This window comes from Stenotrophomonas sp. LC732, from assembly GCF_052446685.1.
In the GTDB taxonomy this organism is placed as follows: Bacteria; Pseudomonadota; Gammaproteobacteria; order Xanthomonadales; family Xanthomonadaceae; genus Stenotrophomonas; species Stenotrophomonas muris.
In genome coordinates, this window is sequence record NZ_CP199214.1 from 1,395,223 (window position 1) to 1,503,714 (window position 108,492).

At 64.6% G+C, this 108,492-nt stretch carries 118 protein-coding genes, 2 tRNA genes and 2 pseudogenes (2 of these 122 cut by a window edge); 38 read left to right on the forward strand and 84 right to left on the reverse strand.

Annotation, left to right across the window (positions count from 1 at the left end):
- From ACT6SE_RS06705 to ACT6SE_RS06720, 4 genes are all read right to left on the reverse strand, one after another.
- Positions 1–1,498: the 5' portion of an efflux RND transporter periplasmic adaptor subunit gene (locus ACT6SE_RS06705; RefSeq protein ID WP_003109689.1), read on the reverse strand. 20 nt of this gene lie to the left of the window's left edge; the window shows 1,498 of its 1,518 coding nt (coding positions 1–1,498); it begins with the start codon at positions 1,496–1,498; its stop codon lies off the left edge, out of view.
- A gap of 15 nt (positions 1,499–1,513) precedes the next feature.
- Entirely contained in the window at positions 1,514–2,821 is a 1,308-nt protein-coding gene (locus ACT6SE_RS06710; RefSeq protein WP_003109690.1) for a TolC family protein, read from the reverse strand.
- Between the two features lie 75 nt (positions 2,822–2,896).
- The gene (locus ACT6SE_RS06715; protein ID WP_003109691.1) at positions 2,897–3,208 is read right to left on the reverse strand and encodes a hypothetical protein; all 312 of its coding nucleotides are present in this window, start codon (positions 3,206–3,208) and stop codon (positions 2,897–2,899) included.
- Positions 3,209–3,494: 286 nt separating this feature from the next.
- Complete coding sequence (locus tag ACT6SE_RS06720) at positions 3,495–4,136, reverse strand: LysR substrate-binding domain-containing protein (protein ID WP_023657317.1); 642 nt, start codon at positions 4,134–4,136, stop codon at positions 3,495–3,497.
- Between the two features lie 107 nt (positions 4,137–4,243).
- On the opposite strand from ACT6SE_RS06720, the gene ACT6SE_RS06725 reads away from it, so the two are divergent.
- Entirely contained in the window at positions 4,244–4,549 is a 306-nt protein-coding gene (locus ACT6SE_RS06725; RefSeq protein WP_003097526.1) for a helix-turn-helix domain-containing protein, read from the forward strand.
- A gap of 4 nt (positions 4,550–4,553) precedes the next feature.
- On the opposite strand, the gene ACT6SE_RS06730 is transcribed toward ACT6SE_RS06725, so the two are convergent.
- From ACT6SE_RS06730 to ACT6SE_RS06770, 9 genes are all read right to left on the reverse strand, one after another.
- The gene (locus ACT6SE_RS06730; protein ID WP_003097524.1) at positions 4,554–5,444 is read right to left on the reverse strand and encodes a LysR family transcriptional regulator; all 891 of its coding nucleotides are present in this window, start codon (positions 5,442–5,444) and stop codon (positions 4,554–4,556) included.
- 231 nt (positions 5,445–5,675) lie between these two features.
- A complete protein-coding gene (locus ACT6SE_RS06735; RefSeq protein ID WP_003090336.1) occupies positions 5,676–5,960 on the reverse strand; it encodes a CopK family periplasmic copper-binding protein in 285 nt (94 codons plus the stop codon).
- A gap of 128 nt (positions 5,961–6,088) precedes the next feature.
- Positions 6,089–7,015, reverse strand: a complete 927-nt coding sequence (gene copD, locus ACT6SE_RS06740) for a copper homeostasis membrane protein CopD (protein ID WP_003097522.1) — start codon at positions 7,013–7,015, stop codon at positions 6,089–6,091.
- Positions 7,016–7,019: 4 nt separating this feature from the next.
- Complete coding sequence (gene copC, locus ACT6SE_RS06745; protein WP_003090319.1) at positions 7,020–7,406, reverse strand: copper homeostasis periplasmic binding protein CopC; 387 nt, start codon at positions 7,404–7,406, stop codon at positions 7,020–7,022.
- Positions 7,407–7,547: 141 nt separating this feature from the next.
- A complete protein-coding gene (locus tag ACT6SE_RS06750) occupies positions 7,548–9,986 on the reverse strand; it encodes a heavy metal translocating P-type ATPase (protein WP_079278374.1) in 2,439 nt (812 codons plus the stop codon).
- Between the two features lie 154 nt (positions 9,987–10,140).
- Positions 10,141–10,413, reverse strand: a complete 273-nt coding sequence (locus tag ACT6SE_RS06755) for a DUF2933 domain-containing protein (protein ID WP_008063316.1) — start codon at positions 10,411–10,413, stop codon at positions 10,141–10,143.
- A 33-nt stretch (positions 10,414–10,446) separates the two neighbouring features.
- Positions 10,447–10,932 (reverse strand): DUF411 domain-containing protein, encoded by a 486-nt coding sequence (locus ACT6SE_RS06760; RefSeq protein ID WP_006226241.1) that lies wholly within the window; start codon positions 10,930–10,932, stop codon positions 10,447–10,449.
- Between the two features lie 37 nt (positions 10,933–10,969).
- Positions 10,970–11,950 (reverse strand): copper resistance protein B, encoded by a 981-nt coding sequence (locus tag ACT6SE_RS06765; protein WP_023086160.1) that lies wholly within the window; start codon positions 11,948–11,950, stop codon positions 10,970–10,972.
- Between the two features lie 25 nt (positions 11,951–11,975).
- Positions 11,976–13,904 (reverse strand): copper resistance system multicopper oxidase, encoded by a 1,929-nt coding sequence (locus ACT6SE_RS06770; protein ID WP_023086161.1) that lies wholly within the window; start codon positions 13,902–13,904, stop codon positions 11,976–11,978.
- A 254-nt stretch (positions 13,905–14,158) separates the two neighbouring features.
- Here ACT6SE_RS06770 and ACT6SE_RS06775 point away from each other — a divergent pair, with 254 nt between their 5' ends.
- The 10 genes from ACT6SE_RS06775 to ACT6SE_RS06820 all read left to right on the forward strand — a co-directional run bounded on the left by ACT6SE_RS06775 (position 14,159) and on the right by ACT6SE_RS06820 (position 22,226).
- Positions 14,159–14,851: a heavy metal response regulator transcription factor gene (locus ACT6SE_RS06775; RefSeq protein ID WP_003097513.1), complete on the forward strand. Its 693-nt coding sequence runs from the start codon at positions 14,159–14,161 to the stop codon at positions 14,849–14,851.
- Positions 14,823–16,259, forward strand: a complete 1,437-nt coding sequence (locus ACT6SE_RS06780; RefSeq protein WP_003097498.1) for a Cu(+)/Ag(+) sensor histidine kinase — start codon at positions 14,823–14,825, stop codon at positions 16,257–16,259. Before ACT6SE_RS06775 ends, ACT6SE_RS06780 begins: the two co-directional genes overlap by 29 nt.
- 929 nt (positions 16,260–17,188) lie before the next feature.
- Entirely contained in the window at positions 17,189–17,536 is a 348-nt protein-coding gene (locus ACT6SE_RS06785) for an ArsR/SmtB family transcription factor (protein WP_003107245.1), read from the forward strand.
- A gap of 13 nt (positions 17,537–17,549) precedes the next feature.
- Positions 17,550–18,020 (forward strand): ArsI/CadI family heavy metal resistance metalloenzyme, encoded by a 471-nt coding sequence (locus ACT6SE_RS06790; protein WP_003107243.1) that lies wholly within the window; start codon positions 17,550–17,552, stop codon positions 18,018–18,020.
- A 12-nt stretch (positions 18,021–18,032) separates the two neighbouring features.
- On the forward strand, positions 18,033–18,530 hold the full coding sequence (locus ACT6SE_RS06795; protein WP_003109695.1) for an arsenate reductase ArsC: 498 nt from the start codon (positions 18,033–18,035) through the stop codon (positions 18,528–18,530).
- Positions 18,531–18,588: 58 nt separating this feature from the next.
- A complete protein-coding gene (arsB, locus tag ACT6SE_RS06800) occupies positions 18,589–19,626 on the forward strand; it encodes an ACR3 family arsenite efflux transporter (RefSeq protein ID WP_003107238.1) in 1,038 nt (345 codons plus the stop codon).
- Between the two features lie 14 nt (positions 19,627–19,640).
- Positions 19,641–20,063 carry an arsenate reductase (glutaredoxin) gene (gene arsC / locus ACT6SE_RS06805; RefSeq protein WP_003107236.1) on the forward strand — a complete coding sequence of 141 codons (423 nt, stop codon included), beginning with the start codon at positions 19,641–19,643 and terminating at the stop codon, positions 20,061–20,063.
- A gap of 98 nt (positions 20,064–20,161) precedes the next feature.
- Positions 20,162–20,464: a PadR family transcriptional regulator gene (locus ACT6SE_RS06810; protein WP_003107234.1), complete on the forward strand. Its 303-nt coding sequence runs from the start codon at positions 20,162–20,164 to the stop codon at positions 20,462–20,464.
- Complete coding sequence (gene chrA / locus ACT6SE_RS06815) at positions 20,461–21,690, forward strand: chromate efflux transporter (protein ID WP_003107233.1); 1,230 nt, start codon at positions 20,461–20,463, stop codon at positions 21,688–21,690. Before ACT6SE_RS06810 ends, chrA begins: the two co-directional genes overlap by 4 nt.
- A 5-nt stretch (positions 21,691–21,695) precedes the next feature.
- Positions 21,696–22,226: a GNAT family N-acetyltransferase gene (locus ACT6SE_RS06820; protein ID WP_003107230.1), complete on the forward strand. Its 531-nt coding sequence runs from the start codon at positions 21,696–21,698 to the stop codon at positions 22,224–22,226.
- Between the two features lie 207 nt (positions 22,227–22,433).
- On the opposite strand, the gene ACT6SE_RS06825 is transcribed toward ACT6SE_RS06820, so the two are convergent.
- The 4 genes and pseudogenes from ACT6SE_RS06825 to mobH all read right to left on the reverse strand — a co-directional run bounded on the left by ACT6SE_RS06825 (position 22,434) and on the right by mobH (position 28,055).
- On the reverse strand, positions 22,434–24,158 hold the full coding sequence (locus ACT6SE_RS06825) for a chromosome partitioning protein ParB (protein ID WP_425479009.1): 1,725 nt from the start codon (positions 24,156–24,158) through the stop codon (positions 22,434–22,436).
- Positions 24,144–24,625, reverse strand: a pseudogene (locus ACT6SE_RS06830) (efflux RND transporter permease subunit); the annotation flags it as partial. The gene ACT6SE_RS06825 and the pseudogene ACT6SE_RS06830, both read right to left, overlap by 15 nt.
- A gap of 92 nt (positions 24,626–24,717) precedes the next feature.
- Positions 24,718–25,914: pseudogene (locus ACT6SE_RS06835) on the reverse strand (efflux RND transporter periplasmic adaptor subunit).
- A 293-nt stretch (positions 25,915–26,207) separates the two neighbouring features.
- Positions 26,208–28,055, reverse strand: coding sequence for a MobH family relaxase (gene mobH / locus ACT6SE_RS06840; protein WP_003109768.1), 1,848 nt, complete (start codon positions 28,053–28,055; stop codon positions 26,208–26,210).
- Positions 28,056–28,370: 315 nt separating this feature from the next.
- On the opposite strand from mobH, the gene ACT6SE_RS06845 reads away from it, so the two are divergent.
- The 3 genes from ACT6SE_RS06845 to ACT6SE_RS06855 all read left to right on the forward strand — a co-directional run bounded on the left by ACT6SE_RS06845 (position 28,371) and on the right by ACT6SE_RS06855 (position 30,092).
- Entirely contained in the window at positions 28,371–28,997 is a 627-nt protein-coding gene (locus ACT6SE_RS06845) for a hypothetical protein (RefSeq protein ID WP_003109769.1), read from the forward strand.
- 12 nt (positions 28,998–29,009) lie between these two features.
- Positions 29,010–29,642 (forward strand): RES family NAD+ phosphorylase, encoded by a 633-nt coding sequence (locus ACT6SE_RS06850; RefSeq protein ID WP_003090219.1) that lies wholly within the window; start codon positions 29,010–29,012, stop codon positions 29,640–29,642.
- Positions 29,643–29,726: 84 nt separating this feature from the next.
- Positions 29,727–30,092: a DUF3742 family protein gene (locus ACT6SE_RS06855; RefSeq protein WP_003090216.1), complete on the forward strand. Its 366-nt coding sequence runs from the start codon at positions 29,727–29,729 to the stop codon at positions 30,090–30,092.
- A gap of 11 nt (positions 30,093–30,103) precedes the next feature.
- Here ACT6SE_RS06855 and ACT6SE_RS06860 read toward each other — a convergent pair whose 3' ends face one another.
- The 16 genes from ACT6SE_RS06860 to ACT6SE_RS06935 form a co-directional block, all read right to left on the reverse strand.
- The gene (locus tag ACT6SE_RS06860) at positions 30,104–31,624 is read right to left on the reverse strand and encodes a conjugal transfer protein TraG N-terminal domain-containing protein (protein ID WP_003090214.1); all 1,521 of its coding nucleotides are present in this window, start codon (positions 31,622–31,624) and stop codon (positions 30,104–30,106) included.
- Positions 31,625–31,637: 13 nt separating this feature from the next.
- Positions 31,638–31,997 (reverse strand): hypothetical protein, encoded by a 360-nt coding sequence (locus ACT6SE_RS06865; RefSeq protein ID WP_003090212.1) that lies wholly within the window; start codon positions 31,995–31,997, stop codon positions 31,638–31,640.
- Positions 31,994–33,388, reverse strand: coding sequence for an integrating conjugative element protein (locus tag ACT6SE_RS06870; RefSeq protein ID WP_003109770.1), 1,395 nt, complete (start codon positions 33,386–33,388; stop codon positions 31,994–31,996). Before ACT6SE_RS06870 ends, ACT6SE_RS06865 begins: the two co-directional genes overlap by 4 nt.
- 9 nt (positions 33,389–33,397) lie before the next feature.
- Complete coding sequence (locus ACT6SE_RS06875) at positions 33,398–34,348, reverse strand: TIGR03756 family integrating conjugative element protein (protein WP_003090208.1); 951 nt, start codon at positions 34,346–34,348, stop codon at positions 33,398–33,400.
- Positions 34,345–34,791, reverse strand: coding sequence for a TIGR03757 family integrating conjugative element protein (locus ACT6SE_RS06880; RefSeq protein WP_003109772.1), 447 nt, complete (start codon positions 34,789–34,791; stop codon positions 34,345–34,347). Before ACT6SE_RS06880 ends, ACT6SE_RS06875 begins: the two co-directional genes overlap by 4 nt.
- Positions 34,792–34,955: 164 nt before the next feature.
- Positions 34,956–35,450, reverse strand: a complete 495-nt coding sequence (locus tag ACT6SE_RS06885) for a JAB domain-containing protein (protein ID WP_003090203.1) — start codon at positions 35,448–35,450, stop codon at positions 34,956–34,958.
- 175 nt (positions 35,451–35,625) lie between these two features.
- Positions 35,626–36,393 carry a DsbA family protein gene (locus tag ACT6SE_RS06890; RefSeq protein WP_003090202.1) on the reverse strand — a complete coding sequence of 256 codons (768 nt, stop codon included), beginning with the start codon at positions 36,391–36,393 and terminating at the stop codon, positions 35,626–35,628.
- 24 nt (positions 36,394–36,417) lie between these two features.
- Positions 36,418–39,309 carry a conjugative transfer ATPase gene (locus tag ACT6SE_RS06895; RefSeq protein WP_003105079.1) on the reverse strand — a complete coding sequence of 964 codons (2,892 nt, stop codon included), beginning with the start codon at positions 39,307–39,309 and terminating at the stop codon, positions 36,418–36,420.
- Complete coding sequence (locus ACT6SE_RS06900; RefSeq protein WP_003109775.1) at positions 39,309–39,758, reverse strand: TIGR03751 family conjugal transfer lipoprotein; 450 nt, start codon at positions 39,756–39,758, stop codon at positions 39,309–39,311. The genes ACT6SE_RS06895 and ACT6SE_RS06900 overlap by 1 nt, the downstream gene beginning before the upstream one ends.
- Positions 39,739–41,157 carry a TIGR03752 family integrating conjugative element protein gene (locus tag ACT6SE_RS06905; protein WP_003109776.1) on the reverse strand — a complete coding sequence of 473 codons (1,419 nt, stop codon included), beginning with the start codon at positions 41,155–41,157 and terminating at the stop codon, positions 39,739–39,741. The genes ACT6SE_RS06900 and ACT6SE_RS06905 overlap by 20 nt, the downstream gene beginning before the upstream one ends.
- The gene (locus tag ACT6SE_RS06910) at positions 41,147–42,058 is read right to left on the reverse strand and encodes a TIGR03749 family integrating conjugative element protein (RefSeq protein ID WP_444811116.1); all 912 of its coding nucleotides are present in this window, start codon (positions 42,056–42,058) and stop codon (positions 41,147–41,149) included. Before ACT6SE_RS06910 ends, ACT6SE_RS06905 begins: the two co-directional genes overlap by 11 nt.
- On the reverse strand, positions 42,055–42,747 hold the full coding sequence (locus ACT6SE_RS06915) for a PFL_4703 family integrating conjugative element protein (protein WP_444811117.1): 693 nt from the start codon (positions 42,745–42,747) through the stop codon (positions 42,055–42,057). Before ACT6SE_RS06915 ends, ACT6SE_RS06910 begins: the two co-directional genes overlap by 4 nt.
- Positions 42,744–43,142 carry a TIGR03750 family conjugal transfer protein gene (locus ACT6SE_RS06920; RefSeq protein ID WP_003105639.1) on the reverse strand — a complete coding sequence of 133 codons (399 nt, stop codon included), beginning with the start codon at positions 43,140–43,142 and terminating at the stop codon, positions 42,744–42,746. The genes ACT6SE_RS06915 and ACT6SE_RS06920 overlap by 4 nt, the downstream gene beginning before the upstream one ends.
- Positions 43,143–43,153: 11 nt before the next feature.
- Complete coding sequence (locus ACT6SE_RS06925) at positions 43,154–43,513, reverse strand: TIGR03745 family integrating conjugative element membrane protein (protein ID WP_003090173.1); 360 nt, start codon at positions 43,511–43,513, stop codon at positions 43,154–43,156.
- A gap of 16 nt (positions 43,514–43,529) precedes the next feature.
- Positions 43,530–43,763: a TIGR03758 family integrating conjugative element protein gene (locus ACT6SE_RS06930; RefSeq protein ID WP_003050225.1), complete on the reverse strand. Its 234-nt coding sequence runs from the start codon at positions 43,761–43,763 to the stop codon at positions 43,530–43,532.
- Positions 43,760–44,143: an integrative conjugative element protein, RAQPRD family gene (locus tag ACT6SE_RS06935; RefSeq protein ID WP_003105635.1), complete on the reverse strand. Its 384-nt coding sequence runs from the start codon at positions 44,141–44,143 to the stop codon at positions 43,760–43,762. Before ACT6SE_RS06935 ends, ACT6SE_RS06930 begins: the two co-directional genes overlap by 4 nt.
- Positions 44,144–44,346: 203 nt before the next feature.
- Between ACT6SE_RS06935 and ACT6SE_RS06940 the strand changes: the two genes are divergently transcribed.
- The 8 genes from ACT6SE_RS06940 (at position 44,347) to ACT6SE_RS06975 (ending at position 51,585) form a co-directional block, all read left to right on the forward strand.
- Positions 44,347–44,817, forward strand: coding sequence for a helix-turn-helix domain-containing protein (locus ACT6SE_RS06940; protein ID WP_003050245.1), 471 nt, complete (start codon positions 44,347–44,349; stop codon positions 44,815–44,817).
- A complete protein-coding gene (locus ACT6SE_RS06945; protein WP_003109777.1) occupies positions 44,814–45,389 on the forward strand; it encodes a PIN domain-containing protein in 576 nt (191 codons plus the stop codon). Before ACT6SE_RS06940 ends, ACT6SE_RS06945 begins: the two co-directional genes overlap by 4 nt.
- Before the next feature lie 17 nt (positions 45,390–45,406).
- The gene (gene cap6 / locus ACT6SE_RS06950) at positions 45,407–46,321 is read left to right on the forward strand and encodes a CBASS system CD-NTase-associated protein Cap6 (RefSeq protein WP_003105629.1); all 915 of its coding nucleotides are present in this window, start codon (positions 45,407–45,409) and stop codon (positions 46,319–46,321) included.
- The gene (gene cap8 / locus ACT6SE_RS06955; protein ID WP_003105626.1) at positions 46,318–46,788 is read left to right on the forward strand and encodes a type III CBASS phage resistance system CD-NTase-associated protein Cap8; all 471 of its coding nucleotides are present in this window, start codon (positions 46,318–46,320) and stop codon (positions 46,786–46,788) included. Before cap6 ends, cap8 begins: the two co-directional genes overlap by 4 nt.
- Positions 46,785–47,285, forward strand: coding sequence for a type III CBASS phage resistance system CD-NTase-associated protein Cap7 (gene cap7, locus ACT6SE_RS06960; protein WP_003090159.1), 501 nt, complete (start codon positions 46,785–46,787; stop codon positions 47,283–47,285). The genes cap8 and cap7 overlap by 4 nt, the downstream gene beginning before the upstream one ends.
- Complete coding sequence (locus ACT6SE_RS06965; protein WP_003105624.1) at positions 47,285–48,187, forward strand: CBASS oligonucleotide cyclase; 903 nt, start codon at positions 47,285–47,287, stop codon at positions 48,185–48,187. Before cap7 ends, ACT6SE_RS06965 begins: the two co-directional genes overlap by 1 nt.
- 38 nt (positions 48,188–48,225) lie before the next feature.
- Entirely contained in the window at positions 48,226–48,951 is a 726-nt protein-coding gene (gene nucC / locus ACT6SE_RS06970) for a CBASS effector endonuclease NucC (protein WP_003050273.1), read from the forward strand.
- Positions 48,952–49,017: 66 nt separating this feature from the next.
- Positions 49,018–51,585 (forward strand): AAA family ATPase, encoded by a 2,568-nt coding sequence (locus ACT6SE_RS06975; protein ID WP_003105622.1) that lies wholly within the window; start codon positions 49,018–49,020, stop codon positions 51,583–51,585.
- A 40-nt stretch (positions 51,586–51,625) separates the two neighbouring features.
- Here the strand turns inward: ACT6SE_RS06975 and ACT6SE_RS06980 are convergent, their stop codons facing one another.
- The 25 genes from ACT6SE_RS06980 to ACT6SE_RS07100 all read right to left on the reverse strand — a co-directional run bounded on the left by ACT6SE_RS06980 (position 51,626) and on the right by ACT6SE_RS07100 (position 73,784).
- On the reverse strand, positions 51,626–52,375 hold the full coding sequence (locus ACT6SE_RS06980; RefSeq protein ID WP_003109778.1) for a TIGR03747 family integrating conjugative element membrane protein: 750 nt from the start codon (positions 52,373–52,375) through the stop codon (positions 51,626–51,628).
- Positions 52,372–54,564 carry a type IV conjugative transfer system coupling protein TraD gene (gene traD, locus ACT6SE_RS06985; protein WP_003116813.1) on the reverse strand — a complete coding sequence of 731 codons (2,193 nt, stop codon included), beginning with the start codon at positions 54,562–54,564 and terminating at the stop codon, positions 52,372–52,374. Before traD ends, ACT6SE_RS06980 begins: the two co-directional genes overlap by 4 nt.
- Before the next feature lie 4 nt (positions 54,565–54,568).
- The gene (locus ACT6SE_RS06990; RefSeq protein WP_003109779.1) at positions 54,569–55,117 is read right to left on the reverse strand and encodes an integrating conjugative element protein; all 549 of its coding nucleotides are present in this window, start codon (positions 55,115–55,117) and stop codon (positions 54,569–54,571) included.
- Positions 55,114–55,683 carry a transglycosylase SLT domain-containing protein gene (locus tag ACT6SE_RS06995; protein WP_003050289.1) on the reverse strand — a complete coding sequence of 190 codons (570 nt, stop codon included), beginning with the start codon at positions 55,681–55,683 and terminating at the stop codon, positions 55,114–55,116. The genes ACT6SE_RS06990 and ACT6SE_RS06995 overlap by 4 nt, the downstream gene beginning before the upstream one ends.
- A 2-nt stretch (positions 55,684–55,685) precedes the next feature.
- Positions 55,686–56,423, reverse strand: a complete 738-nt coding sequence (locus tag ACT6SE_RS07000; RefSeq protein WP_003098886.1) for a TIGR03759 family integrating conjugative element protein — start codon at positions 56,421–56,423, stop codon at positions 55,686–55,688.
- Between the two features lie 12 nt (positions 56,424–56,435).
- On the reverse strand, positions 56,436–57,080 hold the full coding sequence (locus ACT6SE_RS07005) for a hypothetical protein (protein WP_003098888.1): 645 nt from the start codon (positions 57,078–57,080) through the stop codon (positions 56,436–56,438).
- Complete coding sequence (gene pilL2 / locus ACT6SE_RS07010; RefSeq protein ID WP_003098890.1) at positions 57,077–57,676, reverse strand: PFGI-1 class ICE element type IV pilus protein PilL2; 600 nt, start codon at positions 57,674–57,676, stop codon at positions 57,077–57,079. The genes ACT6SE_RS07005 and pilL2 overlap by 4 nt, the downstream gene beginning before the upstream one ends.
- Positions 57,677–57,814: 138 nt before the next feature.
- Positions 57,815–60,094: a helicase-related protein gene (locus ACT6SE_RS07015; protein WP_008268369.1), complete on the reverse strand. Its 2,280-nt coding sequence runs from the start codon at positions 60,092–60,094 to the stop codon at positions 57,815–57,817.
- Between the two features lie 136 nt (positions 60,095–60,230).
- Positions 60,231–60,536, reverse strand: coding sequence for a hypothetical protein (locus ACT6SE_RS07020; RefSeq protein WP_008265659.1), 306 nt, complete (start codon positions 60,534–60,536; stop codon positions 60,231–60,233).
- A gap of 89 nt (positions 60,537–60,625) precedes the next feature.
- Positions 60,626–60,946: a hypothetical protein gene (locus ACT6SE_RS07025; protein WP_003098896.1), complete on the reverse strand. Its 321-nt coding sequence runs from the start codon at positions 60,944–60,946 to the stop codon at positions 60,626–60,628.
- Positions 60,947–60,996: 50 nt separating this feature from the next.
- Positions 60,997–62,130, reverse strand: a complete 1,134-nt coding sequence (locus ACT6SE_RS07030) for a DUF6094 domain-containing protein (RefSeq protein WP_254916320.1) — start codon at positions 62,128–62,130, stop codon at positions 60,997–60,999.
- Positions 62,131–62,170: 40 nt separating this feature from the next.
- Positions 62,171–62,821, reverse strand: a complete 651-nt coding sequence (locus tag ACT6SE_RS07035; RefSeq protein WP_008266552.1) for a hypothetical protein — start codon at positions 62,819–62,821, stop codon at positions 62,171–62,173.
- Positions 62,822–62,925: 104 nt separating this feature from the next.
- Complete coding sequence (locus ACT6SE_RS07040; protein WP_006226014.1) at positions 62,926–63,267, reverse strand: hypothetical protein; 342 nt, start codon at positions 63,265–63,267, stop codon at positions 62,926–62,928.
- Positions 63,268–63,369: 102 nt separating this feature from the next.
- Positions 63,370–63,696, reverse strand: coding sequence for a hypothetical protein (locus ACT6SE_RS07045; protein ID WP_006226013.1), 327 nt, complete (start codon positions 63,694–63,696; stop codon positions 63,370–63,372).
- 94 nt (positions 63,697–63,790) lie between these two features.
- Positions 63,791–64,480 (reverse strand): DUF3275 family protein, encoded by a 690-nt coding sequence (locus ACT6SE_RS07050; RefSeq protein WP_006226012.1) that lies wholly within the window; start codon positions 64,478–64,480, stop codon positions 63,791–63,793.
- A 58-nt stretch (positions 64,481–64,538) separates the two neighbouring features.
- Positions 64,539–65,468 (reverse strand): DUF3577 domain-containing protein, encoded by a 930-nt coding sequence (locus ACT6SE_RS07055; protein WP_006226011.1) that lies wholly within the window; start codon positions 65,466–65,468, stop codon positions 64,539–64,541.
- A 366-nt stretch (positions 65,469–65,834) separates the two neighbouring features.
- Positions 65,835–66,188, reverse strand: coding sequence for a DUF3085 domain-containing protein (locus tag ACT6SE_RS07060; RefSeq protein WP_006226010.1), 354 nt, complete (start codon positions 66,186–66,188; stop codon positions 65,835–65,837).
- Between the two features lie 141 nt (positions 66,189–66,329).
- Complete coding sequence (locus ACT6SE_RS07065; RefSeq protein WP_006226009.1) at positions 66,330–67,142, reverse strand: hypothetical protein; 813 nt, start codon at positions 67,140–67,142, stop codon at positions 66,330–66,332.
- 287 nt (positions 67,143–67,429) lie between these two features.
- On the reverse strand, positions 67,430–67,708 hold the full coding sequence (locus ACT6SE_RS07070) for a hypothetical protein (protein WP_003108989.1): 279 nt from the start codon (positions 67,706–67,708) through the stop codon (positions 67,430–67,432).
- 96 nt (positions 67,709–67,804) lie between these two features.
- Complete coding sequence (locus ACT6SE_RS07075; RefSeq protein WP_003098947.1) at positions 67,805–68,542, reverse strand: DUF5983 family protein; 738 nt, start codon at positions 68,540–68,542, stop codon at positions 67,805–67,807.
- Between the two features lie 213 nt (positions 68,543–68,755).
- Positions 68,756–69,148: a hypothetical protein gene (locus ACT6SE_RS07080; RefSeq protein ID WP_444811118.1), complete on the reverse strand. Its 393-nt coding sequence runs from the start codon at positions 69,146–69,148 to the stop codon at positions 68,756–68,758.
- 21 nt (positions 69,149–69,169) lie between these two features.
- A complete protein-coding gene (locus ACT6SE_RS07085; RefSeq protein WP_003098951.1) occupies positions 69,170–69,583 on the reverse strand; it encodes a hypothetical protein in 414 nt (137 codons plus the stop codon).
- Between the two features lie 136 nt (positions 69,584–69,719).
- Positions 69,720–70,031 carry a hypothetical protein gene (locus tag ACT6SE_RS07090; RefSeq protein WP_003108988.1) on the reverse strand — a complete coding sequence of 104 codons (312 nt, stop codon included), beginning with the start codon at positions 70,029–70,031 and terminating at the stop codon, positions 69,720–69,722.
- Positions 70,032–70,367: 336 nt separating this feature from the next.
- Positions 70,368–70,868 carry a signal peptidase II gene (gene lspA / locus ACT6SE_RS07095; protein WP_003098955.1) on the reverse strand — a complete coding sequence of 167 codons (501 nt, stop codon included), beginning with the start codon at positions 70,866–70,868 and terminating at the stop codon, positions 70,368–70,370.
- A gap of 3 nt (positions 70,869–70,871) precedes the next feature.
- Positions 70,872–73,784 (reverse strand): heavy metal translocating P-type ATPase, encoded by a 2,913-nt coding sequence (locus tag ACT6SE_RS07100; protein WP_003098961.1) that lies wholly within the window; start codon positions 73,782–73,784, stop codon positions 70,872–70,874.
- A 91-nt stretch (positions 73,785–73,875) separates the two neighbouring features.
- Here ACT6SE_RS07100 and cadR point away from each other — a divergent pair, with 91 nt between their 5' ends.
- Complete coding sequence (gene cadR / locus ACT6SE_RS07105; RefSeq protein WP_003098965.1) at positions 73,876–74,274, forward strand: Cd(II)/Pb(II)-responsive transcriptional regulator; 399 nt, start codon at positions 73,876–73,878, stop codon at positions 74,272–74,274.
- Positions 74,275–74,341: 67 nt separating this feature from the next.
- On the opposite strand, the gene ACT6SE_RS07110 is transcribed toward cadR, so the two are convergent.
- On the reverse strand, positions 74,342–74,716 hold the full coding sequence (locus ACT6SE_RS07110) for a DUF3703 domain-containing protein (RefSeq protein WP_055312603.1): 375 nt from the start codon (positions 74,714–74,716) through the stop codon (positions 74,342–74,344).
- A gap of 12 nt (positions 74,717–74,728) precedes the next feature.
- Positions 74,729–74,965: a hypothetical protein gene (locus ACT6SE_RS07115; RefSeq protein ID WP_003098970.1), complete on the reverse strand. Its 237-nt coding sequence runs from the start codon at positions 74,963–74,965 to the stop codon at positions 74,729–74,731.
- Positions 74,966–75,349: 384 nt separating this feature from the next.
- Between ACT6SE_RS07115 and ACT6SE_RS07120 the strand changes: the two genes are divergently transcribed.
- Positions 75,350–75,985: a cation transporter gene (locus tag ACT6SE_RS07120; protein WP_003098972.1), complete on the forward strand. Its 636-nt coding sequence runs from the start codon at positions 75,350–75,352 to the stop codon at positions 75,983–75,985.
- Between the two features lie 723 nt (positions 75,986–76,708).
- Here ACT6SE_RS07120 and ACT6SE_RS07125 read toward each other — a convergent pair.
- From ACT6SE_RS07125 to ACT6SE_RS07175, 11 genes are all read right to left on the reverse strand, one after another.
- Complete coding sequence (locus tag ACT6SE_RS07125; RefSeq protein WP_003116834.1) at positions 76,709–78,739, reverse strand: DNA topoisomerase III; 2,031 nt, start codon at positions 78,737–78,739, stop codon at positions 76,709–76,711.
- A 283-nt stretch (positions 78,740–79,022) separates the two neighbouring features.
- On the reverse strand, positions 79,023–79,463 hold the full coding sequence (locus tag ACT6SE_RS07130; protein WP_003098976.1) for a single-stranded DNA-binding protein: 441 nt from the start codon (positions 79,461–79,463) through the stop codon (positions 79,023–79,025).
- Positions 79,464–79,536: 73 nt separating this feature from the next.
- Positions 79,537–80,064, reverse strand: coding sequence for a DUF3158 family protein (locus tag ACT6SE_RS07135; protein WP_003098978.1), 528 nt, complete (start codon positions 80,062–80,064; stop codon positions 79,537–79,539).
- On the reverse strand, positions 80,061–80,852 hold the full coding sequence (locus ACT6SE_RS07140; protein ID WP_003098981.1) for a PFL_4669 family integrating conjugative element protein: 792 nt from the start codon (positions 80,850–80,852) through the stop codon (positions 80,061–80,063). Before ACT6SE_RS07140 ends, ACT6SE_RS07135 begins: the two co-directional genes overlap by 4 nt.
- Before the next feature lie 429 nt (positions 80,853–81,281).
- Entirely contained in the window at positions 81,282–82,520 is a 1,239-nt protein-coding gene (locus ACT6SE_RS07145; protein ID WP_008264646.1) for an STY4528 family pathogenicity island replication protein, read from the reverse strand.
- Between the two features lie 3 nt (positions 82,521–82,523).
- Entirely contained in the window at positions 82,524–83,084 is a 561-nt protein-coding gene (locus ACT6SE_RS07150) for a DUF2857 domain-containing protein (protein WP_003090097.1), read from the reverse strand.
- 14 nt (positions 83,085–83,098) lie between these two features.
- On the reverse strand, positions 83,099–84,778 hold the full coding sequence (locus tag ACT6SE_RS07155) for a ParB family protein (RefSeq protein WP_003098985.1): 1,680 nt from the start codon (positions 84,776–84,778) through the stop codon (positions 83,099–83,101).
- Positions 84,771–85,040 (reverse strand): hypothetical protein, encoded by a 270-nt coding sequence (locus ACT6SE_RS07160; RefSeq protein WP_003050422.1) that lies wholly within the window; start codon positions 85,038–85,040, stop codon positions 84,771–84,773. The genes ACT6SE_RS07155 and ACT6SE_RS07160 overlap by 8 nt, the downstream gene beginning before the upstream one ends.
- Positions 85,024–85,899, reverse strand: a complete 876-nt coding sequence (locus tag ACT6SE_RS07165; protein WP_003098988.1) for a ParA family protein — start codon at positions 85,897–85,899, stop codon at positions 85,024–85,026. The genes ACT6SE_RS07160 and ACT6SE_RS07165 overlap by 17 nt, the downstream gene beginning before the upstream one ends.
- Before the next feature lie 42 nt (positions 85,900–85,941).
- On the reverse strand, positions 85,942–86,154 hold the full coding sequence (locus ACT6SE_RS07170) for an AlpA family transcriptional regulator (RefSeq protein ID WP_003090093.1): 213 nt from the start codon (positions 86,152–86,154) through the stop codon (positions 85,942–85,944).
- A 118-nt stretch (positions 86,155–86,272) separates the two neighbouring features.
- Positions 86,273–87,019, reverse strand: coding sequence for a hypothetical protein (locus ACT6SE_RS07175; RefSeq protein WP_003098991.1), 747 nt, complete (start codon positions 87,017–87,019; stop codon positions 86,273–86,275).
- Between the two features lie 450 nt (positions 87,020–87,469).
- Between ACT6SE_RS07175 and ACT6SE_RS07180 the strand changes: the two genes are divergently transcribed.
- The 4 genes from ACT6SE_RS07180 (at position 87,470) to ACT6SE_RS07195 (ending at position 90,010) form a co-directional block, all read left to right on the forward strand.
- The gene (locus tag ACT6SE_RS07180; RefSeq protein ID WP_003098996.1) at positions 87,470–87,970 is read left to right on the forward strand and encodes a DUF305 domain-containing protein; all 501 of its coding nucleotides are present in this window, start codon (positions 87,470–87,472) and stop codon (positions 87,968–87,970) included.
- A gap of 547 nt (positions 87,971–88,517) precedes the next feature.
- Positions 88,518–88,593: transfer RNA gene (locus ACT6SE_RS07185), tRNA-Gly, on the forward strand.
- Between the two features lie 66 nt (positions 88,594–88,659).
- A tRNA-Cys gene (locus ACT6SE_RS07190) sits at positions 88,660–88,733 on the forward strand.
- A gap of 161 nt (positions 88,734–88,894) precedes the next feature.
- Positions 88,895–90,010 carry a site-specific integrase gene (locus tag ACT6SE_RS07195; RefSeq protein WP_444811119.1) on the forward strand — a complete coding sequence of 372 codons (1,116 nt, stop codon included), beginning with the start codon at positions 88,895–88,897 and terminating at the stop codon, positions 90,008–90,010.
- Here the strand turns inward: ACT6SE_RS07195 and ACT6SE_RS07200 are convergent.
- The gene (locus ACT6SE_RS07200; protein WP_444811120.1) at positions 89,998–90,363 is read right to left on the reverse strand and encodes a hypothetical protein; all 366 of its coding nucleotides are present in this window, start codon (positions 90,361–90,363) and stop codon (positions 89,998–90,000) included. The two genes, ACT6SE_RS07195 and ACT6SE_RS07200, sit on opposite strands and share 13 nt — an antisense overlap.
- Here ACT6SE_RS07200 and ACT6SE_RS07205 point away from each other — a divergent pair.
- A complete protein-coding gene (locus tag ACT6SE_RS07205; protein WP_279934158.1) occupies positions 90,363–91,025 on the forward strand; it encodes a hypothetical protein in 663 nt (220 codons plus the stop codon). The genes ACT6SE_RS07200 and ACT6SE_RS07205 overlap by 1 nt on opposite strands.
- Positions 91,026–91,033: 8 nt before the next feature.
- Here ACT6SE_RS07205 and ACT6SE_RS07210 read toward each other — a convergent pair whose 3' ends face one another.
- From ACT6SE_RS07210 to ACT6SE_RS07250, 9 genes are all read right to left on the reverse strand, one after another.
- Entirely contained in the window at positions 91,034–93,115 is a 2,082-nt protein-coding gene (locus ACT6SE_RS07210) for a DNA cytosine methyltransferase (RefSeq protein ID WP_444811162.1), read from the reverse strand.
- The gene (locus ACT6SE_RS07215) at positions 93,108–93,806 is read right to left on the reverse strand and encodes a hypothetical protein (protein WP_134808695.1); all 699 of its coding nucleotides are present in this window, start codon (positions 93,804–93,806) and stop codon (positions 93,108–93,110) included. Before ACT6SE_RS07215 ends, ACT6SE_RS07210 begins: the two co-directional genes overlap by 8 nt.
- Positions 93,803–94,195 (reverse strand): hypothetical protein, encoded by a 393-nt coding sequence (locus ACT6SE_RS07220; RefSeq protein ID WP_134808696.1) that lies wholly within the window; start codon positions 94,193–94,195, stop codon positions 93,803–93,805. The genes ACT6SE_RS07215 and ACT6SE_RS07220 overlap by 4 nt, the downstream gene beginning before the upstream one ends.
- 7 nt (positions 94,196–94,202) lie before the next feature.
- A complete protein-coding gene (locus tag ACT6SE_RS07225) occupies positions 94,203–94,691 on the reverse strand; it encodes a hypothetical protein (protein ID WP_444811121.1) in 489 nt (162 codons plus the stop codon).
- Positions 94,688–94,927: a hypothetical protein gene (locus ACT6SE_RS07230; protein ID WP_138952790.1), complete on the reverse strand. Its 240-nt coding sequence runs from the start codon at positions 94,925–94,927 to the stop codon at positions 94,688–94,690. The genes ACT6SE_RS07225 and ACT6SE_RS07230 overlap by 4 nt, the downstream gene beginning before the upstream one ends.
- The gene (locus ACT6SE_RS07235; RefSeq protein ID WP_111007518.1) at positions 94,924–95,250 is read right to left on the reverse strand and encodes a hypothetical protein; all 327 of its coding nucleotides are present in this window, start codon (positions 95,248–95,250) and stop codon (positions 94,924–94,926) included. Before ACT6SE_RS07235 ends, ACT6SE_RS07230 begins: the two co-directional genes overlap by 4 nt.
- Complete coding sequence (locus tag ACT6SE_RS07240; protein WP_164072186.1) at positions 95,247–95,519, reverse strand: hypothetical protein; 273 nt, start codon at positions 95,517–95,519, stop codon at positions 95,247–95,249. The genes ACT6SE_RS07235 and ACT6SE_RS07240 overlap by 4 nt, the downstream gene beginning before the upstream one ends.
- Before the next feature lie 15 nt (positions 95,520–95,534).
- Complete coding sequence (locus tag ACT6SE_RS07245) at positions 95,535–95,855, reverse strand: hypothetical protein (protein WP_197651644.1); 321 nt, start codon at positions 95,853–95,855, stop codon at positions 95,535–95,537.
- Positions 95,856–96,263: 408 nt separating this feature from the next.
- Positions 96,264–96,488, reverse strand: a complete 225-nt coding sequence (locus ACT6SE_RS07250) for a hypothetical protein (RefSeq protein ID WP_444811122.1) — start codon at positions 96,486–96,488, stop codon at positions 96,264–96,266.
- Positions 96,489–96,748: 260 nt separating this feature from the next.
- Here ACT6SE_RS07250 and ACT6SE_RS07255 point away from each other — a divergent pair, with 260 nt between their 5' ends.
- Positions 96,749–97,273: a DUF4124 domain-containing protein gene (locus tag ACT6SE_RS07255; protein WP_239504092.1), complete on the forward strand. Its 525-nt coding sequence runs from the start codon at positions 96,749–96,751 to the stop codon at positions 97,271–97,273.
- Between the two features lie 39 nt (positions 97,274–97,312).
- On the opposite strand, the gene ACT6SE_RS07260 is transcribed toward ACT6SE_RS07255, so the two are convergent.
- The 3 genes from ACT6SE_RS07260 to ACT6SE_RS07270 form a co-directional block, all read right to left on the reverse strand.
- Positions 97,313–97,627 (reverse strand): hypothetical protein, encoded by a 315-nt coding sequence (locus ACT6SE_RS07260; RefSeq protein WP_239504091.1) that lies wholly within the window; start codon positions 97,625–97,627, stop codon positions 97,313–97,315.
- Positions 97,599–98,153: a hypothetical protein gene (locus tag ACT6SE_RS07265; protein ID WP_239504090.1), complete on the reverse strand. Its 555-nt coding sequence runs from the start codon at positions 98,151–98,153 to the stop codon at positions 97,599–97,601. Before ACT6SE_RS07265 ends, ACT6SE_RS07260 begins: the two co-directional genes overlap by 29 nt.
- A gap of 225 nt (positions 98,154–98,378) precedes the next feature.
- Positions 98,379–98,609, reverse strand: a complete 231-nt coding sequence (locus ACT6SE_RS07270) for a hypothetical protein (protein WP_164072019.1) — start codon at positions 98,607–98,609, stop codon at positions 98,379–98,381.
- 119 nt (positions 98,610–98,728) lie between these two features.
- Here ACT6SE_RS07270 and ACT6SE_RS07275 point away from each other — a divergent pair, with 119 nt between their 5' ends.
- The 8 genes from ACT6SE_RS07275 to ACT6SE_RS07310 form a co-directional block, all read left to right on the forward strand.
- Positions 98,729–99,208: a hypothetical protein gene (locus ACT6SE_RS07275; RefSeq protein ID WP_239504089.1), complete on the forward strand. Its 480-nt coding sequence runs from the start codon at positions 98,729–98,731 to the stop codon at positions 99,206–99,208.
- Positions 99,209–99,614: 406 nt separating this feature from the next.
- Entirely contained in the window at positions 99,615–102,029 is a 2,415-nt protein-coding gene (locus ACT6SE_RS07280) for a DUF5906 domain-containing protein (RefSeq protein ID WP_015994688.1), read from the forward strand.
- A 342-nt stretch (positions 102,030–102,371) separates the two neighbouring features.
- On the forward strand, positions 102,372–103,016 hold the full coding sequence (locus ACT6SE_RS07285; RefSeq protein WP_015994690.1) for a hypothetical protein: 645 nt from the start codon (positions 102,372–102,374) through the stop codon (positions 103,014–103,016).
- On the forward strand, positions 103,013–104,938 hold the full coding sequence (locus tag ACT6SE_RS07290) for a phage terminase large subunit family protein (protein WP_164072017.1): 1,926 nt from the start codon (positions 103,013–103,015) through the stop codon (positions 104,936–104,938). The genes ACT6SE_RS07285 and ACT6SE_RS07290 overlap by 4 nt, the downstream gene beginning before the upstream one ends.
- Positions 104,935–105,252: a hypothetical protein gene (locus ACT6SE_RS07295; protein ID WP_146260224.1), complete on the forward strand. Its 318-nt coding sequence runs from the start codon at positions 104,935–104,937 to the stop codon at positions 105,250–105,252. Before ACT6SE_RS07290 ends, ACT6SE_RS07295 begins: the two co-directional genes overlap by 4 nt.
- 79 nt (positions 105,253–105,331) lie before the next feature.
- Positions 105,332–105,547: a phage head-tail joining protein gene (locus ACT6SE_RS07300; RefSeq protein ID WP_015994693.1), complete on the forward strand. Its 216-nt coding sequence runs from the start codon at positions 105,332–105,334 to the stop codon at positions 105,545–105,547.
- 1 nt (position 105,548) lies between these two features.
- A complete protein-coding gene (locus ACT6SE_RS07305) occupies positions 105,549–107,039 on the forward strand; it encodes a phage portal protein (RefSeq protein ID WP_444811123.1) in 1,491 nt (496 codons plus the stop codon).
- Positions 107,036–108,492 carry the 5' portion of a prohead protease/major capsid protein fusion protein gene (locus ACT6SE_RS07310; protein ID WP_444811124.1) on the forward strand. It continues 526 nt past the right edge of the window, so only the first 1,457 of its 1,983 coding nucleotides appear in the window; it begins with the start codon at positions 107,036–107,038; its stop codon lies off the right edge, out of view. Before ACT6SE_RS07305 ends, ACT6SE_RS07310 begins: the two co-directional genes overlap by 4 nt.

Here is a 108,492-nt window from a genome sequence, read left to right on the forward strand (position 1 = left end):
TGGCGGTGATCACGTAGTCTTCACCTTGCTTAGAGAAGGTGAATCGCACCTGCTGCCGAACCGAAAGACCCGCGGCGAGGTGCGGGCTGCTCAGCTCGAAGCCCATGGTCATGGCCGGCCATTGGAGGGCCGGCACGGCCTCGTGCGCCAGCGTCAGTTCGGTGGGCGACATCTCCTCGATCACGCCGCGCACCACGAAAGCGTTGTTTGCCGCGGCCGGTGGCGACGAGGTGCCGTGCCCGTTGTGCGCCGATGCAGACGCGGACGCCGCGGCACCTGCAGGCAGCACGCCCCGCAGGCTGGCTTCCGAGTCGATCAGGAACTGCGCCGAGGCCACGACCTGCTGTCCCGCCGCGAGCCCGCCGTTGACCACCAGCTGATCGCCTACCTCCGCGCCCACCTGGACCTCCACGGGATGGAACTTGCCGGGTCCATCGACCACATAGGCCAGTGCGCGCTTGCCGGTGCGGATGACCGCCTCGCTGGGAACAAGCAGCGCGGGCTGTTCGTTGCCTTTGAGCGCGATCTGGCCGGACATGCCGGCTTTTAGGCGCTGGTCGGGATTGGCCATTTCAAGCCGCACTCGCACCGTACGGGTGTCGCGGTTGGCTTCGGGCAGGATGCTCACGATGCGCGCCTGGAGCACTTCACCGGGAAACGCCGCCAGCCGGACCTGCGCCGTTTGGCCGACCTGCAATGGCCCGCTTTGTGCTTCGGGGACGGCCGCTTCGATCCACACCGTGGCCAAGCCATTCACCCGGGCCAGGCTTTCCCCGGCGGAAACCGTCATGCCCTGGCGCACCATCAGTTCGGCCACCAGGCCGCCTTGAGGTGTTGTGACCGTGTACAGCCCCTTGGGCTCGCCTGTGCGCTCCACTTGGGCGATCAGGGCTTGCGGCATGCCGAGCAGCAGCAGCCGTTGGCGGGCAGCTGCGGTCAAAGGTGCGTCACCCATCGCGCGAACCGAGAGAAACTCGCGCTGTGCGGCGATCCACTCCGGCAGCAAAAGGTCAGCCAGCGGTGCCCCTGCTGCGATCACGTCGCCTGCAGCCCGCGCGTAGACACGCTCGACGAAGCCAGCGGTCCGCGCCTGCACGATGCTGACGTCGCGGTCGTTGAGCAGCACGGTGCCCACGACGTTCACATCTGCGCCGATCTTGCCTTGCAGGACTTCGGCTGTACGCAGCCCTAGGGCTTGCACCGCTTGCGCCGACACGCTGAGGCCCGTGCTGTCTTGCGTGTCTTCATCCGCGTACTTCGGCATCAACGGCATGTCCATGTAGGGCGACTTGCCGGGCTTGTCGAACTTCTGGGTCGGCACCATCGGGTCGTACCAATACAGCACCTTGCGCTCGGTCGGAGCGCTTGCAACGGTGACGTTGGCAGCGGGGGAGCCGCTGAGGTGGCCGGCGCGCCATTGGGCGACGGCCCATCCAACGGCAATACCGGCAGCAACCAGCGTCAAGCCGGCAAGGATGTTTCTCGAAGAGGTATTCATGGCGAGGGTCTCCACTCAGTCCGCGATCAGGCTGTTCAGTCGGGCGACGAGGCTGTCGCGCTGCGCTCCGAGGTCGATCAGACGCATGCGCGTCTCCAGCACCTGTGCGCGTGCGCTGAGCACAGCGCTCAGGTCCCCCTTGGCGGATCGGTAGTTGCTCAACGCAAGCGCCGCTCGGTTCCGTACTAGTTGCAAGCCGGCGGTCTGCAGGCGGTCGATCTGGCTGTTCAACGCTTGGAGTTCGGCGGCGCTGTCGTCGAGCTCCTGCAAATGCCGCCGCGCCACGTCTTCGCGTTCGGCGTCCAGACGTTCCAACTCGTGCCGTTTCGCCTCGATCATGGGCACTTGGCGCCGATCCTTCTGCCATGGCAGATCGAATGTCACCTGGAATGACACCATGTCGCCCCATCGGCGATCACGCCGGCTATAGGCAATCTCCCAGGCCCAATCGCCGCGGGTTTCTGATTGGGCTTCGCGGGACTCGGCCCGGGCCATGCTTTGCATCGCCGGATAGAGTTCAAGCTCCGCGTGATTCGCCAGTTCTGCGCGCAGTTGCGCGACGGGGCGAGTGAGCGGGCCTGGATCGCCTTGCAGTGCTTCCTCGGCCCTGGAGCCCACCCAGCGCCGCAACGCGGCCCTAGCCTTGACCCGGTCCCGCTGTAGATCGTCACGGCGGTCCGTGAGTGTCAGCGCCTCCTGTTGCGCGACCAACAAGTCGCCAGCCTGGGCGGTGCCGCCGGCGACGCGAGCGGGGAGACTGTCTTGCAGGCGCTGGTTCTCCGCGAGCAGTTCCGTCAGCAGTATCTCCCGTTGCTCCACCGCCTGCGCGGCGATCCACGCCAGGCTGAGTTCCTGACGGATCTGCAATCGCTGCAAAACCAGCGCCGCGCGCTCTCGATCCACACGCGCCTGTGCGCTGGCGACCTGGGCGTCGCGCTTGGCCCTATTAGGCACTTCCTGCATGAGCGCCAGGCGCTGCATCGTCATGGATTCGCGCGTCATGCTCCAGCGATCCATGCCGCTGATGGGGTAGTTTTCGATGCCGAGCGAAAGCTTGGGGTCGGGCAGCGAGCCTGCTGCCTTCTGCACGGATTCGGCGACGTTGACCTGCAACTGCTGCGCGCTTATGCGCGGGCTCTGCTGCTCGGCGATAAGGCGTGCCTCAGCAAAATCGAGGGCGTAGGCTACAGGCGAAACAAGCGCACTGCCCGCCAACGCGATGCTGATAGCTTTCAGACGATGCAATCGCATCGAGGCCGGCGTTGTGCCTCGGCCGTACGCCGACGGGCGCCCCTCGGGGGCGCCAAAAAAGGGAGTAAACATGGTTGTCCTCGGAATTGGTGTTCAAGAGATCACGTGGTCTGCCGCATCGGTGCGCGGCGAGCACGGACGCGTAAATCAATTCCGCAGGACTTGAAACGTGAGGTAGATCGGAGGAAAGCCTGCGCGGGGATCGGGAGGAATGTAGGTAACGTGCCGCCTGAGGGCTACCCGGTCGAGAACCAACCCGGGCAGTGAGTTGGCGAGCCACATCACGTGCGCCGCGAGAAACTGAATGTCCAGCCCTTGCCATGAAAGCGCCGACTCCCGATCGCCACTGCAATGAGCGTGGCACAACTGTGGCGCTTCGCTGTCCATGGAATCAGGCATGCCGGTGCAATCCGACATTGGCAACTTGTCAGCCTGCTGCATCGAGATCGTGGCACGCATTTGCGTGGTTTCCACAGATGCCCTCGGGTCTGGCTTGGGACAGACGTACATCGCCATCGCAACCTGCGAGAAAAGCAAGGTTACGACTAGGCCGCTGGTAATCCAGCGGCTCCATCTTGCGAGAAGGCGCCTTAAGCCGATCATGCGGACATACTATTGGAAGTTGTAGGGAGTTGAATTGATCAAGGTCAGTTTCCAGGATGAATTGATGCGTCTGGACGGCGCCTTGGCCCGAACCGGCACCCGCTGCAAATCCACCGGCAAGGGCGGGCACCGCACGTGGTTGTCATGCTTTACGCGCCTCGGCAACTCGCAAGGCTCTAAGCTCAAATCGATCAGCTACAAGATTCGTCTGTCCCGAGAGTCGCTGCAGGTGCGTAATGACCTCGTAGGGGCCATCGGCTATTGGGCGCGTGCAGATTCCGCACTGGCTAGCGGTTTCGATGCGTGATCGCGAGGAAATCCCTACGCCATATCCAGCTGCGACCCAGAGCAATAACATCTCAAAAGAACTGACATGCTGGACATTCGGCCTTTCCGTTGATGACATGGAGGACAGGTACTGGTCCAGCGAAGGAGAATATTCGGCCTTCCATCGAAACACGGAGTGCTCCTTAAGTTCGTCTATTCTGATTGACTGCTGCCGGAGCAGTGGGTATCGCAGCGGCGTGGCAAGAGCTGTCGCCTCGAACCAAATAGAAAGACTCTTCAGCGAAGAATCGCTCACCTGCTTCAGAGAAAGGCCGACGTCGAAGCGCCGTTTGTAGAGGCCCGTAATGAGATCGCTCGCCGTAACCTCATTAAATTCCATAGAAACTTCGGGCTCCTCCGCGCGCTGCAGGGCAAGCAATGCAGCTAGGTACGAAGAGGCCACACCAGGCGCTATGGCGAGCCTGAGCTGTGGGCGTGGGCTGGTGGCGTCGTGCATGAGAGGCCCCAAGAAGCGATAAGACAAGGATGGAAAGTCTTCATGATAGCTAGTTTGAGTTAAACTTAACGTGGTTAAATTGTTTGGACTGTTCGACGCTTCCAAGGATGGAGAAGCGAACTGTCCGACGAGGCCGTCCCCCAGGAACTACCACTTTCGACGCCGAGCCAGCGTTGGCATTCGGAGCGGCCGTTCGTGTCGCCCGCCTGACGCAAGGTGTTGCTCAGGAAGAACTGGCTGCGAAAGCAGGGATCGAGCGATCGCACATGGGCAAAATAGAGCGTGGGGAGCACATGCCCACTCTCGCTCTGATCTTAAGAATCGCCGCCGGACTCAAGCTCAGTGCTGCGGAACTCGTCAGCGCAGCCGAACGCAATCTTCGTGCCGCGGCGCACGATTCAGATAGGCATTGACGCTTTAGTCATCCGGAGGTCCTCGCAGACGTTCGATGAAGCGATCCAGCGAAACCGATGAGTTGCTGCTTTCTGGCCGAAGCAGATAGGTTGTGATTACCGCCGTGTCCTGCGCCAGAGGGCGAATCACCACGTCCGGCCTCTGGCTGATGGGAATCTTGGTCGCCGTCATGAAACCAATCCCATAGCCTGCGCCGACGAGCGTTAGCATCATGTCCAGCGACGACACTTCTTCGACAACGTTGAGTCTGTGTTCCAGAACCTGTAGCAGCCGATTTAGTTCTCGGCAGTAGCCTTCGCAGGCCAGTTTGTCGCACAGAACCAGTGGGTGACCCTGAAGTTCGTTCAGCGGAACTTGCTTGTGCGCAAGAAGCGAGTGCCGCGCTGGCACGGCGATCACAATCGGGTCTCGCCAGATCGGTTCAGCCACGATGCCTTCGCCAACATCCGCCGCGTGTGCAAATCCGATCGTGAAGTCGCCAGACCGTAGGCCCCGTATCTGCTCGGTCAGCGGTACCTCGGAGAGACGTATCTCGACCTCGGGCTCTTCCGCGCGGCAACGAGCTAGGAACGCCGATAGTCGTGGGTCCATCGCACCATCGGAAATTGCAATGCGCAGGCTGCCCCTCAGGCCCGCGGCAATGGCTCTGGCATTTTCACGCGCTTGCTCCAGGACAGTGAAGAGTCGGCGGGTGTCCTGCAAGAATGCCGCCCCCGCCACGGTCAGCCGTGTGCCCCTGCGGTCGCGGTCAAACAGCGTGACCCCAAGCTCATCTTCCAATTCCTTGATCGCGCGAGACAAGGGGGGTTGCTCTATATGCAGCCTCTCGGCCGCCCGCGTGAAATGCAACTCCTCTGCCAAGACGACAAAGCATCGTAGATGACGCAACTCCATAAATCGGGCTCCTCGCAAGTTCTCATTCGCGCCAGATGTCCCGTGGACGAATCACGGTGGACGGGGAGGCTGGATCCATTTCAGGGAAGTTGATGCGCTTGACATCGCAAAAACTGGCACCTTGAGCGCTCGTGGTTGCTCGTGACGCGTCCCAAGCGCGCGCGCCCAATCGGGGCGCGCGTCTCTGTCACACTGTGCAGAAGCTTTGAAAAGCACCGCACACCCGCGGCGTCATCCGCCGTGCTCTTTTTGTAGCAGCGACCCGAGGCGAGCGACTTCATTGCTGGTGATCGCGATGTTGCGCCCATCCTTCGTCGACACCGAAGCTCCGACATTGAGATAGACGGCGCGCCCGAAGCGGCTTTCCTGTGCCATCTTTCCGTCCTTGAAGATGTACAGCGTTCCCCCGTCAGCCAAGGGAACCATTTCCTTGGCTGCTTGGGCTGCTGCATGACCGGCGAAGGCTGGCACGGAGAGAGCGCTCAACAGGGCGGCAATGACAATTTGCGATTTCATGATCGACTCCTTTGTAAAAACGACGACAACTTGCGCCGCGTCGTTAAATGTAGAAGCAGGCGGTCTACAGAGCGCTTACCCGTGCATTACATTCAATTCATGTGCTGTCATCTGCCGCCCATGAAGGACTAGGTTCCAGTGGGAGACAAGATGCCAAGCCATGCAACGCTCGCCAGAACCAAAACGGCCAAGGTCGCCTCCGTGAACAGACTCTGTCTAAGCTTGATGACTGCCTGTGCGCGATTGCCTGCCTTCAAAGCAGCCTCCAGGCTCGGGCTCAACCGATACCGATTGGCAGCAGCCAACGCCAGCATGCCTGCGAAAAGCAAGAGCTTTACCATCAGCAGCCGGCCATACAGCGTCGAGATGAGCGGATCAAACGATGGTCCGGCGATCAACAGGTAATTGAGAATTCCACTCACGACGAGTGCAGCCACGATCGCTGTACCTATGCGAGCAAAGCCATTCGACGTCCGACTGAGGACCGCTACCGGGTCTTGCGCGACATCCTGCTTGTGGGATGCCAGCATCAAGAACGCCACCAATGCGCCCACCCAAGCGCCCGCTGCCCAGAGGTGCGTGATATCCGACGCAAGATGGATGTAGCCGCGAACGCCGTCGTCCATCGCGCCGTGGCCTGCCCACGCAAGGGTCGCCAGCGCCACGCCGGTGGAGAGCGCCATCACTGCAAATCGCAAGGTAGCGTTCAATTTCAACATTGCGACGAGCACACACACCAACAGCGCGAGGATGCGAATGCACCAGGCGATGCCCATGTGCGTGCCCGTAATGAGCATGTCGAAGACGTGCGTTGACAGCTCCGCGTAGCTCTGGGCACCGGACATGGCCTTGGCCATGACCGTCATGCCCCACATCGACAGGGCAATGCCGATGGCAGCGGATGCGCCAATGAGGACGCGATAGCGGCGCGAGATCGTCGAGGATCGCTCGTCGTTGCCCAAAGCATAGAGACCGAACATGGCGACGCCAAACGCCGCCGCCAGGTCCAGATACAGCGCCAGGCGCAGGACGATGGTCAACCAATCCCCGGCCATGGGCTTACTTCACCTTGAAGGTGACGTTACCCGTGATCGGATGCGTGTCCGAGGAGACGGCACGCCATTCGACGCGATAGTCACCGGGCTGGAGCGCCTGTGCCGGCGTGATGACCATGGTCTTGCCGTCGCCGGCAGCCGCGACGCTGGCGTTGATCTTCATCGGGCCATGGCTCGCCATTCCCGGCATGCCAGTCATGACAAGGCTCGCGGCGGAGAACTGCGGCACCAGCGTCTCGGAGAACTTCAGCTCAATGGTGGCTGGCGCAGAAACCTGCGACTTGTCGGCCGGCGTTGAAGACACCAGCGAAGGATGCGCGAATGCGGCGGTGGCGAACAGACCAGCAGCGATCGGCGCGACGAGCTTGGCGATGAAATGTGAACGGGTCATAGAAGTTTCTACCTGGATGTGTGAGGTGTGGTTTAAGAACGAAATGCCGAGATAAGGCTTGCACCTTTGCAACGGCGTGGAACGAAAGAAACGGTTTGCTGGGCGATAGCAGGCTCCTGTAGTTTCAGAAAGAAAATCCGGTCACAGTCGGCTCGCTCTGAGGCGCAAGGCGTTGCCAACGACCGACGCCGAACTCAGGCTCATCGCCAATGCTGCGATCAGCGGCGACAGCAGCCAGCCCGTCAGGGGATAGAGAACCCCGGCGGCGATGGGGATGCCCAGCGCGTTGTAGAGGAAGGCGAACATGAGGTTCTGCTTCATGTTGCGCACGGTACTCACCGAGAGCGTGCGAGCGACAGCGATGCCACGCAGGTCGCCCTTGACCAGCGTGACCTGCGCGCTGTTCATCGCCACGTCGGTTCCCGTTCCCATGGCGATGCCCACGTTTGCCTTTGCCAAGGCCGGCGCGTCGTTGATACCGTCTCCGGCCATGGCGACGATGCGACCTTCATTCTGCAGCCGCTCGATCAACATGAGCTTGTCCGCCGGCTTGACCTCACCATGCACCTCGTCGATGCCCAGGCGTGCACCGACGGCTTTGGCGGTGGTCTGCCCGTCCCCGGTGGCCATGATGACCCGCAGGCCCGCAGCCTTCAGCGCGGCCAGGGCCTCGGGGGTGCTGCCCTTGACCGGATCGGATACGGCGAGCAAGCCCGCGAGCTGCCCGTCCACAGCCAGATACATGACACTGGCCCCTTCGCCGCGCAGGGCTTCTGCCTGGGGTACGAGCGGCTCAACCGACACGCCAGACTGCTCCATCAGCACCGTATTGCCCAACGCCAGTTTCCGGTGCTCAACTTTCCCGCGCACGCCGATGCCCGTTCCCGATTCAAAGGTCTGAGGCTTCACGAGTTGGAGGCCCTGGGCACGCGCGGCCTGCACGATGGCGTCGGCCAGGGGGTGTTCACTGCCCTGGTCCAGGCTGGCCGCAAGACGCAGCACCTCATCGTTCGTAAAGCCGGGCGCTGCGACGACCTGATCGAAAGCAGGTCGGCCTTCGGTCAGGGTTCCTGTCTTGTCGATGACGAGGGTATCGACCTTGCGAAGATTCTCGATCGCCGCGGCATCGCGGAACAGCACCCCCTGCGTGGCGCCACGGCCCGTTGCGACCATGATCGACATCGGCGTGGCCAGACCCAGCGCGCACGGGCAGGCGATGATCAGGACGGCCACCGCATTGATCAGTCCATAGACCCAGGTGGGCTGTGGCCCGAAGAATCCCCATACAAGGAGCGTCGTTACCGCAATGGCGACGACGGCCATCACGAAGTAGCCGGCAACGACATCGGCCATGCGTTGCATCGGTGCCTTGGAACGCTGCGCCTGGGCGACCATCTGGACGATCTGCGATAGAACGGTGTCCGAGCCGATCCGCTCCGAACGCATGATCAGCGCGCCGCTGGTGTTGAGTGTGGCCCCGATGACCTTGTCGCCCACGCGCTTGCTGACGGGCAGCGGTTCGCCGGTCAGCATGGATTCGTCAATCGAGCTGCTGCCCTCGTGCACGATGCCATCCACCGGCACCTTCTCGCCGGGTCGGATGCGCAGCAGGTCGCCGACGTGCACATGGCTGAGTGGCACGTCTTCCTCGCTGCCGTCCGCATTGATGCGCCGCGCCGTCTTGGGTGCCAGCCCCAGCAGCGACTTGATGGCTGCCGAAGTCTGGGAGCGGGCCTTGAGTTCCAGCACCTGGCCGAGCAGTGTCAGCGAGATGATGACGGCGGCGGCCTCGAAATACACGCCGACCCGTCCCATGGACATGAAGGATGCCGGAAACACTTCTGGCGCAACGGTTGCCACGACGCTGTAGATGAATGCCGCACCTGTTCCCAGGCCGATCAGCGTCCACATGTTCGGGCTGCGGTTGACCACGGACAGCCAGCCGCGGGAGAAGAAGGGCCAGCCGGCCCACAGCACGATCGGCAACGACAGCACCAACTCGACCCAGCTCTGCGTGGCCATGTCCATCAGGTGCAGCCGCTCACCCAGCATCGCCAGCGCCAGAACCACGAGCGTCAACGGCAAGGTCCACCAGAAGCGACGCGAGAAGTCACGCAACTCCGGGTTGTCGTCGTCGAGGTCGGGCAGCAGGGGCTCCAGCGTCATCCCGCACTTGGGGCAGGTTCCCGGATGATCCTGGCGGATCTCCGGGTGCATCGGGCAGGTGTAGATCGTTCCGGGTGCGGTTGGCGATGCCGCCGGGGCCGGTGAAACTGCGGTGCTGGCATGGTGATGCGGCGCATGGCCGCTGCCTGTGCCTATGCCCGCGCCACCGCTGGCATATCGCGCCGGATCGGTGTCGAATTTGGCCTTGCATCCGGTGCTGCAAAACAAGTACGTGTTCCCCAAGTGCGTGGAGCGGTGCTCCGACGCCGCCGTGACCGCCATGCCACACACCGGATCGCGCGTCGCGGCATCGGGCTGCGAGTGGCTTGAGGACCCGCCCGCGTCGTCACTGCCGGCATGGCTGGCGTGATGGTGGTGCTTATGCGGGCCGGACGTTGTGGCACCCGCCGCCATGCCTGCGTGCTCATGTCCTGAAGACTTGCTGGGTGAATTCATAGTGACAAGTGCCCTCCGCCGTTAACCGTTGGTGTCTGGTGATCGCAGCAGGCCGCAGGCGCGCAAGGAGACAAGCGCGGCGTCGCGTGCTCGCACTGTGCGAGCACGCGACTCATTGCTTCTGCTCCTTGGCGGGTGCGGCACCTTCCTCACCCTGACGCGCGGCATGATCGTGTCCGCCGTGGCCGTGACCACGGTGCATGAACAGGTGCATCAGCGGACAAGCCGCCAGCAGCAGGAAGGGGAGATAGCCGGCAACATGTGCCGTGTGCTCCTTGAGCAGGAAATACGCGGCGACAGCGGCGATGATGAGGAACGCCACGCCGTAGCGCGATCGCCAGAACCGGGGACGATCGCTGGGGGTCTGTGTGTGCTGATGCTGCATGGCATATCTCCACGGAAAAGAGTTGATGGATGGTCAGAGATGCGACTGATAGACCGTGCTACTACCGTTTTTCCCGATCAGCAGCACGTCGTAGGCGTCCTTGCGTCCACCATAGGCCGGACCATCCATGCCGGGCGAACCGACCGGCATGCCCGGCGCCGCGAGGCCGATGGCCTGCGGGGCTTCGCGCAGCAAGCGTTGAATGTCCGAGGCAGGCACATGACCCTCGATGGCATAGCCGCCGATCTGCGCCGTGTGGCACGAACCGTACTTCTGCGGGATGCCCAGCCGCGTGCGCGCTGCCGTGTTCCCGGTGTCAAGAACCTGCACATCGAAGCCTGCGCCTTGCAGGTGTGAGACCCAGTCCTTGCAGCAACCGCAGCTCGGGTCCTTCCACACCTTGGCGATCGGTCGGCTCTGCGCCAGGCTCGGTCCTGCGAGTGCCATCACCAACAAGCCAGCGATCAATGCTTGGCGTCTCGGCACTTTGCCCTGGCTTCTGTCGTAGTGCATGTTCATAGATTGCCTCTCATCAGATGATCAAACCCACAAGGTTCTAGAACCAGAATCGCACGCCAGCCACCCAGCGCGTCTGCTGCGCGCGGCCACCTTCGGCACGCACATAGTCCGCTGTGCGTCCGAAGCTGCCCGCCCGTTCCACGCCGATGTAGGGGGCGAACTGGCGACTGAATTCATAGCGCAGGCGCAAGCCAGCAGACGCTTCGGCCAAGCCCTTGCCGATACCGCGTTCCGGGTCGTCCTTGCCATAGAACTGCAATTCGGCACGAGGCTCCAGAATCAGTCGCTGGGTCAGCAGCAGCTCGTAGCTGCCTTCGACACGCAGCGCCGTACGTCCGCCACTTCCCACGTAGCCCGTCGCCTCCAGCTCGAACCAGTAGGGGGCGAGGCCCTGGATGCCGAAAGCCAACCATTGACGGCTCGGGCCTTCTCCGTTATCCACCCGAACGCCGAGCTGGGTGTCCCAGTACGGTGCGACGGCGTGCCCCCAGAGAAGCTCGGTACGCGATTCTTCGAGCTTTCCTTTGGCGATATCGCCTTCGGCCTTCACGACGGCCTTGTTGTAGGTCGTCCCATACCAAGCCTGGAGGTCGTAGGCCGTGGAATCGTCCCCTTTGCGCGTGAAGCGGCGTTCCAGGGTTTCGCCGCGCAACGAGAAGAACCTGTGTTCGTCGGCCAGCATCAGCCGCGGCACACCGGGTACGGCGTAGTCGCCCGATCCCAATGTCAGGCCATTGGAGTAGCCATGCGGATCGCGGGCGTCAGGAGGCGCCGACCCGCCCTGCATCTGCATGTTGCCGTGATCCATGGCCGGGGCTGCGGTGGAGCCGCTCGCCGGCGCCGCGTGACCCGCGTGCGGATCGGCGGCAGGAGGCACGGTCTGAGTGGATGGCGCGGCCGTTTGAGCGTCGGTCTGGCCGTGCGCTGCATGGTCGTTCTGTGCTTGTGCCTGGGCGGCGACGCTTACCAGGGCCAGGAGCGTCGTGGCCAGTGCGCGAGTGGGGAGTGCTTTGGACATTCTTGGTCTTCCTTGTGCGCTGGGTTCAAGACACCACGACTTCGCGGAACATGCCGGCATCCATGTGGAACATCAGGTGGCAGTGCCAAGCCCAGCGGCCGAGCGCGTCGGCTGTCACCAGGAAACTGATGCGTTGTGCCGGTTGCACCGGCAGGGTGTGGCGGCGCGCCAGGAAGCGACCGTCGGGGCTTTCCAGCTCGCTCCACATGCCGTGCAAGTGCATGGGATGGGTCATCATGGTGTCGTTGTGCAGAATGACCCGCAGCCGCTCACCGTGTTTGAAGTGCACCGGCGTGGACTTTCCGAACTCCAGTCCGTCCAGGGACCATGCGTAGCGTTCCATGTTGCCCGTGAGGTGCAGTTCGACCTCCCGACCAGGGCCTCTCTTGTCCAACGGCCCCGACGGGGTATGCAGATCCGCGAGGGTCAACACGCGCCGACCGTTGTTGCGCAGTCCGATGCCGGGGTCATCGAGGTTGGTGCGCGCCATGTCAACGCGCATGTCCGTGCTGGAACCATACTCGGTGCGAGCGTGGCGAGCAGTAGTGCTGGGCACGGCCAGTCCCCCCGCCGCCGCGGCGTGTTGGCTGTGATCCATCGCCATGCCACCGTGGTTCATGGCGCCGTGATTCATGCCTGCCATCGCCCCATGATCCATCCCGGACATCGAACCCGAGCCCATCCCGGTCATCCCGGTCATGCCCGTCATGCCCGTCATCCCGGTCATCCCGGTCATCCCGGTCATCCCGGTCATCTCCATGGCCTGGCCGGACCCGCCATGGTCCATGCCCCCCATCATGCCGCCCATCATGTCGTTCATGGTCAGCCATTCGACCGGATCGAGGGCAGGCACGGGAGCTTGAAGACCTTCACGCACGGCCAGCGTGGCACGCGCGTAGCCTGTCCGGTCCATCGCCTGGGCGAAGATCGTGTAAGCGTCATCCCGTGGCTGGACGATCACATCGACGGTTTCGCCAGGACCGAATCGGAACTCATCGACGGTCACCGGCTCCACGTCAACACCATCGACGTGCACCACCGTGAGTTTCAGTCCTGGAATGCGTACGTCGTAGAAGGTGTTGCCCGCACCGTTGACCATGCGCAGCCGCACGCGCTCACCCGGTCGGAACAGCGCCGTCCAATTGCCGGCGGGGGTGACGCCGTTGGCCAGATAGGTCAGCGTGGCGGCAGACAGATCTGCGAGATCCGTCGGATTCATCCGCATCTCGTTCCACATCTTGCGCTTGTCGATCGCAGCGGCCGTGCCTTCGCGCGAGGCGTCCCGGAAGAAGTCGAAGACGGTAGGTTGGTTGTAGTTGTAATAGTCGCTTTGGGACTTGAGCTTGGTGAACACCCGCATCGGGTCTTCGTCGGTCCAATCCGAGAACAGCAGCACGTGGTCACGGTCGGCGTGGATGGTCTCGGCGCCAGCGGGGTCGATGATGATCGCCCCGTACATGCCCGTGAGTTCCTGGAAGCCGGAGTGCGAGTGGTACCAGTAGGAGCCGCTCTGCTGAACCTTGAAGCGGTACGTGAAGGTCTCGCCGGGAGCGATGCCATTGAAGCTGATGCCCGGCACGCCATCCATCTGATACGGCAGGATGATCCCGTGCCAGTGAATGGATGTGGCTTCACGCAGCTTGTTGGTTACACGGATTGTGACGGTGTCACCCTCGCGCCAACGCAATGTCGGTGCCGGCAGCGAGCCGTTGATGGTCGTAGCCACGCCTGGCTTGCCCGTGAAGTTCACGGGCGATTCGGCGATCACCAAGTCGAACTCGGTGCCCTTCAGCACAGGGGCGGCACCGCGCGTCGCGGAGCCTTGCTGGGCAAATGCCTTGAACGCCGGCGTGGACAGCCCAGCGAGAACGCCGCCGGCGGCTAACCCTTGGACGAAACGCCGACGAGAAAGGCCCTGTGTGGGCACGATAAAAAAGGGTGAACGAGGCGGCATGGCCTGAAATCCTCCATAGATGACTCGGAAGTCGTTCTAAACGCCACCCCATCCTGAGCGGCACAGTTCGACGCAATGCAGGTCATGCTATGGGTTGGGCACTTTCCATCGAATGACCCCTGAATTACATTCATGTAATGTTCGTGTCATGTTCGTGGAAGCTGGCAACCAGTAAATTGCTGATTGAAAGTGGATGAATGCGTACATCGTGAGCGGCTATTTTTCCGCGCCGTAGCGATTTCATGGGACATGCGATGAAACTGCTGGTCGTTGAAGACGAGAACAAGACGGCGGATTACGTCCGCCAAGGTCTCATGGAGGCGGGATTCGTCGTGGATCTGGCGCGCAACGGATTGGACGGACACCACCTGGCCATGGGCGAGACATACGATCTGGTGGTCTTGGATGTCATGCTGCCGGATGTCGATGGCTGGCGCATCGTGCGTGCCCTTCGAGATGCCGGTAAACAGGTCCCTGTGCTCTTTCTGACGGCGCGTGGCGGTGTAGACGACCGTGTCAAGGGATTGGAACTGGGAGCGGACGACTACCTCGTCAAGCCATTCGCGTTCTCTGAGTTGCTGGCGCGGGTGCGGACGCTGCTGCGACGCGGAAGCGCTCCGAGCCAGCCTGATCGCATCCAGGTTGCCGATTTGGTGCTGGACTTGGCGCGCCGGCGCGCAACGCGCGCTGGCCAACGCATCAATCTCACCAGCAAGGAGTTCGCGTTGCTTGAGCTCCTGGCCCGTCGCCAGGGGGAGGTCCTTCCACGGTCTCTGATCGCGTCGCAGGTATGGGACATGAATTTCGACAGCGACAGCAACGTCATCGATGTAGCCATCCGCCGTCTACGCGCGAAGATAGACGATGCGTTCAATCCGAAGCTCATCCACACCGTGCGTGGAATGGGATACACGCTCGATGCGCCCGATGATGCCCCTGCGCCATAAGCCGCGGCAAAGCCGTCCAGCGTCGCTTGCATTGAGGGTCACGGCCCTCGTTGGTATCGCCACGACCTTGGTGTTTCTTGTGTTCAATTGGGTCATTCTCCGGTCGTTGGAGCACCACTTTGCTCAACAGGATGCCCACGAACTGGAGGCAGTGACAACCGCTTTGGCTCAGCCCTTGCACCAGCTTGCAAGTGACATCGCAAGCGACGAACTGAAGCAACACTTGGCCAACGCAGTCGCAGGACATCATGGGATGACGTACGGCGTCTACGATGGGGCTGGCAATAGCATCTATGCCACGCCCGGTCCTGACCTGTCTAAACTTGCCAGTAGCAAAAAGTTGGTCAACCGCATCACCGCTGACGATTTGATCGTGTGGCAGGAGGATCAGAGGTCATATCGAGGTGTGGTGCTGCAACTGCCTGCTGACGATTCAGCGGCGCCCGGCTACCGCATCGTCGCTGCCATGGACATCGGCTTTCATCTCGACTTCCTGGCGGAGTTCAAGCGCATGCTCTGGTGGGCAACCGGCTTGGTCATGTGCCTGGCGCTCGGTGTGGCTTGGCTGGCGGTGCAGTGGGGCCACCTGCCGATTCGCAAGGTCAATGAAGAGATTCGGGCGATTCGCTCTTCAAAGCTGGATGTGAGGCTGGATCCTCGGGATGTGCCGATCGAACTGGCGGAACTGGTATTCGCCTTCAACGATATGTTGGCGAGAATCGAGGAAGGCTTCACCCGGCTATCACACTTTTCCGCAGACATCGCGCACGAGTTGCGCACGCCCGTCACCAACCTGGTCACGCAGACTCACGTGGCGCTTGGCCAGCCGCGCAGCAACGAGGAATACAGAGAAATCCTCTATTCAAATTTGGAAGAGTTTGATCGGATGGGACGCATGATTGGTGACATGCTGTTTCTTGCCCAAACGGAAAATGATCCCCGCAACTTGCGTCTGTCTACCATTGATCTGTCCGAATTGGTGCGGAGTCTGTTCGACTATTTCGAGGCGCTGGCAGAAGATAGCGGCATTACGCTTGGTGTTAAAGGGGCGATCGGCAGCATAGCGGCGGATCGGGAAATGCTCACCCGGGCGCTGAACAATCTTCTCTCGAATGCAATTCGACACACGCCTCGCGGCAAGAGCATCACGGTCTTGCTTTCGCAGGACGAGCAGTGGACAACGATCAGTGTGGTCAATCCCGGTGAGAGAATTCCTGAGCGCGATCTACCAAAGCTCTTCAACCGCTTCTACCGAGTTGATCCGGCACGGCAACGAAATACGGCGGGCGCCGGTCTTGGCCTTGCCATCGTGAAATCGATTGCGGAGGCACATGGTGGCTCCGTTGCCGTGACCTCCAGTGAGCTTGTCACCAGGTTTGACTTGGTATTGCCCCATCTGCGGCAGTAGTCCGAGGGCGCTGCGGTCCGTCCAGCCAACTGGCGTATCTCTTTGCCTGATTCTGGGATCTACCCGGCCGGCCACGTTGCTACGCGAGCGGGACATTTTTTCTCCGTGACTGCCACGTGCCCAGTCCTAGCGGCAGGCGCCGACATCATGCGCTTGTGTATCCCATCGCTACGTCCACACCGCGCGCGGGGGCCTTTGCTCGGTCGTGATCCGGTCACCGATCGTCGATAGCCTCAGCGGTCAGTGCCGAACGTCTGCCTGCTCGGCGCCTCGATCGCGCGCAGACCTGGCTGTGTGCGCTGAGCCCCTGAGGTGAGTTGGAAGTTGGTCTGCTGGTTCGTTGCGCGGGTATATGTACCCGTAGCTGGGTACAGAGAGTCTTATTGATCAAGATCAAGGTACTGCTATCAGGCGCCGGCTGCATATGAACGCAGCCAACCGCCAAAACTACCTATGCAGGTGTCCACTAAAACTTGACCACTGCACCCCGCCCGAAGGCTTCTCCGACTCGCCCGCTGACGCGGGCCAGGTCAACCCCACAACGACAGGCGAGAACGCCCCGCCATGCCTTGCAGCGCCGGTCTTGAGGCGTGGCGTGGAAGCTCCATAGCGATGCCGGGCGGGTTGTCCCTGAACCGCGTTGAGGACGGCACGCACCTGCACAACCTGCCGCAGCAAGCGCCAGCGTGTTCGCCAGCGTCCCGTCCATCGCGGCGGGGCGCTGGCCGGGCCGATCCGGCGCAGCCGGTTCGGCGGCATCGAGGGGCGCCAAGCATCGCGCGGCGGGGATAGCCCGCAGGGCTTTCCCCTGGAGGCAAGCGAAGCGCGCAGCGCCGCAGGCGCGAAGGCGTGAGCAACTGTCTTGAAAGTCAAGCCTCGCAAGCGCGCAGGCTCCATTCAATTGAAGCGTTTTGCCAATGATTCAATAAATGTTGTATTATCGAATCATGAACGAGACCCAAGCCATTTCCGCCCTCGGCGCCCTGGCCCATACCCAGCGGCTGCGCGTGTTCCGCGCCCTGGTGGTCGCCGGCCCCGAAGGGCTGACACCCAGCGTCCTCGCCGACCAGCTCGACGTGGCCCGCAACTCCCTGTCCTTCCACCTGAAAGAACTGGCCCATGCCGGCCTGGTCACCATCGAGCAGCAGGGCCGCAACCTGATCTACCGCGCCGACTTCACCCAGATGAATGGGCTGCTCGGCTATCTGACCGAGCACTGCTGCCAGGGCGGCGCGTGCGAGGTCACCGAATCCTCCTCTGCCTGTACTTCCTGCTGAAAGGATCACCCCCATGAAGCGCTTTCACGTCCACCTGCACGTCGATGACCTGAACCGCAGCATCGGCTTCTATTCCCAACTGTTCGCCGCGCAGCCCGCGCGCGTCGAAGGCGACTACGCCAAATGGATGCTCGAAGACCCGCCGGTCAACTTCGCCATCTCCACACGTGGCAACAAGCCGGGCATCGACCACCTGGGTATCCAGACCGACGATGCCGAGGAATTGGCGGTGCTGAAGGCCCGCGCCGAGGCGGCCGACATGACGCTGCTGGACGAGGGCACCACGACCTGCTGCTACGCGCGCAGCGAGAAGCACTGGATCACCGATCCGCAGGGCGTGGCCTGGGAGCACTTCCACACGCTGGGCAACATTCCGGTCTTTAACGAAGCGGCGCCTGCAGCGACTTCCGCCGCAGCGTGCTGTACCCCGGTGCGCGGCAAGCCGGTGGGCGTTGCGGTGAAGCCGGCTTCCTCCTGCTGCTGATGTGAGATACCCATGACCACCGACAAGACCTACAACGCCCTGTTCATCTGCACGGGTAACTCGGCCCGCTCCATCCTGGCCGAAGGCATCCTCAATGAATTGGGCCAGGGGCGCTTTCGCGCCTACTCGGCGGGCAGCCACCCCAAGGGCGAAGTCCACCCACTGGCGCTCGCCACGCTGGAGCGGCTGCACATGCCGACCGCCGGCTACCGCAGCAAGAACTGGGACGAGTTCGCGGCGCCCGGTGCGCCGGAGCTGGATTTCATCTTCACGGTCTGCGACAACGCCGCCGGCGAGGTCTGCCCCGTGTGGCCGGGGCGCCCGATATCGGCGCATTGGGGTGTGCCTGATCCTGCAGCCGTTGAAGGCACCGACGAGCAGAAGCGCAAGGCGTTCACGGATGCGGCGCTGACGCTGCGCCGACGCATCGAATTGTTCCTGTCGCTGCCGATTCAGCGCCTGGATGCCATGTCGCTGCAGCACGAGCTGCGCAGCATTGGTACGAAGTGAGGTTGGCGCGATGAGTGTTGGAACCCAAACGGCCGGCCGCGTGCCGGCCGCCCCCACCATGAGCGTCTTCGAGCGCTACCTGAGCGTGTGGGTGCTGCTGTGCATCGTCGCCGGTATCGCGCTCGGCCAGTTCGCGCCGGGCGTGTTCCAGGCCATCGGCCGCACGGAAGTGGCTCAGGTCAACCTGCCCGTGGGCCTGCTGATCTGGGTGATGATCATTCCCATGCTGCTCAAGGTGGACTTCGGCGCTCTCGGCCAGGTCAAGCAGCACTGGCGCGGCATCGGCGTGACGCTGTTCATCAACTGGGCCGTCAAACCATTCTCGATGGCGTTGCTGGCGTGGATCTTCATCCGCCAGGTCTTCGCGCAGTGGCTCCCCGCCGACCAGCTCGACAGCTATGTCGCGGGCCTGATCTTGCTGGCCGCCGCACCTTGCACAGCCATGGTGTTCGTCTGGAGCCGGCTGACCGGGGGCGATCCTGTGTTCACGCTGTCGCAGGTCGCGCTGAACGACACCATCATGGTGTTCGCCTTCGCGCCCATCGTCGGCCTGCTGCTGGGCCTATCGTCCATCACGGTGCCGTGGGCCACGCTGCTGGTATCGGTCGGCCTGTACATCGTGATTCCCGTCATCCTGGCCCAGTTCTGGCGCCGCGCCCTGCTGAGCAAGGGCCAAGCCGCCTTCGACCGGGCGCTGGAGCGCATCGGGCCGCTGTCCATCGCGGCGCTGCTGCTCACGCTGGTGCTGCTGTTCGCCTTCCAGGGCGAGGCCATCATCCGCCAGCCACTGGTCATCGCCATGCTGGCCGTTCCGATCCTGATCCAGGTGTTCTTCAACTCCGGCCTGGCCTACTGGCTCAACCGCAAGGCGGGCGAGCAGCACAGCATCGCTTGTCCTTCGGCGCTGATCGGCGCCAGCAACTTCTTCGAGCTTGCCGTAGCCGCCGCCATCAGCCTGTTCGGCTTCCAGTCCGGCGCCGCGCTGGCCACCGTGGTCGGCGTGCTGATCGAGGTGCCAGTCATGCTACTGGTCGTTCGGATCGTCAACCAAAGCAAGGGCTGGTATGAGTGCGGCCCGAACCCTGCCCGCGGATAACCAAGACACGACTCATGAGCAACATCACCATTTACCACAACCCCACCTGCGGCACGTCGCGCAACGTGCTGGCTCTGATCCGCAACAGCGGCGAAGAGCCGAACGTTATCGAATACCTGAAGACACCGCCTGACCGCGAAACGCTGCAACGCCTGATCACGGACATGGGCGCGCCAATGCGCGCCGTGCTGCGTGAGAAGGGTACGCCCTATGCGGAATTGGGCCTCGATGACCCGAAGTGGGGTGACGAGCAGTTGATTGGCTTCATGCTCCAGCACCCCATCCTCATCAACCGGCCCATCGTGGTGACCCCGCTGGGCACGCGCCTGTGCCGGCCCTCAGAGGCCGTGCTGGACATCCTGCCGCAGCCGCAGCGCGGCGCGTTCCGCAAGGAAGACGGCGAAGCCGTGGTGGATGCGGAGGGTCGCAGGGTCTGAGACCTCCCGCACAAGCGGCAGGCAATCTGAAGTGAGGCTGGTATTATCGAATTTCGTTATCGATATTCGATATGAAAGAGAAACCTACTCCACGTGCCATGGAGCACCACGACCTGCTGTCGGGGCTGATCCGCCTGCATGTGCTGCACCACGCAGCCGAGCAGGAGATCTACGGGCAATGGATGATCGACGAGCTGGCCCACCACGGCTACCGCCTCTCCCCCGGAACGCTGTACCCGATGCTGCACAAGATGGAGCGCGACGGCTACCTCGTCTCCCGCCAGGAGCGTGAAGGGCGCACCGTGCGCAAGCTCTACACGATCACGCCCAAGGGCAAGGAAGGCTTGGCGCTGGCCAAGGACCGCATCCGGGAGTTCACCGGGGAGGCGATGCACAAATGACAGATTCCACCAACACCTTGCAGCATGAGGCCGCTGCCGCGCGCGGCTCACCCGTCGAAGTCTTCGGCGCCTTCCTCAAGCTGGGGCTGACCTCCTTCGGCGGGCCGATCGCGCATCTGGGCTATTTCCGCTCGGAGTTCGTCGAGCGTCGCCGCTGGCTGGATGACCGCAGCTACTCCGATCTGGTCGCCCTGTGCCAGTTCCTGCCGGGGCCGGCCAGCAGCCAGGTCGGTATGGCGCTGGGGTTGGGCCGCGCGGGCTGGCTGGGGCTGCTGGCGGCCTGGGCCGGATTCACCTTGCCATCGGCGATTGCGCTGATTCTGTTCGCCTTTGGCATCGCCGAGTACCAGGGGCTGGCCCAGTCCGGCTGGGTGCACGGGCTCAAGGTCGTCGCCGTGGCCATCGTGGCGCAAGCGGTCTGGGGGATGGCCAAGTCGTTGTGCCCGGACCGGCCGCGCGCCGCGCTGGCCATTCTGGCGGCGCTGCTGACCATGGTCCTGCCCTCGGCCGCGGGACAGCTTGCCGCCATCGCGGTGGCAGGGCTGCTGGGCTGGTGGACATTGAAGATCGCGCAACCCGGCGGCGGCCACGCCCACAGCTACCCCGTCTCGCGCAAGCTGGGCATCGTGGCGCTGCTGCTGTTTGCCGCACCGCTCGTCGGGCTGCCCCTGTGGGCGGCAGCCACGGACTCGTCCACGATAGCCCTGCTGGAAGGGGTGTACCGCTCCGGTGCACTGGTCTTCGGCGGTGGACACGTTGTGCTGCCGCTGCTGCAGGCCTCGGTGGTGCCCAGCGGCGTCGTGAGCAATGCCGACTTCCTGGCCGGCTACGGTGCGGCGCAGGCCGTGCCGGGGCCGCTGTTCACTTTCTCGGCCTACCTCGGCGCGGTCGCCCACGGACCGCTGCATGGCTGGATCGGCGGGCTGGCACTCCTGGGCACGATCTTCCTCCCCGCTTTTTTCATGCTGGTCGGTGCACTGCCGTTCTGGGAAGGGCTGCGCCACCGCGCGGGCATCCAGACGGCCATGGCCGGCATCAACGCCGGCGTGGTCGGTATTCTGGTGTCCGCCCTCTATGACCCGGTATGGACGAGTGCCATCCACAGCAAGGCGGATTTTGGGCTGGCGCTGCTCTCGTTCGGACTGCTGACGGTGGGGCGCGTGCCGCCGGCGCTCGTGGTGCTGTTAGCCGGGCTGGTGGGCTGGGTCATGGCGATGGGCGTCTGAATCTCATGTGGCACACCCTGACCATCCAGCTCCGACACGAAACCGCCGACGACATTGCCGCCATCGAAGCGGTCACGACCGCCGCCTTCGCTGATGCACCACACACCAGCCACACCGAGCAATTCATCGTGCGCGCCTTGCGTGCCGCCAACGAACTGACGCTTTCCATCGTGGCCGAAGAACATGGGCGCGTCGTCGGTCACGTCGCGCTGTCGCCAGTAACGATCACCCATGAGCACAGGCGAAAGACCGAGGGCTGGTATGGGTTGGGGCCGATCTCCGTCCTGCCGCCAAGGCAGGGGCGAGGCATCGGTTCGCGCCTGATGGAACAGGCGCTGTCTGAACTGCGGGCTATGCAGGCCGCAGGCTGCGTGCTGCTGGGAGATCCAACGTACTACACGCGCTTTGGCTTCCAGGCCCATGCGGGCTTGCAACTGCCGGGCGTGCCGCCCGGCTATTTCATGGCGCTGGCCCTGCATGGGACAGTGCCGGAAGGCATCGCGCACTACAGCGATGCCTTCAACGCCGCCGCCTGAGCCAGCGCGAAGGCGGCGGCGTTTTAATTCGGCTATTGGCCTTGAACACCGGGCGCGGCCACTGTCGCACCCGGATTTCGCGTCCACCGCGCCCAGGGCGGAACGGCCTGGGCGCGGTGCTGATCGCGATTATTCCTTCGTCTCGATGCGCCACCACACAAAGCGAAGCGCCCCGGTCGAGGCCGGGGCGCTTGCCTTCGGCGCGGGTCAAGCGGCCAGTGCCTCGGCGGGTTCATCCGCCATTGCCTCGGTATCCTCCGGGGCGTCCTGCTCCGGGCCTTCTTCCTGCGCGGCCTCCTGCGGGCCTTCGGCCTTGAAGATGGCGGGCATCCAGCCGGTGCCATCGGCCAGCCGCTCGGCCTCGCTGGCAATGTCGGCCTTCTTGAGCTTCGCCAGCCGGGTGACGAATTCCGGTGCAAACGCGCCCACGGCATCCAGAATCACGGCCTTGGAAACGTGCTTGAAGTAGCCTTCTGCGGTCGGCTTCCACCATGCGGCCATGTCGAGGCCCACGGCCTGCGCCAGTTCTGCGCCGGGCTGGTGCGGCGTGGCACGGGGCGTCACCACGTCCACCGTGGAAGCCACGCACACGGCCAGCAGCCGCACCAGTTCGTCTTGCGACTTCGCCAGCAGCGCGGCGAACAGTTCGGCGCTGTCCTCCGGCAAGGCTTCCCCGGCTACCTGTTGCAGTTCGCGCAGCGCCACAGCGGCGGGCGACTCCGGCCAGTCCGGGGCCATGCCTTCCAGCCGGTCTTGCACTTTCAGGCTCACGCCCAGCGGCAGGTCGTGGCCGTGGTAGCTGTCCTGCAAAACCTTCTGCACCATGCCATGCACCAGCGCGGCCAGCGCGACGTGCGGATGCCGGGCCACTTCGATTTGCAGCGCCGCCGTGCGGTGGGCGCTCAACCGCTGCGCCAGCTGGTCGGACAGGCTCGCGGCCTTGGGCGGGTCGTCGGCGTCCTCGTGCTCCTCGTTGGCGGCTTCGCCTTCGGTGCTGCCGAAGCCGCGCCGCAGCTTTTCCAGCGTGCGCAGCGCCTTGGCCTCGGCTTCGCGCAGCAGGCCGCGATGAATAACAGCCTCGCCGTTGCGGTCGATGGTGACGATGGCACCGGCCACCTCGCGCACTTCGGGGGCGTAGCCTTGCAAGGCATTCTCCGCGTCTTGCAGTTCTCCGACCACCTGATCGCGCCGCTGTTCCAGCTTCTCGGCCTTGGCCTCGTCCTCGGCGTCGCAGGCTTCTTCCAGTTCGGCGTCGATCTTTTCGAGGCGGGTTTCCAGCGAGGCGATGCGGCGGGCCTCGCGGGTGGTCGGCTCGCGGCGGTGGCGCGGGGCGTTCTGGAACGCCTGCCGTTCCTCGTAGGCCAGATGCGGCACGGCCTCCACCCATGCCCAGCCCTCGGCGCGCACGTCCTCGGCCAGCGTTGCCAGCTTGTCGCGCACGAGCGTTTCCAGCACTGCGGTATCGGTGAGGTAGGTTCCGGCATCGCCTTCCGCGAACAGGTCGCGGCGGATGCCGCCGCCTGCCTGCCGGTAGGCGTCCAGCCCGACGAAGCGCACCAGCGCGTGCGCGGCGTCGATTTCGCGCTCGGTCAGGCGCTCGCGCAGCTTGGACGGGCTGCGCTGCCATTCCGGCGCACCATAGAACGTGGCTTCCTGCGCGGCGTGGTCGTCGGCGAAGGGACACAGCAAGACCGCCCCCTCACGCCACCCACGCACGCCGGTTTTCGGCAAGCGGAGCGCGCAGGCACGGATCAGCGAGCCGGGCCGGAGGCGCCAGCGATGGAAGCCCGACAGGGGCGAGACTCGCGCAGCGAGGCTCAATGCGCAGCACGACAGCGCGACGGCGGCACGCCGGGACGCCCGACTGCTTGGGACAGGACTACTCGTTGTCGGTCTTGCGCGGCTCGATGTGCAACTGTCCTTGACGTGCAGCCGGGCGTAGTTGCGAAGGTACAGCGTGTCGTACTGCTTATCGGGCGATGTCAGGTGCACCACCATCAGGAAGGCGGGGGACTGCTTTTGGACGGTGATGCCCTGGCGCACCACATCGCGGGCAGCCGGGCCTGAGCCTGGGCGACGCGGTTTTGTACCCGCACCGTCGCGTCATCGGCGTTGATGCCAGAACGGAAGGTGACCGTGGTCACCAGCACGCCGTCGGAGCCGGCGACAGACTTGATGTACATCATGCCTTCGACGCCGTTGATCTGCTCCTCCAGGGGTGTCGCCACGGTCTCGGCAATCACCTTGGGGTTGGCGCCCGGATACACGGCGCGCACCACGACCTTGGGATATTCGCTGATCGGCAGCGCCGGGATCGCGAGCAGGCCCGAGACGAAGATGACGATCGACAGCACAGCCGCGAAGATCGGCCTGTCCATGAAGAACTTGGAGAGGTCCATGGGCTAATACCTTGAAAGGAGTCCAGGGGGAAGCGCGCCGCGCCGCTCGTTGTGTGATACGTCCGATCGGTGGCGCGCTCCGGCGTGGTGCTTCATTTGGTGGCGGACGCGGGCGCCGCAGCAGCCACCATGGGCACCGCCGTGGCCTGCACAGGCATGCCCGGCAAGAACACCTTCTGCGCGCCGTTGACGATCACGCGGTCGCCCGCCGCCAGCCCCCCTCGCACGATGCGCAGCCAATGGGAACTGCCACCCAGTTTCACATCACGTCGCTGCGCCAGTCCATCCTTGTCTACGATGTAGACGTAGTTACGGTCGTGGTCGGTCAGCACCGCCTTGTCGTCGATCAACACGGCCGAGAATTCGCCGCTGCCGACCAGTCGCACGCGGGTATAGAGGCCCGGCGTGAAAACGCGATCCTTGTTGTCCAGCACCGCGCGCACGGCGATCGTGCCGCTGCCCCGGTCCACCTGGTTGTCGAGGAAGTCCACCGTGCCGGTGTGAGAGAAGTCCGCCTTGTCCGCCAGGGCGATCTGGACCGGCAGCTGGCCGCCTCGCTCGCTGGGGCGCTCTCCCTTGCGCGCCATGCGCGAGTAGCGCAGGAACGCCTTCTCATCGGCCTCAAAGTAGGTATAGACCCTGTCCTGGAACACGATGGTGGTTAGCACACTGGCTGCATCGCTGGCGGCCACCAGGTTGCCTGCGGTAAAGCGGGCACGGCTGGCGCGCCCGTTGATGGGCGAGCGCACTTGGGTCCTCTCCAGGTTCAACTGCGCCGTCTCCACCGCAGCCTGCGCGGCCTGCACCTCAGCCTGCGCGGACTCGTCAGCGGCGCGGCGCTGCTCCCAGGCCTCGGTGGAGACAGCCTGCTGCTCGACCAGCACCTTGGCACGTTGCGCCTCGCTTCTGCTGCGGCCGGCTTCGCTGCGCGCCCGGGTCAATTGCGCCTGGGCCCGGGCCAGTTCCGCGCGGTAGCTTCGGGCATCGATCATGAAGAGCACATCGCCCTTCTTGACCTCGTCTCCTTCGCGATAGGCGACCCGCTCGACGTAGCCAGACACCCGTGGGCGCAGCTCGACGCTCTCGATGGCTTCGATGCGTCCGTTGTATTCGTCCCATTACGTGATGGGCTTGATCTCGACCTGCGCGACGCTGACTTGCGGCGGCGGTGGATGGCCTCCGGCGCCAGCTCCGGCGTTCTCTTTACAACCTGCGAGCGCCATCGCGCTGAGGGAGATCAGTATCCAAAGCAGGCGCACGCCGCGAGGGTCGGAGCTGGAAGTCGTCATCTGAACAGGTTCCGTGGTCAGGTCGTAAAGCGAATGAAGCGAGCGCGATCGCGCTGCACGCTGTCCCCTGACGCTGCTTTCTTGGCAGCGCAAGACCATGAGCGACAGATGCGGCAGAGATCGAATCCCGTTGGTTGTCGGCTTCTCGTCTCGTCGCAGAACGCGCGCGCAAACCGACCTCGGCGGCATTACAAAGCCTCAAAACTTGAGGTCAAGCGATATCGACGTTCTGATTCGCGCCGTTGCGGATTGGTCCGCCGCGTCGCATTTTTGGACGGCTCTTGAGCCGCCGGTTACGCGAGAAGTGACAAGTAAGGATTGTTCGGTGGTGGCTCTGCGAACAGGAGCCGAACATCGTGCAATAGATAGCCATACAGGCGGCGGGACTTCCTGGGGCCTGTGACATCGCACGTCCAGATGTTCAGGCCCCTGGGCTTTTTGCGATGCAGTTGCAGGCGCTCGAAGCGCTTTTGTACCCATTGCCAATCCTGCTGGTTCTCCTGCTTGGCGAGAGTCCCGACCTGGGGGTGTTCTTGTGCGTAGCGTTGGAATACCCCGGGGCTGACCAGGTAGGCCGTGTCGCCCACCGTATGCACGAGCGCCTTCGCGTCGTTGATGACCAGCCGGCGGGTAGCGATACCTTGTTTCAGCCACGCCATGAAGTGCTCGCCCGATGGCTGCGCCGACGAGGACGTGGGCACCGGCGCTGATGACGGCACGGGCACCATCGAGGTTGGCGGTGGCGTTTGAGGGCCAGCGGCGGGTGCGTCGCCCGAGACGGCTTCCGCATCCTGTTGGGGAACAAGCAAATCGCCGATTCCTACCATCGCCAGCAGGTCCTCCATGACATCGGGTGCGGCTTGTGCGGCAGGCAAGTGAACCGGAGTCGCGGCGTCGACGCCCTCCCATGGAAGGGACTCTTGATCGTCGGTGGCTGGCTTTGCCGTCATTGCCGGCGAGGGCACCAAGGCATCGGCATTGTTGGGTGCCGGTGTCCCGTCGATTGCCACTGCCCCTGCGAAGGGCGCTGGCCGCTCTCCAGACTCCCAAATCAGCGCGGGAGCGAGACGCAGCAGGGTGAATGAGTGGGACCAGCCAGTCGTGCTGGTCACGGTCGCGCGCCAGACCGCCTTGCCGTCCGGCGTCGGTTGCAACATGCCGTGATCCTGCAGCACGTTGAAGACGGCGGTGTTGCTCGCGGGGATGCCGTCGACGCCTAGTGACAGCAGGTGCGCACGCAGCTTGTCCGAGACCGTCTTGCTTACCAGCCACAAGGCATCCTCGGTGATCCAGCCATCGGAGGCTTCCGGCTGGTTCAGCTTCAACTGTTCCTTGAGCAGGTAGCGCAGCCCGTCGAGCAACTTGCGCTGCAGCGCATGCTTGTGTGCAGCCATGGCGCGGGCCGGATCGCCGCCCAGTTCCTGGGCCACCGAAGCCCGGTCGGCCTGCACGACAAGTTCGCCCAGCACGCCGGCGCGCTCGTACTGGCCGGCCAGGACGTAGAGCAGCGGTCCCCACAGGTCGGGATAGCCACTGAGCCAGTCCAGGGCATCACGGTCGAGCAGTTGACGGTAGAGTAAACCTGTCGCGGCGCTGTGGAGCCGATATTCCCGATCGTCGCGGTAGCGGAAGCGGTATGGCTGGTGCAGCGGGCCGTGCCAGGGGTGCCACAGCGAGCCGTCGGACAGTTCGACGTGCAGATCGACGGCGATCTTGCCGATGTCGTGCAGCAGCGCGGCATAAGCGACTGCGGCAGTCCAGGCTTCAGACTGCGCCGCCTGGTCTTCGGGACTGCCGCCAATGGGCAGCAGATGGGACTGCCGCAGCTTGAGCGCATAGGCGACGATCTCCAACCCGTGATCCAGCATGCCGCCGGGGTAAGCGTGGTGATGGCTTTCCGATGCGGGGAATTGTTGGACCAACTCGGCGTAGTGCTCCAGCGGCGTGCGGTATAGGGTGGCGAACTGCCGCCGCGACAGCGACGTGCGCTGCCAGATGTGTTCCAGCAGCTTCTGCCGGCGCGGTGTTGCCAGCAGCGATGCGGCCGATTCGGGCCGCAGCAACCCTTTCGGGAGGTCGGTGGCGGGCGCTGGCGACGGGGCAGCGACCGGGGGCCGTTTTCGCTGGAACAGGGAGAGCATGCGGGTGTCCTCTGGGGGGCCGGCCGGGAGGCCTTTTCGCCTTTTCGAGGTAGGGCCTTTCCCCTTGCACCCCATTCCCTTGCCGTTTCGGCCCTTTGGCCTTTAACCGTTTCGGTATAGCCGGGCCTGGGTTGCGTCTCCAGCGTCAATGTGGAACCCGCACGAATGGATTGGACGGAGACCTGGCGCTGGCCCCTGCCTATGCTGCGGGGACGCTACCCCCGGCAGGTAGGCTCTCGCTCAGGCGACTAAGTTGACAAATGCGACAAGGGCGACTAGAGTGAATCCTGTCTCAAACCTGCTTGGGAGATGACCATGCCCACCGCCATTGAATTCATTGCCGATCGTCTGCCGCGCGTCACCGTGGAGGACGTGCGCCGTTTCGCGGATACCGTTGAAATCCGGGATGCGCCGGCTTTCGCGGCCGAGTTGCAGGCGTTCATTCACGAGCGCGTGGAGGCGGTAAAACTGCCAGCCAACCTCGAAGGCGAAACGGTGGAGCAGGCCCTGGCGCGCAAGGCGGCCGCGCTGCGCACCGAAACGCGCTGGACCCCGACTGAAACCGACGTCCAGCGAGGCCGCGCCGTGTTGCTGGAATCCTTCAACCAGCCGCACAACCTGCCGATCCCCGAGTACGCCAAGCTGGCGGACAAGTCGCGCCAGCAGATCTACAAGGACATCCTCGCGCGCCGGCTGCTGGCGCTGAATGTGGGGCCGCGCGGCCAGAAGCTGCCCGACTGGCAGCTCGACCCGGTGAAGCAGCAGTTGACCCAAACCGTGCTTCAAGAGGTCGAGGGCATCGACCACTGGACGATCTACCGCGCACTATCCGAACCGCTCGAAGGCTTGGGCGGACGCTCGCCGGTGGATGCGGTGACGCATGGCACAATCGATGACGTGGCCGAAGCGGTGTTCAACGTGCTGGGCGTCCAGGTGCATTGAGGCAAGACCGCCATGAGCCGCGAACTGCCCTTGTTCTTGATCGATGCGGGTGAACTGCTCCAGCATGTGAGCCGCGTCGTCTATCGGGGCAGCCCGCTGTACTATGGCCGCAGCGGCACCAATCGCTACGACGACCCGGCGCGGACCTACGGCGTGCTCTACCTGGGCCGCGACCTGTCCACGGCGCTGATGGAGTCGGTGTTTCACAAGCACCAGTGGCTGGCGGACGAGAAGCGCTCGATTGCGCTGAAGGAAGTCGAGAGCCGGCTCGTGCGGGCCGTGGGGGTCCTGGACGACGTGCGCTTGGCCGATCTCACGGCCGAGGGTGTCATGGCGGGTTACTTCGGCCTGAACCTGGAACAGTTGGCCAGCCGCGACTACACGCACACGCAGCAGGTGTCCGCCCAGGTGCATGCGATGCTCGGCGATGATGGCCAGCCGCTGTTCGACGGGGTGCTCTATCCGTCGCGCAACAACTATCCCGCCAAGAGCATCGCCCTGTTCGAGCGTGCGGCAGCAAGAGTCGGCGTTGTCGATGACATCGACCTGGTGGACCATGTGGACTGGCCGCGCTTCGTTGCCACGTATCGCGTCGGCGTGGAGCCTGATCCCGGGCCGGTGGAACCGGATGACGAAGCGTCCTGAAGCGGCAAGAGAGCACATTGAAGCCCCAAACAGAATGAAATGGACCAAACTGGAATAGGCATCCCTCTGTAGCAGGAGACGACCATGAACACCACGACCCGCATCAGCACCGCAGAACGCCTCGGCCGCACCTTTGGCCGCGGATGGCGCGCCTACGCGCGCGGCGAACGTCGGGCGTCGAACTGGTTGGTGTCCAAGGGGGTGCCGGCGGCCGTTGCCACCGCGCTCGTGTGGGTGGTCAAGCTGTCTGTGGTGGGATTGCTGCTCTACGTTGCTTTTTGGTTCGCACTCGTGTTGTTGGGCGTCGTGGCGGCGGCGTGGGCTGCTGCTGCCAATACCTCTGACGAGGACGAGTGGCCTTTCACCGATCTCACAGAACTGCGCAAGACACCGGGCTACGATCCCAATCTGTACAACGATACGTCGCACGAGTTGTACACCGACGACTGACGGACTCCGGGCTACTTCAGCTTGCCTCCCGTGAGTGCCCCAGCCCCCTTGCCCCCGGCTTGGCCGGCGCTCTTGCTGCCGTCCGACAACCCCTGAATGGCATGTCCCGCCCGAATTCCAACCCAGGTCAGGCTTGCCAGCCAGAATCCTGGCAGCACCAGGAACATCGTGCCCGCGACGAACATCAAGAGCATGTCGCCGAACGCATTGTTCAGCCCCACCAGCGGGTCGAAGTTCGTGTGTGGCCGGTTCCAGCCAAAGCCCCAGCCATAGAGCGCATCGAGGATAGTGCTGTCGATCCAGCGAGCGAGCTGGAACCAGAAATCCACGAAGAACAGCGCGAATTGCACGACGCTGACCGTGACGACCGTCTTCAGGTCATAGGTGCCCACGACCAGCACGAGCGGGATGCAGATGACCAGCGCCATCTTGAGCAAGGCGAGGACCATGGGTAGAGACTGTCTCACGACGTCCATGGCGGGAAACGCGGCAATCGCGCCGACGGCCATCCCAACGTCTCCCGTGGCCCGTGTCACGATGTTCGGCAAGGTCTTGTCGATCTGGCCTCCGTAGTCCGTATAGACGCTGCCCTGGTTCAACTTCTGCTGCCGCGGTGACGCGATGGCTCGGATCACCGAGTCGTCCACCTCGGCCCGGCTCAGGAACCCGGCCCAGCCCGCCAGGCGACTCAACAGGCTCGGGTCCACCTGACCCAGCAGGCGTGCCCGCAGGCCGTTACTTCCATCGCTCCACCACTGGCGGCAGGTCGGGTAGCCGCCACCGCTGGCCACCTGCGCAAGCCCTGCGTCGCGGGTGCTGTCATAGGGCCAGTCCTCGCGTGGGGTGCTGGAACGGTATGTGTCGTAGTAGCCGTTCGTGTCGGTGAAGAACCGCGATCCGATCCAGGTCACGTCGTGCATCTGCTGCTCATCGAGCTGAGGGCGCTGCATGAACAATTTGGCCCGTGCAGGCCCATAGCAATCCCGCGAGAAATCCGCTACTTCCTGAGCCAGCACCGGGTCATCGATGCGCGTAGCGTCGATCTCCATGCGCATCTGCCGCAGGTCCGTGCCGCACGGGATCGCTGCCACCGAAGCGCCCGTGACGGCGCGCGAGAGCGCGTGCATGAACGCCCACCACACCGGCACCTTCGCCGACTGGTTGTTGATGGTGCTGAAGGACTGCGACCAGCCGGTATCCCCGGGCTGCGCCACGCTGACCTGGCACTGGGCCGAGCGCGAGCTGTCGTACTGGATGGTGTTCAGGTCCACGTCGATGAACGGAATGCCGGCGAACATCACCACCACGATGGCGACGAAGACCCGGTTCTCGATGCGGGCGGCGCTCAGCACGCCTTTGTTGCCCTCGTCGGCGCCTTCCGCACGGGCCTTCAACCACTCCTGCACGATGATGGCGACGAAAGGCAGCGCGAATACCCCGCTGGATACGAGGACCGCCCAGATGCCGTTGTTGACGATCCAGGACACGAGGGTTAGGTAGTACTCCAGGTAGTCGGTCGTGAAAAGCGTCATGGCCTCGATCCCCTCAAGCGGCCTGCATCAACAGGCTGGCTTCCAGCGCCACGATGGCAACAATGCCGGCGACCTCAGCGCGAATCAGCCGGCGTCGGGCCAGCGTGCTGTCCTCGCGCGCCAGCAGCCGCCGCCGCATCCAGACCCAGCCGCAGGCCGTCGCCCCGTACAGGAACAACCGCCACACGAAGAAGTAGCCCGATGCGGCCGCGAGCCACCGCTCCCAGCCGGCCACGCTGCCAACGAGATAGATGCCGGCGATGTTGGCGCCCACCGCAGCGGCGACGATCACGGCCGCCCACAGCAGTGCTTTCGCCGCACGCCGGCTGATGAGCCAGCGCAAGGGGCGCCAGGCCATGCGCTCCGCGCTCATGGCCGGCCTCCCGGATTGCCCTTCTGCAACTGGTCGAGGCGGTCGGGCACCGGATCGCCCTCATAGATGCCGCGCGAGCCTGCCGCGCGCGTGCCATGGCGCTGGATGATGGCCATCGGCGAGTTGTTCGCCAGCTCGCGCCGCAGTTCAAGTTCGGTCTTGAGGTTGCGGATCTCCCGGTCGAGCGTGTCGCTCTCGTGGTTCACGGCCTCGACTGCCAACTCGTTGGCTGCCACGTTGGGCTCTTTCTTGCCGGTGAGCAGCGTGCGCTGGAGCAGCAGTGCCTTCTCCAGCACCGACGAAAGCGCCACCTCGGACGCGAGGCGCCGCGCCAGCAGGTCCTGGTCCGGCTCGTCGCGCAGCGCCTCGATGACGCCGCGCGTGATCGGCAGCGACGTGCTGCCGGCCTCGCGCAAGTTCTCGAAGGTGGTGTTGCGCACGCCGGAAACCAGTTCCTGCAAGACTTCCAGCTTGGCTTCGTACTCCTCCTGGATCAGCGGCGTCAGCCCGACGCCGGGCACCGTCTCGGTCTTGGTGCAGGAATCGCACGTGCGCTGCACCTGTTCCCCGAGGACCCGGGTGGCCCATTCGGTCGCCTGCTGCGGCGACGTCCAGGTCTGGCAGGACAGGCTCGCGCAACTGGTGGACGCGATGGAGGATGTGTCCGTCACGCCGCGCCCGTTGACCAGGTTGTAGCCCGCGCGGGTGACGTCGCCGACCACGCGGATGGCGGACTGGCCTGCGCCACCGGCATTGCTGCCGCCCACCCAGGGAAGGCCGTCGTTGCCGCGGCGCGTCTCGGCCTGCTCGACGGCCGACACGGCATCGTTGCTGCCAACCGCGTCACGCAAGGCCATGCCTTCGGCCATCTGGCTCCAGCCAAGCTGGCCACCCGCAGTCTCGGCCATCTTCTCCGCCATGGCGCGGCACGTCAGCTTGGAGCGGTCGAAGTCCAGCCGCGCCTGCAGCACGCCGTTGGTCAGCAGGTTGTACAGGCCCGGATCGGCGCGCTGAATGATCAGCGCCGGCAGCGATGCAACCGCGCTGGTCGCGCTCTGGATCACGTTGCTCATGATCTGCTGAAAGCCGTTCGTGATGCCGTTGAGCTGATTGCGCAGCGTGGTCTGGATGCTCATGTCGCCGCAGATCAGGTTGCTGTTCCACCCCACGCCGACCCCGATGGAGCGCATGCCGGCCGCGCGGCCCATGGACACCGCACTGCCACCGCCGATCGAGTACATGACGTCATCGCCGAGGACGGGGCCGCTGTTCTGGTATCCGACCTGCGCCCACGCCAGGCCGCAGACCAGAGCGAGCGGGCCGGCCAGCGCCTTCGGGCGCAGCAGGCGGCACGCCTTGGCGGAAAGGTTCATCGATTCAGGACGCTTCATCGTGGCACCTCAGAGGAAATCGACGCTGCCCAGGAACACCTGCCCGCGGCGTTCGCAGCACGCATAGGGACGCCACAGCGCCCAGGCGTAGTCGCCTTGTTGGGCCTGGGTCAGCGTGCCGCTGTGCGGGAACACCACGCAGGTGTTGGACAGGCGCGGCGTCAGCTCCTGCCACTTGCCCGTAGAGGCATCACCCTCCATCAGCGCGCCGGCCGGCCAGTAGCCGTCGCGGGCGTTGGCAAGCAGCGGCTGGTACACGTGGATCTGCCCGCGGCGCGTGACGACATCACCGGCGCGCTGGGCCACGACGGCCCCGGATTTGTAGTCATCGGTCTGATGCAGGAAGCCGCCGCGCGGATAGACATTGCCCCAGAGGTTCATCGTGGTGCGCGCACCGACCTCGCGCATGCCCGGAATCAACGCCTCCGGGTAGGCCATTTCAGGCACGTTGTAGCGCCAAGCCAGCGTGTCCAGGGTGCTGAGTAGATACGGCATGAAGGCCGTGCCCGCGCCTTGGCAGAAATAGCCCGACGACGATGCGAACTGGTTGAATACCTCGCCGCCAGGATGGCCGATGACATCGCTGTTCTTGAATTTGGCGAGGTTGTTTTCGTGGTCTTCGTTCGTGGTCCCATCCCCACCTGCCTGTGCGGATGGGTTGGGCGTGCTCATCGCCTGCACCTCGACCCAGGGGTTCTCTCCGGTGTTGCTGTAGCTGGAGACGACCGCATCGGGCACGTAGTGCCGGACCTTGGTGGATGTGCGCACCGTGCAGCCCGTCCAGGTGCAGTAGAGCCAGTAGCAGATGCCCACCACCCGGTACTCCAGGCAGTCCGGCGACATGACGGAGGACACGATGGTGGCGGTGTTCAAGGCGTAGCTGCCCGTGGCGCTGATCAGCAGCAGCGAGGCCACGGCGACGCGCAGGCGGCGCAGCAGGTCGAATGGGCGATGGGTCACGGCTGCGTCCTCCGGTGTTGCTCGATGCGCGCGACGGCCCGGGCCACGTCCGGCTCGCCATAGACCACAAAGCGTTGATCCACCACGACGGCCGGGATGGTCGTGACACCCAAACTCCATGCGTCGGTGACGCCCTGGTAGGCGGTGCCGATGCGGCGCTGAAGATCGGTGCCGCCTTGCTTCAGGCGTTGCCGGACGATGGCTGCTGCCCGCTCAGGGTCGGCTGGAAGATTCGCGGAAAGCTCGGCCTCGATCCGGGGCGTTTCGCCCAACTCGATCAGTCGCTCGCCGCCCATGGTCTTGACCGGGTGGCGGCTGTCGGTGACGACCACCACGTCGGCGGCGAAGGTGGCCGGGCTGAACACCGCCAGAGACGTCGGCAGCGCCACGGCCAGGCCAAGGGTTCGCCAGCCTGGTGCGAACCGGGTAAAAGCTGCTGGCATGTCATGTGCCCCGGAAGTTGATCAGGGCCATAGTCAAACGCCGAACCCCAGGCGGCCCCAACAAACAATGCGCATCGCGGCCACCCCGCATACCTGCTTGCGTCGCCGCAAAGAAAAAAGCGGAGGCCGAAGCCTCCGCGCTGATCAACGAAGCAGTGCAACCCTTACAGCAGGCCGGACTCCGCAAAGGAGAACGGGGCACCCTGGCCGACGATGATGTGGTCCAGTACCCGCACATCGATGAGCGCCAGCGCGGCCTGCAGTTGCTGGGTCAGCATGCGATCCGCGCTCGACGGCTCGGAAATGCCCGAGGGGTGCTGGTGCGCGAAGACCACCGCGGCGGCCTTCAACTCCAGCACACGCTGCACGACGACACGCGGATAGACCGAAGTCGAGTTGATCGTGCCCCTGAACAACGGCTCGTAGGCCAGCACCTGGTGCATGCTGTCCAGGAACACCGCGGCGAATATCTCATTGGGCTCGGCGACCAGCTTCACGCGCAGGTAGTCGCGCACGGCCGTGGGGTCGAGGAGTTTCGCACCCGCTTTGAAAACCCGCTTCTCCAGCAGTGCAATGGCTTGCTGGATGATCCAGTCCTCGTGTTGGGCAGCGATGGCGGAAAGCGACTCCAGGCAGGAGTCATTGACGACGAAAGACATGGCGAACCTCCAGACGGTGAGATCGGAGGGCGCGCGCCCTGGGAGGGCAAGCCCTCCTGGGGAACGAACAAGGTGCATCCATCACCGCGGCAGCGGTGATCGTTCGCGGCCAGGATGCGAGGCGAACGGGTTTCGGTCAGCGCAGTGGACTGCGCCGTAGCCTTGAAGACCGGGGCTACCTGGGCATGTCGCCGACGACGTCGGCAGGCATTTCCGATGTAGTAGGTGTGGCGGCGGGATCGCCGGCCGCGAGCATGTCCATGGCCGACAGCAAGGCATCGCCCTCGATCGGACCCTGCAGTAGGATCGCCTTGCCGGTTTCGCGATCGTGCAGCCGCAGCGACGGCGTGGCGGTCACGCCGCTGCTCGTGGCTTCCGCCGTCTGGGTGCGGATCGGCGCCTCGGGCCGTTCGCTCGCCAGACACTGCTCGATGGCTGGCGTAAGGTCGGGGTACCGCAGGTCCTCGGGCAAGCCCTGGCCGTCGCTGCGCGTGTGGGCATAGACCCACTCGACAGCCTGCCAGAAGGCGGCATGGCCGCCAGATTCGCCGGCGCACTCCGCCAGGCTCGCTTCGGCAGACGCGGCCGGCTCATGCGCGGCCAACGGGAGGTGGTGCCATTGCAAGGCCACGTCCGCGTTGCCGGCCACCCAACGCTTGAGCACTGGGAAATAGGATCGGCAGAACGGGCATTCGAGGTCCGCGTAGAGCGTCAGCGTGAAACGCCCTTCCGGATTTCCCATCTGCCACGGAGGCCCGGCCACCTGCGTCACGCTGACCGGCGTTGAAGTCTGGGGAGTGGACTTGCCAGAATAGCGGGACACGAGCCAGATCAGCAGCAGCGCTACCAGCACGGCGGCCAACACCCAGGGCCAGCTGAGCCTCCAGCGCCGACGGCGGAACGCCTGTACCTGCATCGGAATGGATGGGCGTTTCTGTTCCATGGCGTTCTCCGGTGTACGGCAGATTCAGGGCAGGTCCAGGGTCGGCGACTCGATGCCACGTGCCCGGTCGATCTTCTCAGCCACCTTGAAGGCGGCATCCAGCTCGCTGACGCCGTGCTGCTGCATGAGCTGGTAGCGTTCTGCCTTCTCCTCGGGCTCGGTTTGCGCGAGCGCGAGGTAGAGACTTGGCGGCACGGCGCGGAACAGCACTTCCATGCTCTTGGAGAGGATGACGCCCTCGGTGAACTTGCCCGCTTCCTTGCGTGCGGAGAGCATCAGCGCCTTCTGCGCCGGCGAGAGTTCGCGGAACCTGGCGATCTTCTCCACTTCGTCCGGCGGCATCGACAGGCACACCCACCACTCGATCATGTTGAGCATGGGCTCTGCGGCGCGCGGCAGATCGTCGATGTTTTGCGTCGCCAGCCAGAACCAGGCGCCCAACTTGCGCCACATTTTTGTAATTTTCACGACATAGGGCGCGAGCAGCGGGTTCTTGGTGATGATGTGACCTTCGTCGGTCACGTTGACGATCGGCCGGCCCAGGTACTGGTCGCGCTCGGCGATGTTGTTCACCGTGCTGATCAGGCTGATGTAGGCGATGGAGAGCTGCGCGTTGTAGCCCTCGCGGGCATAGGTCGCCAGATCGACCAGCGTGATGTCGGCCTCGGGCCACGGCGTGCCGTCACGGTCGAACATCTCGCCGTCCGTGCCTTGGCAGAACATGTCCATCGCGTCCGCCATCTCCAGCAGCCGCACGCGCCGCATCTCGGGCAGCGTCGGGTCCTGGCCACGGGCGCGCAGCGCGTTGCGCACGTCGCGCGTGAGCACGGTGCGCTTTTCGGCCACGCAATGTTCGGCGGCGTCGAGGATGCACTGGCGGATCAGCGAGCGGTCGGCCCGCGTCATCCGCGCTTCTTCCTTGTCTTCGCCGCCCGTGATCATCAGCCGCGCTGTGATCTCCAGTTCGCCCAGCACGTCGCGCTGCTCGTCCGCTTCCATGGCCGAGGCATCGGGGGGCAGGTCTTCGTCCAGCGCGTCGGCATCGAGCGTCTGTACGTCGCTGGGCGTTTCGATCAGCCGGCGTGCGTCGGCGAACGGCGCCAGGCTGATGCCCGATCCGGGGGCCAGCTTGACCCGGTTCACGGTCAGGCCCAGGCGCCTGGCGAAGTCGCTGAACAGGCCGAAGCTGTTGCCGGCTTCCACGATGAAAAGCCGCGGCCGGTAGATGGCCGTCACCTGGTTCAGCAGGTTGTTGAGCGTGGCGGACTTCCCCGAGCCGGTGGGGCCAAATAGAAACAGATGGGCATTCATCTGCCGATCCAACCTGTTCAAGGGGTCGAACGTAATCGGGCCGCCGCCGCGATTGAACATCGTGATGCCGGGATGCCCCGTGCCCTGGGCGCGGCCCCATACTGGCGACAGGTTCGCCGCGTGCTGGGCGAACATCAGTTGCGTGTACCACCGGCGCCGGTCCTTGCCGGGGTTGTAGCAGCACGGCAGCCAGCGCAGGTAGCTGTTGAGCGGCGCCACCTCGTCGTCCTCGCGCACCGGCTGCAGGCCGGCGTTGAGCATCACGTTCGCGAGGTCCAGGCCGCGCCGATCCAGTTCCGCCTCGTCGCGCCCGCGTAGGTAGAACGCCAGAGTGCCCCGGTAGAGCTTGTGCGCGCTGCCGATCAGGGAGCGGGCTTCATGCACGTCCTTGAGCGTCTGCTCCGACGCCAGCGTCTCGCCCACAGCTTTCTTCGCCAGATGGTTGAGGTCCGATTCGAGGACGTCCTGCGGCGTGGCCACCATGGTGAGACACATCAAGGTGTCCTCGGGCATCTGGTCGAACAGCGTGTTGATCGCGTCCCCCTTGCGGGTCTCGCCGGTCAGGTGCCCGGTGCCGGGCGGCATGCGCAGCCGGTCGGTGATCAGCACGCGGTGCGGCATGCCGTCGAAGTACCAGGCCCCTTGCGCCACGTCCGAGCGCGGCTGCCCAAAGAACAGCCGCTGGCTGAAATCCCGCCCGCTCGCCAGCTCGATCTCGCCGGCCTCGCTTTCCTCGGTACTGTCCGGATAGCGCGCCAACGCGTAGAAGCGCTCCCGGTCCTCCACCCCAGGCCCGAGCAGCGTGGGGCGCGGGTTGAACCACCGCAGCAGCCAGTCGTGGACGTCGGCCGCGACCATGCGCCGGGCCTGGATGCCGGCGTTCGCCAGGCCGCCGCACAGGCGGTCGCAGACGATGCCCAGCATCTGCTCGGGTGTCTGGCCGCGGCGGTTTGCCTGTCCCTGTCCGCTCGCGCGGCGGTACACCACCATGCGCACGCGCCGCGTCTGGCCGCGCCAGCGCAGCCGCGTGACCACCGTGTCCTCGAACAGGCCGCCGGGCTTGGCCACAGCGCGCAGGTGGTGGCCGAAGAAGCGCAGGTAGAACTCGGTGAACGCCGAGCCGCGCGCACGTGGCTGCACGTAATCGCGCAAGGTCTGCATGTACTGGTCGAAGCTCGGTTCGTCCTGGGCATAGAGCTGGAGCACCCACGGGTTCTCGTCCAGTTCATCGAAGCTGTCCTGAAGCGCGTTTTCCAGGGCGTCGCGGGCATGCGCGAGCCAGCCGGGTTCCCGGCCTTCGGTGCCCAGCGGCACCAGCTCGTAGAAGGCGGCCACCGATTGGCCGTCCTCCAGGAGCATCGATTTCGACTCGGGCAAGAACTCCACCCAGGGCAGCAGTTCCACGAAGGACGGTGCGACGTCGTACAGCGCCTGCTCGTCGGCCACGGTCGCCGGCTTGCGGCCCTGGACCGCGGCGCCGGGTTCGGGGATGCCGGCTTGCTGCAAGGCCTCGACGTGGCGCTGCCAGCCGTCCGGCTGCTCGTCGGCGGCGGTGTCTTCGGCGCTGACGGCAGCCAGCTTCGGCCATGGAAGTTTCCACCGCATCAGTAGTCCTCCGTCCTCTCGCCAGGCATCGCGTACTGCACGCGCTGGTACAAGGGGAAAACCGTCGTGTAGCCCGGCACGGGAACGGGGTCGGTGCCGGCGAGGTGCGGGTACACGTACATCACGAGATCGGGATTGGGCAGACGCTGGAACTGGCGGTGAACCTCATTGCGCGCGGTGCGCGTGTAGCGCATCTGCTCGACAGGTGCGGCCTGCACGTCGGCGTCGGTCAGGGGCCGACGCAGGCTCTGGCGCGCATCGAGCAACTGGCGGCCGGCGTTCCGTCCGGCTGCGCCACCGCCGTCGCCGGCCTCCTGCTGCCAGATGTCCATCATCGTGCGGTCACCGTGGGTCAACAGCTTTTCCTTGCTGGTGGCGCAGCCGGCGAGCACCGCGACGGCGAGGGCCAGTGCTAGGCCACGGGCCAGGTTAGTCAAGTTCAAGGGCATGGCTTTCTCCTGCGCGGTGATCGACCTTGCGGCCTTCGGGATCGAAGTCGATGGCGAGCGGCTTTTCGAGGTGGACGGCAACCTTGGCGCCGGGTTGGACATAGACGGCGGCGAAGGCTTGGCCGTAGAGCTTGTTGACCCAGGCCGACATGTCCCGGACACCGCCCGCGAGAATCTGGCCGACCGCTTCTTGGCCGGTGATGCCCACGGTGCCGATGGAGCCGTCCGAGCCGACATAGGACATGCGGCCGCTGCCACTCTCGATGAGCGAGGCCACACCGGCACCGGCCGCGGTGATTAGGGCCTGCGAGCCGAGGTATTGCTGGGCGTTGCTGCGCCGCTCGCCGCTGACGCAAGGAATGCCGTGGGGATCGCTGATCCAGCCCAAGCCGTCGCGCTGTTGGTTGTTCTGCTGGTTGCCCTCGCGGTCTTCGGGGATCGTGCGAATCGTGCCGTCGTTGAAGACGAACGTGATGCTGCGCACCTGACCTCGCACGCACGAGAGCGTCCAGTCGCCCGAGGCGGTGCCGCTGAACACGGCGCCGGCCACGTCGGGAATGTCGATGCCATTGGCGGTCAGGTTGTCCGGCCCGACCAGAACTTTGAACGGATAGGGATCGTTGACCGTGCCGTCGATCGGCACGCGGCCGATCAGGGCCGTCATCGCCACCGATCCCATTAGCGTCGAGTTGGTCGGCACGGTATAGACCGGCTTGGCATTCTTGACCCCGGCGGCGCGGGCGCCCGCGTTGGCCACGGTTTCAGCGGTGGTTTCGAGCGTGCTCTGCGCCGGGCCGAAGCTCGTGGGGAAGCTCATGCCGCCGCTCGCGCCACGCCCCCCGTTGCGCCCCTCGGCGGGCTTTGCGTCGTCCGGCTCGACCCACCGCACGCCGCCCTCCATGCCGGCCTCGTCGCCGCCCTGCAGCCCCAGGCCCACGGGCAGGTCCGCATGGCCGCCGCCGCGCCCGCCGATGCTGTCCAGGCGCCGCTGCAGGTCGGCGAGCAGCCCTTCGGTCTGCTGGCGCGCGCTGGCCGCCTGCTCTTGGTCGCGGCGCAGGTTGGACCGCTCGGATTCGAGCGCCGAGTTGATGCGCTGGTCGATGGAGTTCTCGCGCTGGCGCAGCCGCTGGTTCTCTTCACGCTGCGACTTGTTGTCCGAGAGCGCGGTCTGAAGCTCGGTGCGCAACTGCTTCACTTGGGCAACGAGCGTCGCCACGGTGTCGCGCGGGGTGTCGCCTTCGATGCCCAGCGCCTTCATTTCCTCGGGCGTGAGCTGGGCGCCGTTGTCCGCCGCGGGTGGCGCCGTGCCGCCTCCACCCGAGAACAGCCGGATACCGGCGAACAGCACCAGGATGGCGACAGGGATCATCAGCCACTTGAGCAGGCCGTTACTGCGCATGGCGGGCCTCCTTGGCGTTCTCGTCGCCGTCCGGCTGCGGCAGATGCACGGCAGGGTCGAAGCGGTGAATCGCCGGCAGCAGCGACTGCGCGAGGCCGCGGCCGCGCGTGACCAGGTACAGCACGGTCGTGTCCTCGGTCGTGCCGCGCGGGCCCAGCGCCTCGTGCTGGAGGGTGGCGGTGAGGAAATCGCCTTGCAGCACGCGCGGGTCGAGCGCGACCCAGTCGGCGCCGGTGTTGGTGAGGCGCACGGCAGTCACCCATTGGTCTTCCAGGCGCCACGACGCGAGCACGGCCGCGCGCACCGGCAGCGTTGGCATCAGTGTGTCCAGGTCGAGGTCGCGGGGAAGGTTGACCCGCATGACGCCCGGAAGCGGCTCGACGGTGCGCAGCGGTGCGTAGAGGTTCTGCGCGGCGAAGCGCGTCAGCACGACAGGGACCGGAGTTTCGCGCCGCGCGGTCCGCGCACCTGCCTGGCCCTGGGCGCGTGCCGGGGCCTCGGCACTGTCGGCCTGCTCGCCATAGCGTCCCGGTGCGCTGTCACCCTCGACGATGCGCACCGGCTCCAGCTCGGCTTCCCCGTCCTTGGGCGGTTCGGCTGCGATGTCCAGCAGGATCAGCGCGCCCGTGTCGGCGTCCTGCAGTTGCAACCGCGTGGGCTCGATCGGCTCGCTGGCACGCAGGTACACCGCGCCGCCCGCACTCTGCACGCGCAGGCGTTTGCCCACGCCTGCGGGCACGCCCACGCGCACGTTCCGGTCGATGAATACGATGCGTTCCTGACCGACCTTCAGCGGCACTGCCAGTGGCATGCGTTCCCAACGCAGGATCTCCACCGCCTGGGCGACGGGTGCCGCGGCCACGGCCAGTAGCCCCAGCAGCGCGAGTACAGGATGCTTCATGGGGTGTTTCCTCCTTGAGGCGCTTGCGGATTCAGGTCACTCGGCGCCGGGCGCGCCGGCGCCGGTGCACTGATGCGCTGGGGCGCGCCTTCGTAGCAGTCCAGCGCCAGGCCGAACGGGTTGCGGGCGGGATCGACGTCCACCCGCGTGACCTTGATCGGATAGCGCACCAGGGCGCGTTTGACCTGCTCGGCGCCGTAGTACTCGTCCGCCGTGATGTCCAGCGTCACCACCCAGTCGCGATCGGATACGGTGCGCACGCGCGCCGTGGGGTCGTCGCCATAGCCGCGGCCGGGAATCTCGTAGATGCCGCGCACGCGCTGACGCAGCTCGCCCGTGGAGCGGCGGTAGTCATAGTCCGCCCGCAGGAAGGCCTGGCAGGACGGGGTGAGGTACGGCGAGAGCGTATGGAGGTTGCGCGAGTAGTCTTCTTCGCCATTGGTCGGCCAGCGGTTCAGCGTCTGGAACACGTAGAACGTGAACGCATAGACCGATTCGGGCGGCACTTCCCACCACTTGCGGGTACTGCCAGAGCGCAGGTCGGGCGGGACGTGGATGGTCAGGTCGCGCGGCGCGCTCCACCAGCCGCCGCCCATGACCAGGGCGACAATGACCAGCGCGCCCGCGCCCAGGCGCAAGGTCTTGATGTGCGCCTGCAGGTGGGCGATCTCGTTCTTGAAGCGGCTCATCGCATGCTCCTGCGGGTGGACCAGAAGCCCGAGCGCGAGATCAGCACGTGGCCGCCCACCCAGCCGGCCATCAGCGGATGGCGCGTTGCGATGCGCCACTGCAACTGTCGATACAGCCAGGTGTCGGGGCGCCCACGCTTGAGGCGGCGCAGGATGCCGCCGCCGATGAACACGCCCAAGGCCACGCCCAGGACAACGAACGTCGGTGCGATGGCGATCGTGCGGAACACCCACGAAAGCGGCGCGCCGACCAGCAGGCCGGCCGCGCCGGACAGGCCGCAGCAGATCCACAGCTCGTCGGCGGTGAGGCCGCGCACGACCACGGGATGGCGGTTGAGCCGGTGCGGAAGGAACGTGACCGTCCCGTCCGCACGGACGTGCTGCTGCTCGGACATACCGGCCTCGCTTACAGGATGCCGGTGGCTTCGGTGAGCAGCCAGATGCCGATCACGAGCAGCACGGCGCCGATGGCGACCGTGAGGCCGAATTGGCCCCACGTCTTGCGGCCGGTGTGGATCTCCGCGTAGGTGCCGTAGGCGTGGTAGCAGACGCCGATGAACATCGACGCCACCACCAGCAGGGCCACGAGCATGATGATGTCGTAGCCGTAGTTGCGGATGGTCTCCATGATGCCGTTGCCGGTGCCGCGCGTCGGGTTCTCCAACTGCGGCAGACCTTGCGCGAACGACAGTGCGGGCAGCGCGGCGGCGCCCAGGGCCACGGCGGCGCGCTGGGCAAAACGGGAAGTGAGGTTGCGGTTGTGCATGGTCGGGCCTTTCATGTCAGGACAGGAGGAAGAAACTCAGGACGAGGTACATCGCGACGAAGCGGATGCAGACGCCGAGGAACTGGCGCTGGTTGAGGCGGCTCTCGGACCACCCCACATAGGCCGTTCGGATGGCCCAGACGCCCCACACGAGCAGGACCGCGAACACGACGCCGACCAGGACGGTCGCCATCGCGGAAGGCGCGATACCGCTGTTGGCTTGAAATGCCGAGACCTGGGCGCCGTTCATTGCTCGCCCTCCGCAGTCGTCTTCGGCGATGGCGAAGCGGCCCGCTCGGTGCGGTAGTCGCCGGCCAGTTCGGAGGGGTCGCGCGGCTGAGCGCGTGATGGCGTCAGGTGGAACTGGATGCCGGCGCGCACGCGCGCCAGGTCAGCCAGCAGCCGTGGGTAATCGAAGTGGTAGCGCTCGCCCGGCTGGATGGGGGCATGCGCGGCGCTGTCCGCGACGGTGCGTTCCAGCGCGTCGAGCTGGCGCAGCGCGGCGACCAACTCCTGGCGCTGCGCCGGGGACTCGGCCAATGCCATCGGGGACTGGCCCAGCACGAGGGCCGTCACGAAACAAGTGGGCACGCCGCGATGCGCGGCGCGCAGCCAGATCGAAGCCACCATCGCGCCATTCCTGTGTGATCAGCAATGGGTTGATCGTGGAGATCAGGGCTGTTTCAGGCCGCAAACAATAGGAACTGGCGGACGACCGGATTGGGCATGCTGCGAGCGAACCTACAAAAGCACGGGTCGCGCTTCGATTATTGCGTTTTTCGAGTATTTCGAATATGATCGGCTCTGCAACCGTTTTCGCTTAGGAGCTACCCATGACCACCGCCACTGCCCAATCCAAGATGACCCTTCCCGCCGCGGGAGAGGTGAAGGCAGCCGTCCAGGGTCAACGTGCCTTGGCGGCTTACCTCGCAACCCAGTTCGAGACGCAGCACATCCAGATCTTTGATGACCACAAACAGGCTCATCAGGTGGAACTGCCTACCTCGGCTTTACGCCTGCTGGTCGACATCCTGGCCGAGTTGGCCGATGGCAATGCAGTAAAGGTGGTGCCCGTCCATGCAGAGCTGACGACCCAAGAGGCGGCGGACTTGCTCAACGTGTCCCGTCCCCATTTCGTCAAGCTGCTCGAAGATGGGGTGTTGGCATTTCATCGCACCGGCAAGCACCGCAGGGTGAGGTTCGCCGATCTGATGCAGTACAAGGAAGCGCGCGAGCGCGCCAGTGAGCAGGCGATGGCCGAACTCGCTCAGCAGTCGCAAGAGTTGGGAATGGGATACGAATGAGGCATTCCCCATTCACCGCCGTCTACGACGCGTGCGTTCTATATCCCGCGCCACTGCGGGATTTCCTGATGTGGCTCGGCCTGTCTGGCCGCTTCCGGGCGCGGTGGAGCCAAGCCATTCATGAGGAGTGGAAACGCAACCTGTTGATCAACCGCCCCGATCTCACCCGGGTTCAGGTCGACAGGACGTCGGATCTCATGGACCGGGCAATTCCGGACGGCTTGGTGGAGGGCTACGAAGCGCTCGTGGCAGGCCTGACATTGCCCGATCCGGACGACCGGCACGTCCTGGCTGCGGCGATTCGCTGCGGTGCGAGCGTGATTGTGACGTTCAACGAACGGGATTTCCCGAACGATCTGCTGGCTCCGTACGGCATCGAATCGCAGCACCCCGATGAGTTTGTGGACAACCTACTGGATCTGGACGCGGCCGCCGTGGTGTCGGCTGCGCAGCGCCAGCGTGCCCAACTCAAGCATCCGCCGATCGAGGTGGACCGCTATCTCGAAATCCTGCTGCGCCAGGGCCTTGTGCAAACGACCAAGGTGCTGGCGACCTATCGCACCATTCTCTGACCCGCCGAGAGCCACGGATGACCAAGAATCCTTCATCAGACGCCACTTTGCCGAAAGGCATCCATCGAAGCTGGAAGCTGCCGGACACGTCGCTGGGCGCCCTGTGGGATTCCATCGTCATGGACGAAGCTCTCAAGAAGCAGTTGCTGTCACAGGCGATCGTCAACTTCACGGTGCGCCCCAAGGTGGAGCGCACGGTACTCCCCCTGCACGGCGTGATCTTGTTGGTCGGCCCGCCGGGGACTGGGAAGACCTCCTTGGCACGGGGCTTGGCGCATCGTGTGGCCGAATCTTTTTCTTCTGCGAAGTTTCGATTGCTGGAAGTAGAGCCTCACACGCTGACGAGCTCTGCAATGGGAAAGACTCAACGCGCCGTGGCAGACCTGTTCTCGCAATCGATCGCAGAATCCGCAGCGGCGGGCCCGACGATCGTCCTTCTGGACGAGGTCGAAACGCTTGCGGCTGATCGAGCCAAGCTCAGCCTGGAAGCCAACCCGGTTGATGTGCACCGGGCCACCGACGCGGTGTTGGTGCAGTTGGACATGTTGGCCGAACGCAACCCGCATCTGCTGTTCGTGGCCACCAGCAACTTCCCACAGGCCGTCGACAGTGCCTTCCTATCTCGTTGCGACATGGTGATGGAGGTGCCACTGCCCGGCAAGGATGCCTGCAAGCAGATCCTGGTGGACTGCCTGAATGGCCTGGCAAAGACATTTCCGGGGATTGGCAAGCTTTCCTCGGCTCACCAGTTCGACGCGTGCGCTGGCGAGTGCGTCGGATTGGATGGTCGGGCCATTCGCAAGGTCGTAGCCAACGCCCTCGCGGCCGACCCGCAAGTGGCTATCGATCCGAACAAGCTTTCCGTAGAGCACCTGCGCAGTGCGATACGACAGGCAACGCAAATGCGCCTTCAAGGAGGGAAGCAAAAATGACCACCGTTGTCAGCCGGACGTTTCGCAGCTCGCCGCACCGCGATGCGTTGCAGACGTGGGATGCCATTGTCGAACTGCTCACTCAGGGCAAGGACGGCACGGCTCGCTCTGAACTCAGGGCCGTGGCGGGCGTGGCCGCCAGCTTGATCGCCGACCAGGCACCCAAGAGCGCGCCCATCGTTGCGACATGCGATGGACCACGGACCAGGATCTACTGCCTCTTCGACGAAGACGCGATCGATGGTGATGATGCCAACGAAGAAGTCTTGGGGTTCGAGCCGTTGAAGGGAGACTGGGGAGTCTCGCTGCCGTGTCCGAAGGAGCAGCTCGGCTGGGTGCAAACCGCGCTCAAAAAGCACAGTTCTCGCATCATTGCACGGGACTTGAGCCAAGGAATTGCCACGCAGGCGCAGGCCGATGCTGGACAAGCGCTGTCGCTCGACCTCGGAGGTTTCCTCAAGTCATGAGCACCGTCGCCACCTACTCGTACACGCACTCGGTTACCTATGTGACCGACAACATCCTCAAGAGCTTGAAAGACATCATCCTGCTCAGTGGGCTGGACCCCGAGCACTTCGCGGATCGCTGGGAGAGCAATACCCGAGCCATCAAGACGTGGCTCGGGACCGGTGATCTGCGCAAGGTGATTCTGGAGATCTACAACCCGGCAACCGACAAACTCGTGACCCGATGGGATATCGACATCGTGTATGGGTGGTCCGATGGCGACGGCAGCTTCTGGACAGATACCGAGCAGTTGAAGTACGCGATCAAGAAAGCTGGGCTGCTGCCATCGCAGGCCAAGTACAAGTTAATGCTCGATACAAAGCCAGGGCGGCCTGATGTGGAGGGGTGGAGCAAAGGAAGTTATCGCTCGACGGATGGAATGGTCAAGCAGAGCCTAGGCTCGACTGTCGAACACAGCGGCCTGGCGGGTCAGGCCGGATATTGGAGGCAACGCTGATGCTGTCGATCGATGAAGCTTTTCGCAAGTTCAAGTCGCGTCTGGAACTCAACGAACGCGAACAGAAGAATGCCTCGCAACGCCAGAACGAAGTGCGGGACTACCTGCAGACCAAGTTCGGCATTGCGCGCAGCTTCCTGACCGGGTCCTATGCTCGATACACGAAGACGAAGCCGCTCAAGGATATCGACATCTTCTTCGTGCTGAAGGACTCGGAGAAGCATTACCACGGCAAGGCCGCATCGGTAGTGCTGGATGATTTCCACTCTGCATTGGTGGAGAAATACGGTTCGGCGGCCGTGCGCAAACAGGCGCGCTCGATCAACGTGGATTTCGGTGTTCACATCGACGCGGAGGACAACACGGACTACCGGGTGGTCAGCGTGGATGCGGTGCCCGCATTCGACACCGGCGACCAGTATGAGATCCCCGATACGGCGTCCGGAAAGTGGATCAAGACGGACCCGGAGATCCATAAGGACAAGGCGACCGCAGCGCACCAAGCCTATGGCAATGAGTGGAAAGGTCTCGTGCGCATGGTGAAGTACTGGAACAACAATCCCAAGCACGGCGATCAGAAGCCGGTGAAGCCCTCGTTCCTGATCGAGGTAATGGCCCTTGAGTGTCTTTACGGCGGCTGGGGAGGATCGTTCGATCGCGAGATCCAGTCGTTCTTTGCCACGCTTGCCGATCGTGTTCATGACGAGTGGCCGGATCCCGCCGGACTTGGCCCGGCGATCAGCAACGATATGGATGCCGCGCGCAAGCAGCGCGCGCAGCAGCTGCTGTTCCAGGCGAGCCAGGACGCAAGCATCGCCATCGACCACGCGCGTCGTGGTCGCAATATCGAAGCGCTTCGCGCCTGGCGCGCACTGTTTGGCCCCAAGTTCCCACTGTCCTGATTCCATCGGCTTCCATACACGTCCCATCGAGGTACAGCATGTCCCAGTGGTCGCTTTCCCAGCTCCTGTCGTCCCTGCATGAAGACATCCAGCAGCGCTTGTCCGTAGTACGCAAGACCTTCGGTCACCCGGGTACGAAGGGGGATGCGAGCGAGAACGTCTGGATCGACATGCTGGATACCTATCTGCCCAAACGGTACCAGGCGGCGAAGGCGCATGTGGTGGACAGCCTGGGGAACTTCAGCCAGCAGATCGATGTGGTGGTGTTTGATCGGCAATATTCGCCTTTTATCTTCACCTACGAGAACGAGACGATCATTCCAGCCGAAAGCGTGTACGCCGTGTTCGAGGCCAAGCAGACGGCTGACGCGGGGCTTGTGGCCTATGCCCAGGAGAAGGTCGCCAGTGTGCGCAGGCTGCACCGCACGAGCCTGCCGATCCCGCACGCTGGCGGGACCTACCCAGCGAAGCCGTTGATTCCGATTCTGGGTGGCTTGCTCACCTTCGAGAGCGAATGGAGTCCTGCATTGGGCCCATCCATGGACAAGGCGCTGAACGCAAACCTCACCGAGGGGCGTCTGGACATCGGATGCGTTGCCGCCCACGGGCACTTTTTCTATGACCAAGCCAGCGGCGCGTACAGCTACACCAACGAAAACAAGCCGGCGACCGCGTTTCTTTTCAAGCTGATCGCGCAGCTTCAGTTCAGTGGAACGGTCCCCATGATCGATGTGGAGGCTTACGGTCAGTGGTTGACCAAGTGAGGGGTCGCTGTGGCAAGCATACGTTCGGAGTACCACCGGTTCCTGGCGCACTTGACGCAGCGGCACGTGCACGACGACGTGCGCCGGCTGGCGCACCTGGTGCTCGATCACCTGCAGCCACTGGCCGAGGTCGGTGCTGCACGCCGGGGGCGCTCCACGCGCTTGGCGCCGCTGGCCATCGCGCATCTGGCGCAGATGCCTGTCGCCTACGACGGGGACGCGCGCGGCCCCGAAAACGGGCCGGCGCTCGGGCGACTGCACCAGCTCGAAGTCGGGCCGTTTCGAGGATTCATGCGGCAGGAGACGTTCGACCTCAGCCATGACATCACCTTGGTCTACGGTGCCAACGGCACCGGCAAGAGCAGCTTCTGCGAAGCCTTGGAAGTGGCGATGCTCGGTTCGATCAGCGAAGCGCAGGCCAAGCGGGTCGACCAGCGGACGTACTGCAACAACGCTCGCCTGCGCCGCCACATCGCGCCAGTCCTGTCGTCTACGGCGGCGGGCGAGGCGCAGGCCGTCCAGCCCGACGAAGCTGAGTATCGCTTCTGCTTCATCGAGAAGAACCGCCTCGACGATTTCGCCCGAATCGCCGCGCGGACCCCGAGCGATCAGCGCCAGCTCATCGCCACCCTGTTCGGCGTGGACCAGTTCAGCGAGTTCGTGCGCGGCTTCAACCCCTCGCTCGATCAGGACCTGATGCTTGCCGGCGTGCAGGCGGCGCAGCTGGCGCAGCGTCGCCTGCAGTTGGCGAACTCCGAACAGACCATCGCCGCCTACCCGCAGAAGATCGCAGCGGTCGAGGGCCTGGAACAAGCTTTGGCGCAGCGCATGTCACCTGGCGCGACCTATCAAACCTGCGTGGACTGGCTGCTGGGTACGCCGCAGCAGCAAGGACGGCTACCGTATGTCCAGGCTCAGCTGGACGCCAACCCGCCTGCCATTCACGAGGTGACCCAGGCCCGCCTGCAAGCGTTGCTGGCAGAGGCCTACCGCGTCCAGGGACTGTGGCAAGCGTCTTCCGCGCAACTCGCGGCCCGCGCCGGCGAGGTGTCGTACGCGAAGCTCTACGAGGCCGTGCAAGCGTTGGCGGACGGGGCGACCGCGTGTCCGGCATGTGGAACCGAACTGGCCGCCGTGGCGCAGGACCCGTTCGCCAGGGCGCGAATGGGCCTGGAGCAGCTCGCGCAACTGGCCGTCCTGCAGCAGCAGGAGGCCGGGCATCGGACACAGTTGAGCGAGGCGGTCCGAGCGCTGTGTGACGAAATGCGCCGCGTGGTGGCGGCGGCTGGGGTCGCTTGTCCTGCCGAATCGCAGGCCGCGGGCCTGCCACTGCTGCCTCCCACGTCGGCGGGCAATTGGCTCGGCGGCGGGGTGAATGGGGACCAGCGCGCCTGGCAAGCCCTCTTACGGATCGCACAGATCATCGAAGGCTTCGACGCGCAGGCGCGCGACGTGAATGCCCAGCGCGGCGCGATGGCCCAGGAGCGGGACCGCCTGCAACAGCATCAGCTGGAGATCGAACGGCTGCGGACCATGCGCACGACTGCGGATCAGGAGCTGGCGGCCGCCCGCCAAACCGTGGCCCAATTCGACGACGCGAACCGCGGCCTGATCCAGGCGGCCACGGACGAAATGCCGGTGGTGGTGCACCATCAGCGGGTCAAGGCCGCCTACGACGGCTTCCTGCCCGAGATTCAGGCATACCTGACCGCTCTGCCGGGGGTTCTGCTACAGGGGCTGGGAGACCAAGCCCGCCATCTCTACAACGCATTCAACCGGGCCGATCCGCCCGGCGATCTGCTGCACGCGCTGTGGTTGCCCGTGGCCGAGAACGGCAAGATCGAGGTGGAGTTCGCCGGCGAGCCGGGCGCGCGCTACGACGCGTTGATCGTCTTCAGCGAAGGGCACATCAAATGCCTGGGCCTGGCGATTCTGCTTGCCAAGAACCTCGCGCAGGGCTGCCCCGTGGTCATATTCGATGACGTCGTCAACGCGATCGACGACGACCATCGCGATGGCATCTGGCGTACCTTCTTCGAGGACGGTTTGCTCCACGGCAAGCAGGTTATCCTCACCTCGCACGCAGAGGAGTTCCTGCACCGCATCCAGCAGGAGTTGGGCGTGCGCCGCGCCGCGGCCATTAAGCGCTACAAGTTTCTCCCGCATCAGGGAGAGCACGAACTGCGGGTCGACAGCGACCCGCCAGCGAAGAACTATGTTCTTCTGGCCCAGCAGGCGTTGGCGGCTGACGAGAAACGCGAGGCACTGCGTCAGGCCCGGCCGGCGCTGGAGAGTCTGACGGACCGCCTGTGGACGTGGCTGGGTCGGCGGGCGGACGGCCGGATCGACATCAAGCTGAGCGGGCCCCGCGCGCCTTGGGAGCTGAACAATAAATGCACCAAGTTGCGGTCGGCCGTCGAGCGTATCGCGGCGCAACATGCGGGTGCGCCGGATGCCGTAGGGGCGTTGGTCCGGCTGCTCAATGTCAGCGGTACGAGTATTGAATGGGGTTACCTCAATAGCGGTGTGCACGACGCTCAGCGCGATCATGAGTTTGATCGGGCGACGGTAAGAACGGTCGTCGAGGCGGTTACGGCGTTGGATGCTGCTCTTGATACCCTGCAGAACCGATGAACGGCACACGGCTTTGCAGAGCCGTGCCGCCCGTGTCACCTCATAAGTACTTCTTGAAGCTGCCTGCGGTCAGGCTGACTGCCATCCCCAGCAACGCCGCGCTGGGCAGCAGGATGACCAGAGGATGCACCGATATGGGCAGAGCGAGATAGGTGACCCAAGGCAGCACGGCCAACGGCATCAGGCTGGCCTTCGCGCGGTGGTAGATGAAGCCGGATTCGCGGCCCGCGCCGAACCGGCGCACATCCCGTCGCACCAGGCCGTCAATCAGGCCGACGAATGCCGCCGTGAGGATCAGCGGCAGCGTGAGCACCAGGACCAGCAGGCGCACCAGGAAGGTGAGCGTCGTGAAGGCCGCAGCGATCAGGTAGCTTTCGGCCCAGACATAGACTTGGCTGATGTAGTAGCGGAAGTTGCGGCTCTGCCCGTGGCTGGGCGCGCGGACGCGCTCGGCGGTCTGGCTCATGCGCTCCAGCAACCCCGAGCGCACGAACACCCACTCGTACCCGGTATCCACCAACTCGTGCGCCGTGCGCCCGGGCTCCTGTACCACCACGCTGCGCGTGAAGTGGTTGGACAGGTGCCCGAGTTCGTACCGCAGCATCTGCTGGGAGTGGCGCCAGCCCTGGTCCTTCCAGAACAGGTGCATGCCGGCGCACTCCACCACGATCGAGAACAGCAGCGAGCCAATGAGCACCCCGAGCAGCCGGAACGGTAAGGTGATGGTGCCGACGATCAAGCCTTGGCGATGGTTCTGCTCCCGCTGCGCGGTCGAGGCGGCATCCTTCATGGCACGGCCTCGTTGCCCGCGCCATCGTCGGCGCCGGTGGCCACCGCGCCGGGCTCGGCCGCAGCGGCATCGTCCAGCAGGTCGTCGGGCAAGGCCGCATCCTGCAAGGCCGACGAGCTGGTGAACTCCCACCACTGCGTGGCCTCGCTGTAGCTCTGGCGCATGTACCCGGCCAGTTGCTGCAGGTCCGCCGGCATCACTTCATCCGGGTCCGGCGCCGGCAGCGGCATACGCACCTTCCAGAGCTGGCCGCCCTGCAGCAGCGCGAAGCACTGGCCCTTGGGCAGGCCGACGACGTGTGACGGCTCGATCATCGGCACGCTGGCCATGCTGATGCGGTCCTGGGTGTTCGACGTGAAATCCGTCGCGCCGCGGATGTCTGAGCTGTCCGTCGCGCCCGAGACGATGGTGGTTGTATAGACCTCGACCTTCGGCAACTGCCTCGTCAGCAGTTCCGCGGTGGCCGTCTCGCGCACGCGCAACATGAATAAATTGTTGAAATTCCCGATCACTTGGCCGGCCTTCGCGCGATTTCCGATGCGGGCCTCGATGTCCGAGAGCGTCTGCGTGTACGCCGTGACTTGCAGGCCGGCACCGCCGCCCTTGTTGATGAGCGGGATGAATTCATCGCCCATCAGTTCATTGAATTCGTCCGCGTGCACGTTGATCGGCACGCGAGCGCCAGCCACTGCGCCGGGCAGGCCATCGTCGATTCCGTGCTTGTAGATGTGTCCGGCCACCGAAACCAGGTCAGAGAACATCGAATTGCCGACCGCTGCGGCGACCTCGGCGTCAGACAACGCATCCAGACCCACATAGACGATGGCCCGCTTTCGGATGACCTGCATCCAGTCGAAGATCGGGCGCGGGTCGGCCAGGTCGGAGTAGTTCGGCGCCAGGAGCTGGGCGATCTTGCCGCTCGTGAGCTTTTCCAGCAGCGGCAGCAGCGATGCAACGATCTTGTCGAAGTAGGTCTTGTCGTAGCGCACCGCCGAGCGCAGGCCATCGAGCACAGGGTCGTAGTTGCGCGCCTGGGAGAGGTATTGCTCCAGCGCCACCACACGCTTCTCGCGCCCGATCATGTTCCTTGGGATGTTCTTCTCGTTGAGCTTGGCCTCGATCTGGACGATCACCTCCCAGGCCTTGGGCTCCGTCTTGGCAAAGTAGTGCTGGGCGTACTCAATGAACAGCGCGTCGATGTTGATGACGTGGCGCTGGATCAGCATGTAGTCCGGGCGCTGCCCCAGTTCCACCAGGGCGCGGGCGATGATGTTCACGAAGCGCCATGCGAACTCGCGGAACGCCGCGCTGTTGCCTTCGCCGGAGAGCTGCCCCGCGATGCGTGTCGCCACTTCCGAGATCCGACCGAAGCGGCCCACGGCGTTGTAGCGGGCGCTGATTTCCGGCCAGCCCAAGTGGAAGATGTAGAACTCGCCTTCGCGGCCAGCGCGCTGGGCTTCGACGTACATCCGTTTCAAGAGATCGGCATCCCCCTTGGGGTCGATGACGATGACGACCTCATGCTCGCCGGCAGCATTCCTGCGGCGGATGTCCTGCGTGACGAACAACTCGGCCAGGCGCGTCTTGCCCACCCGCGTGGTGCCCAGCACCAGCGAGTGCCCGACGCGCTCGCCCAGCGGCAGGCTGACGTCCACTTCGTCGGGCTCGATGCCGTGCAGCCTTGGCAGGCCGCCGACAGGCGGCAACGGGCGCACGGGGTTGAAAGGCGCGTCCCAGCCGGTGAGCTTCGGCAGGCGCGAGAGCGGCAATGGCGCGAACTCCAGCCGTTCCTCCAGGCGCCTGGTCAGCCGGTAGGCCGGCGTCGGCTCGACGTAGCGGCGGAACTCGGGCCGGTACGTCTGCATCAGCCGATGCGTGTGCTTCTGCTCCCAGAGAAAGCCGCGCCCCACGAATAGGCGCTGCTGGCTGACCGGCACGTCCTTGCTGGTCATCACGTAACGCGGCAGACGGCGGATGTTGCGCCGGTAGCGCAGGATGATGCGGGCATCGCGGTAGCGGATCGCGCCGTAGGCGCCGAACGCCAAGGCGCTGCCGATGCCCATGGCCGGGCTCAGCGCGAGCGACCATGGGGCCACCAGGCACAGAAACGCGGCGCCTGCACACGCCGCGACGGTGTATAGCTCCACCGCTGGGCGTAGCAGAACCTCGACCGGCTGTTTGCCCGACATGGCTTCATTGCTCGATGCCGGTGGCCGTGATCAGCGCCGGGTAGTGCCGCAGGCCCAGGCGATCGGCCAGGTCGTCGCCGGCCACGGGCGCGAGCGGCACGCCCGGCACCAGGGCGCGCAGCCGCGCCAGGCCCTGCGCGGTCTCGACGTTGACGACCAGGCCGACCGCGCCACGTTCGCGCAAAGCGGCGGCGCGGCGCTGCAACCAGGCCCGGGAAGCCTCGTCGTCGCCGATGACCACGAACGGCCGCAGGCCGGGCGCTTCGATCACCCGTCGCGCGACGGTGCCGGGCGTGAGCTTGGCGCTGCGCACCGGCAGCATCGCGGCTTCGTCCGCCCGTGTGGCAGGAACCTGGGGCGTCGGGATGGACGGCCGCGCCGGTGCGTTGGCGCGCGGCTGGAGATTCAGGGCTTCGTAGTACGGCAATGCCGACGTGCCGCCACGGTCCTCGACAACGATCAGTGGCTCGCCGGCACGCGAGGCCAGCGGCAGGCCTGACAGCAGCATGAGTAGGCCCGTGAACGCGAGATGGGCGGGATGGGGTTTCGTCATGGGGAGGTCTCCTGGCGCGCCGCGAGGACCGCGGCGGCTGGTCGCGTGCCCTGCACGCGGGCAAGGTGGCGCGACACGCTGCGCCGATAGCGGGCGGCGGGCTCGCCGCCTGCGGGGCGGTGGTAGCGGCCGATCGCCAGCAGCCAGTCCTCGCCGGGGGTGTGCTGCTCCTTCAGGATCTCGGCGGCAACGGCCAGGTTGCGATACGGATCCAGCAGGTCGCACGCGCCGGTAAAGCGGTGCTTGTGGTAGCCGAGGTTGATCTGGCCCAGGCCCGCATCAATGCGCGTGTGCGGCGTGGCGCGCATCGCCTGCTGCAGGCCAGCGCAGGCGTCGGCGCGCGTGGCGAAGCGGCGCGACTGGCCGGCGACGTTGAGGGACCACGGCCACGGCACCAGGCGCCCGTTGCGCCGGATGCCGCTCTCCTGCAAGGCCACGGCGTAGAGCACGGTCGAGGGGATGCCTGCGCGCTGGGCGGCAAGCTGGTAAGCCGGTGGCGGAACCTCCTGGGCCAGGGCGGCAACGGCATACAGGCCGGCAGTGAGCACCAGTGCGCGCAGGGGCATGGCTACGGCTGGCGCTGCCATTGGCCGTTCACTTCGCGCACGGCGGCGGGCAGATCGCCGGGCAGGCCCAGTGACAGCCAGCGGCCGCCGTCGTGGTTGAGCGTGATGCTGCCGGCGCGCACGCGCGCCGGGTCGATCTGCGCGCGCTTGGCCCAGTCGCGGATGCGCGCGTCATCCTGGCGGCTGCCCACCATGTACAGGTCGAACTCCGCGCCCGAGGATTGCAGGCGCTGCACGAGCTGTCCGCAGGCTGCGCAGCCGTCCTTGACGAACACCGCCATGCGGCCGCTGCCGCGCAAGGGACTGCTGGATGGGCCGGCGCCCGGCTTGTCGTCGGGCAGGTTCACGCGCTGCATCCCCGGATTCAGGCGCTGCCAGGCCTCGTCGTAGGCGCGCTGGTAGGCGAGCAGCTTCTCGACGCGGCGCGCTTCCACCTGCACCTGCAGTTCCGCATAGCGGCGCCGTTCTTCGTCCGTGCGAGCTTCGATGCCCAGGGCGGACAGCGGGTCCAGGTTGGGCGAGTAGATACCCAGCGGCCCATCCATCAGCTCGCGGTAGCGTGCCCATTCTTGTGGCTGCAAGCCCCATTCGGTTGCCACCCGGTCGTCCAGCACGCGGGCGGCCAGCGGGCGCTCCTGGCTCTGTGCGTTGCGCGCCGAGGTCGTTGCGGGCTGCTGCGCCCAGGCGGGCCATTGCGACGACGCCACCAGGACCGCGAAAAGGAGGATCGACGGCTTCATGGGGTGCTCCGGTCAGGGAATCGCCACGCGGCGGGTCTGGTTGCCGGCCTGGAACACTGCGGTGTTGCCCTCGATCGCCTGCAGGCGCCACGGGCCGACCGCATCCCCGGGCAGCAGCACCTGAAGTTGGGCGGGCGTGAAGTCCCCGATGCTCGGCGCGACGGACACGCTGCGCTGGCCGGCGCGCAGTTCGGCGCCGACGACGCGGAATGGCAGCGGCGGCAGCTCGGTCTTGGAGGCGGCGGACGTGCGCGATGCGCGCCGCTGGGCGGGTGCGGTGGCACGCGCGGCGGCTTGGCGCGCCTTGATCTGCTCGACCTCCGCGCGCAGCGCCTGGAGGTCGTCGGCCGCTGCGTAGCCACTGAGAGATTTCTCGACCTGGGCCGCGCGTGCTTCCAGAATCTGGCGGGTGTCTTTGAGGTCAGCGTCCGTCGCGACGGCCGGGCGCTGCTGGATGGCCTCGATCGTCTCGGCCAAGCCAGTTGCCTGCGCTTCCAGGCGTTGCAGGCGGGAATCCAGCCGCTCCTGGTCGGCCTGGTCGCTGAGGGCCTGGTAGCCCAGGGCCGCCAAGACGCTGAGGAAGATCAACCAGAGCCACATCAGGCTCTGCACCACCACGGCGGCGGTCGATCGCTGGGCAGGTTGCGGGGCGTTCATGGCTGGCCTCCCGAAACCATGGGTGCCAGCGGGAACGTCTGCACCGCCTCGGTGGCGGGTGGCTCGGATGGGGACTCGGCGACCGCGCGATCGCCGGGCCGCTCGAAGCAGATTTGCCGTGCGCGGTCATCCGCGTGCAGTTCCCAGGCCGGGCCAGCCAGCGTGAGCAGCGCATCGCGCAAGGTCATGGGGCCGAGGTGCAGGTGTACCGCCGGCAACGGCAGCGCGTACAGCTCGATCACGGCATGCGCGGTCTGGCACAGGCCATAGCCGCTGCGTTTGAGCACGTGCCGAAGCCCATCCCCGACCGTGGCGCGGGCATCCTCGGGCATGGACACGTCGATGGTCTGCAACAACAGGTCGCGCTGCGCCGCCATGGGTGCCAGTTCGACCAGTGTGTAGCGGGCGTAGCGCACGACCGGGATGTACTCGGAAGCCTCGGGTTCAGGCGCGGCCAAGACTTCCGCGATGGTGTCGGGCGCGACCGGCGCAGTCGTCGTCGCGCAGCCACCGGCCAGCACCGACCACAGCAGGCCGAGAAATCCCGCCAGAAGGCGGCGTTCGGGATAGTGAAACCACGGTGGAGAGGGGCACATAGCTCGGCGTCCTGAAACATCCAGCCCTCACCATCGCCGCTCAGGCCGCGAGCGGCAGCAAACAATGCGAACCAGGCAGCGTCCGATTTACCGGGAGCGGCAAAAAAAACGGCCCCGAAGGGCCGTAAGTGGAACGTGTCATGCGGCGACAAGCTGCCGGGCCAGTGCGACCTCGACGGAATCACCGTCCTGGTTCAGGACATCGAGCCCGGATTCGGGCACGTCGCCCGAGGTGGACTGCGAGACCATGATCTTCTTGGCCATCAGCTCCAGGCAGGTCATCTGCGAGGAACCGGCGTAGCCGAGGTAGATCACACGCACGGGCTGCTTCTGCCCGATGCGCCAGGAGCGGCGTGCCGCCTGCTGGAGCGAATACACGTTGTAGCCACTCTGCATGAACACGATCGTCGGAAACTCCAGCAAGTCCAGCCCCGTCTTGACCAGCTCGGGATTGGTGACGAGCACGTCGATGCCACGGTCCAGTTGCTCGGCGATCCAGTCTTCTCGGCGGCTGGCATCCACGCTTGCGCGCAGCACTGCCACCTTGAAGCCTTCCTGCTCCAGCAGCCCCTTCAGACGCGACGTGGTGTCGCGCGTGCCGGTATAGACCGTGTAGGCCAGAACCTTGCGGCCCTGTTCCTTCTCCGCTTTGCAGATCTCGATCAGCTCACGCTCCTTGGGGCTGATCTCGAACTCATTGAACTGAGCCGGGACAAACGCCAAGGTGTTGCGCGTGCGCGGATGCACCACGGTCTCCGACCGGAAGCAGCAATCCGGCCAGGCCAGCAGCACGTTGAGCACCACCCCCAGCAAGGTCGTATCGCGTCGCGCCAGAGCCTGTTTCAGTTCTGCGGTCAGCCGACCCGCCAGATCGCGGTAGGCCGCAGCTTGCGCCACGTCCATCTGGACTTCACGAAACTCCTCGTCATACGGCGGCAGGACGTTGCCACCGATGTCCTTGAGCTTGAGGAAAATCGTAAACGGCAGGATGCAGCGCAAGACGCCTTTCGGGCCGAAGCCGGGAGCCTTGACCGTGCGCACCGATACCTTGGTGCCCTTGGCTGTCTTGTGCGCCGTGCCGGCGCTCTCGGAGTAGATGTCCTTGAGGACGCCGTGATCGCGCATGAATGCCATCGCAGCCGAGGTCATGCTGCCGCTCGTGGTCGGGCGGTAGCCGTCTTCGATCATCCGTCCGGGCAGTGCCCGGAACAGCAGGTAGAACAGATCATCGCCGTAGCCGCCCATCAGCGTGCCGGTCAGCAGCAAGGTCTTGCGAGCCTTCGCCGCCAGCACGCCCATGGCCTGGCCCTGGGCACTGCCACCGTTCTTGTACTCGTGCGCCTCGTCGGCGATGAGCAGGTCGAACGTGCCTTGCGGTAGGTAGCGTTTGATGAACTCGGACGGTTGGTAGCCGCCTTCGCCAAAGCCAAACTCCATGTTGGCCATCGCACGTTCCATGCGCGTGGCCTGACGGTCGGAAAACACCAGCTCGCCGTTGCCATCCATGAGGTTGATGAACTCATGGATGTTGTCGCCCAGCATCGAGGCCAGGAAGCCGTCACCGAACTTCTGCATCAGCTTCTGTGCGGTGACTTCCCCGATGGTCGGTATGCGCTTCAAGGCTTTGAGGACGACCGAGGACTGGTCGCTGCCGGACAGGCTACGCGGGCGGATCAGCGTCCACAGGGGCGCGGCGCAGTGGCTGCACTTCCTGCGGGACTCCTCGGCTTCGAGCGCGACCGGGTTGACCGGCTCGCCGTCGAGGTCGGTGATGAGTGTGCCGCAGTCCGGGCAGGCTGCCACGTCGCCGTGGCGGGTGCGCCGCTGGGTGAAGACCGGCTTCCAGTGGAACCCCATCCGCATCCTGACGCGCCCCAGGATGAAAAACTCCTGGCCCGTGGGCTGCACGCCCAACTGCTCACGCAGCTTGAGGAGCTTGACGAGCGTATCCGGCCCATTGAGCACCCATACCTTGGCGCCGGCCACCGTCTCCTGGATCTCCCGCCGCCACTTGTAAACCAAGTGCGGTGGCGACAGGACCAGAGTGCGGCGGTAGCCTTCGGCGTTGAGCACGGCGGCCGTGGCGATGCCGACGGTCGTCTTGCCGCAGCCCATTTCGCCATTGACGATCGCAGCGCGTTCGCCTTGATCGACCAGCAGCTCGGCTGCGGCATGGACGACTTCGGCCTGGGCCGGGAACAGCTTGCGTTTGAGGCTGGCGACGATGAGCTGCCGGTGCGCCTGCGGTTGGCCGGTATAGACAGGCGGGTTGGCGCTGTTGAGGGCGTCGAGCAGTTCGTCGCCGAACTCGCCGACGAAATCCTGAAGGCTCAGGGTCAGAGGGGATGATTCCGCGTCGAGCAGTTCGCCCTGTACGGGCGCGGCGTCAGCGGCAGTGGTTTCGAGATCGAAGGACATTGTGATGCTCCAATGAAAAATGGGGCATGCACCACCCCCAGCGGGGCAATGGCATGCCCCGTGGTGGGAAGGAAATCGGCGCGCGGCCGAAGGTGGTTGAAGATGCTGGCCTGAGTGGCCTGCGGGTGAACCGTGCTCAGTCTTCGGACGGCAGCACGATGGCAGTGACGCTGCGCCCCGCATCGGTGATGATGCGAATGGCGAGTCCCGGGTGGATCACATAGTGCGATTCCAGCGACGCGCCCGATTGAAGTGCAACGCCGTTGGCGTGCCATTGGCAGACGTTGACGTCACCCCAGTCGCCACGGGTGTGGCGCCTGAAGTACGGAATCGGGTCCAGGCGACCCGCGCGGACCAGGTGGTCAACGGCTCTGCTGAAGATAAGCGCCCCGATGGGGAACGCCAGCCTCTGGCAGTAGGTTTCGATGCGATGCGATGCCATGGGCTCCTCCTTGAAAGGCTATTGAGCCACGACACCCCTGGCGGAGTGAAGTGGCTCCGTCAAGTGGATGGGATGACGAGGCGGCGCCTTCAGATCAGGTCGCGCTCTTCGGGAAGCTGGACCACCGTGGTCTGGTGGTCTTCGCTGGTCTTCACGAGCAACACCAGTTCCGGCGTGATCCGGTACTGGGAGATCATCAGGTTGTCCTGTTGGATTGCGACGTCGTTGGCTTGGCGGGTGGCCTCATCGATCTCGCCCCAGTCCCCGCGCACATGGCGCTGGACATAGGCCAAGGGGTCGATCAGGCCTCGCCGAGCCAGCCAATGCACCTTCTCGCTCAACTTCAACGTACTCGGTGCGAACAAGGGTTGCTTGCGCGGCGCAGGCCGCTTGAACGGATTGGGGAACATGGTGTTTCTCCTTCGATGTGGTACAGCAGGACGGCAGCGCGTCCGGTGGATCAGCGAATGGTCAGCACCTCGCCCCTTGTCGGGGAGCCAGGCGTCATGTCCCACGCGCGGATAACGGGCACAAACTTGTCGGTGAGGATGCGTGTCTCGGCGATGGAGCCGTCTTCGCGTTCGGTGAATTCCCGCTGGAGCGTCTTGTCCTTGTGGGTGTCACCTTTGACGACGAGCACGCGCCCCGTCTGGGAGCGCACGACGCCCGAGATCGCGCCCGCGGCCAGAGCCAGGGCGAGATGCCAGTGGGACAAGGCCCGCGCCGGTGGACGCAGCGACTGCTGCGCGGTCCCCAAGTGCGTGTCCAGCGACGGCCAAAGGCCTTGCAGCCGGCCAACCTCGTCGGCGAACTGTTCGGGCTCCATCGTCACGCGGAAGAAATGCTCCGGCTCGGCCGGACTGGCGGGGACGATGTACGGCAGGAACGGCCATTCGCTCGGCAGTTCCTCGGCTTCGACTTCGCCAAGCCCAACCTGCAGCAGCAGATTGCGCACGGCCTTGACGCCATCGGGTGCCAGCTCCCGCTGACGGACCCGGCGGCCGAAGATCACCACCTGCTTGAACTGCGTTTCCACCGCTCGGTAGATACGCAGATCGGTGTAGTGGCGCGTCAACCAGCCGACCAGCTCCGCGTCGAGCACGTAGCCGGGGACGATGAAGACCAGCACGCCGCTGTATTGCAACAGCGACAGCGAACGCTGATAGAACAGCTTTTCGAGGCGGGCACGGCCCTGGCCCTGATAGCCGATGTTGCCGTTGACGTCCTTGGACAGGTCGCCATACGGTGGATTCAGCCACAGTAGTCCGAAGGACTGCTTGGAGATCATCGTGTCCATCAGGTCCGCGTGCAGGCAGTGATCGACCAGGCCGCGGGCATGGCGCGCCCGCTCGGCGTCGAATTCGACGGCGAACGCCTTGGCCTGTTCGCGCCCGAGGGCATGAGAGGCTTCGGCGATTGCCACGCCTTCACCGGCGCAGGGATCGAGGATGCACATCGGCCCGTCGCTGGGCATCAGTGCGTTGAGGGCTCTTTCGAGCGTGGGTTCGTCGGTCGGGTAGTACCCATTTTTGGCGAAATTGCGGGCGAGCCGCGGGAACATGAGAGCCATGGAAGTCTCCTGGTTGGCGGGGATGAATGACGGAAGCACGCCAAGGCGTGCCTCCGAGGGTGGGTCAAGCCGCCACCGCTTCCGGCGTCCAAATCTTGGCCGGATAGGGATAGGCGGTGAGCGCGTCACTGCGGATCAGGGAGCCCAGCGCCAAGCTCAGCGCCGGCACGTCGATAGCGAGCCGATGGCCTTCCAGCGGCCCGAGGGCGGACGGAAGGCGGGCCAGCATCTCGCGGCTTTGCAGCAGTTCCAGCACGGTCTCGCGCCAGTGGTCGAGCAGCGGCAACGGGCAGGTGTCCCGCACCAGCATCCACAGGCGGTCAAGCCGGTGGGCGCTGTCACGTGGCAGCAGTGCCAATGCGCTGGCGTTGGCCTTGTCGGGCTTGACGCAGCGCCGGTCGAACAGCCACACGTTGGACAGCGAACCGAACAGCGTTCGCCGGTAGGCGCGCGTGATGCGCTTTTCCAGGCGATCGACGTTGCCGATGAATACCGGGACGCTGCCGCCCTGGTCGGTGATGACGTGGAACTGGTCCAGTCCCTGCTCGTCGCGCCCGAGGGTCAGGCGTGCAAGGAACTGCTGGACGGCGGTGTCGCGCGCCCAGATGGACAGGAAGATCAGGTTGCCCTGGTCATCGCCGACGCAAGCGTCGGCCATAACGTCCGGGCATTCGTCGATGTGGAACAGCGTGGTGGATGAAGTGTGTGCGTGCATGGTGGTGTCCTCGATGAAATGAGGGGCAGCACCGCCCGCAGGGGCAGCGAATGCCCCGTTAGGGATGAAGGAATGCGGATAAGGTGTTCGATCCGCTTGGGCGTTCAGAACGTCTGTTCGGTGAACGAGCCGTCGGCCTGATGCTTGACTACACGGTTGCCAACGTTGCCCTCGCAGTCCTGTTGGACTTCGGTGAACATGCTTTCGGGCACGTCGATGTGGAAATGGCGCAGGACCACTCGGTAGTAGTCCAGGTAGTGGTTGAACGGGTCGCTCTCGTGCAGGTTGCTGTACAAGAAGTCGTCGCTCTCGACCTTCGCGGTATCGTCGATCAGCTCGGCCGGCTTTTCGATGAATAGGAAGAAGTAATTTGCCGGCCGGTCCCAGCCCAGTACGACGGTGATGGGAAAGCCCTTGTGAACGGTGTCGAAGTAGTGCCGACTCATGGTGATGTCCTCGGTGAATCGGAAACAGCACCGCCCCTGAGGCAGGTGCTGCCCCAAGGGGTGGAGAAAAGCCGCGCAAGCGGCGATGACGTGTGCCGGACCTCAATAGTCCGAATCGCAACCGGACGGGCAATAACCCAGTTCGATTCCGTGCGAGCAGTAGCCGTTTTCGGCGTTCCAGTCCTGGGTTTCCTGCCTTTCGGCCGGTGTGGCGTAGCCCCATTCCTGTGCGATCTGCAGCGCCTGTGCGCGTTGCTCTTCCGGCAATCGACTGGCTTGCGCGTCGATCTCCGAACTGAAAAGCGTGACCCAGTGGTCCCAGGACAGGCCACAACCACGCTGGGCGTGCTCGGCGGCTGTCTTGCAAACAGCTCGCCACGCGGGTTCACCCAGCGAAGAACGGGGTGTATCGCAATCGATGGTGGACATGATGGAGACCTCCAGAAGAAAGCCGGGGGCCTCCCCGCATAGGGAAAGAGCCCCGGCGGGTGGATGAAGAACACCGCGCATGCGGTGTCTGCGATCACGCAGGTTGCAGTTCGGCCTGGCGGCTCCACTCCTGCGTTTTGAAGTCCAGCGCGTAGCCCAGATCGCCCAGGCGGGCGATCTGCGCGCGCAGGGCGCGGCGGTCGATGGTCGAATCCAATTTCACGGAATCGCCCAGCGGCCAGAGCAAGCCGAACAAAGCAACGTCGCCCTCTTCGGTGCTGCCAGGGGCAGCCGCCGCAGCGGGCGTCGGTGCATCCACACCGAAGGGCGTGGTATCGACCAGCGGGTCCGCCGAGGCCTGCACGGGTGCGGGCTTGGCGGGTCTGGAGGCCTTGGCGGGCTTGGCCGGCGTTTCCGCAGGCTGCGTCCCCAGCTCTTCATCGAGTGGATCGACTTCCTGGGTGGCGAAGCTGCGGGCCTCATCACGACTCAGTTTGTCGATGCCGTTGAGCGTCATGCCGTCGAGGTTTGCGCGCACTTCAAACCGCGCGCCGCCCGCGACCGGATAGGACTTCGCGAAGATGTAGCGAATGACGAAATCCCCGTCGTACTTTCCTTCGGGGTACTGCTCCAACTCCGCGTCTTTAACCGCGAACTCGCCGATGGGGGTAGAAAGGCGCCCAACCGTGAACGGGCCGTTCTTGCCCCGGATGGTCCGCAACGTGAGCTGGCCCGGGACGACGATGGGTAGGGCTGATCTCGTAGGTGCCGATGTGGCTGCCATGATGGTTCTCCTTGGACGAATAGGAAAAAGGCAAGGCCCCGTGAGGGGCCGTGCCGGATCAGAACGAAGCAGCCAATGCCGGCTCCTGCTCCTCGACTGCACATTCGGGCTCGCGCTCGGCGGGCTCGGCAGATTGGTAGGAAACGGCGTCGGCGGCAGTGTCGATGGCGTTGGCGGCTTCGGACGCGGGTGCGTCCTCCGCTGGCGCTGCCTCGGCATGCGCCTGGCTCGTCGGATAGACCTGGGTGCCGTCGATCTTGATCAGACCGATGTGGACCAGCGTCGATTCCAGGCTTGCGGCCGGTTCCCCAGCGTGCTCGCCCTTGGTGCGGATGTACGGATCGATCTTCATGTCGTTCAGACGAAAGGCGATCAGCACCTTGCGATCCCCTTCGATGGCCTGCACGCATCGGCGAACCAGATGCTCGGCTTCAGGGGTGGCGACGATCGTGTCGAAGTACCGATATTCCGGTTCATCGACAGGTCCGGCCAGCGCGGCGATGGAGCACGACAGGAACGGGTCACCATCCTTGGGGGTGACGTCCTTCGGACGGTTGAGGTAGCCGATGCCACGGGTGATCAACTCGTGCTGCTCGATCGAAGCCAGTTCGGCCCGCTCGATCAGCTCGGCCTTGAGCAGTCGCGCCTTGAGGGATGCGGCGGCCTGGCCTTTCTGTTCGCCCTTGTCGCGGATGTAGGCATCGCCCCAGAGGTCGCCGAGGCGAAAGCGCACCAGCGGTCGCTGCTTGGAATCGTCAACGCCGATGTAGCGCTGAACGAGCTTCTTGGCCTCGGCACCCGAGACCTTGACGTCGAAGTAGCGGTAGCTCGGGTCCCTGGCGGGGCCGACCAGCGCGGCGATGGTGCAGGCCAGGAAGGGCTGCGCACGGCGGCCGCCCCTGACGGGCACCTCACGGACACGCTGGAGGTAGCCGATGCCCGAGGTGTGGAGGTCGAAATACGATTTCTCGTTGGAAGTGGTGTTCATGGTGAATCTCCATAGGGAAAAGCGGAGACACACCGAGCCCACGCATGCGGGGAAAGGTGCGTAACCCCGCGGTGGGTTGATAAGGCGAAAGCATCCGCCACCAGGGACTGGTGGCCGCTCGCGGATGGATGCGGTGCGAGCTGGCTCGGTCACGCAGTGGAAACTGCGCCGCAACCTCGAGGACCGATGGTTGCCTGGCATGTCGCTGACAGCGTCAGCAGGCATGGGGTCAGCATGGCCGGGCCTCGCGCGCGCGACAGCAATCAATTGGCACCCGCGCGTTTCCCTTTGTCCACGCAGCCCGGCTCAGCGCAAAAGAAAGCCCCCGGTGTGGGGGGCTGCGAGAGTCGAGTGGCGGTTGCCGCGCTATGCGGGAGGCACCACCTCCAGCGACAGATGTGTGGCGGTGGCCGACAGCATCAGGTCGTCTTCGGTGTGCAGGATGCGCGTGAATACGCCGTCCTTCGGGTCGAAGTACTCCCCGAAGTCGTCGCCGCCCAGTTCGGCGCGCGCCAGTTCCCACCAGTCGTCGAACGGGTCGGTATCCGGGTTGCAGCCGACGGCATAGGCCAGCAGCTTCACACGCCCATCCGGGCGGCGCTCTCCCTGCTCGGCGAGGAAGTACACGCCCTGGTCCTTGACCAGGATGACGCGGCATTGGCTGGCGATGGCCTCGGTCAGCACGGGGCGCAGGTCGGAGCCTTTGAATCGCAGTGACATGGTTGAAATCTCCTATGTGGAATAGAGAAAAGGCCCTCCATCCGCATGGATGGAGGGCCTGTGGGCACATGGCCCATGGGCGAAACTTCGTGGCGGGACCCACGGGTCAGCCGTAGAACCGGCAGGATTCAGTTTCCGGCGTCATGCCGGCACCGCCTGGCGCTGCCGGGTAGCCTTGGCGTCGATCACGCTCACATCGATCAGGCGCCAACGTCCGTCGTCGATGAGTCGCTCCAGCACTTCGCCGAGCATGTCGAAATACACCTCGTCATGCCGATCGACCAATTCGCCGTCGCGATGCAGCTCCACCACGTAGGTGTCGCCGCCTCGGTCGTACAGCACCGTCACCCGGCCCTCGAACTTCGCGGTCGAGACCGTGAAGCTGATCGCCGGAGGCGTCTCGATGATCTTGGACGGCGTCGGATCGACCCAGGTGAAATCCCGGGCACCCGCATCGACCAGCATGTGGGTGATGCGCCGGAAGCCATCGGGCGCCGGCATTTCCTCCAACTGCTGGATGAGCTGACCCAGCTCCATGCACTGCGGCTCGGGAATGGGCAGCTTGGCCGGCGCGGAGCCGAGGATGTGCGTCTTGACGGTGTAGGGAATGCCGTCGGACGTCATCTCGGTGCGCTCTTCCGGCGTGTCCGCCCGCAGCCCATCGAAACGGCGCCGTGCGTAGGGTTGGACATGCACCTTGGCGCCTTCGTCGGGGACGGTGGTCACCAGCTTGGAATCGAGCACAGCGAACTCGCTCGGCTTGAGCTTGACGACGATGGCATCGTCGGTGATGGCGACTACCTTCCCGTCGAAGGGCTGGGGGTCGACGGCGAAGCCCAATGTCGAAGATTGCGGCTGATCGTCGAACACGCGGTACTTGAACGACCGCACGTTGCGGGGCACGTGGCCTGCGACTAGCGAAGGCATCATGGATTTGATGAGGGAACGGTCCATGGGAATCTCCTTGAGGAAGAAACAAGGGATTCCCCGCCCGCAAGGGAGAGGTCCCTTGTGGGTGGTGTGGATGGACGCGGTACGTCCGTGGAAAACATCGACCAGCACGGCTTCCCGTGCTTGCAGCCTTGAAGGTCTTGGCTGCCTGGGCATGTGTCGGCAACGCCGACGAACATGGGGCAAGAATGGCCCGGGAGTAAGCGGCCCGCTTGCAGGAAACGGCACCCCATCGCACCCGCTTTCCAGCGCTGCGGGCGAGAAAAAGCCCCTCGAAAGGGGCTTGGGGGTCAGGCTTCGTACACGAAGTAGTGTTCTCGCTGACGCGGGAAGAACACGTGCTTCCACGTGTCGCCGCTTGTGTTGCCACCGTCGAATACGACCATTTCGTAGTCGTCAATGTCGGTGTCCACCAGATCGGCGCTGTCGATATGGCGCATGTGCAGCGTACCGCTCATGCGCTCGAACACCAGGATCTGGCCGATGGCGTCGTCCTGGCTCATGGCGTTGACGCAGGCTCCAAGCTGATTCTCGAAGTCGGGCGTGGGCAAGATGAGATCGGGGAACATGAGATTGCTCCTATGGAATTGAACCAGCCCGGCTCCTGGTGGGAGGCGGGCTGGCATATGGGGGATAAAGGGGAAGGCTTGCGCGTCGCGTGTCTGCTAGGTCTCGGCCAGTGGCAAGCCCAGTAGCGCGGGTGCGTCGGCATCGAGGATGAGGATGCGCACATCTGCCTGGCCGGCCAGTTCAAGGATGTTCGCCAGGTCGTCAGGCATGCCCTTGTCGCGGTGCTCCTGTCGAAGCTGCTCAGCACTGATGCCCTCGGCATATTCCAGGTTCTTGTCTGTCCAGGGCGTGGAGATCAGCTTGACGCCAATCGCCGGGCTGTACGGAACCCGAAAGGCGATGAACAGAAAAGCCTCCGGCGTGGCGAGGTCTGCCAGGTTGGCGAGGTACTGGCCGGTTTCCTGGCAGATGTGCGCGCTGCTGACTTCCCAGCACCGGCTGTAATAGCCGGTCTCGAAACTCAACCGCTGCACCACGTCTCGCGCGGCTTCGGCCGAATAGGTATCACCGACATGGACCGGGCGGCCGTCGAGGTCGTCGCCATGGATGGCATAGACCACGGCGCCCACCACGCCTTCGCCGTTGATGCCTTCAACAGCATCACATTCAGCAATCAGCTCGTCGCTGATGGCGTCAGTGCCGCTTTTGATCAACGCGAAGTCGCTGGTGACGATGCAAGGCGATGAGATCAGGTCGTTGTCGGAAAGATGCGCTTGGCTCGTGTGGATGGATCGCCAGACATGCGGGCTTCCGTCCCCGTAGCAGATGCACAGCGTTCGGACGACTCTCAGATTCCAGTAGCCGCGTACAAAGGGATTGGGATTCTGGGTCATGGAATTTCTCCAGATTGAATAATGGAGCCAATTCCCGCCACCGGGAATTGAACCCCGGTGGGTTGAAAGTGGAAAAAGCGTCAGGCGGCACTGATCGAGGGCTTTGGGCCAATCGGCGCAGGCTGACGGAAGAAAAATCGAGGGACATGGCCGCGTGGACGCATGTCCCTCATGGGCAGTGAACAAAAAGACGGTGGTATGCCGCAGACCGGCTCACCAACCGCTGTAGTTCACCAACAGAGCGGCGATGACCTTGCGGCGTTGCAGATCGAGACCATCGAAGTCCGACAGTCCTTGGAAGTGGCAGCGCTTGAGCATGGCACCGCCCTCGCGCGCGTTGTAGAAGCTGAACATGGCGGACAGGAACATGCGTTCCCCGCTGCTCAGGACGCCGAGTGCGTCGTTGGCACGCAGCATGTCGGGACGCAGATCCCACTTGCTCTTTGCCTGGTTCAGGCCTTCGCGCGTGCCGTCGCCAAACCATTGCGGGCCTGCGATCTCGACGCCGCGCTTCCAGACCTCGAAGAAGGCTTGGGGCGCGGCGGCGAAATGCTGCTCTTCCCGCATGATCTGATCGACGACTTCCTGGGGCAAAAGCTGGTTCATGACGTGGTTCCTCCAGTTGGATCAGGGTGTGGCGAGCTGGGACCCGCCGCCTCTTTCGAGGGCACGTTGAGCCGCGGCATAGCTGCGGAAGTACTGGCAGGATTCCCGCGAAACGGGACCTTCTGTATCGCGCGTGCCGATGTAGTGGCCGGCGGCGCTATGCAGGATTTCGAGCGGCAGGAACTTGCCGCAATGGATCAAGGCCAACTGGCCGAAAGAGGCTTGCTGGGACGTGGACGGGCTCCTTGGAAAAAGCGGGGCCTCGTCCCTCACGGGATGGCAGCTCCCGCACGCGGTTGAGAAAAAAGCATCGGCGTCACGGGTGACGCGCGTCCGCAGACTCGATGCGATGGCGGACTGGCGGGTAGCGCGGAAAGAATCCGCGGCAGCCTGGAAACTCTGGCTGCTGGCATGGTGCTGACGAATCAGCGACACATGCGGGCAGCTTCATGCGCGAGGCGAGCCGCGTCAGCCGGAAATCGGCATTTGCAACAGCCCCGATTGGCGAACGCGGAAAAAAGAAAGCCCCGCAATAAGTGCGGGGCTGTCAGGAGGATGAGGCGAAACTGGGTCAGCGAGGCCTGTCGCCCAGTACATGCTGCTTCCACAGGGCGAATGCCTCGTCCGGTCCCAGCTCTGCGAGGATGACGATGGGCTGGCCCCGACGGGCACGCAGCGATGCGAAATACGCTGGCCGGTCGGCGATGGCGTTGAGCTTGATGCCCTTTAGGAACAGCAACTGGCGGGGGCGAACTTTGGTGGTAACGCAGGCATGATTGCGCTTGTTTGGGGCAAAAGGGCCAGCGAAGCGGGCGGACACGGCCAGAAAACCGCGACGAACTACTTGTACTTGCCAGGCGAGGCGAACGGGTGACATCAGCATATCGCTATGCGGTAAAGAAGACCGTCCTAAAGCTTGCAGGATCCCGGCATAGCTTCATCATCACCTCTCCGTGACGGCTCATTGGAACGAAAAAGGCCAGCATCGCCGTGATGGACTTTCATAATTGCCAGGTCAACTGGCTTGCGTGCTGTTTATTCACAGCAAGGCATTGCGACGTCGTTGCAGCAATCGCCGCCATCGCAACAGGGCGTTGCAGCAAAAGCGGCGGTGGGCGCTAGCATGAGGGCCAAGCCGCGGCCGCTCATGCTGGGGGCCGTTCTCTTCAGATTGGTGTCCTGCACCGTGTGCATTGCGAATTTCCGGATCGTCCCAATGTCACTGGGACTCCTTTGTGGCGGCCGGGTTCTCCACGCTCATGAACGACTGGGCCACCAGCGCGATCGCCCCGCCCACGATGGCCATGTCAGCGATGTTGAAGGCGGGCCAGTGCCAGCCGTGCAGGTGAAAGTCGATGTAGTCGATAACGTGCCCGCGCGTGGCGCGGTCGAACGCGTTGCCCAATGCGCCGCCCAGAATGAGGCTGTACGAAAGGCCTTCCGTTTTGCGCAGCGGCCGGGAGAGCAGCCATGCGAGCCATGCCGATATTGCGAACGCGATCGCCAGAAAAAACCACCGCTGCCAGCCGCCCGCGCCAGCAAGGAAGCTGAACGCCGCGCCGGGATTGAGAGCGTGAACTAGGTTGAAGAATGACGCCACCTCGTGCGACCAACCCAAGGGAGTTGTCGCGTCAATGTAGCTCTTAGCTGCCTGATCGCCGGCGAATATAACGATCGCGAGTGAGTACCACTGCGTCTTGCGAAGAGATGGTTCATCCATTGTTCATGCCGCCTTGAACTTCAGGAGGCGCAGCCCATTGACGACAACCAAAAGACTTGCCCCCATGTCAGCGAACACAGCCATCCACATGGTGGCATGCCCTGTGAACGTCAACGCAAGGAACACCGCCTTGATGCCAAGGGCCAGAACGATGTTCTGCGTGAGGATCGCCGCAGTGCTACGCGACAGCCGGATGAAGGCGGGGATCTTGCGCAGGTCGTCGTCCATCAGGGCGACGTCGGCTGTTTCGATCGCGGTGTCGGTGCCGGCCGCGCCCATGGCGAAGCCGATGTCGGCACGGGCGAGCGCGGGCGAATCGTTGATGCCGTCGCCCACCATGCCCACCTGGCCCTCGCCGCCGACCAGGCTTTCGATGGTCTTGAGCTTGTCTTCGGGCAGTTGGTCACCACGGGCTTCAGAGATTCCGACCTGGGCAGCGATGGCCGCGGCCGTGTGCTGGTTGTCCCCCGTCAGCATCAGCGTGCGCACACCCAGCGCCTGCAGGTCGGCCACCGCCTCACGGCTGGTTTCCTTCACGGTGTCGGCCACTGCAAAAATGCCGAGCACGGTCGCATCGTCCATCAGCAGGATCGCTGTCTTGCCTTGGCGCTCCAGGGTCTCCAGCCGAGCCTGGAGCGTCGCTTCGCTCAGGCCCAGCTCCTGGGCGAGCCTGTGGTTGCCCATGTGCAACATGCGCCCGGCGACGCGGCCGCGCACGCCGCGGCCAGGCAGCGCCGCGAAGTCGTCGACCTCGTGCAGCGCGATGCCGTCACGGTTCGCCTTGCGGGCGATGGCCTGAGACACAGGATGGTCCGAGCGTGCCGCGAGGCTTGCGGCCCAGGCGGCAACTTCCTGCGCCTCGCCGATCAGCGGCACGAAGTCGGTCTGCTCGGGCTTGCCATGTGTGAGTGTGCCGGTCTTGTCCAGGGCCAACGCCTTGAGCTTGCGCCCGCCCTCCAGGTAGACGCCACCCTTGATCAGGATGCCGCGTCGGGCGGCAGCGGCCAAGCCGCTGACGATGGTGACCGGCGTGGAGATGACCAGAGCGCAGGGGCAGGCGATCACCAGCAGTACCAGGGCCTTGTAGACCCAGTCAAACCATGCGCCGCCGAAGGCGAGCGGCGGCACGACGGCAACCAGCACGGACACCGCGAACACCGCCGGCGTGTAGACGCGGGCGAACTGGTCGACGAAGCGCTGCGTGGGCGCACGGCTGCCCTGCGCGGACTCCACGGCATGGATGATGCGCGCGAGCGTCGAGTCGCTGGCGCCTGCGGTCACCTTGTATTCGAAAGAGCCGGTCTCATTGATGGTTCCGGCGAAGACCTGGTCACCTTCGGCCTTCTCGACGGGCAGGCTCTCGCCGGTGATGGGCGCCTGGTTGATGGCCGATCGACCCGAGGTGATCAGGCCGTCCAGTGCGATGCGCTCGCCAGGACGCACGCGGACCACCGCGCCCTTTGCGACCTCCTTGGCCGGCAGCTCTGTCCATGAGCCATCGGCCTGCCGCACGGTCGCGGTCTCGGGCGCCAAGTCCATCAGCCCCCGAATGGCGTTGCGGGCGCGGTCCAGCGACTTCGCCTCGATCACTTCCGCCAACGCGAACAGGAACATGACCATGGCGGCCTCCGGCCAGTGGCCGATCGCCATGCCGCCGGTGACCGCGATGGCCATCAGGGCGTTCATGTTCAGGTTGAGGTTCTTCAGCGCGATCCAGCCCTTCTTGTAGGTGCTGAGGCCGCCGGTGAAGATCGAAACCAGTGCCAGCACGATCACGGCCCAATGATTGCCGTCGTTGACCCAGTACACGCCTTCGGCGGCCACCGCCGCAACGCCCGAAACCGCCATCGGCCACCAATTGGTCTTGTGCGCGGCCACCGGGGCATCGCGCGGCTCATCAGTCCTCTGGACCTCGGCTTCCATGCCCAGCGATTCGATGGCTTCGACTGCCGGCTTGATCGCGTCGGGTGTGTGCCGAACCGTGAGCGTGCGCTGCATCAGGTTGAAATCCATTCCCTGCACGCCCGGCATGCCTTGCAGCTTGCCGCGGATCAGACTTTCCTCGGTCGGACAGTCCATCTTCGCGATGCGAAGTACCGTGGTGGCTGTCTGCATGTCCTGCCGCGCAGCCTGCATTCCAATGGAAGCAAGCGCCTTCTCGATCGGCGCTGAGGTCGCCAGCGTGTGCTGGACTCCCAGCACACGCTGCATCAGATTGAAGTCGAGCGCGGTCACACCCGGCAGCTTGCCCAGCCGGTCGCGGATCAGCGCTTCTTCCGTCGGGCAATCCATGTTCTCGATCCGGTACGTCACCCGCTCGCCGATCGGCGGCGCGGAAACGGCAGCGGTTGGTTGCTGCTGCAGGGCCGAGGATGGGATCACAGCCGCGGCTTCGATCGGCCCCGTGTGGCCGAAGGTCTGCTCCTTGGCGCGCATGCCGATCGAGGCCAGGACCTGCTCCATCTGCGCGCGTGCCTGAGCGAGGTGTTTCACCGACAGGGTGCGCTCAGCGAGGTCGAAGTCGAGGTCCTGAATTCCCTCGACTGCCCCGAGGTGCGAGCGGATGAGTTTCTCCTCGCTCGGGCAGTCCATGTTCTCGATGCGGTAGGTGGTCGACACGGCGGCGTCTCGGACAGCCTGAGCCTTCATGCCCACCGAATTCAGCGCTTGCTCCAAGGCATCGGCCGAGACTTCGCGGTGCGAAATGGTCAACAAACGCTGCGGAAGATCGAACAGGAGCCGCTCGACACCGGGCATGCCCTCCAGCGTTCGCCGCACCAGTGCTTCCTCATTGCGGCAATCCATGTTGCTCACGTGGAAAACGGTGGTTTCAGTGCTGGCCTGCTCACTGGCGCACGCCGTCTGTTGGCCATTGCCGCCGGAGCAGGCGCATGGGCTGGAAGGTTCTTTGTTCATAGATCGCTCTTCATTGACAAGGTTTTCCCCGGATGCCATCATTAGAAAACCTCTAGTAGATATAGAGTCAAGTTTTTTATAGGAAGCAACCATGATGCGGATCGGTGAACTGGGCAAGAAGGCAGATTGCTTGGTGCAGACCGTGCGCTTTTACGAGTCAGAAGGCTTGCTGCCCGAGCCTGCACGTAGCGAGGGCAACTTCAGGCTCTATGACGAAGTCCATTTGCAGCGCTTGCTGTTCATCCGCCGCTGCCGGGCGAAGGACATGACGCTGGATGAGATCCGTCAACTGCTGAACTTACGGGATCGGCCAGAGTTGGGCTGCGGCGAGGTGAACGCGCTGGTCGACGCTCATATCGCGCAAGTGCGGACCAAGATGAAGGAATTGCGCGCCTTGGAGCGCGAGTTAATGGATCTGCGACGCTCCTGCGATAGCGCCCGAACCTCGCGCGAGTGCGGCATTCTCAACAGCTTGGCCGAGCCCGCCTGAAGCTCGAGCGTGTCATCGGTGCTGGAAGTGATCGGGTCCAGTTCTGAGAGCCACGTGCCGCGCTCCATCATGCGAAAGCGCGCGGTTCTGACGTTTTGAGACGGCGTGCGACCGAGGGCGTGGCCCACAGGAGCCAGCGCGAGCCGGACGACCTGCGCGCCGCAATCTCCGCCACCTTACGGGTTCTCCAGGCCAGACCGAGCATCGCGGCGTGGCTGCGCAGGTGCAGGTGCAGGCCAAGGTAGCAGTGCGCCACGACGCGGCCCGACTCATGGGCACGCCACGCAACTCGCGATCGCTTCGCAAGAAGCCGCAAGGCCCGACTCGCGCAAGAATGCGACGTGGGCAAGATCGTATAGCCAGCAGCGCAAGCGTTTGCCGCTGCTGGCCGGCTCCGGAAGGGATAGACAAGCTGCGGGCCGTAGTCCATTGGAAAGTCCATCTTTCTTGAGTGTCACTCTTTGGCGCCCAGCGTGTGCTTTTGCGACCGGAAAGCGCTGAACAAGTGGCCCCCGGGCATCCAGAAATCGCCGTAGTTGACTTGGGCGTCTTCGTGCTCACGCTTGTGATGCCAGCGATGGGCTTCAGCCACCCCGATCAACAATCCCAACGGCCCGACCCGGTATCCCAGATTGGAGTGCTGGAAGGCCAGATGCACGACCAAGAAGCCGAGCCATGCGCCGACGGCCAACCACAGCTTGGAACGCCGCTACTGGCTCAACGGGGAGTGGAAAGGCCGCCCGCCCTCTAGCAAGGCGGCACAAGCGAGCGCGACGATCACTGTGAGTAGCTCCGTCGGAAAAGACGGCCGGCCGGTCGCGAGCTCGCCGAAGAGCACAACCGCAGTGGCGCCACGGATCAGTGGATAGCAGCCATACCGGATGACAGTCGCAATGAAGGGGGCGCATTGGTGCTCATCTGTTCTGTCCTAAAGCTCTGACTGGATTGGAAAACCTTCTAGCTACGGTAGAGTCAAGGGCGTCCGGGAAGACCCTGTGGCAAGTTCGTTGCATCTGCGCCTTGACTCTCCAGCCGCTACAGGCTTCAGCATCCATCGATTTGGAAGGAACAATGCATGGCTGAAAACCACAGAAATCACGAAAACGACGAGTTGGGCCGCCTAGATGCGAGCGATGCGAAGGACCGAAAGATTCTTCTGACTGTGTTGCTGATCAACCTGACGCAGTCCGCCGCCGGCATTGCCCTTGGCATCTGGGCTGGCTCTACGGCGCTGATGGGCGCCGGGTTGGACAACCTCGCCGATGCGTCGGTCTATGCGGTTAGCCTGTATGCCGTCGGTCGTGCGGCAACGGTCAAGGTGGGCGCGGCCCGCTTGTCGGGTTTCTTGCTAATCGGCCTGGCCGCGCTGCTGCTGTTGGAAGTCCTACGCCGCTTCGCTGGAGGGGAAGAGCCTGTCGGCCCAGCCATGATGGCCATGGCCGCGCTGAACGCGGCTTTGAACCTAGTGTGCCTCAGACTACTGCGCCGCCATCGCGGGGAAGATGTGAACTTCAAGGCGTCAGCGATCTTTACCAGCAACGACTCCATCGTCAATGGTGCGATTGTGCTGTCCGGGGTGCTGGTGATGGGGTTCGGGTCGAACATCCCGGATCTGGTGCTGGGCGTCATCGTGGCCGCAATCGCAGCGAATGGGGGGCGGGAAATCCTGCGCGAAGCATCGGAAACAGCTCGCCGTAAGGCGGGCACATAAGGCATGTTTTCGCCCAGTTCATCCCGAGGTTTACCTCTGCAAAAGAGGTAGTCCAGCCTTTGGGCTACGGCCTCGGCTGCAGCCGAGCGTACCATTGGCGATGGCCGCGCGATAGGCGGGCATGCCGTTCTCGACCTCCGTCTGCCGTACAGCAGCGGTGCGCAAGGTTGAGGGTGCATGTCGTCTCTCCTGTTCGTGTGGCCCAGGCCAATGGCCGGGCCGGGACGTTGATGGGCAGGAGAATGGCGCCGAAGGCCCAACGGCCTTCGGCTCGGGAGAAAAGAGGAACCACCCGTGGGCTGATTGGCAGGCCCGGTCGTCGCTAGAACCGTCTGCTCATCAAGCAATCACACCCGGCCCATGTCGTGGCTGGGGCCGGCATCGTCTGGCGCACATCCGCGCACAAAGGGAGCCCGTTTTTGCACCGGCGGGCACCGGCACCGATTACCGCTGACCACGAAGGGTCTCCCGGTGGCTCGTGCAGCCTGGCAAGCCACCGGGAGACCCTTCGCAGAGGGCGGAAGAAACGCAGATCAACAGAACGCGCGTGGTGCGGCTCGCAGAGAAGCTACCTTCAGGTCCCGCGGCCGGGGACGGCTGGGCGGGACGCGCACACGGATCAAGAAGGCGTTGCGCGCTGGGCGTCCCGCAGGGCATGCGGCGGAGTGCGGGACAGGGGCCACGCCGCCGAAGGCGGGCACGGCTCACGGGGAACGGGGGCGGTCAGGAGCCTTTGCGGCCGCTACGGCGCGGGCGCGAGGCGCCGCGCTTGGAGCTGCCGGATTCGACTGGCAGCGTGCCTTTGCAGTCCGGGTAGCGGCTGCACGACCAGAACGGGCCGCTCTTGCCGCTGCGCTGGCGCGTGGGTGCGCCGCACTGCGGGCATGCCGGCCCTTGGGGAACCTTGATGGACAGGGAGGCGCTGCCGTACTGCGCAATCAACTGCGAAATCCACGCGGCCTGCTTGCCGATGAACACGTCCAGGGTGAGCTGTCCGGCCTCGATCATGTCGAGCGCCTGTTCCCAGACGGCGGTGGTGCCAGGGTCGGCAATCGCCGCAGGCACGGCATCGATCAAAGTGAAAGCCGCATCCGAGGCGCGGATGGCGCGCCCCTTCTTCACGAGGTAGCCGCGAGCGATCAGGCCGCCGATGATGTTGGCCCGCGTCGCTTCGGTGCCGATGCCAACCGTATCCTTGAGCTTCTGCTTCAGGCGGGGATCGGACACCAGCTTGGCGACGCCTTTCATGGACTTGACCAACTCGCCTTGCGTGTACGGTTTGGGCGGCAGCGTCTTGAGTGCCTTGAGATCGACGTCGGCCACCTGGCATGCCAGGCCCTCATACAGTTTCGGCAGCGCGGGCAGCACCTGGGCGCGGACCGCAGTATCGCCCTCGCCATCACCGTCTTCGGCCTGCGGCTCGGCGAGCACCTGGCGCCAACCCGGGATGACAACCTGCTTGCCCGTGGCCGCCAGGTTCTGCCCCCCGCACGAAAACTTGGCCACAGTGCGGTCGAACTCGTGGTGAGGGAGGAACTGCGCCAGGTAATGCGACCGGATGAGCCTGTACACGGCCAGTTCCTTCTCGCTCATGGCGGAGAGCTTCGCCGGTTCGAGCGTCGGGATGATGCCGTGGTGCGCCGTGACCTTGCCATCGTTCCAGGCGCGCGAGCGCTGCGAGCGGTCGAGCTGGCCCATGATCGAGCGCAGCGAGGGATCGGTCTTGAGCAGGCTGTCGAGAACGGTGGGCACTTCGGCAAACATGCTCTCGGGCAGGTAGCCGGAGTCCGAGCGGGGGTACGTCGTGGCCTTGTGCGTCTCGTACAGGGCTTGGGCAATCTCCAAGGTTTCCTGCACGTCCAGCCCAAGCTGCTTGGAACACACTTCCTGCAAGGTGCCCAGGTCGAACGGCAGCGGCGGGCCTTCGCGGACACGCTCAGTCTCCACCGACACGACGTGGGCACTGCCCGCAGCGCGGATCTGCTGCATGGTCTGCTGTGCGACCGGCTGCCGCAGGCAGCGGCCTGCGTCGTCGGTGCACGCATCGGGTGGAACCCATTGCGCGGCGAAAGTCGAACCGCCTGCGAACAGGGACACGGCGATGGCCCAGTATGGTACGGACACGAAGCGCGCGATCTCGCGGTCGCGGTCCACAACGAGCTTGAGCGTCGGGGTCTGTACGCGGCCGACCGACAGCACGCCGTCGTAACCCGCCTGTCGCCCCAGCACCGTGAACAGCCGGCTCAGGTTCATGCCCACGAGCCAATCCGCACGGGAGCGCGCCAGCGCCGAGTGGTACATCGAAAGCGTCTCGGCCGAAGGCCGCAGCTTGCCCAGTGCCGCCCGAATGGACGCATCGTTGAGCGCCGACAGCCACAGGCGTTCGATGGGGCCGCGGTAGCCGCAAAGCTCCACGATCTCGCGGGCGATCAATTCGCCCTCGCGGTCGGCATCGGTGGCGATAACCAGGTGAGTCGCCTTCGCCAAGAGCGCCTTGACGACCTTGAATTGCGTGGCGGTCTTCGGTTTGACCTCGACCCGCCAGTGCTGGGGAATGATGGGCAACTGCTCAACGGACCATCGTTTGAGCTGCTCGTCGTAGGCCTCGGGCGGCGCCGCCTCCACGAGATGGCCGATGCACCAGGTGACCGTGACGCCGGAACCGTTGAGGCAGCCTTCACCGCGCTGCGTGGCGCCGAGAATCCGGCCAATGTCTTTGCCCTGGGAGGGCTTCTCGCACAAGAACAGCCGCATATCCGTCCATCCCGATTCCTGTTGTTCATGGAGTTGCTGGGATCGAGGATGCCGAGCGCAGCCCCTGGCAGCAGCAAACAAGCCGCATGCGGCAGCGACCGCTTTCACGCCGATGAAATGGCGAGTGCGGGGAAGGTGCGTGGCCGGAAGTGTGCGGGCCGAGAGCCGCGATTTCCGGGAGCGCGCGTGGAACTCGGTGGACGTTGGTGGAGCTATCCCCTGGGGATAATTCGCAGCGCATGGAGGGCGGCGAAGCACTGCGGCAGCCGCCCTCCATGCCCGATCACTTCCTGCGCTTGGTCTCTTTCGGCGCCGTCGATTCCTGGGTGGCCTGGGGCTTCGGCTCTGCCTCCTGTGGCTTCGGGCTGAGGGCCACAGACTCGATGCGGTACGGCAGGATGCCGACACTGCGCGCGTTGACCTGCCAAGTCTCACGCGGCTGATCTTCGTTGTCCGTCCAGGGGTCGCGCTCCATGCGGCCGACGACCAGCACCCGCATGCCCTTCTGGTAGAGCTGCTGCCAGCGGTCGGCGTCGTGGTGCCAGAGTTCCACCGGCGCCCAGAAGCCGCCGCGGTCCTCGAACTCGCCGCCCTTGGTGGGGACGGGGTTGTCGAAGTACACGTTCAGCCGGAGCAACCGGCGAGGATCGTCGTTGCCATTGGGGAATTCGCGGTACTCGGGAGGCGATCCGATGTTGCCCTCGCCGATGAATTGTGTGCTCATGTTGGAATCTCCGTGGTGGTTGAAATACCCGTGCCTCGTTGGGCTCGGGCGCGTGCTCGGATGGCAGGCGCAATCACCGATCGCGCACTGCGGCAGGAACGGACGCGAGCCGGCGCAGGTAGGTGTTGTCCGCCTGCGCGGCCTTGCTGGCGCATTCCTGTGCTTGCCTGCCCAGGGTGTGCAGCAGGCTGATCTGCATGTTCAGCATGACGCGCTGCAGTTCGATCTCGTGCAGGTCGTGCAGCAGGTTGACCGGCGTGCTGGGGCTCGCCATCAGCTCCTGCCACAACGCCACGCCCATGGCCGATCGATCGTGCTTGCGCCAGCGAAGAAAGGTCGTGCCTGCGCCAGTGGTCTGCTGGGCCAGCTCGACGGGAAGCAGGTGGAAGGGATGCCCGCACGCCTGTGGCAGCACCTGTCGCTGCGCCAGGGCAATCAACTCGTCGCGCATGGCGAAGCACTGGCTGGCCCAGGCCTCGAAGTCCCCTTTACCTTTAAAAGGCTTTAAAAGGCCTTTTAGAGAGGCCGCGTGTTCCAGCCGCATGAAGGCTGGCTGTTCCAGACGACGGAAGTAGCGCGGTTCGCGGTTCGGGTCGCTCATGCCGGTTCGTCCTCGCCGGCGGCTGTGGACTTGGCCTCGGCCGAATCGGCGGCAGCGCCTTCGTCGGTGGGAGATGCGGCTGCGGCAGCGCTATCACCACGCTGTTGCAGACCACGGCGCACGACGGGCGGCGCAAACTTCGAGCGGCGCATGCCTTCGAGCACGTCCTGCGGCAGTTCGCCGAACTTCTCCAATGCTGCCCGAGCTGCGGCGTTCTTGGCCGCGAAGTCGTCGCGGGTGCAGCCCGAGTAGCGGTATTGCTGGGCCAGGCTGAACAGGCTGCGCAGCGCGTGGGCACCTTCGTTGAGCCAGCGCTCCAACGTCGAGCGATCGATCAGCGCGGTGTGGTGGGCGAGGATCAGCTTGCGCGCGATGTCGTCGTAGTCGGCCAGGAGATAGACGGCGGCAAAGCCCAACTGCGCATTGACGAACAGCGGAAGCTTGACGGGCTGCACGTTGAGGTTCTCGCCCAGGGTCAACGCGGCGGGCACGCCGGCCAGGGCCTGGTCCACCTGGTCGCGCAGCGTCTGCAGCGTGGTCCTGGTCTGGTCGAGCTTGTCTTCGATGCGAAGCATCCACCAGTCGCTGTATGGGTCGTCCTGCTCCGAGCCGCGCTTCATCTTGTTCATGACGGCGATGTAGCCGTTCAGGCCGACGATGCCCGGTCGCCCCTCGGCGGCGGCGCGGCCATGCCAGATGCGCGAGGCGTGGTGGGTGTGCAGCGTCAGCGACATCGCGCTGCGCAGGGAGCCGAGGTTGAGTTGCAATGGTTCGTTGCTGGTTGCCATGGTGATCGCTCGCTGGTGGACAGGGAGCCGCCAGCATCCGCATGCAGCGGAAGGCAGTCAGTCAACAAACCGAAATGAGCCGACCCCCGGTTCTGTGCGCGCTGGCGGCGCAGCGCGCAACGGTCCCCTGGGGACCGCTCCGCAGATGGGCACTCACATCGGCGTTCCCGTCCTCGGTTGTTGACGGTATGCGTGCTGCACCGCACGTCGCGCTGCCGTTCGACACGATCCTTCGCCGCGCAGCCGTCCCCAGGGGACCGTTCCGTTGAGCGCCATGGAGGTCTGCTTCATGGTCTTGCATGCGCTCTACTCAGGTTTTGCGCAGCATGTCGCGCCGTCGCCCGGCGCTTCACCGCACAGCCGTCCCCAGGGGACCGTTTCTGCCGACCGCCATGGAGATCTACTTCACGGCTTTGACAAGCCCTGTGCTCAGGATTTGCGCAGCAGATCGCGCAGGCGCTCGATGTGCTGCCGGGCCACCTCGGGCGGCACGACGTTGCGCGGCGGCTCGGTTGGTGGTGCTCGCGCCGCCGATGGTGTTGGCGGTGCCGGGCCGGTCTGCTTGGCCCAGGCATTGAACTCGCCGCGCATGGCGCGCTGGATGATGCCGAACAGATAACCGGCGGGGTTGCGGATGCCATGCTTGCCGCACCGTGCGGCCCATTCGTCCAGCACGGCCTGCCGCAGGGCAGCGTCCACCTGCTGCAACGCCATCTTGGCTCCGGCCTGCTGTTCCGCCTTCAGTTCCGCGAAGCGCTTGGGCCATTGCAGGTCGCCCAGCGCACGCGCCTGCGCGGTAGTACGTACTTCATCAATACGACTACTACGTACTGTACGGTCCTGCTTCGAATTCCGAAGAGCGCCGTCTGGCGCGGGTTTCGGCCCTGCTTCGGATTCCGAAGATGGGCGATCGCCATTCCGAAGAAGGCTCGCGGGCCCTTCTTCGGAATCGTGGACCGCATCCTCCTGTGGATAACTTTCGGAGGCGGTGATGCCCTGGTCGGCCAGGCGCTCGGCGAGCACTTGCAGCCGCGACGGCAAGGTGCGTCCGGACAGCATCGGGTCGTCCGCGATCTCCTGGAGGGTGTTGAGTCCCACCACCTGGACGGCCTTGGCCGAATGCCCCAGCGACTGGCTGACCAGGGCCAGGTAGTCGGCGTCGAGTTGCATCGCCTCGAACGGCGTCAGCGGTTCGTCGTGCAGGACGTAGAGGTTGCCGAGGATGCGACCGGTCTTGGGGTCGCGCCGTCGTCGCACGAGGCTCAGCCAGCGCGTCAGGCGCAGCAGCGTCAGCGCCCGCGCCACGGTCTCATGGGAGGCCTGGCCTGCGCAGGGCATCGACGCCAGCCAGGGGCGCAACTGCTCATAGGTGGGAAATGCCGTGACGCCATCGTCGTTGAGCATCAATCGGAACACCTGCCAGGCGTTGCGCTCCAGCGGTGTCAGGCGGCGGTCGAGGAACAGCCGCCGCGGCACGCTCCCGTGCCGATTGCCACTGAACAGGAAGGCGTCGCCGGACGTAGGAGGCGTGGGCGTTGGAGCAGGCAGGGACGCGGGAGCGCCAGAGCTGGACTTGGGCGCGAGGTCCTTCAGCGCAGCGTCGAACAGGTCGGCGAGTGCGATGGGGCCAGGGCGCTGGGCTCGTGGGGCGGTGTCGTCCACGGCCATGGCCTAGCCCAATCCCTGATCGACCCAGTTCCTGATCGCGGCCCAGACCACCGAGAGCGGCAGCGACATGCCCTCGGCCAGGTCCATGGCCGCATCGAGAATCGAGGTCTCGTCCTCCAGATCGACGTTCCTGCTGCTGGTCACGGCTTTCCATTGCCGCCACAGTTCGGTGTCCTGGGTCTCGTCCAGGACGGGGTGGCGCCCCTTGCGCTTGGGCAGGCCGAGGATCTCCCGCCGCAGGGCGACTTCCTGATGGGTCAGGCCATAGAAGCGGCTGACCATCTCCGTGCTGGCCCCCAGCCGCAGCATGCGATCGACCGTGGCGATTTCCTTCTCCACGTCCTGTGCCTGGTTGAGCAGGCGCTGCAGCACTTCGCGGTTGACCGTGACCGAGCACCACGAGACGCTGGCGTTGGCCAGCACGCTGATCAGCGCGGGGTGCTTGAGCGCATCCAGCTCGGCCTCGCCGAAGCCCATGGCCTTGCAGCGGCGCAGTTGGCCGTTGCGAAGGTCATACAGCGCCTGGGCAATCACGGCCTGGTTGAGCGGATGCGATGTGGACATGCGGCCTCCCTCGCTCACGTCCCGGGCGCCGTGGTGCCGGCTTCCAGGTCCAGCAGACGCCGGGCGAGGCGCAGCAGCCGAAAGAGCTTGACCAACGCCGTGTCGCTCAAGCGCCTTGCGCCGCTGCCATGGCCTTGGCTCTGGCCGTGCAACAGGGTCGGCAGGTCGGCGGCGAGCTGCGCGCCGTCCAGGCCCGCTTCGGCGACGGGCTGACCCGTCAGGGAAGTGAGCAGCGTCAGCACCGCGCGGCCGAGCGGCGACGGGGCTTGGCCGCGGGCGCGGCACGCAAACCCGATGCCATCGGCGCGATCCTCGATGCACTCGTCCAGGCCTGCCTCCCCGGCGATCTCGCGCGCGAACTGCGCGATGTGGATGCGCAGCCGATCGGGCGTGTCCAGGCCGGCGTCGATGTACCAGACGTCGGAGATCGGATAGAGTCCGCCGAGTTGCACCGGGATGGACTGCAGCACGCTCGCCGAGAAGTCGGGCGGCAGCGCATCGCCCAACTGGTCGGCGACCATGCGCTGGATCGATTGGAGCCGTTCTGTCGTCGGTGCTGGCGAGACGATGTGCTCGCGAAGCAGATCGCCCGGTGCGGCCGGCTGGCTTCCCGTGGCCGCTTCGCCAACCGCCGTGTCGTCGTGGCGCAAGGTGGGCTCGGACGCCGGAGGGCTGGCGGGTGGAGGACCGGCCGCCGCTGCAGGCGTGGCGATGGACGATGCTGCGCCCGGCGGAGTCGGCGTGCCGGCGGTGGGCGAAGGCAACGCCGGCTGCGCCGCAGGTGGCGTCGGGTCACTGACCAGCGCCCGGTGGCGGCTTTCCGATTCGGTCAGGTCCAGCGCCAGCACGTCGTAGCCGATGCCCAGCAGCTCGGACATCTGGCCGATCAGCTCGTCTTGCACGCGCTGCGGCGCGAACTCGTCGCCCTGCGTGTCGAACTGCGCCAGCACCTCCTGAAAGAAACTGTCGAAGTCCAGCGGCAGCGAACGGTCCTTGGCGTAGTGCTCCCAGGTGCGTTTGCAGGCCGTGCGCATGACCGACAGCCGCTCGACCTGGTGGCGCCCCAGGCCGCCATAGAGCACAGTGGGAATGGCGGGCAGCAGGTAGCGCACCGCGTCGGCCATGCGGGTGATGTGCGACCGCTGGACGGGGAAGCCATCGGCCGCCAGGCGGCGGGCCAGTTCCGACTGGCTCAGGGCGGCGCCGCTCTCCTGCTCGTAGAACTCCCGTGCTTTCTCGACGCCGAGCGCGCGCTCGATGAACGTGAGGCCGCCGCGCAGTTCGTTCTCGGCAAGATGCCCGGTCAGCGCGACGATTTCACCGCGCTCCGGCCATGGTCGGAACAGGCACGATATGCGGAAGAAGCGTTCTTCCTTGGTCTCCGACCAGAGTTCGCGCAGGATCGCCAGTCGCGTGTTGCCGCCGTTGCGGATGATGTAGTGGTCCTCGCCGGGCCTGCGCGTGATGGCCGGCGCCGCGTCCAGGCCGCGCTCGCGGATGGATGCCTTGATTTCCTCGTAAGCCGGGTTGCGCTTCATGCGCGGGTCATGGTCGTAGGGCCGCAACTGGTCCAGCGTCACGACCATGGGCGTGTCCGCGATCGGGTCGCTCAAGGCCGTAGCCGCTGGGCCGCTGCGCTCGAAGCCGGCCGCGAGCAGCTTGCCTGCCATGTCCTGCGAGGTCATGTCAGCCATGGCCGCACCCCTCGCAGTCCCCACGACCGCCGGCCGGCGCCATGCGGGCCTCTCGCTCGGCGCGGCGGATCTGCGCACGGGCGTTCAATTCGGCCCGGTGGTCACTCGCTGTCGAACTCGTGTAGATCGCCGCGCAGCCGGCCTTGGTGAACTTGAGGTGCCCGCCCGGCGTGCGCTTGACGTGCCAGCCCTCACCGACCGCGAACTCGATCAGGGCGCGCAGCCGCTTGTGGCCGCGGGCCAGCTCATGTGCGTTCGCCATGGGGCCTCCCAGGATCAAGAGGTCGCTGCGGGCGGCCGGATACTTGAGCCAGTCGGTCCTGCCATTGCGGGAACAACTCGCTGGCGAGCGCGCGCATCGTGTCGAGCGCGGCAGGGGCGACTCTGCCGGGCGGCTGGCGGTGCTCGACCCGATGCACCGGCAGGCCGCGCGTTGCGGCACGTGGATACGCTTCTATGGCCGGCACGTCGGTGGCGAGCACGCGGATGCCGGCGCTGTCCTGGAACAGGTCGCGCAAGGCCTGCTGGATCAGCCGTGCGTTGGCGGACACCGGGTGGACGCGGTTGATGAGCAAGTGCAGCGGCGGCGGTTCGATGCCCAGGTGCCGGTACGGCGCAATGTCTTCGAGCAACTGCATGGTGCCGCGCCGCAGCTCGCGTGCCGCGAGGATCTCCGGCGTGACGGGCGACAGCGCGAGATCGGAGGCGAGCACCGCCATCTCCAGCAGCACGGAACGCGCGCCCTGGGTGTCGATCAGCACCAGGTCGTAGAGGGGAGCAAGTGCTGGCAGCAGATGCCGCAACCGCAGGCGGCCATCCGGCGCATGCAGCAACAACGTGTTCAGCTCGCCCCGGTGGTCGTCGGACAGCACCAGGTCCAGGCCCGCGATGATCGTGCGGGACACGAGCTGGCCAAGGTCGCGCTCGTTGAAGGCCAACAGCTCATAGATGCCGCCCGGCGCGCGCTGGGTCAGTTCGTAGTAGGAGGACAAGGTGGGCTGCACGTCGAGATCGAGCAGCAGCACGCGCAGGCCCGCGTCCGCGGCGAGCCCGCCCAGGTTGGCGGCCGTCGTGGTCTTGCCGACGCCGCCCTTCGTTGAAATGATGGACACGACCTGCATGGCGCTCTCCGGCTGGGAATGGGAAGTCCGCGGGAGAGCGGGTCAGGTCCGGTGGTTGAGGCGCTCGGCGATCCACTGGTCGATTTCGATCGAATCCCAGCCGACAGCGCGCACGCCCAGGCGCAGCGCCTGAGGGAACTGGCGCTTCTTCATCAGGTTGTAGATGTGGGCGCGTTTGAAGCCGGACTTCGCTTCGACTTCATCGAGCCGCAGGATGCGGCGCTCGTTCGGCGGGAGTACAGGGGTCTGCGACATGGCGGTCACTCCTGAACGCTCGGTGGCGTTTGTTGGCGTGACCTCTATTCAATAGACCTGGCTGCGGAAAGACATTGCAAATGCAATCTCCGCGATTGCACATACAAGCTGGATAACCTCATGCGCTTGCGCTACGAACGTACCTCTTAGCGTTGGCGAACTTTCCGTTTAAGGTGCGCTCAGTGATGCCCATGGTGCCGCCGTAGTGGGCGACCAATGCAGAGACAAGGGCCTCCTGCGTTTTGAAGCTGGAATAGGGCACGCCTGAAGGCGACTGGCTCAGCATCAGCGTCAACATCCCTCCAATGATGTTGAGATAGGTCGTTTCCGCCCGTTCGCTGATCTCGCATTGCTTGGATGCCAACAGCACCGAGGATTGCTTGAGTAGCGTGTCGTGCTGCTCCTGCAGTTCTCGCATCTCACGTCGGGCTTGTTCAAGCGCGGCCTGAAGGGCCAGCCGCTCCACGAGGATCGCCTGTCCTGTTTCCATGGTGATGAAAGGATGCGCCATGCGTTCGCCACGGCTGAACAGAAATCCTGGCCGGTGCTCGGGATAGTGGGTGCGCATCCAGCGTTTTAGATCGACATGGCGAACAGTCAGATCCAGAGAATTGAGCAGGTTCGGATCATTGAGCGTGATCCCGTTCTTGCCGTAGGGCAGCTCTCCGTTGAGGATGCCGTCATAGATACGTTCCGAGTGCAGCCGGCACTCATTCCATCGAGGGCAGTTCAGCGACCGAGGCAGGACACGCGGTGACGCGATCGTGGCCAGGATCATCGGGAGATACCGCAGCAACCCAGCCCATCGGATGGCCGCCTCGATGGGACGATAGAACACCTTTGATGTTGAAATGTCCTTGTGCATGTCTTCGTCTCCTTTCGGGTGCGCTACATCACCGGCTCCTTTCTTGCCCAAGGGCTGTTGTGTCGTTATGGCCTGCGACGGACGCTTGAGGCGATGCCCTAAGCGAAGGCGGAGGAGGCCATTGGCGTCCGCCGCAGGTGGCCTTGTCTTGCTTGATATGCAAGAATCGATCAGTTGCCGGCCCATCGAGCGATGAGGACGCAAGCTCGATATTGGCGCTCACGGTACCAGCGTCATAGGTGGCGCAAAGCCCATCAAGACCGATTTGGTATGGTCTGATATCCAGACGGTTCAAGACCAGCGAGTTGAAGCGTTCGACGCCCCTACGTCCAGTTGGGGACTGGAAATCAGCGGTTAGTGATGCATCGCTCCACATGCTGATATATCGACAAAGTATCTGCCGCAGTACCAGTGACCCTGCCAGGTTGCCCCAGCACATAGGAGACGGAGATGGCTGAACATTCCCATGAACATCAACATCACACATCCGGTCAGATGGGTAAGCACGGCCGACCATACGCCAAGTTCTGGGTGAACATGGTGTTGGGCCTCGTCGTCATGTACTTCGTAATGTTCAGCATGATCGACGGCGCCAGGGACTTCAGAAACAATCTCAACATGCTCTACATGGCGGTCACTATGTGGGCGCCAATGGGCATCTTCATGCTAGCGACAATGCCCGGCATGTTTCCAAACCGGCGGCTCAATCTCGTGCTGTACGGCTTGTTTGCCGTTCTCACACTCGGTTCTTTTGCCGCTACCCGTGCTCAAACCGGAATCGGCGATCGACAGTTCATCGCGTCTATGGTCCCGCACCATTCGGGAGCGATCCTCATGTGCCGCGAGGCGCAGCTCTCAGATCCGGAACTCGTCAACCTATGCCAAGCGATTTCCGATGGCCAGCGCGCGGAGATCGAGCAGATGAACCGGATTGCTGCACGCCTTCGTTGAGGCTGGCTGCCACTACACTGGCGCCGCGTTGCGCTCCGGCGAAGTTAGCCGCAGCGATGTAAAGATGAGTACTTGCGGTGTTCCGATGCCGGCGGTTGTGTCCTACAGCCGTCCAGGTGCCAGGTAGTCCACGCGACACCACCCCGCGCTGCCTGCGGAGCGAGCGCAAGTCATGATCGTCGCAAGTTGGAGTTCGATAGCGAACCCGCTCAGCAGCTGGACGCATCAGGCGTAACGACGGGTGGATGGATCATCCTTGGACGCTGGTGGAAGTGGTTGGATGAACTTTGTTGCCGAGGGCGAAAAACAAGGCTATAATTGAGTTCTTCGCTGATCACCACAGTGGAGAAAGTGATTGGGAAACAGAGACTTAGCGCTCTAGTGCATGACTCGTTTCCCGCTCCAGATTCTACAGGGCCCCGGCAGGGGCCTTGTTTTTCTCCCGCCACGGCAAGGCGGGGCACGTTGAGCCGCAAGGCTTTGCGCGCAGTCAGAAAGGTGAAATCGCTGGTGTGTTTTCCGGATTTCCGGTAGCATGTCGGCTTACGCGGGAATAGCTCAGTTGGTAGAGCGCAACCTTGCCAAGGTTGAGGTCGCGAGTTCGAGTCTCGTTTCCCGCTCCATGTTCCGACAGGCCCCATCATGGGGTTTTGTCTTGTCAGGGTTCCGTTCCTGGCGCGCAGTACGTTGGCCTCATGGCAGAGTGGCTATGCACCGGATTGCAAATCCGTTTACAGCGGTTCGATTCCGCTTGAGGCCTCCAAATAAAGCCCTGATTTATCAGGGCTTTTTCTTTGCCTGACGTTTGGCCGTGCTAGCCGGAATCCCCTGATTCGGCCCTGAAATCATCGGTCTGCCACCCGTTTCCGGGTGGCAAACTCGCGTTAACATGTGCCGAGTGCGTTTACGTGAGTTTGAGCAGGGATGGCAACCAAGCGACGCCGGGGCGACTCCTGGCAGTACACGATCAAGCGGGCGGGGCTGCTGCCCCAGCCGGTCTACCTAAGCTTTGCCTCGGAGACGGAGGGCGACGAGTACGTGCGCCGCCTCGAGGCGCTGCTCGACCGCGGAGTGGTGCCGGAGGAGCTGGCCAACACCAAGGCCGCCGCGAAGGATCTGCGCAGCCAGGTCAGCGAGTATCGGAGCGCTCAGCACATCTCGGTCGATGACGAGCAGCTGCTGCCCGTCCTGCTCTCTCGGCTGCCAATCGGAATTACCCTGCCGCAGCTGACGTTTACGTGGGCGACCGAGTGGGTCACGACCATGAAGCGTGAGCAGAACCTCGCGCCTTCGACCATCCGGCACTACGTGGGTGCCCTGTCGCGCGCCCTGGACTGGCTGGCTGCGCATGGCGCGCTGCCAATGAATCCACTGCGGCTTCTGCCCCGGGGCTATTCGACGTACACGGCTGACGACAAGGTAGCTGTGAAGCGTATCGACGGGGAAGCGAAAGCTGACCAGGAGCGTGATCGCCGTCTGGAGCCTGGTGAGGAAGAACGCATCCGCCAGATCCTGGCCGGCGCAAAGCCGCCGGGACGTCAGCGGCCGCTTGATCTGCCACAGCGCGAGGCGCTGATAATGATGTTCGACATGGCGCTAGAAACGGCCATGCGCATGCGCGAGATCTACACGCTGGAGCGCAGCCAGCTCGACGTGGCGCAGCGTACGATCTTCCTGGACAAGACCAAGAACGGGAGCAAACGTCAGGTACCCATGACATCAGTTCTGCTGGCGAAGCTTGCCGCGTACGGGGGTGACTACGAAGGGCGGCTTTTCCCGTTCTGGACCGGCGAGCGTAGCCCTCTGGCCCTGCGGCGCGTATCGAGCAAGCTGTCGCGCCAGTTCGAACGCATCTTCGTCTCGGCGGGGTGCGCGGATCTCGGCTTCCACGATCTGCGCCACGAAGCGACGAGCCGACTGTACGAAAGGACCTCGCTGACGGACATTCAGATTGCGAAAATCACCGGCCATCGGGATCCGCGGCAGTTAAAGCGGTACGCCAACCTTCGCGCTTCCGATCTGGCCGATCAGCTTTGGTGATCGGCCTGTTCGTAGGCGCGGAGGTCGGGCAGCTTTGTGCGACGAGACTTGCTTACACGTCTCGCCTGCCCTGACGCGGAAGCGTTGGCTGCAGGTCGGTTGCCGATCGCCGATTTCTTTCGTTCGGCGGCTTGCCTGCGCCCTTCCGAGCGCAGGAAGTCGATCAGGTCCTCACGTAGCATGACCGTGTGCTTCTGATTGAGGCGCACGGCCGGCACCTCTCCCTTATCCACAAGCTCTTTCATCGCTTCCAGTCCGAGCCGCAGCATACGTGCCGCCCCCTCAATACCCAGTGTGTCAGCGATCTCGTCTTTGAATTGCTTAGAGGTGTTGTCAATCGGAAAGTTTCTCATTGGCCTACAAACTCATGGCAAACTTCATCCCAGCAATCAGGGGGATTTCTGAAATGAGCTTTTCTGACGGGATAAGTGAGTGCTGGTGGCTTAGCGAAACCTGCGTAGTAAACTGGGACGCATGGGCCAGCATCGGCACTGTCGCGGGTGTTGTGACAGCACTCTCTGTGCCCGCTGTTAAGCGCTTCTTTGCGAGTCGACGTGTGAGTGCGATTTTCGCTGCCGCTCACGTCACGCAGCTTGAGGCCGCACAAGCAGCAATTAGGAATTTCAGTTCTGCGTACTCGTTCGCAGCGCCCTCGACGGGGTCGGCTGATAAACGCTTGGTTCTCAAGAGCGATGCCGGGCTTGCCAAGGCCGCAGAGGCGCTTGTGGAAAACCTTGCCTCCGTCCGCGCTCTTGAAGTCGATCTGAGCAAGTATCCTGACGTAGGTACTCTTCTTGCCGCGGACGTTTCTCGGTCTTTGTACTTCGTCAGCTACATATCGAAATTGGCCGGGCTTCTTCAATATGACAGGAGTAGCGTGGAAGACGAGGTATGGATCAAGTTCTGCGTCGCGATGAATCGCAATTTGGGCGACGGTCTTGCCGTGCTGGATCATGCGACCAAGGGGTGCTCGGCCGCGATCGGGCGTACGTCGATTCTCAAGCGGTTCCGCTAGGTCGCCGATCACGCTGCAACCGCCATGCCAGCCGGGACGTGGTCCAAATTGGCCTCTGCGATCGCGAACATCGGTGGCGGGCTGACGCTGTTGCCGCACATGCGGACCTGCGCTGTGGTCTTCAGTTCGGTGCCGTCGGCGGTGCGGTCGATGATGTAGGTCCGTGGGAAGCCCTGCGCACGGAAAAGCTCATGCGGCTTGAGCATGCGCAGGCCGATATCGACGATCACGTAGGGCGTGCCCTTGATGACCACGGTGACCAGCGCCAGGCGGTCCTTGGTGGTGACCGTGTCCACGGGGTCATGCAGCCCCACGGCGATGCCGCTGCCGTAGTACTTCACCAGGAACGCGGCAACTCGCAGTGCACCTGCCTCCTGGTCGGGGGACAGTTGTGCCAGCTCCGCCTCTGCCACCGCGTGCCCGCCGTTGCCACTGGCAGTGACCGTGCCGACCGGTGAGCGAGCATCCTTGCTGCCATTTCCCCAGCGTTGGACGCCGCCAGTTCGACCTTCGCCGTGTGCGGCCTGGACCATGAAGGCACTCGATACCGCGTGGTGTTCGGCCTGAGCGGCTACGGTGGTGAGCGGCGTTCGCGCATCGGCGCCGACCATGTTCCGCCGCAGCGTCACCAGCGAGGTGGCGGCTACACCGAGGGCATGCGCTGCGCCGGCCGGCCTCGCTGCACCAGCACCAGAAGTGATCGTCGGCACGGGCTCGGTGGCCGCCGTGCCGATGCTGTCGCCACGGAACTTCACCAGATGCGGCGCGGCCACAGCGTGCTTTACACCGACCGCGACAATCGTGCCCAGCGGCTGCTGCAGATCCAGCGCACGAGGGGCCTGGCCCTCGCGCTCGCCATAGCCGGTCTGGATAAGTGTCGGGGATACCACCGAGAAGTGCCCACCCTTCACCCCGGCGCAGACGGTAGGAAGTGGCTCGCCCGCTGCCATCGTCCGCTGACGGCTTGCGTTGGCATGCTCGGTGAGGAACGGCGCCAGCTCGGGCGCCGCCAGCATCAGCTCGCCGCGATTGGCGGCGGTGATGGTGCGCATGGGGTCGCGCACGCTATGCACGCGATCGCCGCCCTGGTGCGTTGCAGGGACGATGAAGGGATCGGCCGAGTTGATGACGTGCCGCATGACGCCCTTGGCGATGCGGCGCATGGTGGCGTCGGCCAGCGGCCGGTCCCGAGTAAAGATGGACGGGCAGGGAATCGAGAAGTCCAGGCAGTCAGCAGCAGTCACGCGCGGCTTCTGTCCCGGGGCTGTGCCATGGGTCGGCTCGGGCCACACGATGGGCTGGCCATCGCGGCGGCCGAGCAGGAACAGGCGTTCGCGGCTGGTGCCGGCGCCGTAATCGCTGGCCACCAGCTTGCGCCACTCCACCGCGTAGCCCAGCGCCCGCAGTGCTGCGACGAACTGCCGCCAAGTGCGGCCGCTGTAGCGCTTATGGGGGACAAGAGCCTGGCGCTCGACGGGCACCCGCTCGCCCTTGTCGGCGACTCGGTTGACCATGACCGGCTTGCCACGCCGGAACAGCGGCTTTCCCGACTCAGGATGCACGGCCTGGACCAAGTCTAGGGTGATCACCCGGCCGGTCCTGGAGCAGCGCTTTGCCACCAGCGGACCCCAGGTCAGGATTTGCCACACGTTCTCCATGGAGATGATGCGCGGCGCGGTGTTGGTCCCATGCAGCCGATCAGCACGCAGCAGCTGGCCAACCCACTTCAGCACCACCCACGACAATGCGCGGGTCTTGCGGCTGCGCGGCTGGCCGCCCTTGGCCTGGCTGAAGTGCGTGCAGTCCGGCGAGGCATGGAACCAGCCGATGGGCTGGCCGGCCACGTCGACGCGTGGGTCTGCGTGCCAGATATCCTCGCGGTGGTGCTGGGTCAGGGGGTGGTTGGCGGCGTGCATGCCGATGGCCAGCTCGTCGTGGTTGTAGGCAAGGGCGGGATCGATGCCGATGGCCTGCTTAAGCCCTTCCGATGCGCCGCCACCGCCGGCGAACAGATCCACGACGATCTCGCCGGGGCGCAGGCGGGAGACCTGTGGCGACGGGAAGTTGAAGGAGTGGGAACCGTCAGCCATGTGCTGCCTCCCAAGCGATGATCGCCTCGGCAGCAAGCGGTCGCACGAACCATGCGGCTGGGCCATCTTCGGTGTCACCCAGCCACACCAGGCGCCAATCTGCGCCGGGGCCAATGGGCTGCCACGCGCGCATCTCGTCCCAATAACGATGGTCGCCGCTCTCCACGGCTTCTTCGGTGAAGTCGCCAAACGTCACCTGCAGGTCGAATCCCTGCGCGAGGAACAACGGCCGCAACGACACCTCGCGACCGTCAGCCCACATTGGCACATCCGGATGGCACGGGATCTCGCCGTCGGCGTTGCGCGCCGGGAGCCGACCGGGGTGGTACAGGCCGCGCCACGGGTCCGCTGGATCGACAGCGGTCCGGGACTGATTCCTGACCAGCTCCAGTAATTCGGTCGCCTGCGCCAGCCGGGCACGGGTGGTATCGCAGAGCGGCGTGTCGCCGTCCTGCATGCTGCTGCGCAGAGTCGCCACATAGGCGGTTACGGCGGCTTCGAACACGCGCAGATCCTGCAAGCGCGGCAGGCGGTGGTGCAGGTCTCGCAGCGCGGTCTGGGCCTGCGCGAGGGTGATGGCCTTCGCCTGGTTGGGCAGCCACACAGCCTCGACAGCGATCGCGCTGATCGTTTCAAATGCGTCGCGCAGAACGGGACAGTTCGTAGGAAGAAGCGTGAGGTTCGCGGTCATCGGCGGGCCTGCTTGAATTGGGTGTCGGTGTTGACGAACGCGCCTGCGAGCGGCGCTATCTGGGACGCCTGCTCGGCGCCAGCGGAGCGAAGGGGGAAGGGCGCGGCATGGCGATAGCGCCGGTTCGCATCGGAGGCGAACCGGCCGGCGTCGATGCGAATCACCTGGTACTCAGGGAAAGCCTCATCAGGAAGCACTTCGCGTGCTTCCTCGATCAGCGCGACAAAGCGCGCCTGCCACTCGACCGGCATCGACTGCAGGGTGCGTCGCGGCACCACGTGATAGGCGGCGCGGCTGAGGCCGAAGGCATGCCAGACGGGGCCATCGGAATAGGTACTGCCGGGCCTGCCGGGTTCGGTGGCGGTCGCGGCGTGGGATTCGCTGCTCATGCGTGCCTCAGTCCATCTCATGGGCTGCCATGCGCTCTGCATAGCTACCGTGGTTGGCGGTGTGCCGGCTCATCAGCGGGCGAAGTGGGGTGTGCCCGAGCACCTCGATGTGCCCGCCCGCTGCGAGGAAAGCGTCCAGGTCGTCGGCGAGCTGCTGCCGGTCGGGTTCCCGGTGTCGGATCGTGGTTGCTGCGTCACTGACGCCGGTGAGCGGACCTACCACGCAGGTCGGTCGCTCCCGCGCGGGTGCCGCACGCAGCGGTGCGATCGCATGTTGGGTGTGGCTGGATAGGCGCCAGATCCCGCGCACGCCTGAGCGGTGGCAGATGGCCTGGCCGCTGCGTGCCAACCCCTTCAGCGTGTAGCCGATGGCCTGGTGGGTGCTATTGATGCGGCCAGCGGTCTTGATCTGTTCGACCGTTGCGCCTTGCGGGAACATGGACAGGACCTTGCGCACTTCGGCGGCCCGGCCGATCTGTTGCGGGCGGGCACTCATGCGCGGCCCTCCGCGAGCAGTTCGCGCATTGCCCGGCCGTGGTGCAGGACACGCGATGAGTGGTGAGCAACGGCATCCGGATTGTTGGTCAGGACGAGCGTGTCCTCCAGGGGATACGCGGTGTGGCCGTCCCAGTCGTCCAGTACCTCACGCAGGCCAAAGTGCGTGCGCAGTTCCTGTGCGTTGGAGGTCTTGCCGCAGCGTTGCGGCCCGTAGATGACAACAGAACGGTTCATGCGGCGATTCCTCGCGTGCGGCGCGTAGCGCGGTTGTTGGGGGAGATAGAACGAACGCGCACGCCTTGGCGGTCGAGCCAGCGATGCGCGGCCTGTGCGGCAAGTCGGTTGAGAGAAAACGAGACGCCACCGAGGGTGAGCGAGTGGTGCGATACCCCCACGCTCCGGCTGGCGCTGGCGGCGACCTTCAGGAGCGACTCGCGCGGCGCGGCGGTGTAGAGGCCGGCCCATAGCCAGCCCTGGCAGACCATCAATACGAGTGACTCGCCCTGATGGCCGGTGGCGAATTGCTGCTCCACTGGCAGAGTGGGTTGCACGCTCATGCCGTCATTGCCAGGTCGCGGGCCTTGGCGATCTCCGCCTCGGCGGCGGCGATGCCGGTGGCGGTCAAGGTCGCCTTGCGCGGCAGCTGCGGGTCGTCGTACCTGATCAGCACGCGCTCATCCAGCCAGTTCATGACGCGGCGCGTGAACAGCTTCTCGGGGCGGTTGCGGGGCGCGAATCCGTTGGCGGTGCGGTGGAGGGTGAGGTCGGAAGCGCCATGCGCTGCGAGCAACGCGGCTTTTTCCTTCGGCTTGAGTGGAGCGGACATGGCTTTTTCTCCTGGTCAGGCAGCGATGGGCGTGGAAGGGGAGTCGGCAGCGATCTCGGCAAGGACCTCGCCGCGATGGCGGGCGAGCAGGGAGATCGGGATGCGCAGGTGTGCCAGGCTTGCATCCGTCCAGCGCAGCTCTGCCAGCGCGGCTTTTTCCATCGGTACCGGGCGGGTGGCGAGGCCACACCTATGGCATTCGATGTGCAGCAGCGGCGGGCAGGGGGCGCCCAGGCGATGGCCGGTAGGGGCGCCCTCGGTCACCACGACGTGAGGTCGATGGCCGGGACCACACAGCGGCACGGAATCGGGGAGCGGGCGAGAGGTCTGGCGCATGGTCAGCCCCTCACCGAGGTGCTGATCGCCCAGCGTGCCTTGGCCGCATCACGGTCAGCATTCGCTTGGTGGATCTCCGCGATACGCAGTGGTACGACAACGGCGGCCACCAGCGCGACGGCTGCCCAAGCGAGGCGGAGGTGCCGACTCATGCGGCACCCGCTGTCGCACGAGCGAGAGCACGCTTGCAGCGAGGGCACGTCACTGGCTGGGATTCGCACGCGGTCCAGCCGACAGAGCGGCGGCCAGGCTGCGCGCCACAGAGTGCCTTGCCTGTGGCTTCGATGAAGCCAAAGCTCCGGCGCACCTGGGCTGCGGGGACCGCATGCAGATTGGTGCCCTGCCCGCGCTCCAGGCCGTTTGCGCATCGGCCGGCGAGCTTCACCGCCACGACCTCAACAGGGGCGCTCATGCGCGCACCTCGGCCGACATGTCACGCGAGCAGGCCTCCAGGCGGAGGCTTGCGACGCCCATGCGCCGGGAGCGGCGCAGCTGGTTGCGGTTGTGTTCGCCCTTGCTGCGGACCCAGAGGGTACGGGCAGTGCTGTGATCGCGTGCTGCTACGGCCCGCAGGGCCTTCACGGCCAACAGCGGCAGCAGGCAGGGGTTTGGATCGGCGTAGCGATGGGACATGGCGCGCTCCTGTTCGAAGGAGGGCGCCGGCGGGTCAGGTGCCGAGGGGGCGGCTATTGCCGGCGAGGGGAGGGGCCGGCAGGGTGGCGACCCGCCGGTCGCCCGCCGGCTGATGGCCGGCGGGAGAATTTATCCCACAGCTAAATTTGAATTGCAATAGCTGACAGCTAAATTATGGCGCAGGGCTGAAAGTAAGCCGGTCTCGCCTGATAATTCCTAGGCATACAGGGGCCATGGAGGCTGACATGTGGAGCAGGTTGATGGTGCTAGGGGTTGCGCTTGCATGCGCGCCATGGGCTTCGGCCGAGGTGTTCAAGTGCAAAGGGAGGAGTGGCGAGACGGTCTACTCGCAGGCGCCATGTTCCGCAGATGCGGCCCCAATGAAGCTGCGGTCGAACCGCGCTGCCACGGAGAGTTCGGGCGAGGCTGCAAATCGCGCGGCGGTGTACCAAACGACAGAGCTTGCTGATGCAGGCATCGCCGAACGCAACTGTTTGTCCTCGGAGCAGAGCAGGATCTACGGCCCGGTCAACGCCCGAGGGCAGGATGTGTCGCGTCAGATCGCCGCGCTGAACCGTGAACTGGCTACGGCAAGGAACAACCTTGCCGGCGCCACTTATGCGTCTGGGATACGGTCTCAGATTGCTAGCTTGCAGCAGGCCCAGACAGCTGACAGGATTTCTGCGGACAGCCAGATGGCCGAGGCAAGGAAGCGGTGCGGTGACGCTCGGGCTGAGCGAGAGCGAGCAACGCGGGAAAAATACTCGGGTGCCAGCACGCCGTAAGTGTGGGCGCTTTGCGCGCCCACTTGCTCTGGTTCAGGGTCACGCGTCCTGGATGGAAATGTCCCGGATGAAGCCAGCCTCATCCAGCGGAACTCCGTCCATGCAGCATTCCCTCGCGGCTTCCATTTCTCGGTGCAGACGCACCAGCGCGTCGTTTTCAAGGCAGTCGATGCCTGGCGTGTTGAACGTTGCCTGATCGATCAAGCAACCCAGGTTGTAGTGATCGCGGAGCCAGCGGATACGCCGGAGGATGCTGTCTCGCGTCACGCCATCGATGGTCGATGGCCTAGGGTTCTCGACCAGACGCAGCTTGGGCCTTTGCCCATCACGCCTTGCGACGCGCTGAGCGATCACCTGGGCCAATGCTTCGAGTGTCCCCGCGGCTGGGGGCTCCTTCTTCTGCTTCTCCATCCTTCTCCCTGAGCCTTTGCGCAAGCGCCTTGCTGAAGTCGATCAGGTTGTCGGGCGTTACCGTTGCCTCACCTCGCTGATAGAGGTACTCGTAGGCATAAGCCAGTGGTGTACCGTCTTCTTCATTGCTGAAGTCATCAATTCCGAGGTTGGCGAAGGTCAGCCTCACAAGCCTAATCGCGGAGGCGATGATCTCAGGGTCGATTCGCAGATCCTGAGAACCAGCAGCGGCCCCAGCACCAGCGTCGTCGTCGGACCTCGGCTGGTCCAGCCAGCCGTGGGATAGCCCGGCCGCGCGTTCGATCTTGCGCGCAACGTCATCCCCCATCTTCTTGCCGTTCAATAGCTGGTTCAGATAGGAAGGCGCCATGTCCAGGTGGATGGCGATCGCTTTCTGCGTCCCCAACTGGGGTTTTAGCGTGGCGACCAAGGCCTGGAGGTTGAGGTGTCTGGCGGTGATGGCATCCATACGCCAAGCGTAGCTAGTAGCTAAACAAGGAAGTTGCGCTGAGCGCTTGACAATGAGGTTTAGCTCCGGGCTAAATACTGGCCCTATGGACCTACTCACCTTCATTTCGGACCCCGAACGTAAGCGGCGCCTCGCTGCCTTGACCGGCAGTTCTGAGGGATACCTGTGGCAGTGCGCGACCGGATGGAGGAACAAGAAGCCCAGCCCGGTCTTGGCGCGAAAGATTCAGCTGGCATCGGTCGAGATCGGTGTCGCGCTGGGCTGCGAGCCGTTGGCGCTCGCCGCAATCCGCCCCGACATTTGGCCGGCTGAAACTGCATGACCGCCTCGGCAGACATGAGCCAGGTTTGCGGGCGCAAACAGCACCGCTACCACTCCGCCGGCGCCTGCTGCGGCGTCATAGGTACGGACAGCGGTGAAGCGCATGCGCTGCGGGAAACTGATGATCTCTGCCATGCGGTCAATGTTGTCCCCGCCGCAGTCAGCTTTTCCACGATGATCGATGGCGCATTTCAGGGGGCCGCATGACGTGCCGTCGCTCTGACCTCTACTGGCGGGACGCGCTGCATAACGCAGTGACCCGTGCTCCTGGGGGGCTGCAGGACGCGGCCGCGCACATTAGCAAGCGCCGTGGCAAGTCGATCTCGGCGGAAACGCTGAGGAAGAAGCTCAGGGGCGTCGATGGCGAGTCCGTTTCGATGGAGATGGCCGAGATCCTGACGGACTACCTGCAGCTATTCGTCGGTACGCAGGAGATTGCAACTGACTGGGTCTGCTCCCTTGCTGCCCAGTATGACCTGATGGTCGATTACGTACCGCCGCCGCCGCAGGGCGGTTGGCCTGACGAGCTGGCCGCGATCCAGGCGAAGCTGCTGGAACTGCACAAGCTGACGGGGGCGTTGGCTGGTGCGGGCATCGACGCGATAGCGGATCAACGCCTGAGCGTTCCCGAGGCAGATCGAATCCAAGACCTTTCGCGCGAGGTGCGCAAGCTCTGCTACCGCTTGGAGCGCAATGCGTGCCGTGCGGCTGGGCAGCTGGGGACGGAGGACTGACTGGGTACGGACCACGCCCGTCGATCTCAGTATCGAAGGCGTGGCATAGCCAGCGCATCCGCGCGGCGAGCCATGGAGCTTGCGGCACTTGCGTTGACCGATGCAGTGCCGGGGCTGATAGGCGAGGAAGCATTGGCAGAGCGAGAGCGCATCCGCCAGCGACAAGAGCAGCACGACAACCGGCAGCACTGTCTGCCTTTGGGGAATCCAGATGTACCAAGCAAGCATTGATTCGGCCCCATCCCCCCGGGTGGCTTGTGAAAGGCCGCGTGCAGACCGTGCTACTGAATCCGCCTTGGCATTGCGAGCCATTCGCGATACCAGCGATGGGTCCTCCCTGGACCTGACGGGCGCGGGTATTCGGACGCGCATTTCCTGGGTACATAGCGGCTCGGGAAACTACTGAATGTCTGAGAATTATGGGGATGTGCTGCAGCAGCTGCAGTCTGCCGGCCTGCTGGTCACCGAACTGGACACCACCGGGCGCATGGTCCGGTGCCGCGTCGAAGGTTCACGCGAGCGCCGGGGCTGGTACGCGCTCCACGAACTGAACACCTCGGCCGGCGAAGTTCTGGTCGTCGGCACCTACGGCGTCTGGCACGGCAACGAGAACGGCGCGACCAAGGTTGATCTGCGTAAGCGCGACAAGACCTTCTCCGATGAACAGCGCGAAGCGCTGCGCAACCGCCTGGCCGAGGATCGGCGCAGGGCGGAGACCGCCCGGCAGACCCAGGCGAAGCGAGCGGCAGAGCGAGCGTCGTCCGCCTGGGCCAAGGCCAATGCCGTTGGCGAGGCCGACTACTTGGTCAGCAAGGGCGTGCAGGGTTTCGGCCTGCGCTATGGCACCACGGGCGCCGCACTTGTCCCACTGCTCGACGTCAACGGACAGGTGCATGGCCTGCAGGTGCTGCGCAGCGCGAAGCTGGCGGCGGCAGGGCACAAGCCTGCGAAGGAGTACTGGCCGGCCGGTATGGTCAAGAAGGGCCACTTCCACCTGATCGGCGGAAGTCCCCAGTGGATCTTGCTGGTGGCCGAGGGCTACGCCACTGCGGCCACGCTGCACATGGCTACGGGCTACCCGGTGGCCGTGGCGTTCGATGCCGGCAACATGCTGGCCGTCGCCTCGGCCCTGGCGAAGCGCTATCGCGGCATCAAGATGCTGCTGTGCGCCGATGACGACGTGTTGCAGAAGTGCCGGCACTGCAAGAGCCGCCTGGTGCTGGCCGATCATCCGCAGTTCTGCCCATCGTGCGCGCAGCCGCATGGCGCGTCGAATGCCGGCCTGCTCGGTGCCGAGGCCGCAGCGCTGGACGTGGGCGGGGCGGTGTTGCACCCGGTCTTTGCCGATGAGCCGTCCAGGCGTGAGCGCTTCATCGACAACGGCCGCAAGGTCAGCGACTTCAACGATCTCCACGCTCAAGAGGGCCTGCACGTCGTGCGGGCGCAGGTCGAGGCCCGTCTCACGGAGCTTTCATGGCGGGTGCCTGCAGAAAAACGCGCGCCTTCCATCACCAACGATGGGGGCGAGGGGAATGATCGCTTGGCCCCCATCCATTCGCTGACTGAGCTGCTCGATCGCTTTGCGTTGGTTTACGGGCAGGGCGGCACGGTGTTCGACCACAAAGAGCACATGCTGGTGGCCCTGGGCGACATGCGCGATGCTTGCGTGCGTAAGGAACTGCACCGCGCGTGGATGGAGCATTCGGATCGGTCGATCGTGCGTGTCCGCGAGGTCGACTTTGATCCCTCGGGCGAGAAGCCGGGCGTGACCTGCAATCTCTTCGCAGGCTGGCCGACTGTGCCGCAGGAGGGCAACTGCGACCGGCTGCTCCAGCTGCTCTGGCACATGTGCGGGAACGAGGCCAACCAGAAGGCGCTGTACGACTGGGTGGTCAAGTGGCTCGCGTACCCGTTGCAGCATCCGGGTGCCAAGATGAAATCGACCATCGTGATCCATGGTCCGCAGGGCACCGGCAAGAACATGTTCTTCGATGAGTACATGAAGCTTTACGGTGAGTACGGCCGCGTGCTTGACCAGGCCGCCCTAGAAGACAAGTTCAACGATTGGGCAAGCCGCAAGCTGTTCCTGCTGGCCGACGAAGTGGTTGCACGCACCGAGGTCTACCACCTCAAGAACAAGCTCAAGGCGCTGATCACCGGCGATCGCATCCGCATCAACCCCAAGAACATCCAGGCCTACGAGGAAGACAACCACGCCAACCTGGTCTTCCTCTCAAACGAGGCGATGCCGGTCGTGCTGGAAGAGGATGACCGCCGCCATGCGGTGATCTGGACGCCAGATAAGCTGAGCCAGGAGTTCTATTCCGAGGTGCTGTCCGATATCCGCAACGGCGCGACGGCGGCGCTTCACCACTACCTGCTGCAGGTTGACCTGACCGGCTTTACCAACGGCACCAATCCGCCGATGACGCAGGCCAAGGAAGAACTGATCGGCCTGAGCCAGGACAGCCCGCAGCGATTCCTGGACGAGCTCTACGGCGATGACATTCCCGGGCTGAAACCCATGCCGGCGCTGTCGAAGGAGTGGTACGAGGTCTACAAGGCCTGGTGCGCACGCGAAGGCATGCCACGCCCGGCGCCGTCACCAAAGTTCATCAACGCGCTGGTGCGCAAGCGCCAGATCCTTCACCCCGACCGAGCGCGGAAGCGCTACCAGATCGAGCAGACCGTCAACGGGCCTCATGGGTTCCTGATGCTGGGCGATTGCACGGTGCCTGACGGAAAGACAGAGGCCGCGTGGCTGGGGGACCAGGTCGTGGCATTCCGCCGCATGTACTCCGATTACAGGGCGCGTGCGTGATGACGATGCCTATCAATGTGCGGTACGTGCGGGATGTGCGGGCAGATGTGCGGGCAATGAACTGCCGTGAATCGCTTGCGGCAGTACGCGTGTGCGGGATGTGCGGGCATCGGCCTACATGGGCGGGCGCGTGCGCGAATGGGCATCGCTCTGCAACGCCCCGATGCGGCTCGCGTGCGTATATAGATGACCGCACATCCCGCACACGCCGCACACGCCTTGTGCCGCGTGGATTCAGCGGCTATTGCATCCCGCACACGCCGCCGCACAGCCCGCACATGTTCGCGCGCGCGCGTTTTTCCGCTTTAACGATCTTCGAAGGAAATGGAGAAGGGGGTAGCAATGGCTGAGGAAGACGTGACGATCACTGGCAAGGAGCTGGCCTCGCTGATCGGCTGCAAGCCGTCCTATGTGGTCGAGCTGAGGAAGAAGGGCAGGGTGGTGGTGGGTAAGGGCGGCAAGGGATTCCTGAAGGCCGCCTCCCTGGAGCTTTACGCTCGCACCGCAGACCCGGTCTATGCCGGTGTCGCCCAGCGCCACGCAGATGAGCGCGGTAGCGCGCTGGTGGGGATCGGGGAGGGGGCCAATGCCGTCGACGCCGACATCGACGACGACGAAGATGACGGAGACGACGACGAAGCCAGGCCCTCACGCGCCGGCCGCCCTCAGACCCCGGACTCTGCGCGCAAGGCCAAGGCGCTCGCTGACAAGGCCGAGACCGACGCGCACATGGCCCACATCGCGCTGCAGAAGGAGCTGGGGCTGCTGCTGCCTCGTGCGGACGTAGAAGCCTTCCTAGCAGAGCACGCCACGACGTTTCGGGGGGCGATGGAGCGGTTGGCCGATACGCTAGCGCCGCAGCTCGCTGCAACGCTGGATGAGGCTGGGTGCCGCCGTCTCGTGTGGGATGAGGTGAGCCACGCTCTGGAAGAGCTCAGCCAGGGCTTTCGCACGTTGGCGGCCAAGGTGGCAGAGGGTGCGGAATGATGCAGGCACAGCACTGCCTGGCGTCGGTGCTGGCACGCTCGCTTCAGCCGCGACGGCCGATGAGCGTGTCGCAGTGGTGCGATGAGCACATGCGTCTGTCCACCAAGAGCGGTAGCAAGCCCGGGCGCTGGGTGACGGATCGCAACCCGCCCCTGCGTGAGCCGATGGACAACATGTCTGCCCGAAGCCCCGTCCACGACCAGGTCTGCATGTTTCCGATCCAGTTCGGCAAGAGCCAGCTTGCGACCAATGCCATGGCCTATTGGATGGACTACGCTCCCGGCCCGATGATGTATGCGCTACCGGGCGAGGTGTCCATGAACAAATGGATTGCCCAGAAGCTCAACCCCATGATCGAGGTCTGTGCAGCGGTCAAGAAGGCGCTGACCAGCACCGCCAGCCGCGACAGCGCCAACCAGCGCACGTTTAAGGACTTCGCCGGCGGCCAGCTGTTCGTGGAGCACATGGGCAGCCCGCAGCGCCTGAAGTCCTCGACGGTGAAGTACCTGCAGGTGGATGAGATCGATGAGGCGCCGCAGCAGCTCTCCACTGGCGACGATCCGGTGAAGATGCTGGACGGCCGTACATCGTCGTTCCCGACCACCTACAAGCGGCAGTACATCAGCACCCCTGGCATCGCCGGGCTCAGCCGGATTGCGAAGCTGTACGACAAGAGCGATCAGCGTCGGTATCACGTGCCGTGTCCCCACTGCGGCCACTTCCAGGCGCTGCAGTGGAGCGGCCTGGTGTGGGCGCCCGACAAGAGTCACGCATGGTATGCGTGCTGTGAGTGCGGCGTCGCGATCGAGGAGCACTTCAAGACAGAGATGATTGCGAAGGGGCGCTGGGTCGCCGCCAATCCTGAATCGCCCATCCGCGGCTACACCATCAACTGCCTGTACTACCAGTTTGGCCTGGGTCCACGCTGGCTGGACCTGGTAAAAGAGTGGCTGGAGGCGCAGGGCGATCCAGCTTCCCTCAAGACCTTCGTGAACGACCGTCTGGCCGAGACGTGGGAAGACCCGGCAATGAGGGCGGTCAAGCACAACGTCATCAAGGATCGTGCCGAGCCCTATGCGCTTCGCTCGGCTCCGCAAGGTGTGCTGGCTATCACCGTAGGTGTAGATACACAGGACAATCGCCTTGCTGTTCACGTCGTCGGCTGGGGGCGGGGTATGACCGCCTGGACGCTGGACTATGTGGAACTGCAGGGCGATCCAGCCGAAGAAGCGGTGTGGGTAGCCCTGACCGATTTGCTCAATCGCGCAATCGAGCGCGAAGATGGCGCGCTGCTCCGGCCGCTAGCTGTGGCCATCGACGCTGGTGGCCACCGCACCGAGGCCGTCAAAAACTACGTCCGTCAGCGGCGCATCACCCGGCCAATGTGCATCTTTGGTGCTGTACCCAACAACGCTCCTGTGCTGTCCAAGGGAAAGTTGGCTGACGTCACCTGGAAGGGCAAGACCGACAAGCGCGGCATCACCATCAACCACGTGGGGACCGTTGCAGCCAAGCACTACCTCTACAGCCGTCTGTCGGCCGACGCCGAGCGCAAGCCCGAGAATCGTATGGTCCACCTCAGTGACCAGCTACCGGAGGAGTTCTTCCCGGGCTTGGTGTCGGAGGTCTACAACCCAGTCAAGAACCGCTTTGAGAAGAAGGTGACCCGAAACGAGCCATTGGACACATGGGTATATGCCTACGCGGCGACCCATCACCCAGAGGTCCGTATCAACCGCTTCACGCGTTCCGATTGGGACCTTTTGGAACAACGGCTGGCTGCGCCGCCAAGCGTGAGCGTTTCACGCGAAACGCCAGCTGCTGCGTCGGAGGCCGACGCTTCCACTGATTCCCGTGAAACATCGAGTGTGCCTCGCCGGCAGCGGCCCGCGCAGCCTCGCAGCATGGGGAGGCAGTGGTGAGCAGGAACACAGTCCGAAACAAGGTGCGAATCAGTGAGCTGACGGAGGAGCTCGCCGTCGGCGCCGCGCTGCGCCTGCGATGTGACAGCGACGACATACGCAGCGTTGTGGAGGCCGTGGTGGCCTACCTTGTCGAGGAGTACCCAGCCCAGGATCTGTACATTCCCGCCAGCATGCAAAGCAGTGCCTACCCTGTGGAAGCGATCCGGAAAGGGATGCAGGAACAGGAGTCAGTACGGTCGCTGTGTAGGAGGTTCAGGATCGACAGACGGACGCTGTACCGCTTGCTTGATGAGCCTTGCTCCAATGGGTAGGGGGTGCGGGTGAGTTCCCCGAGACTCACCCGCACCTGATCAGGAAACTGGCATCCATGATCTCGCGGATGCCTCACTGATGAGCTGGACCAAAGACGATGTGCAGAGGCTGAAGGCCGCCATCGCCAGCGGCCAGTTGTCCGTCCGGCATGGTGATCGTCAGATCACGTATCAGTCTGTCGAAGCAATGTTGACAGCATTGGACCGCATGGAAGCTGAGGTTGCCGCCACGACGGCGGGGCGACGGAAGTCGGCCACACGCCGCTATCGGTTCACGACGCTAAGGGGCTTCTGACATGGCGGCCTCGCTACTGGACAGGGTCATCGGCGCCATTTCTCCCCAGGCAGCCCTGAAGCGTCATCGCGCCAGGGCAACGCTGGATGCGGTGCGTGCCTACGAGGGCGCCTCACGCACTGACGGTTGGCGTGTTCGTAGGGCAGGGGCCAGCGCGAACGCCGATCACCTGGCAGACGCCCGCGAACTGCGCAACCGGGCTCGGGCGCTGGTGCAGAACGTTCCGTACTGCGCGCGGTCCCTCCAGGTGCTGGTGAGTGCAACGATCGGGACCGGCATTACTCCCAAGGCCGAAGGCCCAAACGCTTCCGCGCTGGACATCCTGTGGGGCCGCTGGGCCGATGTGGCGGATGCGGACGGAAAGTCGGACATTTACGGCCTTATGGCTACCGCGTATCGCGCGATGGAGCAGGACGGTGAGGTCATTATTCGCCGCCGCACCAGGCGTCAGTCGGACGGTCTTGCGGTCCCGCTGCAGCTTCAGGTGCTGGAGATCGACTGGCTGGATGGGAACAAGAACGGGTCTGCGTCGGGCGGTGGTCAGATCATCAACGGCATTGAGTACGACGCGATCGGCCGGATTCGCGGCTACTGGTTGTTCGGAGCGCATCCCGGTGAGGCTGTGCGTGGCTCTGTACGCTTGAGCAGTTCGTTGGTGCCGGCATCCGACATCATCCACCTCTACAACCCCGTCCGCCCGGGGCAGGGACGCGGCATTACGCGCTTCGCGCCGGTGATCGCGCGAGTGCGCGACCTGATGCTGTACGAAGACGCCGAGCTCGCGCGTAAGAACCTGGAAGCGCGGCTTGGTGTGATCGTCAGTGGCGACATCGACTCGATGTCCAACGCCGACGATGACGGCCCTTCGCAGCTCCGCTCAGATCGCGACCAGGTCACCGACCTTGGGCCACTGCCCAGCGGTGGGGTCACCCACATCACTGGTGCCACAGCCTTCCAGACTGTCGAGCCAAAGCCGGCAGGGGGCTACGTCGAGTATTGCAAGTTTAACGCGCACATCATCACTGCTGGCATCGGTGTCCCGTACGAGTCGGCCACCGGTGATATGCGTGAGGTGAACTTCTCCAGTGCCCGCATCCGGCAGATGGAGTTCCGTCGTGATTGCGAGCAGATGCAGTGGCTGGTGCTAGTCCCGCAGATGTGTAAGCCGATCTGGCGCTGGTTTGACGAAGCAGCTGCGCTTGGCGGTGGGGTCCGTTCCACGGGAAGCACTGCCGACTGGAGCACGCCGCGCTGGGACTACGTCAACCCCAAGCAAGACATCGAATCGGAAATCGCAGCGATGGGCGCCGGTCTCAACTCACCCAGTGAAGCGCTGCGTCGGCGTGGCTACGACCCGGATGCGGTGTACGTCGAGATGGGCAAGGACTTCAAGCGGATGAAAGAGACCGGCGCCCTCGGTCTGATGACTTTCCTTCAATCCAGTGGCGCCCGGACCGGCCTGGTCGACGCCTCAACAACCAACGAGGAATGACCATGCCCCAGCCAATCCAGGCTCCGACGCAGGACGGTACGACGCGCCTCATGCCCCCGCAGTTGCGTGAGGCCACGCTGCAGCCGACCAGCTTTGATAGCGAGGCACGCACGATCGAACTCCAGTGGACCGCCGGTACCCGTGTGCGCCGCTACGACTGGTGGAATGACACGTACTACTGGGAGGAGCTGGTCGTTGATGAGGCTGCCTGCAACATGGAGCGTCTGTCGTCTGGCGCTGCACCGGTCCTGGACAGCCATAACACCTGGGGCATCGGCTCACAGATGGGTGTGGTTGATCGCGCCTGGCTCTCCAATGGTGAAGGCCACGCCCTTATCCGTCTCTCCGGTCGCGAGGAGCTGGCCGGGGTAATCGCCGATATCGGTGCCGGAATCATTCGCAATATCTCGGTTGGTTACACCGTGCAGCGCTATGAGATCGAGCGCGCCGTCAACCCCGGCGATTTGCCGATCTACCGCGCGGTGGAGTGGACGCCGAGCGAGATCAGCTTCGTCACTGTGCCGGCCGACCCGGCAGCAGGTACCCGCAGCAATCAACCCGCACAGGGGACCCCCTGTGTATTCACCCGTAGCGCATCGTCGCAGGAGCACACCATGCCTCAGCCCGCCGCCCGCGCCGCCGAATCGGCGGTCCAGCAGGAACCCATCAACTACACCCCGGCTCCGGCAGCGCCGGCCGCAGCTCAGGCTCCGGAGGGTGACACGCGCGCAGCCGACATCGTGGAGCTGGCAGCTCGCCACGGCCAGACCGAGCATGCAGCTGGCTGGATTCGCGCTGGTCACTCGGTCGACCACGTGCGCGGCCTGATCTTGACCACGCTGGAGCAGCGCGACGCCGCTGCTGGCGGCAACATCAACCGCATCAGCGTCACTGAGGACGAGCAGGATCTGCAGCGCTCCGCTGTGACGCATGCGCTGCTGCACCGAGCACAGGTGATCGATCCCGCAACCAAGCGGATCTTCGCGCTCACTGGTGACAATCCAGTGCGCGGCCTGACCCTGATGGATCTGGCCCGTCGTAGCCTGGAGCGCTGCGGCGTACGCACCGATGGCATGGCGAAGCTGGAGCTGGTCGGCCGCGCGTTCACGCAGAGCGGCAGTGACTTCCCGGTGCTGCTCGAAAGCACGATGCACAAGGCACTGCAGGCGGCCTACGCCGTTGCGCCGGACACCTGGTCCCGCTGGTGCGTCACCGGCACCGTCAGTGATTTCCGCGAGCATTCGCGCTACCGCGTGGGCAGCATTGGCAACCTGGACAAGCTGACCGAGGCTGGCGAGTTCAAGAACAAGAAGATCCCGGACGGCGAGAAGGCAACCATCACCGCTGGCACCAAGGGCAACACCATCAACCTGACGCGTCAGGCGATCATCAACGACGACCTGGGTGCGTTCCTCGGCTTGGCGACCGCCTTCGGTCGTGCCGCAAAGCGGAC

Coding starts and splice junctions, on each gene's coding strand:
- ACT6SE_RS06885 (WP_003090203.1), bottom strand. CDS start 35,450: ATGTCTTTCGTCGTCAATGACTCCTGCCTGGAGTCGCTTTCCGCCATC.
- ACT6SE_RS07040 (WP_006226014.1), bottom strand. CDS start 63,267: ATGAGTCGGCACTACTTCGACACCGTTCACAAGGGCTTTCCCATCACC.
- ACT6SE_RS07230 (WP_138952790.1), bottom strand. CDS start 94,927: ATGAACCGTTCTGTTGTCATCTACGGGCCGCAACGCTGCGGCAAGACC.
- ACT6SE_RS07155 (WP_003098985.1), bottom strand. CDS start 84,778: ATGGCTGACATGACCTCGCAGGACATGGCAGGCAAGCTGCTCGCGGCC.
- ACT6SE_RS06810 (WP_003107234.1), top strand. CDS start 20,162: ATGGAGCACCACGACCTGCTGTCGGGGCTGATCCGCCTGCATGTGCTG.
- ACT6SE_RS07150 (WP_003090097.1), bottom strand. CDS start 83,084: ATGTCCACATCGCATCCGCTCAACCAGGCCGTGATTGCCCAGGCGCTG.
- ACT6SE_RS07235 (WP_111007518.1), bottom strand. CDS start 95,250: ATGAGCGTGCAACCCACTCTGCCAGTGGAGCAGCAATTCGCCACCGGC.
- chrA (WP_003107233.1), top strand. CDS start 20,461: ATGACAGATTCCACCAACACCTTGCAGCATGAGGCCGCTGCCGCGCGC.
- ACT6SE_RS06720 (WP_023657317.1), bottom strand. CDS start 4,136: ATGCACGACGCCACCAGCCCACGCCCACAGCTCAGGCTCGCCATAGCG.
- ACT6SE_RS07145 (WP_008264646.1), bottom strand. CDS start 82,520: ATGGCCGTGGACGACACCGCCCCACGAGCCCAGCGCCCTGGCCCCATC.
- cadR (WP_003098965.1), top strand. CDS start 73,876: ATGATGCGGATCGGTGAACTGGGCAAGAAGGCAGATTGCTTGGTGCAG.
- ACT6SE_RS07120 (WP_003098972.1), top strand. CDS start 75,350: ATGGCTGAAAACCACAGAAATCACGAAAACGACGAGTTGGGCCGCCTA.
- ACT6SE_RS07055 (WP_006226011.1), bottom strand. CDS start 65,468: ATGAACACCACTTCCAACGAGAAATCGTATTTCGACCTCCACACCTCG.
- ACT6SE_RS07170 (WP_003090093.1), bottom strand. CDS start 86,154: ATGTCGCAGACCCCTGTACTCCCGCCGAACGAGCGCCGCATCCTGCGG.
- ACT6SE_RS07240 (WP_164072186.1), bottom strand. CDS start 95,519: ATGTCCGCTCCACTCAAGCCGAAGGAAAAAGCCGCGTTGCTCGCAGCG.
- ACT6SE_RS06775 (WP_003097513.1), top strand. CDS start 14,159: ATGAAACTGCTGGTCGTTGAAGACGAGAACAAGACGGCGGATTACGTC.
- ACT6SE_RS06735 (WP_003090336.1), bottom strand. CDS start 5,960: ATGAAATCGCAAATTGTCATTGCCGCCCTGTTGAGCGCTCTCTCCGTG.
- ACT6SE_RS07070 (WP_003108989.1), bottom strand. CDS start 67,708: ATGTTCCCCGATCTCATCTTGCCCACGCCCGACTTCGAGAATCAGCTT.
- ACT6SE_RS07000 (WP_003098886.1), bottom strand. CDS start 56,423: ATGAAGCCGTCGATCCTCCTTTTCGCGGTCCTGGTGGCGTCGTCGCAA.
- ACT6SE_RS07135 (WP_003098978.1), bottom strand. CDS start 80,064: ATGAGCGACCCGAACCGCGAACCGCGCTACTTCCGTCGTCTGGAACAG.
- ACT6SE_RS06865 (WP_003090212.1), bottom strand. CDS start 31,997: ATGAGCGCGGAGCGCATGGCCTGGCGCCCCTTGCGCTGGCTCATCAGC.
- cap8 (WP_003105626.1), top strand. CDS start 46,318: ATGACCACCGTTGTCAGCCGGACGTTTCGCAGCTCGCCGCACCGCGAT.
- traD (WP_003116813.1), bottom strand. CDS start 54,564: ATGTCGGGCAAACAGCCGGTCGAGGTTCTGCTACGCCCAGCGGTGGAG.
- ACT6SE_RS07110 (WP_055312603.1), bottom strand. CDS start 74,716: ATGGACTTTCCAATGGACTACGGCCCGCAGCTTGTCTATCCCTTCCGG.
- ACT6SE_RS06905 (WP_003109776.1), bottom strand. CDS start 41,157: ATGCGCAGTAACGGCCTGCTCAAGTGGCTGATGATCCCTGTCGCCATC.
- ACT6SE_RS06965 (WP_003105624.1), top strand. CDS start 47,285: ATGCTGTCGATCGATGAAGCTTTTCGCAAGTTCAAGTCGCGTCTGGAA.
- ACT6SE_RS07305 (WP_444811123.1), top strand. CDS start 105,549: ATGGCGGCCTCGCTACTGGACAGGGTCATCGGCGCCATTTCTCCCCAG.
- ACT6SE_RS07180 (WP_003098996.1), top strand. CDS start 87,470: ATGGCTGAACATTCCCATGAACATCAACATCACACATCCGGTCAGATG.
- ACT6SE_RS07245 (WP_197651644.1), bottom strand. CDS start 95,855: ATGCGCCAGACCTCTCGCCCGCTCCCCGATTCCGTGCCGCTGTGTGGT.
- ACT6SE_RS07140 (WP_003098981.1), bottom strand. CDS start 80,852: ATGGCAACCAGCAACGAACCATTGCAACTCAACCTCGGCTCCCTGCGC.
- ACT6SE_RS07250 (WP_444811122.1), bottom strand. CDS start 96,488: ATGTCCCATCGCTACGCCGATCCAAACCCCTGCCTGCTGCCGCTGTTG.
- ACT6SE_RS06940 (WP_003050245.1), top strand. CDS start 44,347: ATGACCACCGCCACTGCCCAATCCAAGATGACCCTTCCCGCCGCGGGA.
- ACT6SE_RS06850 (WP_003090219.1), top strand. CDS start 29,010: ATGAGCCGCGAACTGCCCTTGTTCTTGATCGATGCGGGTGAACTGCTC.
- ACT6SE_RS06795 (WP_003109695.1), top strand. CDS start 18,033: ATGACCACCGACAAGACCTACAACGCCCTGTTCATCTGCACGGGTAAC.
- ACT6SE_RS07130 (WP_003098976.1), bottom strand. CDS start 79,463: ATGAGCACACAATTCATCGGCGAGGGCAACATCGGATCGCCTCCCGAG.
- ACT6SE_RS07265 (WP_239504090.1), bottom strand. CDS start 98,153: ATGGATGCCATCACCGCCAGACACCTCAACCTCCAGGCCTTGGTCGCC.
- ACT6SE_RS07050 (WP_006226012.1), bottom strand. CDS start 64,480: ATGGCAGCCACATCGGCACCTACGAGATCAGCCCTACCCATCGTCGTC.
- ACT6SE_RS07065 (WP_006226009.1), bottom strand. CDS start 67,142: ATGGACCGTTCCCTCATCAAATCCATGATGCCTTCGCTAGTCGCAGGC.
- ACT6SE_RS07175 (WP_003098991.1), bottom strand. CDS start 87,019: ATGCACAAGGACATTTCAACATCAAAGGTGTTCTATCGTCCCATCGAG.
- ACT6SE_RS06980 (WP_003109778.1), bottom strand. CDS start 52,375: ATGAAGGATGCCGCCTCGACCGCGCAGCGGGAGCAGAACCATCGCCAA.
- copD (WP_003097522.1), bottom strand. CDS start 7,015: ATGGCCGGGGATTGGTTGACCATCGTCCTGCGCCTGGCGCTGTATCTG.
- ACT6SE_RS07270 (WP_164072019.1), bottom strand. CDS start 98,609: ATGGCAGAGATCATCAGTTTCCCGCAGCGCATGCGCTTCACCGCTGTC.
- pilL2 (WP_003098890.1), bottom strand. CDS start 57,676: ATGTGCCCCTCTCCACCGTGGTTTCACTATCCCGAACGCCGCCTTCTG.
- ACT6SE_RS06915 (WP_444811117.1), bottom strand. CDS start 42,747: ATGAGCCGCTTCAAGAACGAGATCGCCCACCTGCAGGCGCACATCAAG.
- ACT6SE_RS07280 (WP_015994688.1), top strand. CDS start 99,615: ATGTCTGAGAATTATGGGGATGTGCTGCAGCAGCTGCAGTCTGCCGGC.
- ACT6SE_RS06845 (WP_003109769.1), top strand. CDS start 28,371: ATGCCCACCGCCATTGAATTCATTGCCGATCGTCTGCCGCGCGTCACC.
- ACT6SE_RS06920 (WP_003105639.1), bottom strand. CDS start 43,142: ATGTCCGAGCAGCAGCACGTCCGTGCGGACGGGACGGTCACGTTCCTT.
- ACT6SE_RS07200 (WP_444811120.1), bottom strand. CDS start 90,363: ATGAGAAACTTTCCGATTGACAACACCTCTAAGCAATTCAAAGACGAG.
- ACT6SE_RS07090 (WP_003108988.1), bottom strand. CDS start 70,031: ATGCTGATGTCACCCGTTCGCCTCGCCTGGCAAGTACAAGTAGTTCGT.
- ACT6SE_RS06765 (WP_023086160.1), bottom strand. CDS start 11,950: ATGTCCAAAGCACTCCCCACTCGCGCACTGGCCACGACGCTCCTGGCC.
- ACT6SE_RS06870 (WP_003109770.1), bottom strand. CDS start 33,388: ATGAAGCGTCCTGAATCGATGAACCTTTCCGCCAAGGCGTGCCGCCTG.
- cap7 (WP_003090159.1), top strand. CDS start 46,785: ATGAGCACCGTCGCCACCTACTCGTACACGCACTCGGTTACCTATGTG.
- copC (WP_003090319.1), bottom strand. CDS start 7,406: ATGACCCGTTCACATTTCATCGCCAAGCTCGTCGCGCCGATCGCTGCT.
- ACT6SE_RS06820 (WP_003107230.1), top strand. CDS start 21,696: ATGTGGCACACCCTGACCATCCAGCTCCGACACGAAACCGCCGACGAC.
- arsB (WP_003107238.1), top strand. CDS start 18,589: ATGAGCGTCTTCGAGCGCTACCTGAGCGTGTGGGTGCTGCTGTGCATC.
- ACT6SE_RS06990 (WP_003109779.1), bottom strand. CDS start 55,117: ATGACGAAACCCCATCCCGCCCATCTCGCGTTCACGGGCCTACTCATG.
- ACT6SE_RS07195 (WP_444811119.1), top strand. CDS start 88,895: ATGGCAACCAAGCGACGCCGGGGCGACTCCTGGCAGTACACGATCAAG.
- cap6 (WP_003105629.1), top strand. CDS start 45,407: ATGACCAAGAATCCTTCATCAGACGCCACTTTGCCGAAAGGCATCCAT.
- ACT6SE_RS07020 (WP_008265659.1), bottom strand. CDS start 60,536: ATGGCATCGCATCGCATCGAAACCTACTGCCAGAGGCTGGCGTTCCCC.
- ACT6SE_RS07220 (WP_134808696.1), bottom strand. CDS start 94,195: ATGAGCAGCGAATCCCACGCCGCGACCGCCACCGAACCCGGCAGGCCC.
- mobH (WP_003109768.1), bottom strand. CDS start 28,055: ATGCTCTCCCTGTTCCAGCGAAAACGGCCCCCGGTCGCTGCCCCGTCG.
- ACT6SE_RS06785 (WP_003107245.1), top strand. CDS start 17,189: ATGTTGTATTATCGAATCATGAACGAGACCCAAGCCATTTCCGCCCTC.
- ACT6SE_RS06900 (WP_003109775.1), bottom strand. CDS start 39,758: ATGCCCTTGAACTTGACTAACCTGGCCCGTGGCCTAGCACTGGCCCTC.
- ACT6SE_RS07125 (WP_003116834.1), bottom strand. CDS start 78,739: ATGCGGCTGTTCTTGTGCGAGAAGCCCTCCCAGGGCAAAGACATTGGC.
- ACT6SE_RS06730 (WP_003097524.1), bottom strand. CDS start 5,444: ATGGAGTTGCGTCATCTACGATGCTTTGTCGTCTTGGCAGAGGAGTTG.
- ACT6SE_RS07300 (WP_015994693.1), top strand. CDS start 105,332: ATGAGCTGGACCAAAGACGATGTGCAGAGGCTGAAGGCCGCCATCGCC.
- ACT6SE_RS07225 (WP_444811121.1), bottom strand. CDS start 94,691: ATGAGTGCCCGCCCGCAACAGATCGGCCGGGCCGCCGAAGTGCGCAAG.
- ACT6SE_RS06935 (WP_003105635.1), bottom strand. CDS start 44,143: ATGGTGGCTTCGATCTGGCTGCGCGCCGCGCATCGCGGCGTGCCCACT.
- ACT6SE_RS06715 (WP_003109691.1), bottom strand. CDS start 3,208: ATGCGTGCCACGATCTCGATGCAGCAGGCTGACAAGTTGCCAATGTCG.
- ACT6SE_RS07160 (WP_003050422.1), bottom strand. CDS start 85,040: ATGGCGAACGCACATGAGCTGGCCCGCGGCCACAAGCGGCTGCGCGCC.
- lspA (WP_003098955.1), bottom strand. CDS start 70,868: ATGGATGAACCATCTCTTCGCAAGACGCAGTGGTACTCACTCGCGATC.
- ACT6SE_RS06760 (WP_006226241.1), bottom strand. CDS start 10,932: ATGAACATGCACTACGACAGAAGCCAGGGCAAAGTGCCGAGACGCCAA.
- ACT6SE_RS06855 (WP_003090216.1), top strand. CDS start 29,727: ATGAACACCACGACCCGCATCAGCACCGCAGAACGCCTCGGCCGCACC.
- ACT6SE_RS07080 (WP_444811118.1), bottom strand. CDS start 69,148: ATGAACCAGCTTTTGCCCCAGGAAGTCGTCGATCAGATCATGCGGGAA.
- ACT6SE_RS07210 (WP_444811162.1), bottom strand. CDS start 93,115: ATGGCTGACGGTTCCCACTCCTTCAACTTCCCGTCGCCACAGGTCTCC.
- ACT6SE_RS07005 (WP_003098888.1), bottom strand. CDS start 57,080: ATGAACGCCCCGCAACCTGCCCAGCGATCGACCGCCGCCGTGGTGGTG.
- ACT6SE_RS07075 (WP_003098947.1), bottom strand. CDS start 68,542: ATGACCCAGAATCCCAATCCCTTTGTACGCGGCTACTGGAATCTGAGA.
- ACT6SE_RS06910 (WP_444811116.1), bottom strand. CDS start 42,058: ATGAAGCATCCTGTACTCGCGCTGCTGGGGCTACTGGCCGTGGCCGCG.
- ACT6SE_RS06770 (WP_023086161.1), bottom strand. CDS start 13,904: ATGCCGCCTCGTTCACCCTTTTTTATCGTGCCCACACAGGGCCTTTCT.
- ACT6SE_RS07165 (WP_003098988.1), bottom strand. CDS start 85,899: ATGCAGGTCGTGTCCATCATTTCAACGAAGGGCGGCGTCGGCAAGACC.
- ACT6SE_RS06750 (WP_079278374.1), bottom strand. CDS start 9,986: ATGGCGGCGGGTGCCACAACGTCCGGCCCGCATAAGCACCACCATCAC.
- ACT6SE_RS06860 (WP_003090214.1), bottom strand. CDS start 31,624: ATGACGCTTTTCACGACCGACTACCTGGAGTACTACCTAACCCTCGTG.
- ACT6SE_RS07290 (WP_164072017.1), top strand. CDS start 103,013: ATGATGCAGGCACAGCACTGCCTGGCGTCGGTGCTGGCACGCTCGCTT.
- ACT6SE_RS06725 (WP_003097526.1), top strand. CDS start 4,244: ATGGAGAAGCGAACTGTCCGACGAGGCCGTCCCCCAGGAACTACCACT.
- nucC (WP_003050273.1), top strand. CDS start 48,226: ATGTCCCAGTGGTCGCTTTCCCAGCTCCTGTCGTCCCTGCATGAAGAC.
- ACT6SE_RS07100 (WP_003098961.1), bottom strand. CDS start 73,784: ATGAACAAAGAACCTTCCAGCCCATGCGCCTGCTCCGGCGGCAATGGC.
- ACT6SE_RS06790 (WP_003107243.1), top strand. CDS start 17,550: ATGAAGCGCTTTCACGTCCACCTGCACGTCGATGACCTGAACCGCAGC.
- ACT6SE_RS07215 (WP_134808695.1), bottom strand. CDS start 93,806: ATGACCGCGAACCTCACGCTTCTTCCTACGAACTGTCCCGTTCTGCGC.
- ACT6SE_RS06710 (WP_003109690.1), bottom strand. CDS start 2,821: ATGTTTACTCCCTTTTTTGGCGCCCCCGAGGGGCGCCCGTCGGCGTAC.
- ACT6SE_RS06930 (WP_003050225.1), bottom strand. CDS start 43,763: ATGAACGGCGCCCAGGTCTCGGCATTTCAAGCCAACAGCGGTATCGCG.
- ACT6SE_RS07255 (WP_239504092.1), top strand. CDS start 96,749: ATGGTGCTAGGGGTTGCGCTTGCATGCGCGCCATGGGCTTCGGCCGAG.
- ACT6SE_RS06945 (WP_003109777.1), top strand. CDS start 44,814: ATGAGGCATTCCCCATTCACCGCCGTCTACGACGCGTGCGTTCTATAT.
- ACT6SE_RS06995 (WP_003050289.1), bottom strand. CDS start 55,683: ATGCCCCTGCGCGCACTGGTGCTCACTGCCGGCCTGTATGCCGTTGCC.
- ACT6SE_RS07025 (WP_003098896.1), bottom strand. CDS start 60,946: ATGTTCCCCAATCCGTTCAAGCGGCCTGCGCCGCGCAAGCAACCCTTG.
- ACT6SE_RS06895 (WP_003105079.1), bottom strand. CDS start 39,309: ATGCGGTGGAAACTTCCATGGCCGAAGCTGGCTGCCGTCAGCGCCGAA.
- ACT6SE_RS06780 (WP_003097498.1), top strand. CDS start 14,823: ATGCGCCCGATGATGCCCCTGCGCCATAAGCCGCGGCAAAGCCGTCCA.
- ACT6SE_RS07045 (WP_006226013.1), bottom strand. CDS start 63,696: ATGTCCACCATCGATTGCGATACACCCCGTTCTTCGCTGGGTGAACCC.
- ACT6SE_RS06890 (WP_003090202.1), bottom strand. CDS start 36,393: ATGGAACAGAAACGCCCATCCATTCCGATGCAGGTACAGGCGTTCCGC.
- ACT6SE_RS07015 (WP_008268369.1), bottom strand. CDS start 60,094: ATGTCCTTCGATCTCGAAACCACTGCCGCTGACGCCGCGCCCGTACAG.
- ACT6SE_RS07060 (WP_006226010.1), bottom strand. CDS start 66,188: ATGTCACTGCGATTCAAAGGCTCCGACCTGCGCCCCGTGCTGACCGAG.
- ACT6SE_RS07035 (WP_008266552.1), bottom strand. CDS start 62,821: ATGCACGCACACACTTCATCCACCACGCTGTTCCACATCGACGAATGC.
- arsC (WP_003107236.1), top strand. CDS start 19,641: ATGAGCAACATCACCATTTACCACAACCCCACCTGCGGCACGTCGCGC.
- ACT6SE_RS06755 (WP_008063316.1), bottom strand. CDS start 10,413: ATGCAGCATCAGCACACACAGACCCCCAGCGATCGTCCCCGGTTCTGG.
- ACT6SE_RS06925 (WP_003090173.1), bottom strand. CDS start 43,513: ATGCACAACCGCAACCTCACTTCCCGTTTTGCCCAGCGCGCCGCCGTG.
- ACT6SE_RS07285 (WP_015994690.1), top strand. CDS start 102,372: ATGGCTGAGGAAGACGTGACGATCACTGGCAAGGAGCTGGCCTCGCTG.
- ACT6SE_RS06880 (WP_003109772.1), bottom strand. CDS start 34,791: ATGCCAGCAGCTTTTACCCGGTTCGCACCAGGCTGGCGAACCCTTGGC.